We start from the raw sequence: 111,735 nt of genomic DNA on the forward strand, positions 1-111,735 counted from the left end.
CGCCAAGCAGGCCGCCCGCGCACCCCGCGACGAGGACGCCGTCCGCACCGACCTGGCCAAGGCCCGCGCCGCACTCGACCTCACCACCTGCCTCGCCATCTGGGACATCACCCCGCACGACATCCCCCACCAGACCCGCCGGACGGAGGAAGACCAGTGAAACCCCTCGCCGACCACGGCACCACAGCTCGCGCCAAGGGCCGCCCCGCAACCGGGGTCAAGGGATGCCCCTGCGCTCCCTGCCGAACCGCCGAAGCCGTCTACGACAAGAAGCGCCGCGTCTTCAACGCCACCGGCCGCACCCTCATGGTCGACACCGCGCCCGTCGCAGTCCACCTCAAGGAGCTCTTCGACGCCGGGGCCGGCTGGAACCAGATCGCGGCAGCGGCCCAATCCTCCACCGCGACAGTCCACTCCATCCTCACCGGCCGAGTCACACAGTGCCGCCGAGTCACCGCCAGGAAGCTCCTCGCCGTCAAGGCCCAGGACGTCATTCCGGCCAAACGGCCCGTGAACGCCTGCGGCAGCATCCGCCGCATGCACGCGCTCCTCGCCCTGGGGCACACGAACAAGGCCATCACCATCGCCAGTGGCGTCGAACACTCGATGCTCAGCGACCTCATCAACGAACGCCTCGCGATCGTCACCCGGCATGTGGCAGAGCGCATCGACCTCGGCTTCCGCACCCTCGCCGGACGACAGGGCACCTCAGCGCGAAGCATCAACCGGGCTCGCCGCAACAACTGGGCACCCGCAGCAGCCTGGGACGAAGAGAGCATCGACGACCCGGCAGCCCACCCCGAGTGGACGGGTCACTGCGGCACCGACCGCGGCTTCTGGACTCACCGCCTCCAGAAAATCCTGATGTGCCAGCCGTGCGAGCAGGCCCACTCCGACTGGAAGACGGCGCACGCGCACCTCGAGCCCCGAGCTCGGATCGCCGCGGCGCATCGGGCCCGCTGCGCCGCCTCCAACCGCGGCTCCGAGCTCGCCGAAGACGGACGCGAACTCCTCCGCCTCGGCTGCAGCCCCGACCAGGCCGCCGAACGGCTCGGCGTCACCCGTCAGCACCTACAGCAGGAACTCTGCCGCCACCCCGAGACTGCAAAGAAGGCCGCCTGATGTCCACCGGAGCCAACAAGAAGGCCCTCACCGCCACACACCGGCCGGCCACCAGGCGCCGCAACTTCCGCCACGACGACCTCATTGCCGTCGACCTGTTCTCTGGCTTCGGCGGCCTGACTCGTGGCATCGAGATGGCTGGGTTCACCACGATCATGGCCGCGAACCACAACAGCTACAAGGTCGAAGTCCACGAGGCGAACCACCCCGACGCCGAGCACTGGATCGCGGACCTGGTCGACCCTGAGGCGGCGGACTACCACTCCGCCCGCGACCTCCCGCCGGCCGACCTCCTTGTCGCTGGCGTGAGCTGCGTCAACCACTCCCAGGCCAACACCATCAAGGCCTACGAGCAAGGCGCGACGCTGTTCGACTACGACGACCCCGACTACGAAGCACGGGTCACCAAGTCCGAGCGGGACCGGGCCACCGCGAACTGCGTCCTTCACTACGCAGCCCAGCACCACCCGCGGCTGATCCTCGTCGAATGCACCACCGAACTCACCTCGTGGGGACCCGCAGTCCAGGGCCGCGCCAAGGTCGGAGACGGCACCACCTACCGGTGGTGGCTCAAGCAGTTCGACCTCCTCAACTACCGGCACAAGGTCCTGTACCTGAACTCGCAGTTCTTCGGCGTACCGCAGTCCCGCGACCGGCTGTACATCGCGTTCTGGGACAAGGCCCTGCCCGCCCCCGACCTCGAGCACCGGCCAGCCTCGCACTGCCAGCACTGCGACAAGGACGTCGAGGCCGTCTGGACGTGGCGCACCGGGGTCCCCCCGACCGGATCGGTCCGCTACGGCAAGCAGTACGAGTACCGGTGTCCTAGCTGCCGCCGACCCGTCGTCCCGCCCATGACACCCTCGCTGGCGGCCCTGGACCTGACCACCCTCGGCACCCGCATCGGCGACCGGGTGAAGCCCCTGGCACCCGCAACGATGGCCCGCGCAGAGCGCTGCCGTAAGCGGTTCGCCGACTTCCCAGCGGTCCTCATGCCGGCGAAGTCCGTGCACGGCTCGGAGAGGCACCCGTGGCAGCCGATGGCCACGCAGACCAGCCAGCAGGAGACATCGATCCTGTCGACCGGCGCCATCCTCGCCGCCGCGGGCAACACCTTCGAACGACCGGGATCCAACTGCCGCACCCGCGGTCTCGACCAGCCGCTGTGGGCACAGCCCGCCACGAACACCACCGGCCTGATCACACCACCGGTCGCACTCGCCGTGGCCAACTACCAGGGCGGCCCCCGCGGCGCCCACGACCCGCTGCCCACCCAGGTCGGGTCAGAAACCCTCGCAGTGGTGTCGTCCGGGGTGATCCCGTTCAGGAAGAACACCCTGGCCGCGATGCACGGCGAGGCCATGCCCACCGTCACCTCGGACCAGATCCCGGGACTGCTCACGGCCGCCGGAACGATCAGTCACCGTGCAGTCGAGTCGCTGCTGGCCGCAGAGTGGCGAGCCGCACTCTCCGACCTGTCCCTCGAGGACTGCTACTTCCGAATGATGGCCGCGCACGAGGTCGGACGCGGCTGCGGCTTCGACGTCGACTTCGCCGGCTACAGCGGCACCTTCACCGTGTGGGGCTCCGCCCGCAACCAGGTCGACGGGTTCGGCAACGCCGTATCCCCGCAGGTCGGCGAGTGGATCGGCCGTCGGCTCCGGGCCGTCATCCACACCCGCCAGGACAACAGCCCAGAACTCGCCGCCGCCGCGGCCTAGCCGACCACCACCCGCACCAGCCAGAGAGAAGCCTGCCGTGACCTTGGACGCCATGCACTGGGTGTGGAACCACTCCCAGTCGAGGGGCAACGCCCGGCTCGCCCTGCTCTTCGTGGCGGACCAGGTGCGCACCTCAGCTTGCGAAGTACGGCTCAGCTACGCGGACTTCACTGCGGCATTGAACGCTTCCCGCTCGGTGGCAAAGTCCGCCGTGAAGGCAGCTGCCGAGACGGGTGAACTTCAGATCATCGAGCAGGGCAAGGGCACCCGCTCTTCGCTGTACGCCCTGCCGAAGGCCGTCGGATTCGTCCGGCCCTCCCTCGCTAGTGGGCCGGAATCAGGCCCACTAGCGCCCCCCAAGCCGACTCTTAGTGGGCCTGATTCCGGCCCACTAAGCCCAGACCATGATCACGCTAGTGGGCCGGAATCAGGCCCACAGTGGGCCGGAATCAGGCCCTCTAGTGGGCCGGAATCAGGCCCACACTCCCCATTCCCATCACCCAGCAAGCAAGAGGGGGAGCCGGAAGGGTCGGCCGACGACGACTACGGCATTCCGGCAGCAGCACGACCGCTCATGGATCGGATGACCGCCAGCGGCATTCGGGTCCGCTGGCCGTTCAAGGGAAACCAGTGGTTCCCCCTGCTCTCCCTGATCGAGAAGTGCGGCGAGGACGCCCTCGTCGAGTACGCCCGCCGAACCGTCGACCGGACACCCGTCGACTCGGTCAAGTACTTCCTCCGCGGCTGGGCCGAACTCCCGCCCAAGCCGGCGCACGGAACCCCCGTCCACGTACCGCGGCCCCACCTCCGGGCCGTCGGCTCTCCCGAAGACCGAGGCATCTTCTGATGACGACCGACCTCGAACCACCCATGGACCTCGAAAGCCAGTTCTTCGAGCGCACCCCGCCCAACGACGAGGCCGCCGAAATGAGCATCCTCAGCGCCTGCTTCTTCGACCGCGACGTCTGCAAGGCCGTCGTCACCAACCTCGACCCCGCCGACTGCTACAAGCCGGCCCACGAGACCATCCTCGGCGCCATCGGCGAGATGTACGCCCTCGGCCAGAAGGTTGACCCGATCACCCTCGGCAAGTACCTCGGTGAGACCGGCAACCTCCAGCGCGTCGGCGGCAACCCGTACCTGTTCAACATCACCAACAACACGATCCGCATCGCCAGCCCCGACCACGCCCTCGACTACGTCGAGATCGTCCAAGGCCATGCCCGCCGCCGCGAACTCATCAAGCACCACGCCGCGGGCATGCAAGACGCCTACGCCACCCACACCCCGACCGGCGAGCTCATCGAGAAGACCATCGCCGACGCCCGCGACATCCGAGACCGCGGCCAGACCGGCGCCGACCTTCCCACCGAAGACATCCTCGACTTCGTTCAGCACGAGGACGTCTACGACTGGGTCGTCCCCGGACTGCTCGAGCGCTCCGACCGGCTGATCCTCACCGCGTCCGAAGGCGGCGGCAAGTCCACCCTGCTCCGCCAGATGTCCGTCACCCTCGCCGCCGGCATCCACCCGTTCAAGACCTTCGAGATGATCGACCCCGTCCGGGTCCTCACCCTCGACTGCGAGAACTCGGCATCCTCCTCGCGGCGCAAGTTCCGCCCGCTCCTCGAGGCTGCCGCCCACATTGAGCAGCCCATCCGCCGCGGCATGTTCCACATCGAATGCCAGCCCGCCGGCCTCGACCTCACCCGCGCTAAAGACCGGGCCTGGATGATGCGCCGCGTCGAACGCATCAAGCCCGACGTCCTGATCATCGGCCCGATTTACCGCCTCCACGCTGGCGACCCCAACTCGGAGGAGCTCGCCCGCAAGGTGTCCGTTGTCATCGACGACGCCCGCGCCACCGCCGGGTGCGCCGTCCTCATGGAAGCTCACGCCCCCCACGGCAACGGCATGGGACCGCGGTCTCTCCGGCCCCTCGGCTCGTCACTGTGGATGCGGTGGCCCGAGTTCGGCTTCGGTCTGCGCCCCGTCGAGGACGAAAAGTCCGCCATGAACGTCGAGGGGGCCCGCGGCCGGCGCGTCGTCCCCTGGCGCGGGATGCGTGACGAGCGGGACTGGCCCGTCTTCATCCGGCAGGGCGAGAAGTGGCCTTGGCAGTCGTACCGGCCGATCGACGCCGACGAGTTCACCGGCTACTCCCCGACAGGAGCGATCTGGTGACCGACACCTGCCCGAACTGCCTCGAGCGCGGCATAACCCCGATCGCATCCCGCCGCCGCGGCCAGCACCTCGCCCACGGCTACCGCTGCCCCCGCTGCAACCACCAGTGGGCCGTCGGCCGCCTCCCCACCGCCTACCCCACCCACACCGAGACCCGAAAGGCCGCCTGATGGACGTCAATCCGCTACCCCGCCTCGGCTACTGCCCCGCCTGCTCCGATGAGATCCGCGTCCGCGCCGACGGCACCCTGTTCCAGCACTCCAGCCCCGGCTGGCCCCGCTGCCCCGGCAGCCGTCGCCCCGTCGGCCTGCTGGAGCCCACCTTCGTCCGCTGGCTGCACGCCAACGCCGCCCGCAAGGACGCCTACACCAACCGGGTCACCCACCTCGCCCAGCACAAGTTCCGCGGCTGCACCCGCAGCCCCAACCGGACGCCAGCCGACATGACGTGGACGACCGCCGAAGAGCTGCACGACGAGCTTCACCGGCAGCAAGTCCGCCTCACCGGCTCCGAGAACCGGTCCGGGTACGGCGGGACGGAGCGCTGCGACTGGGTGTGCCGCGACGTCGCCACCGCCGGCCGCATCTACGCCGAGCTGGCCGCCTCATGACCGCACCCGGCACCCCCTGCCACGACGACGGCGTCCAGCGACCCGACAGCAGCCCGTCCACGCCGCTCGCTACACCGAAGCCGGAGGAGAAGCAGCATGACCGACACGCCCCCCGCAGTCCTCGAGCTCGAGGCGGACGGCTGCCGTACCTGGCAGCTCACGCCCCGCAACATCAGCCGCGTCGACAACGACATCGACAAGCTCGGCGTCTTCGCCAAGGGCTACTGGGCCGCTGGTGACGACGGCCGTCTCGAATGCGTCGGCCTCCGCATCGGGGAGCGTCCCGGCCACGTGATCGCGTACTACGGCGACTGGATCATCCGGCACCCCGACGGCGGGTTCACCGTCCACCCCGGGCCCGAGGTCGCACAGTGAGCCCGCAGCCGTACTACGCCGACGAGCAGGTCCAGCTGTACCTCGGCGACATGCGGGAGGTGCTGCCCAGCCTTGGGGCCAAGGCGGATTTGATCTTGGCAGATCCACCGTATGGCGAGACCAGCCTTGCCTGGGACCGGTGGCCCGACGGCTGGCCCGCCCTCGCCGCCACGGCCGCCTCGTCGATGTGGTGCTTCGGCAGCATGCGGATGTTTCTTGACCGGCGCGCCGACTTTGACGGCTGGAAGCTCAGCCAGGACGTGGTCTGGGAGAAGCACAACGGCTCCGGTTTTGCAGCGGACCGGTTCAAGCGCGTCCACGAGATCGCCACCCACTGGTACCGAGGCCCCTGGTCGGCCATCACCCACGAGGTGCCGACAGAGAAGTCAGGCCGTCGAGGCGGCGGCGAGGGCGGGATGCGGGCAAGGGCATCGGCCCGCGACCACACCGGCAAGATCGCGGCGAAGACGTGGGACGGCTCGGACGGGTCCCGGCTATTGCGTTCCGTGTTCAAGATCCGGTCCATGCACGGGCGGGCCCTGCACCCCACCGAGAAGCCGATCGGCATCCTCGACCCGCTGATCCGCTACGCCTGCCCGCCCGGTGGCCTTGTCGTCGATCCGTTCGCCGGCTCCGGCAGCACCTTGGACGCCGCCCGCCAGTCCGGCCGTCGGGCGATAGGCATCGAAGCGTCGGAGGCGTACTGCGAGGCCGCGGCCCGCCGACTCTCCAACCTGACGCTCGAGGCGATGTGACCGCCCCCGAGCTCGAGCGGCTCTACGCCGAGGAGTGGCCCACCGGCAGCTTCGGCGGCCCCCGCCCCGCCCCACGACGCCGCCCGCACCCGCCCCGTGCCACGACGAAGCCGCCGCCCAGCATTACGCCGACCTCGCCGCCGCCGTCTACCGCACCCACCGAACCCGAAAGGCCACGCCATGACCGATCAGCCCGCCCTCAACCTCGACGACGTACTCCCCGCCTGGGAAGCCAGCTACGAACCCGGCAACGTCTCCGACTACCTCATCGGCTACACGAACAGCGAAGCCGCCGCGAAGGGGGCAGCAGAGGCCTGGGTGCTGTCCCAGAGCGACAAGGACCCGGCCGCCCTGGAATGGGTGGAGGCTCCCGGCGGTCGCCACTTCGACGAGCAGTACGAGCTGATCCAGATCATCGACGGCACCGTGGTCGGCATCGGCGTCACCGTCCGCCAGCGGCGGGCGCAGGCGGAGCCGCTTCCCGCCCGCCGACAGGTCACCGAGTTGGAGCACGATGCCGCCTGGCACGCCATCGAAGGCGCTGCCGGCGAGGAGGGCGCCGACCCCGACACCGTCTTGAACGCCGTCCTTGCCGCACTCGGCATCGACCCGCCGGAGGTCGACGAGATGGCTGCCAGCCTCCGCCGCGACGGTTTCGGCGCCGAGGAGATCACCGAGATCCTGCGGCACGACGACGCCCTGTGTGGGCACTGCGGCGTCCCCAAGGCCAGCCACCACCACCCGTGGACCAGCACCGCCGACACCATCGCCAGCGCCCCGCAGCACGCCGCAGCCCCCACCCCGTGACACGGAAGGCCAGCCGCGGGCTATGCGGCTGGCCGTCCGATCCCGATCATCTCACCGCACCGAAGGAGAACCCGATGGCCGCCACCGAACTGAACATCTGGTACTGCAAGCTGTGCCGGAAGTCCTGCAAGGTCGTACCCCCAGTCGAGGCGCCAGCCTGTCAGTGCCCAAGCCCGGTATCTGACCTGCACCCCACTCTCGTCACGCCGGTCGTCGGCCCCCCGGTCCGGCCGCTGCAAGCCCTCACCGACGAGGAGGCCCGTCTCCGCAGCCTCGTCCGGAAGAAGCAGCGGGTGCGGATCACCTACGAGGCTGAAGTCGTTGAAGGCTGGACGCGGACGGACACGTCCGGCATCAAGCACGTCCAGTTCATGGTCGCCACGGCGGACGGTGAGCGGCATGTGGTGAATCCGCAGCAGCCCGGCGTTCGGATCGAGGGTCTGCCGCGTGACGAGGCCGCGTCGTGACCGCGCCCGCCCGGCCGGTGCTGACCGAGCGGCAGACCGAGCTCCTCTGCCTGACCGTGCTCGGCCTGACCCTCGAGGAGATCGCCCGCCGTTGGGGTGTCGAGCCGGTCACGGTCCGCGGGTACAGCCATCGCCTGTGCCGCCGGCTGGGCGCCCGGCACTTGGCCCACGCCGTGCACCTGGCCCATCAGGCAGGTCTGCTGCGGCGGGAACGCCATGGCGACCACCCCGGCTACGAGGCGCACTTGAGGCGCCGGGACCGCATCTGCAACCTCTGCCGTGACGGGGAGCGGGCGTACCGCGCGGCGCTGAAGGCCCGCCAGACGCCACAGGAAGCCGCCTAGCGGCCTCGCAGGGCTCCAGCGTCCCTCGCGAGGCTGGAGCCCGCTACAGAGCCCCTGAGGGCCCGTACAGCCGATCCGCACCCAACCCGACAGCCCGGAGGACCAGATGAAGCTCGAGACCGCCGAAGAAGTCCGCAAGTTCCTCGTGCTCTGCCTCAAGACCCGGACCATCACCAAGCTCGCCAAGGTCTTGCCTGGCTGGCTCAGCGACCAGCTTGACCCTCACGCCCCTCACCTGGCCGAACTCAGGGAAACCGCCGCCCGCCTCGACCGTGAAGCAGAGCGGGCTCACCGCGCCTACGCAAAAGCCCTCGGTGTCTGGATCGCTGCCGACGCGGAGCCGCCCCGCCCTGCGGTCAGCTCCTGCATGTGCGGCTACCCGGACGACGAGGGCGCGCACCACCCCACCGACGGCGCGCCCTGCTACATGGCCGAGAGGGCCGGCCAGTGACCGCCCGCCCTCTCGCCGTCGGCGACGTCATCCACGGCTTCGCCTACGGCGCGTTCGGCCGCGACCACTACCACTGCGTCCGCATCGAAGCCGTCGGCCCCGACTGGATCGTCGCCCGCGACCCCGACCGGGACGACGAAGGCTGGCCCAGCTTCACGTCAGGCCGTCGCTCCCTCGAGCTGTGCCAGCAGGCCCGAGATGAGCCCTGCCCCGTCGACAGCCCCTGCCCGCGCGGCGCGCCGGCGCCACCGCTCACCACCTACGGCGTCACGCGATGACCGGCCAGCTGCTGCTGTGGGAGCCGGAGCCCTGCCACCAGGCAGACCCGGCCCCCGCGGCCCAACCCCGAGTCTGGGCGACATGCCCCAGGTGGATCGACCCCGAGTCCGGGCGGGCCAGCGGCGGATGGCGACAGCGAGTCCCCATCGGCGACGACGACCTGCACATCGAAACGATCACACCACCCGGGAGGTACCTGTGAACGCCGACGAGCTCACCCTCCGCGACCGGGCCATCGACGCCGTCGGCCAAGCCCTCAACGACGCCAACTACTGGCTTCCCGTCGAAGGCCGGCCCATCGCAGTCGACGCCGTCCTCGCCCTCGTTAGCCCCAGCACCCACCCCGCCCTCGACCTCATCCGCGCCAGCATCACCGCCCACGAGACGAAAGCCGACGAAGCGCACGACGCCGACCGCCACCGCAGCAGCAACGAACACGCAGCCATCGCCGCCGGACTCCGCATCGCCGAAGCACACATCCTCGCCGCGCTCGAGCCGCCGAAGGAGACCCCCGATGCCTGACCGCATGGACGAACCCGGCATCTGCCCCGACTGCGACGGTCTCGTCGTCACCACCTGGAACGACCTCACGCCCTTCCTCCGGAGCATCAGCTACGACGGCGGACCGGAAGTCCACGCCGAAGTCTGGATCGCCATGGCGCCCGAGCCGTGTGACAAGCCGCAGCCGCCCACCGCCTGACCCGCCCCGCACAAGGAGCTCAGCCGTGAACGCCATCAGCGCCTGCGCCATCTGCCGGAACCCGTCCACCGTCCGCGTCCATCCGGGGTGTGAGGCCCGCCTCGATGAGGGCCTGGCCGCCTTGCCCCGCCTGTACCGCGAGCTCGAGCAGCACCTCGCCCCCGGCCGGCGGGGAGACTCCGGCCGGTCTGGCAGCAGGACCGCGCCCCTGCCGGTCAACGAGAGGGTGCTCGATCTTCGGGCCCGCGGCGGCATCGAGGGAGTTGTCACCACCTGGGAACGGGACGCACGGGAGACCCTCGGCTGGGATCCGGCGCCGTTCCGCGGCGACGTGCAGCAGACCGTCGACGGGGCCGTCGCGTTCCTGCGGGCCCAAGTCCCGTGGTTCTGCGACGCGCACGAGGCCGTCTTCGAACTCGCCCAGGACGTGCGCCGGCTCCGCGCCGAGTGCGAGGCCATCGTCGGAGGCGAGAAGCCACCCCGCCGGATACCCGTCGCCTGCCCCTGCGGCACCGTCCTCAAGGTCACCCTCGACACGCCAGGAGTGCGGTGTCCCGGGTGCGAGCGGCAGTACGGGCATGCCGAGGTGCTGCAGCTGCCCATGGCGGAAAGGTCCGCGGCATGAAGAAGCCCCCACAGCTCAGGCTGTGGGGGCAGTCGCGCGTTTGGGGTCAGGCTGCCTGCGTGCGGCTACTCCACGGAGCGTCGTCGTAGGCGGGGTGATGCCGGCGGTTGTGCAGTGGCAGTTCCGCCCTGATCGAAGACTTCTCGGCGGCCTCGGCCTCAATCCGCGTGTCGAACCACTCGACGGTGTGCGAAGCGATGTCGTGGCGCCAGGGCTTGGGCTTCTCCCAGCGGTGCACCTTGATGCGCTCCTCTGGTTTCGTCGCGATCCCGATGTAGATCAGCACGCCGGAAGCGTCGAAGAGGCGGTAGAGGCCAGTGCGCCCAGGGTCAGGCATCCAGGGCTGATGCGTCACGGCACCAACACCTCTTCCAGGTAGTCCTGCACAGGACCGAACAGCCCCCAAGGCACGTAGGTGGGGATCTCCTCCAGTCGGATCCATGCGACCTCAGCGAGTTCCTCCTCGTCGGCGACCCGGGCCTCCCCACCGACGACCTCGCACGCCACGTAGGACATGTGCCGGCCGGTCTGCGGGTGTACTCGTTCGCCCAGCGGCTTGATCACCTTCACCTCCAGGTCGACCTCCTCGGAGGTCTCCCGCACCGCGGCCTGCTCCGGCGTCTCGCCGTCCTCGATGCCACCCCCCGGGAATGCCCAGAGCAGCTTGCCCTCCCGCTCCCGCCTCCTGATCATCAAGACACGTCCGGCGTCCGTAATGATCGCGGTGGAGATTCCCTGATCAGTCGTCGTCTCGGTCATTCGGATACCCCCAGGGCGTCGAGGACGGGCCGGTAGATCCGGTCCGGCTGGATGAAGCGGGTCAGGCTGGTGATCGGCACGAAGGCGGCCTCCGCGTTCTCGGCGGCGTCCAGGTTGGTGGCCTCGCCCATGAGGTGGTCGCAGAGCAGGTATGACGCGTGGACCCCAGTCTTGGGGTGCACGCGGGAGCCGAGCGGTTCGCGAACTGCGCAGTGAACGCCGGTCTCGGCGCGGGTCTCCGCGACGGCCACAACTGCGGGGTCGGCCCCGGGCTTGACCATGCCGGCGGGGAACTGCCAGTGCAGGTCTCCGCCGTCCCGTCGCTGGACGAGGAGGACTTCGGCGCCACGGAGAACGACGGCGATGGCGATACGTAGAGCCTGGGCCGTGGTGTCGAGGGGTGGCTGGGCTAGGCGGGCAAAGCGTAAGCGCACAGGGGCAGGGGCCTTCTCGAGGAGGGTGTCCAAGGCGGACTGGATCTCATTCACCGGCACCACTTCGGGGTTCGCGTGCCAGCTCGCCACGGTCCGGGGTGCGACACCGAGCCGACGGGCGAACGCCTCACCGCTCATTCGATGTGCGGCCTGGAGTTGGCATGCGGCCCGTCCGGTCCACGTGTCGATGACTTCCACAATGTCGCCCTCGCGGTCTCGTGTCATTCGACCTGCACAATCACTGCATGATCGCCGCAGGCTGGCTGCGGCGGCAGTGCATCGTCAGCCACACCCTGGCCGAGTTGACTCAAGGCATGGAGATCAGAGCCTTATCTAGCGGCGCGGGAGATCTGTTCAGCCCGCGAGCCGGTGACGCCGAGCATCCGGCCGACCGCCGCCCAGGAGCGTCCGTCGTAGAGGGACTTCGCGACCTCGGCCTTCACCTGCTTGACCTCTCGGTCGATCCGAGCCTTCAGCTTCTCGGCAGCCTCGTACCGCTCTACGTCATCACTGATGGCCGTGAGTGCACTGATCAGGGACTTGGTCGCGGTGTCGAGGGCTTCGGTCATGACCCGAGAGTAAGGGCGAATTCCGACCACTTCAAGCAGTTGCTTGACGTGGGTTCGGCGGCGCCCTACTGTCTTACTCAGCGGTTCCAAGCAGCGCTTGGAATTGCCGCTCACTCCTACCGGCCTCGGCCGCGAGCGGCCCGCCCCACAACAAAAAACGGACTGGCCAGTGACTCCTACATCGCCGGCCAGTCCTGCCACCAGGATCTTTGAGAGGACCCCTGATGGATGCCACACAGCTTAGCTCTACCCTGCCTCGCTTCACCCCGGCCCTCCCGGTGACGCCCCTGCGGCTCGTCCCCGGCGACCGCCCCACGCTCGACTTCGTCTTCGACACCCCGCTCGCCGAGCTCACGGCCGAGCTGCATGTCGAGGTCATCACCTCCGAGATCACCGACCCGGACTTCTTCGGCTGCACGGTGGTCCGAGGTTCCCGCATCGTCGTGATGCTGTCGCCGAACCTGGGCGACTTCGAGGTGGACTTCTTCACCCGCTACCTGACGGCTCAGGCGTACCGGCTGGAGATGTCGCCGCTGCCGACGCCGTTCGACGTCGAGGTCAGCCCGATGCTCGAGGGCGTGTCGGCATGAGCGACTACACCCCGCTCCGCGAGCCCGGCGGCGACACCCCGGTCTACTCCGTCGACTTCAGCGTCGAGAGCGCACGGGAGGTGCTGCGCGAGCAGCAGGCCGCGAACATCCACTCGACGTTCGCTGTGCTCCGGGCCGCCACACAGCTCGAGACCGCCCTGCGGCAGCTCCTCGCCAGCCTGGACGCCGATGGGCAAAAGCGGTGAGCGCCTCCGCCCAGTCGGGCCACAGCATCGTCGACCAGCCGGCCACGGCCCAGACCTGCAGCCGCGACTACGAGGCCGCGCAGTCCCAGCGCTCGGACCCGCAGGGTCACCACTACGCGGACGACCGCGGCGCCCTCGGTACCGGCCAGCAGCACACCCACCGGTGACCAGGATTCTCGCCCGCTGGCGGTGCCGTCACTGCGACACCTGGAACGGTGCCCGCGACGTCCGCCGCTGCCACTGCTGCAAGACGCCCCGCTAAACCCCACCCTCCCGGCACGACCAACCGAGGAGCACAGCCATGCCTGAAACCACCTGGCCCGAGGGCGTCATCGCCCGCTACCTGACCGTCACCGAGGCCACCGTCGACCTGACCCACACGCCGCGCTTCTACCACGGAGACGAGGTCGGAGCGACGGTCGCGTCCTGCACCGGCTGCGGCAAGGACACCAAGGCGGACTGGGTCCGCTTGGTCTGGGACTCCACGAAGGGCCGGTACACGGACCGGACCAGCGGCTCCAAGGCCGACACGGAGGCCCGCAAGTGGGCCCAGGACCACGCCGAGACCTGCCGCGCCATGCCCCGCCCCACCGCCTGACCCCACCCCCGCCTGACCACCGAAGGAGCTCAGCCATGTCCAATCCCACCGCTGCCGCGATCGCTGCCGAGGCCGCCCGCCACGCCATCGAGAACCCGAGCCTGCAGAACCTGCAGACCGCCCACGCCATGCTCCAGGGCGCCCAGGCCGAGGGCGCCACGAACGACGAGTTCAAGGCCGCCGCCGACAAGCTCCGCTAACCCCCACCCCGCCTGACCGCCGGAAGGACCACCGCCGTGTCGCACCTGACCCTGATCCAGGCCGAGACCGAGGACGCCTGGTACGAGCACAAGACCCTGCAGCAGCTCAATGCCGAAGCCGTCCAGCTTGTCGCCGTGGTCCAGGTCCACGAGTTCCTGCAGACCTCCGCCGACATCGACCTGCCCTACGCCGCCTGAGGAGTCCGCCATGCGTATGCCCCGCCCGCTCGCCGACGTGATCGCTTTCTGGCGCGACCTTCCCCGCCACCCCCGCGAGGTTCTCCTCGTCCGTGGCCACCACCAGTGGCTCGGCGCCGCCTACATCGCCATCATCCACCTGCCGTGGGTGATCAACGGGACCACGCCGCCGAACTGGATGTGGCCCCTCCTCGTCTTTTTCTACCTGCACTTCGCTCTCGACGTGACCGGCTGGGTCCTCCACGTGAAGTGGGCCTCGGACGAGATCTGGAAGTCGGTCGAGTGCCCGATCTGCGACGCGGACTACGAGGACGAAGACGACGAGCAGGGCACGACGGCCGCCACCGCCGTCCAGTAGGAGGCCAGCCATGCACGCCTACCTGATCACCGCGCAGCCGTCGCGCTGGCGCCGAGCCGGCCGTTGGGTCCGGGTGTGCGTGACCCGCCTCCTCGTCGGCGCCGCTCTCCTCCTGCTGGGGCTGCTGGTCCTTGTGATCCGCAGCCTCCGCCCCATCGTCAACATGCTCGCCACATGGGCAGTCCGTACCGAACTGGAGATCAGCATCCGGACCGGACTGCCCTCCATCGGCGCCAGCCTCGGCGCCCACATCACCGAAGAGTTCGTCCGCGAGTTCCACAAGGGATGGGACCGCACCACCAAGGAAGGACAGCCGTCATGACCGCCTCCCTCGACCACGTCAACGGCCGGCCCGTAGACACGTACACCGAGCCGCGGTTCGACCCTGTCGCCCTCGCCAAGGCCGAAGCGATCCGTACCCAGGCCGAGGCGGACGCCAACGCCGTGCGCATCAAGGCCGAGGGCGAGGCCAAGGCTGCCGAGATCGCGGCGCAGGTCGAGGCCGACAAGCAGCGGATCCTCAACGAGCGGGCCGCACTTCGGGTGGAAGCCGATAAGGCGGTCCACGAGAAGAAGATGGCCGAACTGCTCGCGGCTACGGCGAAGGTCAAGGCCGAGGCTGAAGAGACCGAAGCCGCAGCTGAGCGGAAGGTCCGCGACGAAGACGGGCGGGCCGTAGAAGAGCGCCGCACCGCAGCTGCCTGGAAGTGGTCGGCCCGCGGCATCTACCTCATCAGCCTGATCATCGCCCTGCCGCTCCAGCTCATGGCCTTCTACAGCGACGACAAGCCGTTCATGGTCGCCGCCCCGCTGCTCCTCGAAGGCCTTGCCCTGGTCCTCGCCCTCGGTGGCGCCTGGGCCATTGCCCACCGCCGGGACGTCCGCCCCTACCGCATCGGCATCATGGCCGCCGCCCATATCGCAGCCGCCGTCAACCTGTGGCACGGCAACACCGACCCGACCATCGGAATCGAGGCGGGCATCGTCGGCGCCCTCGCGTCCCTCGGCGGTCCGGTCGTCCTCATGGCCTACGAGCACGGCATCGCGCAGAAGCGTGACGGCATCCCCTCCTGGCGTGAGCGCCGTGATGCAGCGAAGGCCGCCGCGACTGCGGCAAGGGAAGCGGCGAACCGAACCGCCGAGAAGAAGGCCGCCGAAGATCTCCGCGCCCAGGAGAAGCGAGCAGCGGAGCACTCCGCGATGGCCGAGCAGGAACGCAAGGACACCGACCGGCAGAAGGCCCACGCGAAGGTGTGGGACGTGGCTGAGGCCATGCGTTCGGCCCGCGGACTCCAGTTCGTCACCGACCAGATCTGGGGCGAAGCCTGGTACCGCGTCACCGGCTCCAAGGTGGTCGGAATCTGGCCCGAGCTGGAGGCCAGCAGCCGCGAAGCGCAGGCCCGAATGAAGGCCGCCTCAGCGGATGCTCCGCCGCAGGTCGAATCCCAAATGCCCCCGCGCTTCGTGAAGGGCTTCGACGAGCTCGACGGACGTCGCAACAACGGCGGCACACCGCCCCGTCGAGTGCCCAACGACACCCCCCGCTACAGCATCGCCGCACGCGCCGCCGCCTCCCACTCCGCCCTCCAGAACACCGCCGTCGAGGAGCAGTCGTGAGCATCGACACCACCCCCATCGACTGGGACCTGTCGAAGGTCATCCCCGGCCAGCTCGTCACCCCCGAGCCCGCCGACGACGAGGACGACATCGCGCCGGGCGTCCTCGAAGTTCGGCCCTCGCACCCGCTCGTCCTCCGCAAGGCCGGCGGCGCCGCAATGGTCGTCGCGGCGGTCACGGGCAAGGCCATCGGGATCACCGCCCGCGCCACCTTGGTTGGGTCGGTCTGGTTCGGCGCCGGCTTCAAGGCGGGCTGCGTCCTCGGCTGGCGCTACCTCCGCGCACACGATCACCAGGAAGTCCTCGGCGGCATGAAGTCCGGCACCGACTGGAACCGGGTCACGCAGACCCGCAAAGCCCGCTGGCGGTTCCTCGGCTGGGCAACGGTCGTCACGCCGATCGTCGACCTCCTTGGCTGGTGGGCGATCACCGCGTGGGCCGGCATCCCCGCCGACTACTCCTGGCCCATCCTCCCCGGCCTCGAAGTCGCCAGCGCAGTCACCGCCATAACCGCCTACGGGCGGTACCGCCTGCGGGCCCCCGACATCGCCCCCGGCCAGGTCGTCGCCGACATGGACAACCCCGAGTCCGACGAGCCCTACCCCCTCGCCTGGTGCGACTCCCCGGGCCGCGTCGAGGAGTGCGTCTCTCGCGCCCTGTACGCCGAAGGCGTCGACACCCGCAGCGTCCGTTACCTCGGTGCCCACAGGTGGGGTCACGAGGTCGACATCGTTCTCAAGGGCTCCACCGCTGGCAAGGTCTCGGCGGTCGCCGACCAGCTCGACTCGCACTTCAACATCAAGAAGGGCGGGACGCTCATCGACCCCGACCCGAGCGAGTCCGCCCACATCACGCTCCGCCTCGTCACCGGCAACCCGTTCGCCGACATGCCCAAGCCCACCCCGCACCCGCCCAACAGTCTCGACATCTCCCACGTGCAGAACTACGGCCGCTGCATGGACGGCGGCGCTCTCGACCTCGTCCTCGAAGGCGTCCGAACCCTGGTCATCGGCGTGTCCGGCGCAGCCAAAACCACCGGCGTCCTCCGCGACCTCGCCGAAGTCATCACCGCCTGCCACAACGCCATCGCCCTCGACCTCGACCCGGTCAAGGACGGCCTCCGCGAGTTTGAAGGTGTCATGGCCGCCCCGCCCATCCGCGGTACCAAGAACTGCGAGAAGTGGCTCGGCTACCTCGTGAAGATGGCCGAGGCCCGCAACCTGGTCCGTAACCGCCTGAACATGGGCGACACCTGGGTCGCCACGTATGACCATCCCGCGATCTTCCCGATCGTCGACGAGTTCATCTACCTCAGCCAGAAGGGCAAGGAACTCTTCATTCAGCTGCTCCGCCTCGGCAAGCAGTCTGGGATCTACCCGATCGCCGCTGGTCAGGACGCCACCAGTGACGCCCTCGGCGACGCCATCGCCGACTCCTTCACCCTCCGCGTCATGCTCTCCTCCCGCGAGGAGGACATCCGGCTCGTCCTCGGCTCCGGCGCCAAGGCTGCAGGCTTCCGCCCCGACCGGCTCGAGCCCGCCCAGAACAAGGACCTCAAGAACGACGCCGGCCAGTCGTACATCAAGGGCGCAGGGCTGACTCGCCCGCTGCTCTACGGATGGAACGAGCACAGCAACCAGAACATCAAGATGGCCGTCGCCGACCGCAAGGCGGCAGGGCGGCCCTGGTTCGACCGGGACACCCTGGCTGCGGCCGGGCTCCTGAAGCTCGTCCACGGCGGAGCGACGGCGGACGCCAGCGACGCCAATGTGATCGCGGACGCCATCTCGGTCATGGCCGACGCCGACGTCGACAGGATGCGCACCGAGACTCTCGTCGAGGCGCTCGCCGGGTACAGCTCGGACGCGTATGGCGAACTCGACGCCTCAGGGCTGCGGAAGATGCTCCGCGAGGCCGGAGCGGACGCGCCGGTCACCCTCGGGGATCTGGATGGCCTGAAGAACCCGCGCGGCTACAAGGTCGAAACGCTGACCGCTTTGCTCTAGTTCGTCCACTGCTCAAGAGCCGCTCACGGCTGCTCAACCGCAGGTCAGAGCTGCGCAACCCACTGCTCACGCCGCCGCTCACTGGATCGGTGAGCACCTCCTGAGCGGCAGCCTGAGCACCTCTGACCTGCGACGGAGCAGGCTTGAGCGCCTGCTGAGCACCTCGTATACCACCACATAAGCCGCCCGACGAGGGGGAGCGATCATGCCCACCAAGACCACCCCGAAGAAGCCCACCACCCGCAAGCGGACCACCGCCCGACGCAAGAAGCTCGGCGCCCGCAAGCCGATCGCCCGCACCCCCAAGACCGGCAGCCTCGTCGACCGGGCCGGCGTCTGGATGGCCATTCGGCTCGCCACCCACGCCCAGGAGTACATGGCCACCACGGTCTCCCGCAAAGACGCCGCGATCCTCCGCATCACGCACGCGGGCTGTCCCACCTGCCACGGCAACGGACAGATCTTCACCAAGGGGAAAGACGGATCCTTCACTGGCTCCAAGCCCTGCCCGGCCAAGCCCAAGACGCAGAAGGTGTCCCGCTTCAAGGTCGCCATCGCCGCCCGCTTCGGCACCGACCGATCCACCGGCCTCATCGGCTGGACCTGCCCCTGCGGCAGCAAAGAGAAGCCCCGCTACCGCGACGCCAAGGTCGCCACCAAAGCGCTCCGCGCCCACGAGACCAAGAAGCACGGCGGCAAGAGCGTCGGCGGCGCCTGGTACGCCCAAGTCACCGAAGAGGCGGCCCTGCAGCCGTCCGTGCCCCCGCCAGCCACATCCCCGAAAGGAAGCCCCATGAAGAAGCACTCGCTGGACACGTCCGCAGGCAACGATGCCGCCGCTGCCCGAGCCGACCAGTACGCGGAGGAAGCCCGTTCAGCTGGCAACGCCGACGACGTCGAGATGTACGAGGGCTTCGCCCGAGAGGCCCGGCGCGTAGCCAGCAGCCTCGCCGCCAAGGGCGAGTGATGTCGCGGCCCACCGCCGAGCCGCGGACCATCAGCGCGCCGCCGGTGGGCCGCCCCCTCACCTTCGATGAGCGTCTCGCATTGTCTCCGCTGGCCATGGATGTGCGCCTGGACAGCGCCGGCGTCCAGTACGACGTCCGGACCGCGGGCATCGAGATCCCCGAGATCCTTGTCGACCCACTCCCTGCCGCTGCCCCCGCGGCCCGGCCGGGCACCGTCGACGCGGTGTTCGCCGAGGCGGCCCGGCTGATCCGCACCCGCGGCTGGATCCGCGGCTACGTCGGCCATGCTGGCGTCGGATACTGCGTGATCGGCGCCATCCGAGTCGCAGCAGGCGGATCGGGGCGACTTGCAGACGAAGCATGCGACGCGCTCTTCGACCGGATCCGCGCCGAAGCGCCCGACACCCTGTCAGCCGGCGCGTGGAACGACGCCCAGTCCGGGCCGGGGCCTGTGATCCGAATGCTGGGCGCCTGACCCCAAGGAGGCTGCGATGTTCCAAGCAGGCCAGCGAGTGCTGATCGTCAGGTGCGAAGACGACCCGCGCGCTGTAGGTCGGACCGGCCGAATAGTGGACGAGGCCCAGCCCGGACCACTCACCGGGGGACGCTGGACAGTCGACCGGATCGGACTGCTCATCGCGCCGGCCCTCTGTCACAGCCACGAGATACAGCCCACCTGACCTACCGCCCGACCAGGCCCTCGCCACCCGCGGGGGCCTCCGGCGTTGGTACGGCCCGCGCGACCCAGCGGGTACCGCCCACCTGCGCCGGCCGGAGCGTCACCGTCACCTCTACGCCGAACTGCTGGAGCAGGGCGAGCAAGGCCAAGGCCTCCGCGCATTCGTGTGCTGAGTCAGCTGCGATGCCGAAGGAGACGCCCATGGGGGCAGTGTGGCGGAGCTCCGGGTGTGGCGCAGGCCATCCGAACTGTCAGTACCTCAAAGGAGAATTGGCAGATGAGCCAAGGGAAACCGTTCATACCGCAACACGACCGGCGGCTGACCCAGGCCGCCTGGAACAAGTACCTCAAGCACATCCCGCCCGGCGACCCGGCGAAGCTGATGATTCTCGGCATCTTCAGGGAGTACGAACTCGGCGGCATCGAGGTCAACGAAGAGACTGTGGCAATGGCAGTGAAGCTCGGCCGCGTTCGGCATCAACGCAACGTAGAAGAGCGGGCCGAGCGTGCGCGTCGCGAGGCTGAAGGGCGTCGCGTGGTCGAGACGTTCCGGAAGCTGCTCGACGATCACCCCGGCGGAATTGTCTACTACCTTCGCCGCGGCGACCTGCTGAAGATCGGCACGACCACTCGGTATGACGCGCGGATGCGGGCCCTCAGGCCTGACGAAGTACTGGCCGTCGAGCCAGGCAGCTACGCACTGGAACACCAGCGGCATCGCGAGTTCGAGGCCTGCCAGTGGAGCCGCGGCAGCGAGTACTTCCACATGAGCGCCGAACTCAAGGCGCACGTTCTGCAACTACGCTCCCAGCACGGCATTCCCGACCAGAGCGTCGTCACCGTGACGGATGGTCGCCGGGTACTAGATGACCCGAATTAGTTGACCATGGCCGAAAGCGAGCGTAGCGTGTGCTTGCATTGACTTCGATGTCTCCAAGGGCCACCCCGGCGGGTGGCCCTTTGTGTTTCCCGGAGGTGGTCATGGATTCTCAACTCGGCCTCGTCCCCGAGGATCTCGCCGCCTACTACACAGGTCGGCCCGCCTCCACCATTCGACGCTGGGCCGCCGAGGGGCGTATTCAGCGGTACGGCAGCGGACGAGGCAAGGTCCGCTACAGCGTCTTCGAGCTCCCACACAAGACGGTGGACGACTGGACAGGCGAAGTCACCGTCGGCGAGGCGCCTCCACTGCCCGCTGAAGCGCGAGCCGCTTAACCCCCAAGACGGGTACGCCGCCGGCAGCCGATGGCCGTCGGCCGATGCTGGCCAGCACCGGTTCAAATCCGGAACGGCGGCGCTACCTGAACGCCTGATTCGCCTGACGAGGAGGTGCCCCATGGCCTTTCCCGCAGGCACCCCCGTCGTCACGTTCACCGGCACCCTCCCGTCGGCTGTCGCGGGCACCCCGTTCAAAGGCAAGGTCGTCCTCAAGCCCTCGGCGCGGCTCATCGACGCAGGCCGGAACGCCGTCTACACAGGTGGCGGCCCTGTCGTCCTCGATGACGCGGCCCACTTCAGCGTGCAGATCCTGCCGTGCGATGCAGCCGGCATCGAACCCGCCGGCTGGCGTTGGTGGGTAGACGTTCAGCCCACCCGCGGCCAGCGATACGGCTTCTGGGCCAACATCACAGGCACCGGAACAGTGGACCTCGCCGACCTCACGCCCGTCCCGGCACCCGGAGGTGGCTCTGGCAGCGGCGGAGTCGGCCCTGCCGGCCCCACGGGACCTCAGGGTCCTGCTGGCCCGACCGGCGCCACCGGCCCCGCGGGCGCGAAGGGAGACACCGGCGACACCGGACCTGCTGGAGCGGCCGGAGCCACTGGCGCGACCGGACCTGCGGGCGCAGACGGAGCCGACGGCGAGGACGGCGAGCCCGGCCCCCAGGGCGACCCCGGGACTACCGGCGCGACCGGAGCAACAGGCCCGGCAGGGCCCCAGGGCGATCCCGGGCCCGCGGGTGCCACTGGGGCGACTGGAGCCCAGGGCCCGCAGGGCGACGTTGGGGCCGCGGGCGCGGCCGGAGCCGCAGGGGCCGCAGGAGCCGCCGGAGCAACGGGAGCGACAGGCCCGCAGGGTGCGATGGGCGCGTCCGGGACCGTCATTACGGTGACGCAGGCCCGCATCACGGACGGGGCGACCACCGACCTGGCGACCTCATCGCCTTGGATCATCGCCACAAGCTCAGTAGGTACGCCGCTCCAGTGCAGCATCCCAGCGGCGGCCGGCGACCGGATCCGAGTGCACCTGTCGATGATGTACGTCGGCGCACACTTCCTCGACCTCGCCCTCCTGACGAGCGCCGGGGCCATCTCCGAGTACGGGGCATCCGGCACGTCCTCGCCGCTCGCGGAGGGGGCGCCGGAGTTCTACCCGTCGCTGTCGTTCTCGAAGGCCACCAGCGCCGTCATGTTCACCGTGTCGGGCAGCCACATCAACGCCGGGGCCGCGACGATCGCTCTCGTCCACAGCGGCACGAGCTCCGGCAAGGTGTACGCGAACAGCGTCTACCCCTGGCGGATGCTGCTGGAGAACATCGGTCCGGTCGGCGGCGTTGCGGCCAGCACCCGGCCACCGAGCCCGGCGGAGCAGAACCTGCTGGCCTGGACCGGAGACCCGAACGATGCCGGCCACGTCACCGCGCAGTCCGCTGGCGGCGTTGCGGGCCGGATCACCCTGGTACGGATCCCGATCCGGGAACAGATCACCTGGTCGAACGTGTGGATGGGCCTGTCCGGTATCGACGCGGGGGCCAGCCTTGCGAACTGCTTCGTGGGCGTCTACGACTCGGCCGGCACGCTGAAGGCGACGTCTGCGGACATCTCTTCACTGCTGATGGCCAACGCCATCGCGAAGGCATTCCCGTTGGCGAGTCCATTCACGGCGGCGCCGGGCTTCTACTACATCGCGCTACTCCTCAACGGCACGTGGACGACGAACTCCCTGACCCTCAAAGCCACGGGCGCCGGTATCTCCGTCAACGCGGGTCTCGCCGCCGGGGCGCTGCGCTTCTCGAACATGCTCACGTCCCAGACGTCGCTACCGGGCTCGCTCACTCTGTCCTCGCAGACCACCACGATCATCAACACGGGTTGGGCCAGCCAGTGGTACGGCGTCAGCTAAAGGAGCACCATGGACGACCTGCTGATGATCGTGCCCACGCGAGGTCGGCCCGACAGCGTCCCCGCGATCGTCGACTGCTGGCGGCAGACCGGCGCCACCGCCGACCTGCTGTTCGCCGTCGATGACGACGACCCCATGCTGCCCGGCTACCGCGAGCACATGGAGAACCTGAACGACCCGCACATCCGATGGCGCCCCGGCCCTCGCCTTCGGATGTGCGGCACCCTCAACGCCGCCGCCGTTGAAGAGGCCCCCCGCTACCGGTTCCTCGCCTTCATGGGCGACGACCATCGCCCACGGACACCCGGATGGGACGAGCGGTTCCGGATCTGCATGTCCGGCGGCCCTGGCGTCGTCTACGGCAACGACCTGCTTCAGGGCGAGATCATGGCTACTGCGGTAGCGATGACATCCGACATCGTCACCACGCTCGGCTACATGGCGCCGCCCGCCCTCATCCACCTGTGCCTCGACCTCGTGTGGATGGACTGGGGTCGCGGCATGGGCCGCATCACCTATCTCGGCGACGTCATCCTCGAGCACATGCACCCGGCCAACGGTAAAGCCGACATCGACGCCGGCTACATCGAGTGCAACAGCAGCGAGGTATCCACCGCCGACGCCACCACCTACTACGACTACCGCGACAACGGCGGCCTGCAGGCCGACCTGGAGAAGCTGCGGGCGCTGATCGAGGAGACCGCATGACCATCGGCAGCGTCATCGAAGCCTGGAACCAGGCCGACCCCGCGGCGATCCACCCCACCCGCGGGATCAGTGAGGACGCCTACCGGATCTCCGGCGAGAACCAGGCCGCCCTGCTCTCCACAATCCTCCCCGCAGGCTGCAAGGTCGTCGACTTCGGCTGCGGAGACGGTCGCGTCGCCATCCCCCTCGCCGGGCTCGGCTACGAGGTGACCGCAGCTGACGGCTCCCAGGCCATGCTGGACCGGATCACTGAAGCCGCCCCTGAGCTGCCGACTCTCCTCACCGACGGAACTGACCTGGCCGACAAGTTGGGGCGGAAGACCGACGCGGTCGTCTCCCTGGCCGTCCTGATCCACCACAGCTACGAGTCCGGCGCCCAGATCATCGAAGGGCTCCGCGCCGCGGTCCGCGTCAACGGGCTCCTCGTCATCGACTGGCCGGTGTCCGACGAACCGGTCGAGGGCAGCGACTGGATCAGCGTCACGACCTGGAGTCTCGCCCAACAGGACGAGCTGTGCGAGCGGGTCGGCCTCAAGCGCCTGGACTCTTCCGGCTCGCCCTGGCCGATCTTCCGCGCGGTCAAGGCCGCCTGATGGACGTCCTCCTCACAGGCAACAAGGGCTTCGTGGGAAGACACCTCCAAGCCGCAATGGAAGCCCGCGGGTGGGACGTTCACGGGTTCGACCTGGAACCCCGCCACTCCGACGCCCTCGACTTCTTCCGCTACAGCACCGACGTCTACGACCTGGCCATCCACTGCGCTGCGATCGTCGGCGGCCGGGCCAGCATCGACGGCTCGCCGCTCGGCGTCGCCACCAACCTGGCGCTCGACTCCTGGTACATGCGCTGGCTCGCCCGCAGCCACGTCTCCCGCGCGGTCTACTTCAGCTCCTCCGCGGCCTACCCAGTTGCTCTCCAGCAGCCCGGACCGATCCGGCGCCTTGTCGAGACCGACATCAACTACGAGCAGCGCGGCCGGCCCGACGCCACCTACGGTCTGGCCAAGCTCACCGGTGAGCAGCTCTGCAAGTACGCCGAGGCCGCGGGTACGCGCATGACCGTGCTCAGGCCCTTCTCCGGCTACGGCGAAGACCAGGACGAGACCTACCCCTTCCCCGCGTTCATTCGGCGGGCACGCGAGCGTCAGGACCCCTTCGAGATCTGGGGCGACGGCAGTAGCACCCGCGACTGGATCCACATCGACGACCTCGTCGGCGCCACCCTCGCGGCCGTCGAGCAGGACGTTGACGGCCCGGTCAATCTCGGCACTGGCAAGGCGACCTCGTTCGACGAGCTGGCAGGCCTGGTCACCTCGGCGGCCGGCTACCAGCCCGAGCTGAAGCACCTGCCCTCCGCGCCACAAGGCGTCCACCACCGCGTGTGCGACCCCAGCCGGATGCTCGACTTCTACACGCCCAAGGTGACCCTCGAAGAGGGCATACGGCGGGCACTCGCAGAATGAGCGGCGGATGGAAGGGCTCAGATCGAAAGAGCCGGCTTCCCTCTGGCTGGTCAAAGATCCGGGCCCAGATCCTGGTGCGCGATCCGGTCTGCAAGATCTGCAACGTCAGGCCATCCAGGTTCTGCGACCACATCCAGGCCAAGGCAGACGACCACAGCGATGCTGGCCTGCAGGGCGTGTGCGGACCTTGCCACGACCAGAAGAGCAGCAGCGAAGGCAACGCTGCACAGCAAGCCAACCCCAGACCTGGACGGACGCGCCCACCCGAGCAGCATCCAGGGGCGAGGTGAGGCAGTGCCCCGCTACCTGATCACGCACCCCAAAGGAAAGCAGGGCGAGGACATCCTCGTCGAGGATCCAGACCTGACCCTCACCTTCCAGGGTGGGTGGGCTGTGCTGTCTAACCCGCAAGGGCCATGCCTTGCGCTGCCGGCCCACGCAGGCGCGACCATCACGAGGATCGACGAGCCCGAGGGTGAGGGGTGATGGACGTCGCCCAGGTACGGCAGCGCGTCCAGGCCATAGCCGACGCTGCACCCGACTACGAGCACCAGCATGGGCTGGAGGACAGCCTCTACACCGACGTGCTCACTGTGATCCGCGAGCAGTCGACCGACCCTGAGAGCAGGGCCCTGGCCGGCGCCGCGCTCGCCGCGAGGGTGATCAACTTCGAGCGTCACGCAGCATGATCGTTACCCGGGGGTATATCCCCCTGGGTGATCCTTTAGGGATCGGGGCCGTATAGCACCTGACTTTCTGTACGGGTTTTCCTGGCGCCCGCGCGGCGCCGCCAACCGCCCCAGCGCGCCCCGGAGGCGTGCGCCAGACCCTGGAGGTCGCCATGGGCACTCGTGGACCCGTCCCGGAGCGCTCGGAAGCGCGCCGGCGACGCAACAAGACCGACGATGTTGGGCTGGTCAAGGCCCCGTCGACCCCAACTGACCTGCCCGAACTGCCTGAGCCGAATGAGCTCTGGCACCCGATCGCCACCGACTGGTACCTGTCCCTACGCGAGTCGGGCCAGGCCGCCTTCTATCAGCCTTCCGACTGGGCGATGGCCCGGTATGCGGCGGAGCTCATGTCGCGTGGCCTGCTGGAGGACCGCCCTCCCAACGGCCAGTACGTCGCCGCCCTGAACTCCGTGATGTCGAGCCTGCTGACGACGGAGGGCGACCGCCGGCGTGTCCGTATCGAGCTGGAGCGGAAGCCGGCCGTGAAGGCGGTCCCGGCGTCGGTGACGGCCATCGCCGACTACCGCTCTTCGATCGGTGGCTGACGGCGAGGTCCCGGAGGTCGTCACCCCCTTCACCATCGGCCCGACGTGGAAGCGAGGCGAGGACGGCAAGTTCATCCTCCCCGAGTACACGCTGGGTTGGCAGGCTCTGGCCTGGACGGCCACCTACCTTCAGCACTACGCCGGAGCCCCGTGGCGGTACACGGCGGAGCAGGCCCGCCTGACGCTGTGGTGGTACGCCATGGACCCGCTCACGAACCGATTCGTGTGGCGTGACGGCGTGATCCAGCGCCTGAAGGGCTGGGGGAAGGATCCCCTGATCGCGACCTTCTCCGCCTTCGAGTTCGTGGGGCCGTGCCGGTTCGCCGAGGTCGCCGACGAGGGAAACGAGTGGGGCATTCCGCCTGGCCAGCCTCTGGGACGGCAGCATCCAGCGGCGTGGGTCCAGATCGCGGCCGTCAGCCAGGACCAGACCCGGAACACGATGACCCTGTTCCCGTCGATCCTGACGAAGCGGGCGATCGAGGAGTACCGGATCGACCTCGGCAAGGAGATCATCTACGCCGACAAGGGCCGGGCCCGAATGGAGGCCGTGACCAGTTCGCCGCGCGCCCTTGAGGGCGGCCGGCCAACGAACACGAACCTCGGCGAGACCCACCACTGGGTTGAGTCGAACGGCGGGCACGAGATGGCCGCGGTCATCGAGCGCAACGCCACCAAGTCCGCCGACGGCGACTCCAGGACGCTTGCGAACACCAACGCCTACGAGCCGGGTGAGGACTCGGTGGCGGAGCGGACGCGGGAGGCTTTCGAGTCCGCGGAAGCTGGCCGAGCTGCCCAGGTTGGGCTGTTCTACGACAGCCTTGAAGCGCCAGCCGAGGCGAAGCTGTCCGAGGAGTGGATTGAACCCACCCTGCGAGCAGTTCGAGGCGACTCGACGTGGCTGGACATCGAGCGGCTGAAGGCGTCGATCCTGGACGTCCGCAATCCGCCGTCCCGGTCCCGCCGGTTCTGGTTCAACCAGATCACCGCCTCGGAGGACGCCTTCCTGGCGCCCTACGAATGGAACGCCTGCCCCCACGAGGGCATCGAGCTCCAGGCCGGCGACGAGATCGTCATCTTCTTCGACGGATCCAAGTCCGACGATGCGACCGGCCTCGTGGCAAGCCGCCTCTCAGACGGGCATGTACAGACGCTCGGCGTGTGGCAGAAGCCTCCGAACTGGCCTGACGGTGTGCCGTGGCGGGTACCCCGCGAGGAGGTGGACGGCGTCGTGGATCTGACGTTCGCCACGTACAAGCCTCTCGCGTTCTTCGCTGACCCGGGCTCTGGGTTCGACGAGGCGGACGGCGAGCGGTACTGGGACGGCTTCATCGACGCCTGGGCCCAGCGGTACGGCAAGCGGCTGAAGCTCAAGGCGGTGTCCTCCGGCCATGGCCAGCACGCCGTCATGTGGGACATGCGCGACCGGCGACGGCAGCAGACGTTCACTGAAGCCGTGGACCGCTTCTACCGGGACGTCCTGGAGCGCCAGCTGACTCATGACGGCCACAAGGTATTGCGGCAGCACGTCGCTAACGCCCGCCGGCGGACGAACGCCTGGGGCTACACGATCGGCAAGGAGCACCGCGAATCGGCCCGCAAGGTCGACCTTGCGGTGTGTGCGATCGGCGCGCGGATGCTGCGCCGAATGGTCATGAACTCGACGGCCTGGACGAAGCGGTCCACGGCCCGCGGCAAGGGACGGGTGGTGGTGCTGCGGTGACGACTCCCACTCTTCCTCTGCTGTCGCTGTCGGATGACGAGAAGCAAATCCTGACGATGCTGCGGTCAGACCTCCTGAGCGCACGCTTCAAGTTGGAGCTCTTCGACTCCTACTTCAACGGCGATCAGCTGGTGCGTGACCTCGGGATCTCGATTCCGCCGCAGTTGAAAGGCCTGCATACGATCATCGGCTGGCCGCGGATTGGTGTTGAGGCACTTGAACAGCGCCTCGACCTGGAGGCCTTCCGCTGGGCTGACGGATCGGATGCCACTGACCTGACGGAAATCGCCGAGGCAAACGACTGGCTGGATGAGGCGTCCCTGGGGCACCTGGACGCCCTCGTCTACGGTCGGGAGTACATGGCCGTCGGTGCAGGCGAGGGCGACATGCCTCCGCTGGTGACGTTCGAGTCTCCACTGGACATGACCCTGGCTTGGGACGCCCGGCTCCGGCTCGCGACGTCTGCGCTGCGGGAGAGTCAGGGCGACGCGCTGAACATGGGCCTGGCCCCCGAGGACCGGCTGGTCACGCTCTACCTGCCGGATCAGACGGTGTACGCCGTCGAATCCGGTAACGGCTGGGAGGTCATCGAGCGGGACGAGCACCAGCTGGGGATGGTCCCGGTTCTGCGGATGGCGAACCGGCAGCGGACCGCGGATCGTGTCGGCCGTTCGGAGATCACGCCGGAGGTCATGTCCATCACGGATGCTGCTTGCCGGCGCTTGGTGGGTATCGAGGTGCAGGCGGAGTTCTTCGGGGCTCCGGCTCGCTACATCCTCGGCGCATCCGAGTCTGCTTTTCAGGATGCGGAAGGCAATGCCAAGTCGGCCTGGGAGACGTATATCGGCCGCGTTCTGGCTTTGGAGCGGGACGAGGACGGCAACGTGCCCGAGGTCGGCCAGTTCATGGCCCACGATCCGTCCGGGCAGACAAAGATCATCGACCTGTACGCGCGGATCATGGCTACCCAACTCGGCCTGCCTCCGCACATGCTCGGCTACACCAGCGACAATCCCGCCAGCGCAGACGCCATCCGTTCCAGCGAGGGCATGCTGGTCAAGAAGGCCGAGCGTCGGATCCGCCGCTTCAGCGCCACGCATCGTGAGGCCATGCGCCTTGCTCTGTGGATGCGGGACGGTGAACCGCCCGCCAAGGAGCGGCGCATCGAAACGGTGTGGCGCAACCCGGCGACGCCGACGATCGCAGCGCAGACCGACGCTGCGGTGAAGATGGTTGCCGCAGGGATCCTCCCTGCCGACGGCGACGTGGTCCTCGAGATGGCTGGCCTGACCGAAGACCAGCGTCAGCGGGTTGCGGCCGAGCGGCGCCGCGCTCGCGGGGCTGAGCTGGTCCGGCAGCTGGCCGGCCTGACTGCGGCCGACCAGGAGGTCGCGCCGGAGGCCGATGATGGCGCCGACGGGCTCTGACGGCGGTCGCGCGGCCGACGCTCAGCGTCGGGCCCAGCGTGGCCTGACTCGCTTCCTAATGCGTGACATGAGAGGGCTGCGTCGCTTGATCATCCCGTCGCGTCTCGAGGCGTCCGTTCCGGAGTGGATCGAAGCGGTCCGGGCGCTGGTTGAGCAGTACGGGTCCGCATCGGCCAGCCTGGCCGCCGACTACTACGAGGCTGAGCGGGTTGCGGCCCTCGTGACCGGGCGCTTTACGGTGCCTTTGGTTGGGCCGCCGCCTGAGGAGCAGGTCGGGAACAGCCTGCGCTGGGCGACCAAGGACATCTGGGAGCGAGACCCTGATGACCCCGCCACGACTGAGGCGCAGCGGCAGCCGCTTGAGGTCCGATTGGTGCAGGCTGAGAAGAAGTCCGAGGCCGTCGCGCAAAAGCTGGTGACTGACCAGGGCCGCGGCACCGTCCGGGAGGCGGTGCACCAGGACCGCGCAGCGGTGGGCTACGCCCGCGCTGCCGCCCTCGGGGCCTGCGCCTTCTGCAAGCTCATGGCCACCCGGGGCCTGACGTACAAGTCGGCCGGTTCGGCCGGTCGCGACGTCAATAGCAAGTTCACCGGTGACGCCAGTGTCGTGAAGTTCCACGACAACTGTCATTGCCAGATCGTCCCGGTGTTCAAGGGGCAGCGCTTCGAGCTGTCCGATCATGCGCGCGAGTGGGAGCGGCTCTACCGCGACTACGCCGCGCCTTATCCAGGCGATCAGCTGAACCGGTTCCGGCAGGCTCTCGCCGACCACGGGCACATGCCCGTTCTGTAACCCATGGCCGCCCTGGAGGTGGCCTTCTCTCAGCCCCTGGAGGGCCGTTTCACCATGCCCGAAAACGAGGAGACCGAGCAGTCAGTCGAGGACTCGCAGGAGCCTGAGGCCGCCCCGGAGGCGGACGGTTCCCGAGAGGAGCCATTCGACCGAGTGCGGGCCGAAGCGAAGATCCGTAAGGCCAACAGTGAGGCGAAGAGCCTCCGCGAGCGTCTGAAGCTTCTCGAACCCCTCGCCGCTAAGGCGCAGGAGCTCGAGGACGCCCAGAAGACCGAGACGGAGCGACTCAACGACCAGCTCGCCGCACAGCGGGAGCGGGCCGAGAAGGCCATCCGCGCCGCGGTTGCTTCCAAGGTCGAGGCTCTGGCCCGCGACTTCGCTGACCCGGAGGACGCCGTCGGGTCACTGGACCTCACCGCGTTCGTGGACGAGGACGGCGTCATCGACAAGGACGCCATCAGCGCGGCCCTCGCCGACCTCCTTAAGCGCAAGCCCCACTGGGCCCGTCCCGACGAGGGCGGCCCGCGCCGTCCCGCCCCGGACCGTACCCAGGGCTCCTCGGGCAACGGCAACAGAACCCCCTCCGAGCCGGCGCAAATCTTCGCCGGACTCATGGAAAAGGCCCTGAAGGGCCGCTGAGAGAGGTAGCCCTCCATGGTTGCAACGAACCCCATCAAAACGTCGGATCTCTCCTCCATCTTCCTTCCGGAAGAGATCATCGGCCCGATCTTCGAGAAGTCGGTCGAGCAGTCTGCCGTCATGGCACTGTCCCGGCGCGTGCCCCTGTCCATGACCGCGCAGACTGCGGTGCCGGTTCCGCTGGACGTGCCGACCGCTGACTGGGTCGACCAGGCCGGGCGGAAGCCGCTGGGCTCCGGCGGCATGGACGTCAAGACGATGAGCGGCAAGAAGCTCGCGGTCCTCATCCCCGTGTCCATGGAGGTCGCCCGGTCTAACGCGGCCGGCCTGTTCACGCAGCTCCAGAAGGATCTGCCGACGGCGTTCGCTCGGGCCTTCGACCGAGCAGCGATCCACGGCAAGACGATGAAGGGCGCCACTGGCCCCTTCCCTGACTACCTGGCGGAGACCTCTAAGTCAGTGACCATCGGGACGGCCTCGCAGGCGACCGGCGGCATCTACAAGGACATCGTCAATGGCATGAAGGAGACCGTCGACGACGACTGGGACTACACCGGGACCCTGCTGGACCACCGGATGAAGCCCACCCTGCTCGGTGCGACCGACACCACCGGCCGGCCGATCTTCGTCGACACCACGGTCCCCGGCACTGGCGCGGCCCTGGCCGGCACCCTGGTCGGCGAGCCGGTCGCGTACTCCCGGTCGGTGTCCGGCAAGCTCCGCCGCCAGTCCGGCACGATCGACACAGGCCTGCGCGGTATCGGCGGCGACTGGTCCCAGACCGCCTTCGGCGTCGGCATGGACATCACCCTGCGCATCAGCGACCAGGCGACCTACGTCGACGAGGACGGCGGCGTGCACTCCGCCTTCCAGGAGAACCTGGTTCTCCTGCTGGCTGAGGCCTACTACGGCTTCGTCCTGGGTGACGTCGAGGCCTTCGTCAAGTACCTGGCGGCCGGCGGCTCCTCCTGATGCCGGGCGTGGGGGGTGGCCGGGCGCCGATGCGGATCGTCGCCCGGCTGCACGGCTACCCGCCGCGCCACAACGCCGGAGCCGAGTGGATGGTCCATTCCCAGCTCCGCGCGCTCGTCGAGCGGGGTCACGATGTGTCGGTGTGGCTGTCCCGCTACACGGACGACAAGGCCGACTACGACCTCGACGGTGTCCAGGTGGTGCCTCTTCAGTCCCGTCTGGACGCTGCATCCGCCATCCGCAGAGCTGATGTCGTCGTCTCTCACCTGGAGAACGTGCCGTCGGCTGGCGCGCTGGCCCGCGGGTACGGCAAGCCGCTTGCGGTGGTCTGTCACAACACCCACCGCCAGTCCTTCCGGGAAATGGCTGGGGGCTGCGAGCTGGCCGTCTACAACAGCCAGTGGATGAAGCGGGAAGCCGAGCTCTTCTTCGTCGAGTACCCGAAGGGTGTCCGTCCGGGGGGCGACGTCATCGTCCGGCCGCCGGTCTTTGCTGACGAGTACCAGACGAAGCCCGGCACGAAGGTCACCCTGGTCAACCTGAACGAGGAGAAGGGCGGCCGGCTCTTCGAGAAGCTTGCCCGACGTATGCCTGACGTCGAGTTCCTCGCGGTCGTCGGTGCATACGGCGAGCAGATCGTCCCCGACCTGCCTAACGTCGAGGTCATCGACCACATGTGCGGCCACGAGATGCGGGACACCGTCTACGGGCGGACGAAAATCCTGCTCATGCCGTCGTCCTACGAGTCCTGGGGCCGTGCGGGCGTCGAGGCCATGGCCAGCGGCATCCCGGTGATCGCGCACCCGACTCCGGGCCTATGCGAGTCCCTCGGCGAGGCCGGCGTCTTCATCGACCTGCGCGACGCGGACGGCTACGAGATGGCCATCCGTAAGCTCCTGACCAGCAAGACCGAATACGGGCTCGTCTCTAAACGGGCCAAGGCTCGCTCTGCCGAGCTGGACCCGACTCCCGATCTGTCGGCCTGGTGCACTGCCGTGGAGGCCCTGGCCTAGGAGGCTCTGATGACGTTCGTCCCTCCTACCGCCGAGCAGCTGGCCCTGTACCTGGGGTTGGAGGAGATCGCCGGCGACCGGGCCGACCTGCTGATCGAGCAGGCTGTCGCGCTGGCGGAGTCGGTCGTGAAGCCACTGCCGGACCAGGCGACCGCGGTCGTCCTGTCCGTAGCGGCCCGTGCCTACGTCAATCCACAGCAGGTGTCCTACGAGACCATCGGCCCGATGTCGGTACAGCGTCCGACGGGCAGCGGCGGCCTGTACCTCACCAAGGCCGACAAGGCGGCCCTGAAGTCTTTGGCCGGCCGCGGCGGTGCGTTCACGGTCGACCCGACGCCGGTGACCGCCGACCCGTCGCCTACGTGGCCGGTCGACGGAACCTACGGCGCCGGGCTGGAGTACGAGCCCGGCTGGGGGTGGGTGTAGTGCCCGCGCCGTACCCCTATGGCGAGACGGTCGTCCGGCTCCGCCTTGGCACCTCCCCAGGCCGGGACCCGCGCGGGCAGCCGATCCCCGGCACCCTGACCGAGACACCCTTCACGGGCTGCGTCGTCGCGCCTCGCGCCGAGACGCCGCAGGTCGGCGGGGAGCAGCAGCAGGCCAGGGACACCGTCATCGTCGGCTGGACGGTGTACGCGCCGCGCGGCACCGACATCATCACGACCGACAAGGTCCGCATCCGAGGCGAGGTCTGCGAGATCACCGGCCAGCCAGGCGACTGGGGCGTCAACCCCTTCACCGGGCTGTCAGGTGTTCTTCAGTTCGCCGCAGACCGGGTTACCGGCTAGGACGGGCCTGCTCGACGGCGGCCATCAGCTCCTGGGCGGCCTCATTGCTCTTGCGGGGGATCGACAAGCTGTACGGGTCCTCGTAGGGCGGTCGACCGCCAACCAAGGAACCCAGCGGCATCTCCGAACGAGGCCCTCTGTCTGGAAGAACGAACTGGACGTAGCCGTAGAAGAGGCTCCGGCCCAGCTTGTATCGCGTCGCGACTATGTCGGCTGCTCGGATCCTCATCGGCGCCGGCCTCGACCCAAACGGAGTCTTCGTAATGGTGATCCACTCGCCGTCGAAGCTGACGCTGCCCAGCACGCCGTTGACTTCCATGCCACCCCCAAGTTGAGGAGGTGAGGCTATGGCCGCCCGATTCAAGATGTCCACCCGGGGCGTCGGCCAGCTCCTGAACTCGCCAATGATCGCCGCCGAGATGCTTCGCCGTGCGGAGGCCATCAAGGGCGTGGGCGAGTCCATCTCACCCGTAGGTGGGCCTGGCGACCCGCACTCAGGTCAGTACAAGCGTTCCTGGTACGCCAAAGTGGAGCGCAAGGCGGTCGGCCGGTCCCGCAAGAAGCGCCCGGTCGGCGTGGTCGGGAACTCTGCCTACTACGCCCGTTGGGTGGAGTTCGGAACCGAAAAGGTTCACGCCCACCATGTGCTGTTGCGGGCCGCCCAAGTTGGGGGCCGCTGATGGCAGCCGTTGGCTCAGTGGATGTCGAGCTCCTCGTCATCCAGTGGCTTCAAGCGCAGCTCGGCAGCGGCGTTGTCGTCCGTGACGAGCTCGACAACAACCTGCTCGACGAGTTGCCGACGGTCCAGGTCGAGCGGATCGCGGCTGGCGACGACGACGGCTACCGGCTCGATCGGGCCCTTGTCGACGTGGACGTCTATGCCGCCACTCGCGGCGCCGCCGTGACCATGGCCACGCAGATCCGCGGCCTGCTCTTGGGCACCTTGCCCGGCTCCACCGCTGGTGGTGCAGTCGTCGGCCGGGTGAGAACGCTAACCGCCCCGGGCGTCCGCCCCTACGAGAACACCGGGCTCCGCCGCGTCGGGGCCACCTACGAGATCTACAGTCACCCGGTCTCCTGACCGGTCCAGGACCGCGCCGGCCCTGTCCCGACCCCGTCCGTTGGCGGGGTCTTCGCATGTAGGAGACCCACCTCATGGTCAACATCACCCGCGCCGCGGACCTGACTCAGATCGGCGCCAACGGCGGCGGCTGGGTCGCGGACGTCGGCACCGCAGCCCCCGCCACCCCTCTGACCCAGCCGGCTGTAGCGTGGAAGCCCCTCGGCTGCATCTCCGACGACGGTCTCGTTCAGGGCTTCGACGAGGACAGCCAGGAGTTCACCCCCTGGGGCCTGACCTCGCCGATCCGCACCCAGATCACCAAGAGCCTGCGGACGTTCAAGCTGACGGCGTGGGAGACCAGCCGCACCACGGTGCAGTCGCTGCAGTACCGCATCCCCGTCGCGGATCTCGCCCCGGTCGGCAGCCTCACCTCCTTCGCGGAGACTGCGAGCCCTGCCCCGGACCGGCGCGCCTTCTGGTTCGCGATCTTCGATGGGGACACCTCGCGCGGCTTCTACATCCCCGAGGGCGAGGTCAGCGACCGCAGCGACGTCACCCACAAGCAGGACCAGATGGCCGGCTTCGAGTGGACCATCACGGCCTACCCGGACGCCGCCGGCAACACCGTCTACCACGCCGACATGGTCCCGGTCACGCCCGCCTACATCGGGTCCTGACCCCACAGCGGCGGGCAGGCCGATACCTGGCGCGGTCCCGGCCTGCCCGTCTTCACCACCACCGCGACCGCGCCCGCCTGAAAGGACCGCGCCATGACCGAGAGCGACACCACGCCCGCCGAGGCCCAGGAGATCGAAGCCGGCGGCCACTACGTCACCGCCGAACTCTGTGGGAAGACCCTGGAAATCATCCCGTCCGGGGCCTGGCGACAGAGCAGCATGCGCCTCCTCAAGGCCAACGAGATGGACGACTTCTTCGCCGACGTCCTCAGCCCTGAGTCCTACGAGCTGTACCTGGACCTCGACCCCACCAACGACGAACTCGGACAGTTCCTGGACGACTCCGGGTCCGCCTCGGGCGAGCCGGTGGGAAAGTCCAGTGGACCCAATCGGTCGCAGAGGCGCACGCGGAAGCGCTAGAAGCCGACCTCGCGCACTACTACCCGCGCGACGCCGACCAGATCGACGCCTACTACCGCGGCGACATGACCGCCCGCCGACTGCGCGTCCTGATCCAGGGCCTACCGCCGGAATCGGCCACGCTGACGGCCCTACGGAACGCGATGCCGGAGGAGGAACTCGACCAGCAGGCTGAGCAAGGTGAGCCTGAGAAGGGCCGCTGGTCGCAGTCCGAGCTCCTGCTTGCCTCGGCCATCGACGCTCTGCGGCGTGTCGAGTACGTGCTGATCTGCGCAAACAGCGACAGCAAAGCCAAGCGACCGAGCCCGCCCGAGCCCCTGCCGAGACCCGGCGCCAAGCCCCGCAAGGCGAAGACCGAGCTCACTGAGAACAGCGCCAACAGGCTCTTCGAACTGATCAACGGAGGCGCGGCCTAACGCGCGGGAGGAGGCTCCCGTGGCAATCACCGTGGGTTCAGTCGAAGTCGACGTCATCCCCAACACCCAGGGAATCTACAACCGTCTCCGCGCCGGCCTCGTGCCAGCGGCCACCCGGGCCGGAGAAGACGCCGGCAGTGCCGCCGGACGCTCCTTCGGCCCGGCAATGCAGCAGGAGATCGGGGCCGTCGGAGTCTCGATCGGCCAGCAGATCGGCGGCCAGATTGCCGCCCGCATCACCGCGGAGATCCGCGGCTCCCTACGAGATGGCGTAACACAGGGCGGGCGCGAGGCGCGCGCGTCCGCAACCCGGCAGGGCTCGGAGACTGGCGGAGCGTTCTCCCGCAGCCTGCGCGTCCACCTGGAGGCCGCGTTCCGCAGCCTGCCTCAGCTGCAGATCGGCGCGGACACCTCGGAAGCTGACTCCGACCTGCAAGCCCTTCGCGCCCGCATGGAGACGCTCGCCGGTCAGCGAATCGGCATCGACATCGACGCGACCGCCGCCCGCGCGGAAATCCGGCTGATCGAGGCGGAACTCACCCGCCTCGGCGCCCAGCACCCCAACGTGCAGGTCCGCGCGGATACTGCTGCTGCCCGCGCTCAGCTTGCCCTTGTACATGCCGCGATCGAGGCGGTCGATGGCCGGCGTGTACGTATCGACGTGGACACCTCTGGCGCGCTGTCTGCCATCCTCCAGCTGACGGTGGCCATCGGCGGACTGGCTATACTCCCGGCGATCCCGGTCCTGGCGGCTGGCATCGGTGCGGTCGGGTCGGCTGCGGTGGTCGCAAGCGTTGGCGTCGGAGCTCTTGCCGCGGTGGCGGTGCCCGCCTTCATCGGCATCGCCGGCGCCCTGCAGGCACAGAAGGCTGCGCAGGAGGCCTCTACCGCAGCCACAAGCCAGGGAGCTCAGGCCGGCGCTCAGGCTGCATCGCGGGCTCTGCAAATGGCGGGCGCCCAGCAGGCTCTGGCGTCCGCCCAGCGCAACGCGGCAGCCCAGATTGCCTCCGCGCGGGAACAGGTACAGCAGGCTGCCCGAGGAGTCGAGGACGCCGAGAGGCAGCTCGCCGACGCCCAGAAAGCGTCGACCCAGGCACAGCAGGATCTCGTGCAGGCGCGGAAGGACGCCGCTCAGCAGCTCGAGGACTTGTCGAGCCGCTACACGGACGCCCAGTTGTCCGTCCGGGACGCAGAACTCTCCTTGGCCGAGGCCCAGGAGCGCCGCCGCGAGGTCGAGGCGGACCCCAAGGCCACCGTTTTGGAGAAGCAGCGTGCGGCCCTGGCGGTCGAGCAGGCCACTCAGCGCCTGAAGCAGCAGACCGTCGAGACGAAGCGGCTCGCCGAGGAGCAGGCGACCGCCGCCAAGACCGGCGTCGAGGGCACGCAGGTCGTCAAGCAGGCACAAGACCGCCTTGCCAAGTCCCAGGAGACTGTCGCGGACCGCGCACGCGGTGTCGAGGACGCCCAGGCGGGAGTTGCCAAGGCGCAGCAGAACGTCGCCCGAGCGACCGCCCAGGCTGCCGACTCGATAGCGTCTGCCCAGCGTCAGATTGCCTCCGCATCCGCCTCGGCGGCCGGGGGCGTCGATCAGGCTGCCCTGGCGCAGGCCAAATACCAGGCGGCCCTGGACAAGCTGTCCCCCAGCGCACGAGGCACGTTCAACGCTTTCCAGTCCCTCCGGACCGCGTTCAAGGCCTGGTCAGAGTCCCTGCAGCCCGCCGTGATGCCGATCTTCACTCGTGCGCTCGAGGGGCTCAAGAACTCCCTGCCGGGGCTCACGCCGATCGTTCTCGCCGCGGCGAAGGCTGTAACTGGCCTGCAGGACCGCATCGCGACCGGCTTCAAGTCGCCGTGGTGGCAGTCCTTCAAGGAGGACTTCGCTGGGTCGGTCGAGCCTGCCATCGCCGGCCTGGGCATCTCCTTTGGCCGCGTCTTCAAGGGCATGGCCGGTGTGATCCAGGGCTTCCTGCCGCACATGGACTCGATCTCCGAGCGGATGCAGACCATCACTGGCCGCTTCGCCAAGTGGGGCACGCAGCTGAAGGGCTCCCCGACGTTCGAGCGGTTTCTGTCCTACGCGGCCTCCATGGGTCCCACCGTCGCCGAGACGATCGGGAAGATAGCTGGGGGCCTCTTCGACGTCGCCAAGGCACTGGAGCCGATCTCAGGGCCGCTCCTGAAGGTGCTCGGCGCCCTGTTCGAAGGCGTGTCGTGGATTGCCACGAACTTCCCCGTAGCCATCCAGCTGATCTACGCAATCTTCATCGCTACGAGACTTTGGACGGTCGCGCTGCTCCTGTGGCAGGGCGCCATGTGGGTTGCCACGACCGCTACCTGGGCTTTCAATACGGCCTTCTTTGCTGGCCCCTGGGGCTGGGTCGCCCTCGCGATCATCGCCATCGTCGGCCTTGTCGTGCTCCTGTACACCAAGTTCGACTGGTTCCGGAACTTCATCGCCATCGTCTGGAGGACCATCCGGGACGGCGCGGTCTGGCTCTGGGAGAACGGGCTCAAGCCCATCTTCGTCGGCATCTGGGCCGGACTGAAGTACCTCGGCGCAGCCGCGATGTGGCTCTGGGAGAAGGCCGTCAAGCCAGCCTTCGAGGGCATCTGGCTAGCCGCCCGCATTCTCTTCGCCATCATCGTCGTGGCGGTGGTTCTGCCAATCGTGCTCGCCTTCAAGGTGCTCGCCGCAATCGCGATGTGGTTGTGGGAGAGCGCCTTCAAGCCCGCGTTCGAGGGGATCGCAGCCGCCGCGATGTGGCTGTGGGAGCACGCTCTAAGGCCCGTCTTCGGCTGGATTGCCGACGCTGCGGTCTGGCTCTGGCGCGAAAGGATCAGCCCGGCCTGGGAGGCCCTGAAGGTCGGCACTCGGGCCGTGGGAGAACGCTTCCGGGAACTCTGGGAGTCCTACATCAAGCCGATCTTCGGCTGGATCGCTGAGAAGGCCGGCTGGCTGTACGAGAACGGCATCAAGCCGCACTTCGACCGGATCCGGCAGGCGGCTGGCCTGGTCAAGGACGCCTTCGTCTTCGCCAAGGACGGCATCAAGTCGGCCTGGGAGCAGCTGGTCGAGATCACCCGTAAGCCGGTCAAGTTCATCGTCGAGACTGTGTACAACGGCGGCATCGTGCCCGTCTGGAACGCCGTCGCCAAGATCGCGGGACTCGGCCAGCTCGAGAAGGTCAAGTTCGCAACGGGTGGCTCGGTCTACGGAGCCGGAACTGCGACGTCGGACTCCATCCCGGCACTGCTGTCCAACGGAGAGCACGTCTGGACAGCTCGCGAAGTGCAGTCCGCCGGCGGCCACTCGGTGGTCGAATCCCTGCGGCAGCGGGCACTCCAGAACGGATCCACCTTCGCGGCGGGCGGCGCGGTCGGGATTCCGCAGTTCGCTGACGGCGGCATCGTCGACTGGCTGTCCGGCAAGGCACAGAAGATCGGCAGTGCGGTGATGTCTGCCTTCGACTTCGTGTCCAACCCCGGCAAGGCGTGGGACGCCGCTACGAAGGGGCTGCGGGACAAGATCGGTGAGAACCTCACCGGCAATCAGTGGGCGCAGGCCTTGAGCCAGCTGCCGTTGCGCATGCTGAAGGGCCTGAAGGACAAGGCGGTCAGCGGGGTTGAGGGCCTCATCGGAGGTGGGAACGCCTCCGGCTCCGTTGCTGCGGCCATGGGATTCGCCCGGTCCCAGGCTGGCAAGCCCTATCAGTGGGGCGGAGCTGGCGACCCGAGCTGGGACTGCTCGGGCTTCATGTCTGGAATCCAGAAGGTCATCCTCGGCCAGTCCCCGCTCGGGCGGCTGTGGTCGACGTTCTCCTTCCAGGGAGACACGGCTCCGGCCGGCTGGCGCCGCAATCTGCGCTCGCCGTTCATGATCGGCATCACCAACGCGGGCGTCGGTCACACGGCCGGCACCCTGGCCGGCATGAACGTGGAATCCCGCGGCGGCGACGGAGTCACGGTCGGCTCCCGCGCCCGCGGCTACAACGACTCCCTGTTCACCGACCGGTACGGATTCGCTCCGGCTCTCGGGAAGTTCGACTCGGGCGGCTTCCTGCAGCCTGGGATGAACCTGGCCTACAACGGCACAGGTCGCCCCGAGCCCGTCTTCACCACGGCCCAAGCCAACGCCCTAACTCGGGCGGCGGCGCGACCTACCGGCCTGCAATCCGGCGGCCCGGTCACGCTCGTAGTCCAAGACGGCCCCACCCTCCGCGCCTACGTCCAAGGCGAGGCAGGTTCCGTCGTCTCCTCCTACGACCAGTCGATGAGCATGCGGGCCGCAGCGGGAAGGAGGAGCTGACTTGTCGATCATCATCGACCCCGATGACGCTCCACCGGACCCACCCGTTGAGGTCGTCTCGCCGGACGGCATCCTGACCGCCCGGCGAGACGATCCCTGGGCTGGCGTTTTCCTCATCGCCGACTTCTCGGACCTCTCACCCGACCCAGCGCAGGTCCGGTTCACCCGGGTCAGCATGGACGGCGTCGAGGTCCCGGTCCGCAGCGGGGATGTCGCGCCGGCTCCGGGCGGGATCGCGGTCGCCTACGACCATGAGGCGCCGCTCGGACAGTCCTCGGCCTGGTACGCCTACCCGATCGACTCGGACGGCACCATCGGCGATCGATCCGATGGCGCCGCCGTTACCCCGCCCGAGCCCACGCCTGTGCGGGATCTGTGGCTGAAGGCTCTGGGCGACCCTGCCCTGTCGCTGCGGGTGAAGGTCATGTCCTGGCCGGAGTTGCAGTACGGCGAGAGGCAGCAGCGATTCGACGTACTCGGCGCTTCCTCGCCGGTGATGCGAGTCGACGCGTGGTCCCTGGCGACCTCCACCGTGGAGCTCGAGACCGACACCCTGGACGAGCGGATCGCACTGCTGACGCTGCTGACTGCGGGGACGCCATTGCTCGCGCAGACCCGCATGATCAACGGGAGGCCCGACGCCTACTGGGTGCCCGGTCAGATCAGCGAGTCCATGCCGGGCGTCTCGACCGACCCTCACCGCACATGGACCGTGGCCATCACCGCGGTGGACCGGCCCTCGACCGTCGGCGCGCCACTGCGGGTCCCAGGCCGCTCCTACGACGACAGCCGTGCCATGTGGCCGACCTACGCAGACCGCATCGCGACCGGCCAGACCTACGCGGACGTGACGGGCGGGGGGTGATCGCGTGTGGTCCGTTTCTGCCCGCTGGGACCCGGCACTCCGCGGCGCCCTGCGTCCGGCCGCCCGCGCGACGCTGTACCCGCCGCAGGGCGACCCGTTCGTGGCGAGGCTCCTGTCGTGGTCGGTGACCGCGGACCGCACCGCGCAGGTCCGCCGTACCATGCAGGCGGTCCTCGGCCCGGAAACCGTGCGAGGGCTCGCCGGGGTGACGGTGCAGGGCTCCTATCTGCAGCTCGACGTGGGGCTCGATTACCTCGACGGCTCGTCCGAGCTCATCCCGCAGGGCCTGTTCCGGGTCGACGCCGAGGACACACAGCGGCCCGACGGGGGCATTTCGATCACCGCCTACGGGCGGGAGAAGGTCGTCATCGACGACCAGTTCGTCAGCCCCCGTACCATGTCCGGCTCGTCCGCGCTGGACCTGATCGAGGCGTTGCTGCTTGAGAGCGTGCCCACCGCAGTCGTCGTCCGCCGCACCATCCGGGACGCGACGGTAGGCCGCACGACGTGGGAGTCAGGCCGATGGAAAGCGGTCGACGGGGACGACGCCTCCCTGGCCCGTTCCATCGGGGTGGAGGTGTGGTGCGACGGCAGGGGTCGATTCGTCATCTCCGACGTGCCGACCTTGAGCGACCGGCCCGTTTGGCGGGTGGATGCCGGCGCCGGTGGCGTGCTCGTCACCGCGGCTGCTTCCACATCCGTCGAGGGCGTCTACAACTGCGTCGTCGCCACCGGGGACGCTTCGGATGGCAGTGTGCCGGTCGGCCCGGTCATCGCACAGGACACCGTCGCGACCTCCCCGACCCGCGTTGGAGGCCCCTTCGGCCGGCGGGTCCGTCACTACTCCAGCCCCCTTCTGCGCACCTCCGGGCAGGCGTCAGGCGCGGCCCGGTCGCTGCTGGCCAACTCGCTGGGACTTTCGAAGGGGCTGTCGTTCACCGCGGTCCCGAACCCTGCTCTGGAACCGGGCGACGTCGTGCTCGTCGACAACGGCGAGGACGCACCCGAGCACCACATCATCGACAAGATCGGCCTGTCGTCCAGCGGCGCCATGTCCTGCGACACCCGCTCCACCAAAGCCGACGAGGAATCCTGATGAGCCTCATAGACGCAGTCCTCCCGCTCGCCGCCCGCCCAACCCCGGGCTCCGCGGTCGTCGCGGCGGTCAACGTGGACGGCACCGTCGACATCACCGTGAGCGGCGCCTCCCTGACGGCCAGCTGCCTCGAGACCTATACAGACCGCCTGGTCGGCGACGTCGTTTTCGTCGTGCCCGTCCGCGGCGGCTACGTCGTCGTCAGCCGCTTCACCACCAGCTAGGAGGCCTCGTGCCCACCACACCCATCGGCGACGCCCCCTACCCCAGCGGCGCTGACACCGACAATGTGCCCGCTGACATGCAGGCGCTCGCGCTCTGGGCGTCCACCCGCACGACGATGCGCTTCGACGACGCTGCCGCCCGGGACGCAGCGATCGACACACCCGAGGCAGGCATGGTCGCCTGGCTCGACACGCCGGGATCACTTACCGTCCGCACGGCCAGCGCATGGAAAACCATCTACGCACCCCTGTCCTGGTCGGACATCAGCCTGGCCGCTGGCTTCACCAGCTACACCGGAGTACCGCAGGCCTGCATGGACGGCGCCAACTTCGTGGTCTGCCGCGGGTCGATCCAGCGGACCGTCTCGGGCGGCAACATCGCCACCGAGACCATCGTGGGGACCCTCTCGTCCTCCTACGGCAGCTTGGTCGTCGGTGAGTACGCCATCGCCAACCAGTGGACTTTCCACACCTCGGGCCGCATCTACCTCAATAGCTCACGCCAGATCATGTACGTCGGCCCCGACGTCGACTGGCTGTCGCTGCACGGCCTCCGCTTCCCGATCGGCACCTGAGGAGTAGGCGATGCGCTACCTCTACGGCTCCGATGGCGGCGCGGTCGTGGCCGACGCCGACGGCGACATCCAGGCCGGACGCTCCGGCACCGTGTGGACCGCCCGCACCGGCGGCTCACAGCTCACTGACATCCTCACCCTCGCGGGCGCGCCCACGGGCGGCGACGTAGTCACGGACAGCCTCGGCAGATTGGCCTTCCAGGGCCCGAACAACGTGATCACGACGCTCTGGTGGGACTCGGCCGGCGGCACCCGCTGGGCCGTGCTGCCCACCAACACCGACCAGGTCGCCGCCCGCCAGGTCGACCTCCTGGGGGTGTCCGCCGATCTCCTCGGCGCCCCGAACGGGATCGCCACGCTGAACTCCAGCGGCGATGTGCCGACGAGCCAGATACCCAACCTCTCCAGCACCTACCTGGCGCGTCCGAGTACCGGCTCCACCGGAGACTTCCTCCGCCGGACATCCGGTGGCGCCGGCGAGTGGGCCGACCTCACGGAAGAGCCGCTGACCCCACCCCTCGCGGTTGGAACAGAGTTCAGCGTAGACGCGGACGGCGTCGTCATCTGCGGTGGGCTCATCATGCCGGCGGCAGTGACTACGTTCAGCCGCTCCGGGGTCTTCACCCCACCTTCGGCCACGACGGTCGTAGTGTGGCGGGCCCCGAAAGCCTGCACGGTCGTCGCGGTCCGCGGCTACCGGGTCGGCGGCAGCGGCGCCACCATCAACGCCCAGAAGAACAGCAGCGATCTGATGTCGACGGACCTGTCCCTCGTGACTGCGGACAGCTGGCTCAGCGACTCCGGCGTACAGAACGAGGTCTTCAGCGCTGGCGACACCCTCAAGTTGGAGATCGCCAGCGTGGCCGGCAGCCCTACCGCGGTGACTATCCAGGTCGACCTGCAGGAGGCCTGACCGTGGCATTCATGATCGTGGGCGATTCCGAGACGCTCTTCCAGCGAAGCCTGGGCCGCCTCAGCCGGCGCGCGCTCACCGGGCCGACGCGCACGCAGGTACTCGACAGCACCGGCGCCACCCTGGCCATACTCACCGTCGGCTCGAAGACCGTTCAAATGCGCGGCCAGAGCAGGACCTTCACCGAGCAGAAGAAAGTCTTCACTGACGACTTCCAGCGCACGATCAGCCCGGAGTGGGGCCAGTCCCCAGGCGGCGGCACCTGGCGCAGCCTGCTCGGCACCGAAAGCAAGTTCGAGGTCGACGGCAGTAAGGGCGTCATCCTCATGGACGCCGTGAATACCAGCCGCTGGGCCAGCCTGTTCGATGAGGACATTGGTGACGTCAACGCGCATATGGTGCTCAGCGTTGACGAGGTGCCCACCGGAGCGTCCTGCTCTACCAGCCTGAGCATCGGCTACACCGGGACCAGCAACAACTACCGGGCCCGGCTCCTCTTCTCGACCGTGGCCGGCAACGTCCAACTGGCCCTCGACAAGGAGACCGGCGGAGTCATCACCACCCTGGGCGCCCTCACGACGCTGGGTACGGGCTTCGCCGCGCTCGACAAGTGGCACATACGCGCACAAAGGACCGGCACCACAGTCCGCTGCCGGGCATGGAAGGACGGCACCTCCGAGCCCGGAACCTGGACGCACTCAGTGACCGACACCGACCACATGGCCGGTCGTATCGGAGTCCGCAGCATCGCCAGCACGGGCAACACCAACACGCCGTTTCACGTCTACATCTACTCGATCGGCGCCGAATCCTGCGAGTGGACCCACCCACCGACGGTCACTCACGACAAGTGGATCCGGGTCCTCGACGACCCCTACGACGGCGGCTGGACCTCGGACATCGAGGCCCGGATCCGCCACTGGGCACAGGACAACAGCCCAGATGCCCTCGCCTACTCCATGATGTTCGGCGCCCACGCCCCGCCGGTCGTCGATGCCACCCTCGGCTACCAGGTGTACGGACAGGCCGGCTACGGCCCGCTCCAGCCCGACGGCAAGCGGTTCGAGTTCTCCGACTTCAACGACTACTTCGGGATCGACTGGGACTTCCCGTCGGGAGAGCACCGGGACTTCCCGCACTTCGACATCGACGAGACGCTGAACATCGACTGCTCGGGCTTCGTCCGCATGGTCTACGGCTACCGCATGGGTCTGCCCTTGACCTTTGACCTGGACTTCGACGGCCTGAACATCCCCCGCCGCAGCCGCGACATGGGGCCGGACGGGCCCGGCATCATCGTCGCCCAGGCCACCGGAGCGCCGCCCTCACTCAGCAAGATCCAGATCGGGGACGTCGTCTTCTTCGATGCGGACAGCGGCGACGAGGTCTCCGGCCAGATCGACCACGACGGCATCTACATCGGCCAGGACACGCTCGGCGGCTACCGCTTCATCTCCAGCCGCAAGGTGGCCGATGGCCCCACCTTTGGCGATCTCGGCGGCCCGAGCCTGCTCGACGGCGGCGGCTTCTACGCCGACGCCCTCCGCATCATCCGCCGCTTCTAGCCCCTCTCAGCCCCGGGACATGCCCGCGGCAAAGTCATGCCCTGGAGTCTCAATGACGAAATCAAGCTGCTTGCGTGACAGGCGGGGCGGAGGTGAACGCCCGGTTGTCGCGCAGGAGAGCCCACAGGACGCTGGCGCGTCGGCGTGCCAGAGCTATGACGGCCTGGACGTGCTTGCAGCCCTCGCCGCGCTTCTTGAGGTAGAAGTCCCGGTTCGGCCCCTCGCGGATGATGCTGGTCTGTGCGGACATGTAGAAGACCCGGCGCAGGCGGCGGCTGTAGCGCTTGGGTCGGTGCAGGTTGCCGGTCCGGCGTCCGGAGTCGCGTGGGACGGGGACGAGCCCGGCCGCGGAAGCGAGGTGGCCGGCGTCCGCGTAGGCCGTCAGGTCGCCCGCGGCGACGACGAACTCGGCGCCGAGTATGGGGCCCATGCCGGGCATGGACTCGATGATCTCGGCCTGGGGGTGGGCGCGGAAGGTGTCGCGGATCTGTTTGTCGATGCGCTTGAGACGGTCGTTCAGGTCCAGGATCTGTGCGGCCAGGTCGGCTACGATTTGGGCGGCGACGTCCTCCCCGGGCAGCGCGGTCTGCTGGGCCTGGGCGGCTTCCAGGGCGGTGGCCGCTACCGCGTCGGCGCTCCGCACGCTGCGATGGGCGAGCCAGGCCGTCAGCCTCGCGCGGCCACGGCGGCGGATGGCGGCTGGGGTCTGGTAACTGGTCAGCAAAACCAGCGCGCCCTTGTGGGCGGAGTAGTCGAAGGCCCGCTCCAGGGCGGGGAAGACGCCGGTCAGCACGTCGCGGAGTCGGTTGATCATCCGCACGCGGTCGGCGACCAGGTCGCAGCGGTGCGCGGTCAGCAGCGCGAGGTCAGCTGCCAGCTGGGCGGGCACGTCAATCGGCGCGAAGTCCCGGCGCTGCCTGGATGTTTCGGCGATCACGTAGGCGTCGCGGGCGTCGGTCTTGGCCTCGCCCCGGTAGGCCCCGGACATACGGTTGACGGTGCGTCCGGGCACGTAGACGGCCCGCTGGCCGTGAGCCGCGAGCAGCGCCAGCAGCAGCGCGGAAGACGTGCCGGAGATGTCCACCGCCCAGTGGACCTCATCGGCCAGGGCCAGGATCTCGCCGAGCGCGGTCAGGATCGCCGACTCGTCGTTGTCAATCTTCTTCGACCACAGCGTCGCGCCCGTCTCGTCGACCACCGCTGCCCAGTGGTGGCCCTTGCCGGCGTCGATGCCGGCCCAGACCCGGGCCTGTCGCTCGTTCACTTGCCCCTCCTCGTTCGGCACAGCCTGCCGTTGGCCCGAGGAACACCCCGCTGTCATCTCCGTAATCAGCGACCGAAGCGCACATCTCAATCAGCAGTCAGGGCGCCCCGGAGAGCCGGACGGCCACTCCAGGGAAGCCACTGAAGGCAAGGCCCCATCAGCCACATCCGGCCCTCCCGGGCCACCTAACAACTTACGGAGGACCCATGCCCGACCTCTGGATGCCCGGAGCCACCAAGCTCGATGTGGGCGACCACGCGCCCACCGACGGCGGCCCCGCCAAAGCCATCCCGCACGTGACGTGGGACGAGGACACCACGGCCGCGAAGCCGCTGCCCCTGGTCTCCTACGAGCGCCTGGTCAGCTGGTTCGGCCGCAACCCCGACGGGATCCCCTCCGCGCCCCACATCCTCTGGGACCCCTTCACGGGACGCTTCACCCAGTTCCACCCCGCCAACTCGCGGTCGAAGAGCTTGGCTGACCAGCCGGGCGGCACACGCACGAACCGCGCCGGCAGCGTCGTCATCCAGATCGAGGCCCTCTTCTTCCCGTACTGCGTCTGGAACGGCAAGACCTACGCCCGCCTGGTCGACACCCCGTGCAAGGGCTGGGACCAACTCCACGCGTGGATCCGGTCCTGGGGGGTTCCGGACCGCTGGCCGATGGGGCCGCTCACCACGCGAGGCAACCGCAACGAGCAGACCTGGGAGACCCAAGCCGGCTGGTACGGCCACAGCCAGGTCCCCGAGAACGACCACACAGACCCCGGCTCGTGGCCGGCCTTCGACACGTCCCAGGAGGACGACATGGATGCCAACCAGGCAAAGCAGCTCGCCGAGGTCCACGCGGCGACCATCCCGTTCATGGGCTGGCAGTACAAGGGCAAGGACGCGACCGGAGACGCCTACTCCGACCTGCGCACTGCATCCGCACAGGCATCCGCAGCGAACTCCCGGACTGCGCAGATCCTGCAGAAGCTCGGCACGCCGCAGCCCGTGGAGCTCACCCCCGAGCAGGTCGCGGCCATCTCCGCCTCGCTCGCCGCGTCCCCGGCGCTCGCCGAGCAGATCGCCGAGCTCGTCGCCGCCAAGCTCGCCACCCGCCTCCAGTCCTGAAGGGATCACCGTGAAGATCTTCAATCGTGAGCCGGCTCTCTGGCTCGGCCTCGTCGCCATCGGCGTCAAGCTCCTCGCCGCGTTCGGCATGGACGTGACCGCCGACCAGCAGGCCGTCATCAACGCCGTCGCCGCGGCCCTCGTCGGCCTGGTCCTCGCCGTCATGGCGCACGACGCCGTCGGTGCCGCCGTCCTCGGATTCGCCCAGGCCGCCCTCGCGCTCGCCGTCGGCTTCGGCCTCGGCTGGTCGGCGGAGCAGCAGGCTGTCGTTCTCGCCGCCGCGGCTGCCGTAGTGGCCATGTGGGACCGAACGCAGATCACCGCACCCACGCCGGCCGCTGCGGTGGCACGCCCGCTCTCGGGCGTGTAGATGCCGCGCCGTGCGGTCCGGCGGTTCAAGCGCAGGCTGGGCCGCCGCGGCACCATCCTCTCCTGCTACGGCATCGTGTGGCTCCTCGTCGGCTGGGGGCAGATTGTCCAGCCACAACCCGACCAGCGAGGGCTGCAAGTCGCCCTGGCCCTGATGCCACTCACCGCATGGGCATGGTGCTGGATCGTCGCAGGACTGATCGCATTGATAAGCGCATGGGCTCCGCCGGGCCGTGACGCTGCAGGCTTCGTCTCCCTCGTGCTGATCGTGGTGCCGTGGATGACGACCTATCTGGCCTCCTGGCTCCTCGGGGACTACCCGCGCGGCTGGGCGGCGGCAGCGGTTTGGGCGGCAATCACCGTCCCAATCATGGTGGTGCTGGGGTGGGCAGAGCCGCCCCGGCTGAAGCGAGCGGAGCCTCCCTATGAGCTATGAGACCTGGGCGTCGGTGGGCGTTTCGGTGGCGACCGGAGTGTGCGGCGTGTGGGCAGCACGCGCCGCCCGCAGGACGCCCAGGCAAGAAAAGCGGGACGACTTCACGGTGGTCACGGCGGAGATCCGCACCTCCCTCGTCGACGTGAAGAAGGAACTGGCCGAGCAGAAAGCCGAGTCCGCACGGCAGTCTGAGCGCATCGGAGACCAGGCGCTCGCCCTTGAGTGGCTCCAGCGACGCCTGCGCGACATCCTCACTCGCGTCCGGGATGCCGGCCTCGAAGTCCCCCCAGCCGAGCCGATACCCGAGCGGGCCCGCAGGCACATCCACATCGACGTGTGAGAGAACTGGAGTACGGCAGCCGCACCCCCTTCCGCTCCGGCGGGAGGGGGTTTCGTCGTTTCCCGAACTTCCTTGTGACCTGCACTGTAAGCTTTTCCACGGAAAGACTTACGGACCGTGGGAGTTGACCGGTGAAGCTTGTCGCTTATGTCCGCGTGAGTACGGCCGGACAGGTCTCCGACGGCTACGGCCTCGGCGTGCAGGAGCAGGCCGTCAAAGCGTGGGCCAAGGCCAACGGGCACCGCATCCTGACGCTCATTCGAGAAGAGGGAGTGAGCGGCGCCACGGAAGCCGTGGATCGGCCAGGCCTGTCGGAAGCGTTGCTCGCGATTCGGGAACGCGAGGTGGATGGACTCCTCATCCCGCGACTTGACCGGCTCGCTCGAGCACTCACCGTCCAGGAGGCAACCCTTGCGATCGTCTGGCGAGACGGTGGCCGGGTCTTCGCCACGGACACAGGCGAGATCGTCCGAGACGATCCGGACGACCCCATGCGCACGGCAATGCGCCAGGTCGTGGGCGTGTTCGCCGAACTCGACCGCCGCATGGTCGTCAAGCGGCTTCGCGACGGGCGGGCGGCCAAGGGCCTCGCAGGCAAGAAGCATGTCGGTGCATACGCCTACGGCACCCACGGTGTCGGCGAAGGCCGCGAACGCGACGCAGGACTCAATCCAGCCGAGGAAGCGGCCCGCGCTCTGATGCTCGGACTTCGCCGAGCGGGGAACTCGTACCGCCAAATCTGTGAGGCGCTCCACGCCGAAGGGCATCGCCCGCGCCGTGCCGAACAGTGGCACCCCATGGTCGTGCGTGCGGTATGCCAGCGCGCCGGCCTCAACTAGACGCCCAGCCCTGAGGAGTGGCATGAAGTACGACACCTCATCACTGCGGCCTCCCGCCTTGCCAGGCGATGACCTCGGAGTCGCCGAGGACCATGTCGTCGGGGTCGGGCAGGTCGATGCGTCGCAGGAACTCGATTAGGTCCCGGTCGCTGTGGGCGACGCCGAGGACGGTGTCGACGCCCTGGATGCGGATCACGACTCGCCGGCCGCCCGTCGGGGAGATCCGGTGCACGAGGATCGGCGCATGGTCCATCCCTCCAGCGTGCTCTGCGTGGGCCGAACCGGCATCCCGGGGATCGGCCCGTTGTCAGTGGCCCCTGCGAGAATCAGGCCATCACATCGGCTCAAGCATGCGGGGAAGCTGCTGAGCACCGCCCCACCGGAACAGCGCCCGGTGGGGCGGAGTGCTGTTAGGCCTCGACCAGCTCCGGATGGCGGACGGCCCTCTTCAAGGCCTGCTCACTGTCGTAGCTACTTCGGCAGCGAGCCATGAGGGCCGCGCTCTCTCGCCAAGCGATCCATGCCGCCTGCCATGTCGCATGCTGGTCGTCGGTCCAGCCGCCGTCCTGGGTCGGCCTGCCGTACTCCTCTTGGAGTCGGCGTACAGCGGCGTGTGCGTCGTCGGCAGCCTGCTGGTAAGCGATGAGTTCTGGATCAAGTTCAATTTCAGCCACGGCCGGATCTTAGGCGGCAGGTCTGACGTCCCCGCGGATCGCCGCAGCCCACTCCGTCAGCAGCTCCGTGTACCGAGGATCCCCGGCCCGGCCCGCGGCGACGAGCGCCCGGATCTCGCGGTTGATCTCCGCGAGAGGGCGCACAGGGCCACGGCCTGGAGGGGTGGGGGACATGTCGCACAGGATATCGGCCGCAGTCGGCCCGTCGTAAGATCCGCTGCATGATTCGTACAGTCGTGCTCGACGTTGGCGAGACCCTCACTCGAGACGACCGCTACTGGGCGTCCTGGGCGGACTGGCTCGGCGTACCGCGGCACACCCTGTCCGCGCTCGTCGGCGCTGTTGTGGTGGACGGACGGGACAACGCCGACGCCCTTCGCCTGCTGAAGCCGGGCATCGACGTGGGCGCCGAGTACGCCGCGCGCGAGGCTGCCGGCCGCGGCGAACAGCTCGACGAGACGGACCTGTACGACGACGTCCGGCCAGCACTCACCGCCCTGCAGCAGATGGGCGTCCGCGTCGTCATCGCCGGCAACCAGTCCGCCAAGATGGGTGACCTGCTGCGCGCGCTGAACCTGCCCGCGGACCTGGTCGTCGCCTCCGCGGAGTGGGGCGTTGCCAAGCCGTCGCCGGACTTCTTCCACCAGGTCATCGGCGCCGCCGAAGCGCCCGCCAGCCAGACCCTGTACGTGGGCGACCACCCGCAGAACGACATCTTCCCCGCGGCCCAGGCCGGTCTGCTGACCGCGCACCTGCGCCGCGGACCCTGGGGATACTGGTGGGCTGACGACGAGACCGTCCAGCGGGTTGCCGACTACGCCATCGACTCCCTCCTCGACATCCCCGCACTCGTCAACCCGTCTTGGAGAAAGGCAAGTCCGGCCTGATCTGCCCCGGTACGGTGCGCTGACACGCACCTTGAACGGAGCACGATGGCCAGCCACCTTGGGCAGCGCATCGCCACAGCCCGCCGTACCCGCCGCATGAGCCAGGACGCCCTCGCCCGCGCGGCCCACGTCTCCCTCAGCATGCTCCGCAAGGTCGAGCAGGGCGCCCGCATCCCCAGCGATGACACCCTCGAGGCCATCGCCGGCGCGCTCGGCATGGATCCCGGGCGGCTGCTGCCCAGCCACGACCCATCCGGCAGCCGCATGCGGGACTCGCTGCCCGGCATCTCCGCGGCCATCGCTGCCTACGATCTCGACCTCGGCACACCGGCCCCGCCCCTGGCCCGGCTCCGCGTCCAGGTTGAGGAGGCTATGGCGTACAGGTTGGCCTCCCAGTACTCCCGGCTGGCCGCCATAGCTCCCACCCTCCTGACCGACGCCGTCGCCGCCCTACACGCCAGCGCAGGGCCCGACCGGCAGGCTGCGGCACGGCTTCTCACCTCGGCTGCCCGGTCCGCTGATGCCGTCGCCTACAAGGCCGGCGGCCGGGACCTGTCCGCCCGCCTCATCGACCTCATGCGGTGGGCCGCAGTCCAGGCGGAAGACCCCCTCCTCGAGGCGGTGTGTAGCTACGTCCGGGCTGAGACCTTCTTCGCCGCCCGCGCCCACACCGCGGGGCTTCGCGCCCTCGAGACGGCCATCGATGCCGCGCCCACTGGCGGAGCGAAGGAGTCGGCCACCCTCGGCGCCCTCCACATGCGGGCCGCGGTCCTGGCAGCCCGAGACGGCAACGCCGACTCCGCCACCGCGCACATCAGCGAGGCTCGCACCCTCGGCGACGGCGTACCTGAAGGCGTCTACCAGGGCACGGCGTTCGGGCCGGAGTCCGTCCGCATCCACCAGGTGTCGCTCGCCGTCAGCCTCGGCGGCGACCACATCACCAGCGCCCTGTCTCTCGCCCGGGAGTGGAAGCCGAGCGGCAACCTGCCGGCCGAACGCAGGTCGGGCTTCTACATCGAGCTCGCCGTCGGCCAGCTCGCCGCAGGCCGCACCGACGACGCCTTCGAGTCGCTCAAGGTCGCCCGCAGTATTGCCCCGCAGCACACCCGCGAGCATCCCTGGGCCCGGGAGACCGCGGGCACCCTCCGCCGGCTCAAGCGCGCGGACGCCGACAGCCTGACGAGCTACGCGGAGTGGATCGGCGCCGTCTGATAGGTGACACAAGGTGTGTCACTTGCGGCCCTTCCTGCGGTTCATGATCTGTCTGTGCCCACAACACAGCAGATCGGAGGGGCCATGGCAGACCCTGCCCTCGACGCCGTCAGTATCGCCCGCCTCCACGGCGAGGCCTGCTGGGACTGCGGCGCCGTCACCACCACCCTGTACCCGGACGGCACCGTCACGACCGGCGCCGGCAAGGAGTGGGAGATCCGGCGGTGCATCAACCACCGGTCGCTCTCGGAGCAGCAGGAGCGCGGCCGGGCCTGCGTGCACTGCGGGGTGACCCTCGACAACCGGGCCGTGATCGACCTTGGCGCGCGCCTTGTCACTCGCGGCGGCGTGACGGTCAGCTGGTTCCCTCGTGCCTGCCCGCCGCACGGCGCGCTCCCCTAGACCCCCGCCTCTCCGGCCGCGGCGGCAGCGGGAGAGGCGGGTATCCAGCCATTCGCATGCGGGTTCGCTCGCATAAAGATTCGTGCGAACGTTCGATCGATCAGGACTCAACTGATGGTTAGAACCTAACGGTTCGTGACGTGTTCGCAGGTCGGGCCAATGGTGCATGTGCATATATCTGCGAAGCCCATGGCGCTCCGTGCATGGGACAGGCAGACTGGGGCAATCGCGCAGAGTGGCCGAAAGGTCTCTATGTGTTTGGCGGCAGCAAACTCTTCACCGACACGCGGAGGACGCGGGCGATGCGCAACAAGTGGCTGATCTTCGCGTCCGTCGTGCCGCCTTCGAGCCGTTGCACCGTCGACCGGTCAACGCCGGCATGCTCGGCGAGCCGTTCCTGTGTCAGGCCTTCGTGAATCCGGGCGACGCGGATGCGGTCGCCCACGGCTCTTTGGGCTTCGCGGATCCATTGATCTTGTTCTGCTGACACCTGCCCAGGTCAGCTCAGCAAGATCATATTGTCAGCAGCAGAACTGAAGCATCTCGTGATCTTGGTCGATCGGTCGACTGATAGGTCGGTAGCAACTGCCCAGATAGAGGCCAATGGCCCCCTCGACGTACCGGCGCCGGTAGCGGGCGCCCCCCTGGCGGCTGCCGGTACAGCGGACCCCCCGACGCCAGCCGTCGGGGGGTCCGCCGTTTCTGGGGGAGATGGGAGATCTCTGGGAGACGTGGGAGCCCCAGCAACACCGAGAAGCCCCGAACAATCCCGAGCAACGCCGTCAGAAAGTGCCGTAACCGCTGGTCTGGTGACACCTTGGAGCGGCGGGCCTGCGCGTCTCGGGGGCGACAGCGCGATCTACACCATCTTCGAGGGAACGAGCGAGATCCAGCGGCTGGTGATCGCCCGCACCCTCTCGGGCATGCCGATCCGCTAGCGCGGGGATCCGCCCGAACGGGGAAGGCCCCCGGCGCCACGAGGCGCCGGGGGCCTTCCGCTGCCGGTCGCCCGGTCAGCGCAGCGGTGTCAGGCAGTAGAGGACGGTGCCTTCGGGGCTGTAGTCCGGCCGGGCCAGGTAGTCGCCGGGGGCGCAGGTCCCGCCCGGGGCAAGGGAGGGGCGGGTGGCGCGGTACTGGGCCTCCGGCGCGGCGCAGTCCGTGACCAGGAGCTTCTGGTCGCTCCAGTCGCCCTCGTTGCGGACGCACTGCCCCGACACCAGCGGGTGCACGGTGTCGTCCCCGGCCAGCACGCCGATCAGGATCAGGGCGGGGATCGCCAGGAACAGGAAGAGCGCCGGTACGAGGAAGAGCAGTGCGGCCGGCCGGCGGCGCAGCGGCTTGCCCGGGTCCAGCGGGGGCCGGTGGCCGCCCGTCGGGGGAGCGAGCCGGCGGAAGGCCGCGCGCGGGCCGAGGTTCAGCAGCAGGGTGATCGGCGCGACGAACACCGACAGGGGGCCCCACCAGCCCTGCCACAGGGTGTCCGAGGACATGCGGCGGTAGGTGGCGAGCCCGCAGTCCCGGCAGAACGGCCCCCGCAGGCTCAGGAACCGCATCAGCACGATCATCCCCTGATGACCGCGCACGGTGGCCTCGGCGGCCGGACCGGCCCCGCAGAGCCGGCAGCCGTACGAGGGCCGCGGCGCGGACCAGGAGCCGTACGGACCCGGCTGCGGCGGCACGTGCGGCGGCACATGCGGCACGTGCGGCGCCTGGGCCGTCGGCGGCCCGTAGGGGCCCGCGGACCGCGGCGGGGCGTACGGGCCCGCCGGCCCCGGCTGCTGCGGCTGCTGGGCCGCGTACGGCCCGTACGGACCGTACGGGCCTGCCTGCGGAGGTGGCGGGGTGGCCACGGAGATCCCCCTCGGTCGTGCGGTGATCACCGGGTGCGGTGATCAGGGAACCCTAGCCGCGGCCCTCAGGGCCGCAGCAGCCGGTCCAGGGCGCGGGTGAAGAAGAGCCGGGCTGCCGCCGCGACGAGGGGGTCGAACGGGCGGCCCAGGCCGCGCACGCGCAGTTCCTCGCGCCATTCGGCCTCGCTGCCGCCCCGCGGCGAGGGGCGGAGCTCGATCTCCGCCCGGCCGGTCACCACGCGGCCGTGTTTGACGAGCCGGACCAGTCCCGCCGAGCCGTCCAGCGGGGGCTGCCAGAGGGTGACCTCCATGGGGTCGTCGAAGGTGATCCTCCCCACGCCCGTACGCATGGTGAAACGGGTCCCGGTGTGCGTCGGAGGCGGCGTTTCGATGATCGCCCGGGTGAGCGGGACGGCTGCGCCGTGGCGTTCCCAGTCCGTCAGCCTCCTCCACGCCTCCCCGGGCTCGAGAACTGTGTGGCGAATGATCCGGATAGCGGGCATGAGCGCATCGTAAGCGGGCATACACACCCTGAACTGGGCGGCGAATATGGGTTCCGTCCGGGGGTGGCGATCAGCAATACTCACCGCCACCGTGGATCGCGGATTCGACCGGGTGACCACCGGCCCTCCCGCCCCACACTGCGAGGAGGTGCGCCATGTGCTCCCACCAGCCCCCCTGCCCGTCCGCCGACAGCGTCGACCACGACGCCGCACGCACCGTGGCCTTCCACCCCGAACAGGGCTGGAATCTGCTCTGCAACGGCGCCGTGGTGTTCGACGACACAGGTGAACTGCTCCCCGACGGCCGCACGGTGGAACCCCGCCGCCCGGCCCTTGTCTGAGCGAGGAGGCAGCATGCGCCAGCAGCTGATCCGAAAGCCCGTTCCGAAGCCCGCACCCCGAGACCTGGATCTGCGTACCCCGTCGGGCAGACCCCTCCCGTACTGACGGGAGCCCTCGACTTACGCCACGGCGCCACCGGTTGGGCCCGCACGGGCCGGAGTCAGCCGGTGGTCGCCGCCGCGCCGCCCAGGAAGGCGCTCTCGTACGCCTCGTCGCCGATCGCCGCCCGGGCCTTCCGTTCGCCCTGGTCGCGCACGGCCGCGAGCGAGGGGGAGCCCATCTGCGGCCGGCCCACCGTGCGCCACCAGGCGTGCCCCGTGCCCAGCAGCCGGGCCGCCAGCTCGCCGTCGCCCAGCCCCGCCACGGCCGCCGCCAGCAGGTCGAGGCCGAGCGCGATCCCGAAGCGGTCGCCCAGCAGCCGTTTGCCCGACAGCATCGCCCGCGCGTGCCGGGCCGCCTCCCCGTGGTGGCCGAGCCCGAGCGCCGCCATGGCCAGGATGTAGTCCGCGTACGCGCGCAGCCAGCGCTCGCCGAGCTCCGCGCAGGCCTCGCGCAGGCCCTGCGCCTCCCGCTCGGCCTCCTCGAAGCGCCCGAGGTCGCACAGGGCGTAGCCGGTGGCCAGCCGGCACAGCAGCCACCCCACGCCGGCGGTTCTCCCGCCGTGCCCCCCGCGCGCCCGGGGGCCGGCGAGCGCCAGGGCCCGTAGGGGATCACCCGGCATCAGCACCGACACCGCGTGCAGGTACGCGGCGCGCAGCTCCGGCTCGGGGTCGGCCAGCGTGGCCGCGGCGCCGGTGCACACCTTGCCGAGCTCCTCGGCCGTGGACAGGTCGCCCTGGAGCAGGGTGGTGAGGCCCAGGGCCCACAGGGCCTGGACGTAGGCGGCCCCCGAGCGAGGGCCCCTGCTCAGGGCCCGTTCGAGGAAGGACCGGCCCTCGCCGACGTGGCCGCAGGAGAACCAGAAGAACCAGAGCGCGCCGGCCGTCTCCAGGGCCGCCGTCGGATCCGAGCGGAGCAGGTGCTCCAGGGCGGTGCGCAGCTGCGCGTGCTCGGCGGTCATCCTGCGGTACCAGTCCACCTGGCCGGGGCCCATCCAGGCGGGGTCGGCGGCCTTCGAGAGCGCCGCGTACCAGTGGGCGTGCCGGTCGGCGATCACCCGTTCCTCGCCGAGTTCCGCCAGCCAGTCCTGGCCGTACTCGCGGATCGTGTCCAGCAGCCGGTAGCGGGCGCCCGCGCCCCGCTCCCGGCTGCACCGGACCACCGACTTCGCCACCAGCCCCGCCAGCACCCGCTCCACCCGCGCGGCGGGCAGCGGGCCGCCCGAGCACACCGCGCGCGCCGCTGCGACGTCGAAGTCCCCGGTGAACACCGAGAGCCGGGCCCACAGCAGCCGCTCGACCGGCTCGCACAGTTCGTGGCTCCAGCCGATCGCGGTGCGCATCGTCTGGTGCCGGGGGAGGCGGGCGGTGGTGGTGCCGGAGAGCAGGTCGAAGCGGCCTTCGAGGCGCTGGGCCATCTGTTCCAGGGTCCAGAGCCGCATCCGGGCGCCGGCCAGTTCGAGGGCGAGGGGGATCCCGTCCAGGCGGCGGCAGATGTCCGCGGCGAGGGCGGCCCGCTCCGGGTCGGCGAAGGCGGCCGCGGCGTGCGGGGTGGCGGCGAGCGCGCGGGCCCGGAACAGGGCGAGGGCGTCGCTCTCGGGGCCCTCGCTGGGCAGCGGGCTGACCTCGAGGAGATGTTCCCCGGGGCTGCGGAGCGGCTCGCGCGTGGTGATCATCACCGTCAGGCCCGGTGCGGACTGCAGGAGTTCGCCGACCAGGTGGCGGCAGGCGGCCACCAGGTGCTCGCACGTGTCGAGGACGATCAGCAGTTCCTTGTCGGCCATCCACGCGCACAGTTCCTCGTCCAGGGGGCGCGGGGACTGGTGGGCGAGGCCGATGGTGTGCGCGACCGTGGCGGTGAGCAGCTCGGCGTCGCGCAGCGGGGAGAGCTCCACCCACCACACTCCGTCGGGCCTGCGCTGGCGCGGGTCGGCGGCGGCCCGGAGGGCCAGCCTGGACTTCCCGACGCCGCCGACACCCGTGAGCGTCACGAGCCGCCGCTCGCGCAGCAGGTCGGACAGGAGGCCGAGTTCACGCTCGCGGCCCACGAAGCTTGCCGTTTCCGGCGGCAGGTTTCCCGGCACGGCGCCAGAGTCTGGCCCAGGAATGCCGTCCATGGAATCTGCCTGATTGTTGTTGACCGAGTACTCACCGAACACGGGAGTATTCTGCGCGATCTTCTTTCGCGATAGTGCCGTTCGGGCCAGATCGAACGAACAGGTTGTCAGGTTCCGCTCCGAGGCGGGGTAGTTCGAGAGGTCAGGGCGGGGGAGTTCAGGAGGTCAGAACGATCCGCCGCTCGGCGGAGAACACCCCCCAGGTGCCGTCGGGCAGCCGTGCGCGGAGCTTCACGGTCCATACGGTTCCGGGTGGTTCGGCGACCGTCAGGCGGTGCTCCGCCCGGCCGGCCGGGACCGCGCCGGCGCCGAACTGGATGACGGTGGTGGGGCGGCCGTTGACGTAGAGCTCGTACTCGCTGGTCTCCCGGCCGGTCGCCGGAGGGGTCCAGGCGAGGGTGACCGCGCCCGGCGAGGCGGCGGCGGTGAACTCGCCCGGGGCGGTGCCGGTCCGCTGTCCGGGGCCGGGCGGGGTGCTCACGTCGACGGCGGGGCCGTCGGGGGAGGCGTTGTCGGCGCCGTCGCGGGCCCGGACGGTGAAGGTGTACAGGCTGTCGGGCTGGAGGTCCTCCAGGACGGTCGTGGTGACGCCGTGGCCGACCGTGTGGATCCGGGCGTCGCCCTGGTAGACGTCGTAGGCGGTGACGCCCGTGTCGTCGGTGGCCGCGGCCCAGGTCAGCCGGGCGGAAGTGGGCCCGAGCGGTTGGCCGTTCGTACGGGGCGGCGCGCTCGGGGCCACCCGGTCCTCGGTCGTCGCGGCGGGGGTGGTGGCGGAGGCGGCCGGGCCGGCCGGGGAGGTGTTCCCGGCGGCGTCCCGGGCGCGGACGGTGAACGCGTAGGCCGTCCGCGGGGTGAGGCCGGTGATGTCCGTCATCGTCTTGTCGGCGGGCAGTTCGCGGACCAGGCGGTCGGCCTGGTAGACGAGGAAGGACGTCACCCCGTCGGAGGGGGCGGCCGAAAGCCACATGACGTGCACGGTCGTGGCGCTGCCGGCCTGGGCCGTGAGCCCGGCCGGGACCGCCGGGGGCGTGGTGTCGGAGCCGCCGCCGCACGCCGTCAGCGCGGCGGCTGCGAGAACCAGGGCGAGGGCGGGCGCCGCCGCTGCCCGTACCCGTACGGAAGGCCGCCAGGAGCGGCGCGGGGAGTGCGGCGCGGTGCGGGGTGCGGGGTCGTGCACGGCGGGCGCCCTCTTCTTCCGGCTCTTCGGGTCTTCCGGCTCTGGGTCTTCCGGTTCTGGGTCTTCCGGCTCTCGGGGTCTTCCGGTTCTCCTGGGTTCCCCGAAAGGTCTAGACATATATGGCACGCTCCGCGGCGGCCGGGCAAGACCCCTGCGGCTCCCTTCCCGCCGAGGGTGCCCGGTTCGTGTTCTTCCGTTCCCGTCTGGCATTATTGCGAGCCCTTTGCAATAACGGAGGATGTGCATCAGATGAAGGCCCGGACCGTACGGGGAATGGCCGGGGCGACCGCGGCCGCGGTGATCGTCACGGGCGCGGCGGCCTGTTCGAACCCCGGGGGAGGCGCCGCGGCGGGTGCCGGCGCCGCCGACTCCGCGGTCGTCGGCATAGCCACCGAACCGGAGAGCCTCAGCCCGCTGCTGGGCTACGGCAAGGACGGCAACTCCAAGATCTTCGACGGACTGCTCGCGCACGACGCCGGCATGAAGCTGAAGCCCGCGCTGGCCGAGTCCCTCCCGGAGGTCTCCGCGGACGGGCTCACCTACACCTACGCGCTCCGCCGGGGCGTGAAGTTCAGCGACGGACGGCCCTTCGGCGCCAAGGACGTGGTCTTCACCTACCGGACGATCCTCGACGCGAAGACGAACAACGCGTCCAAGTCCGAGCTCGACGCGATCGCGGACGTCACGGCGCGGGGCGACGAGGCCGTCGTCTTCACCCTGAAGTACCCCTACGCCCCCTTCGCCGAGCGGACCGTCCTGCCCATCGCCCCCGAGCACCTCGCGGGCGGACAGGACGTCAACAGCGGCGAGTTCACCACCAAGCCCGTCGGCACCGGACCGTACGTGCTCACCGCCTGGTCCAAGGGCGAGAAGCTGAGCTTCAAGGCCAACCCGACCTACTGGGGCGGCGAGCCCGCGGTGAAGAAGTTCACCATGGCGGTCATCAAGGACGACGACGTGCGCGCCACCCGGCTGCGCTCCGGCGAACTGGACGGGGCCGTCCTGCCGCCGAACCTGGCCAAGGGGTTCAAGGCCGACAAGGCGCGAAAGACCTACGCCGCCAAGAGCTTCGACTACCGCAACGTCACCCTGCCGACCGAACACCCCGTCACCGGTGACACGGCCGTCCGCCGGGCCCTGGACATCGCCGTGGACCGCGCCACCATGGTCGACAAGCTCCTGGAAGGCGCGGGCAAGGCCGCCTACGGCCCCGTCCCGACCGGCAGCCCCTGGTTCGCCGCCGGCACGGAGCGCGCCCACGACCTCGCCGGGGCCGAGAAGATCCTCGACGAGGCCGGCTGGATCCCCGGCGCCGACGGCGTCCGCGCCAAGAACGGGGTCCGGGCCGCCTTCCCGCTCTGGTACACCTCCGGCGACAAGCTCCGCCAGGACCACGCGCTCGCCTTCGCCTCCGACGCCCGGAAGGCCGGCATCCAGGTCACCACCGAGTCCGGCAGCTGGGAGGTCATCGAGCCCCGGATGCGGACCGACGCCGTCCTCGCGGGCGGCGGCTCCCCGGCCGACCCGGACTTCGACCAGTACCTGACGCTGAACTCCGCGCTCGCGGGCGACGGCTTCAACAACATGGCCCGCTACGACAACCCGGCCGTCGACAAGGCGCTGCTCGACGGCCGCCGGAGCGCGGACCCGGCCGTGCGCGAGGCGGCGTACGACACGGTCCAGCGCGAGCTGGTCAAGGACCCGGGCTACGTCTACCTCACCCACATCGACCACCTCTACGTCGTGGCCGACCGGTGGGACGGCCCCTCCACCCAGACCGAGCCGCACGACCACGGCCTGGGAACCGGCCCCTGGTGGAACGTCGAGAGCTGGAAGCCGAAGCGGAAGTGAGCCGTCCCCGCCCGCTCCACCGTCCCCGCCCGCTCCGTCCGCTCCGCCCGCTCCACCGTCTCGACCCGCTCCGCCGGCTTCCGTGGGGGCCGATGGCGCGCATGGCGGGGCGGCGGACGCTGTTCGCCGGTCCGGTGCTGCTCGTCGTCACCTTCGGGGTCTTCGCGGTCGCCGCACTGTCCCCCTTCGACCCCGTCAAGGCCTACGCCGGCACCGCCGGGCTCACCGCCTCGCAGGCCGGACTCGACCAGCTGCGGGCCAACCTCGGCGTGGACCAGCCCCTGCTCGCGCGCTGGTGGGAGTGGCTGACCTCGGCGCTGACCGGCGACCTGGGCACCTCCTCCGTCATGCGCCAGCCCGTCTCCGACGTCATCGCCGAGCGGCTCGGCTGGTCGGCCCTGCTCGCGCTGTGCGCCTTCGCCGTAGCCGTACTGCTCGGCACCGCGCTCGGCGTCCTGGCCGCGCGCCGGCAGGGCGGGCGCCTGGACCGGGCCGTCTCCGGGCTCGCGTACACCCTCGAAGCGGCCCCCGCCTTCTGGCTGGGCCTCCTGGCCGTCTGGTTCTTCTCGGTGCGCCTGGGTGTGCTGCCCTCCGGCGGCCTCACCGACGCGGGCAGCGACGTGGTCACCGCCGGGCAGGTGGCCCGCCACCTGGTGCTGCCGGCGCTCGTGCTCGGCATCTCCCAACTGCCCTGGTTCTTCCTGTACGTGAGGCACGGCGTGGCCGACGCGCTGGAGGAGGATCCCGTACGCGGCGCCCGCGCGCGGGGCCTGGGGGAGCGACGGGTGCTGCTCGGCCACGGGCTGCGCTCCGGCATGCTCCCGATGCTGACCCTGATCGGGTCCCGGGTGCCGGAACTGATCACGGGCGCGCTGCTGGTGGAGACCGTCTTCAGCTGGCCCGGCATCGCCGCGGCCACCGTGCAGGCGGCGACCTCGGTGGACTTCCCGCTCCTGGCCGCGCTGACCGTGCTGGCCACGGCCGCCGTGCTGGCCGGGAACCTGCTGTCCGACCTGCTCTACGGGCTGGCGGACCCGAGGGTGGGCTTCGATGGCTGACACGACCCCGGTGACGCGCGCGACGGGGCCGGTCTGGCGCTCCCACGGCCGCGACCGCGGCTCCACCCGGAACCTGCGGGTGCGGACCTCGGCGGTGATCGTCGTCCTGATCACGCTGGCGGTCCTGCTCGTGCCGCCGCTGGTCCAACTCGACCAGCAGGCGGTCGACTTGTCGGCAAAGCTGATGCCGCCCTCCTGGTCCCATCCCTTCGGCACCGACGACGTGGGCCGCGACCTGCTGCTGCGCTGCGTGTACGGGCTGCGCGTCTCGCTGCTGGTCGGGCTGGTGGCGGCGCTGGTCGCCACCGTCCTCGGCACGGCGGTCGGCGCGCTCGCGGGGGCGCTCGGCGGGTGGCCGGACCGGTGCGTCATGCGGATCGTGGACGCGCTGTCCTCGATCCCGCACCTGCTGCTCGGCATCTTCATCGTGGCGATGTTCCGGCCGGGGGTGTGGCCCGTGGTCGTCTCCGTGGCCCTGACCCACTGGCTGTCCACGGCCCGCATCGTCCGCGCGGAAGTCCTCTCGCTGCGTTCGCGGCCCTATCTGGACGCGGCCGTCTCGGGCGGTGCCTCGCGGTGGCGGGTGACCGTACGCCACCTCGTGCCCGGAGTCATGCCGCAGGCCGGGCTCGCCGCGGTGCTGATGATCCCGCACGCCATGTGGCACGAGTCGGCCCTGTCCTTCCTCGGCCTCGGCCTGCCGGCGCACCAGGCGAGCCTGGGCAACCTCGTCCAGACGGCCCGCGGTTCGCTGCTGGCCGGGGACTGGTGGCCCACGCTCTTCCCCGGGCTCCTCCTGATCGTCCCGACCCTGGCGATCGCGGGCCTGGCGGGCGCCTGGCGCGAGCGCCTCCATCCCCGCCGCCGCTCGGAGCTCAGCCTGTGAAGACCCCCGTCCCACCGGAGCGGGGCGACGCCCGGCCCGTGCTCGAGCTGGACCGGCTCTCCGTACGCTTCCGCATGCGCGGCGGCCGGTACGTCGAGGCCGTCACCGAAGCCACCCTCGACCTGGGCCCCGGCGAATGCCTCGCCCTCGTCGGCGAGAGCGGCTGCGGCAAGTCCGTGCTCGCCTCCGCCCTCCTCGGCCTGCTCCCCGGCAACGCCGAGACCGCCGGCGCCGCCCGGCTCGCCGACGGGACCGACCTGCTCGGCCTCGACGAACGCACCCTCGCCCGGCGCGTCCGGGGCCGCCGCGTCGCACTGGTCCCGCAGAGCCCCGCCGCGCACCTCACCCCGGTCCGCACCATCCGCTCCCACCTGGAGGAGACGGTCCGCGAACTCACCGGGACGGGGCGGGCGGGCCTGCGGGAAGCCGCCGAAGCGGCGGCCGAGCGGGCGGCCTTCCCCGCCACCCACCTCGACCGCCATCCCCACGAGCTCTCCGGCGGGCTCGCCCAGCGGGCCGCCACCGCGCTCGCGCTGATCGGCGACGCGCCCCTGCTGCTCGCCGACGAGCCGACCACCGGCCTCGACCGGGACCTCGTCCACCGCACGGTCGACGAGCTGCGCGCCCACACCCGGGACGCCGGGCGCGCGCTGCTGATGATCACGCACGACCTCGCGGCGGCCCACCGCATCGCCGACACCGTGGCCGTCATGTACGCGGGCCGGATCGTGGAAACCGCCCCCGCCGGAGCCTTCTTCGGCGCTCCGGGCCCCCGCCACCCCTACGCGCGCGGACTGCTCGACGCCCTCCCCGAGCGGGCCTTCGCCCCGGTCCCCGGCGCCCCGCCCGAGCTCGGCGCGCTCCCGGCCGGCTGCGCCTTCGCCGCCCGCTGTCCGCGTGCCGACTCCCGCTGCCGGGCCGAGCGGCCCGCGCTCACCGAAGGGGTGGCCTGCCACCATGCTTGAGCTCACCGGCATCACCGCCGGCTACGACCGCCGGGCCCCCGTCGTCCGCGGCGCCCGCCTGAGCCTCGCCCCCGGGGAATCCCTCGGACTGCTCGGCCCCAGCGGCTGCGGCAAGTCCACCCTCGCCAGGGTCGCCGCACTGCTGCACCGGCCCGACCGGGGGACCGTGGCCTTCGACGGCCGCGCCGTGGCCGGCTTCCGGCACCGGGCGCCGCGGGCCCTGCGGACCTCGGTCGGCATGGTGTTCCAGCAGCCCCGGCTGGCCGCCGACCCCCGGCTCACGCTGCGCGAGCTCGTCGCCGAACCGCTCCGCGCGACCGGTCGGCGCGGCGAAATCGACGCCACCGTGCCCGAGTTGGCGGACCGCGTCGGCCTGGGCGCGGACCTGCTCGGCCGACGGCCCCACGAGGTCAGCGACGGCCAGCTGCAACGCGCCTGTGTGGCACGGGCCTTGGTGCTGCGACCGCGCTGGCTGGTGTGCGACGAGATGACGGCCATGCTCGACGCGTCGACCACGGCCGCGCTGGTCGGCGTAGTGGAGGAGTACCGGGCGGAGTCCGGCGCGGGCCTGCTGGCGGTGGGGCATGATCCCGTCCTGCTCGGACGCTGGTGCGCGAAAACGGCCCACTGGGACGAGATCGTCAAGGACTGAACACCGGTCACGGACCGTCAACACCCGTTTGGCGGACACGAGTTTCGCCCGAAGGGCCCTCCCGCTGCGCCACCATGGCGGCGCGTAAGGAGGTGTTCCGATGGTGATCTCCCTCTCCGTCCTCGTCCTGCTCCTCGTCCTCGCGTGGATCTTCATGCGCGGTGGCGGCCTCAAGTTCTCGCACGCGCTCGTCTGTGTCCTGCTCGGCTTCTATCTCGCGAGCAGCAGCCTCGCGCAGACCATCCACAACGGGGTCTCGGCCACGGCGAACGTGGTCAGCGGCTTCAAGCCCTGACGTCCCGTCAATTGATCAACTGTTGCGCCTTCGTGAATCATCCGGCTCATCCATGGACTCCTCAGTCAGTGCGATCTAGCGTCTGGCCCCGGCGCGATGTCAGACGCAATGTCAATAAAGACCCAGGGCAACCGAGGTCAAGGGAGGAAGTCCGGATGTTCCGAAGAGCGCTGAACTGCGCCGTGGCACCCGCTCTCGCCGCATGTGCGGTGTGGTACGGGGTCTCGCCGGCCGCCGCCGAGGAGATACCCCTGGCACCCGGCCACCGCCTGGTCAGCCACTACCAGGGCGGTCCCGCCACCGCCGCCCCGCTCCCCGGCGAAGCCCCGCCGCAGCACCCCTTCCTCGCGCCCAACGGCCGCAGCGGCATGCACTCCGACGCGGCGGGCAGCGCCACCTCGCCCTGGTCCGGACCGCTCGGCGAGAACCCGAAGGTGACCAGCGAGAAGATCGCCGCCCTCGGCGGCGAATGCGCCACCGCCACCTTCGACTCCGGCGGCCGGCTGGTCACGGTGTGCGGCACCTTCGGCGGCTTCAAGGTCAAGCTGCTGGAGCCCCGTACGCTCGCCACGCTCGCGGAGTACCAGCTCCCGCAGCGTTCCTCGACGGTCCAGGCGATCACCTCGCTCGACTTCTCGAAGATCTTCAAGGACACCTCGGGCGGCGCCTACTTCTACCTGGACAACCAGGACCGGGCGGTGCTGGCCGACTCCCGCCAGCACGTCCTGCGCCTCTCGCACGCCCAGAAGCCGGACGGAAGCTGGCAGTTCACGGTCGACAACGACTGGGACCTCACCGGCCAGGTCCCGCACGACTGCGTCGACTGGACCAACCTGTGGCCCACCGGCACCTGTGACCCGGTCACCTCGGTGATGCCCGACTGGAACGGCCGCATCTGGTGGGTCACCCGCCAGGGCCGCGTCGGCACCGTGGACCCGGCGACCTCGGTGATCCGCTCGGTCCGGCTGGCGGGGGAGGAGATCCAGAACTCCTTCTCGGTCGGCGAGGACGGCGTCTCCATCGTCACCGACCACGCGCTGTACAGCTTCGCCGCCGCCGCCGACGGCACCCCCCTCGTGCAGTGGCGCCAGACCTACGACCGGGGTACGGGCACCAAGCCCGGCTCGGTCAACCAGGGCTCGGGCACCACCCCGGACCTCTTCGGCGACGGCTACGTCGCGATCACCGACAACGCCGACGACCGGATGAACGTCCTGGTCTTCAAGCGGGGCCTGGACGTGCCCGAGGGGCAGCGCCTGGTGTGCAAGGTCCCGGTGTTCCGGTCCGGCGCCTCGACCACCGACAACTCCCTGATCACCTGGGGCAACAGCATCGTCGTCGAGAACAACTACGGCTACGAGAACGTCACCTCGCTGGTCCTCGGCAAGTCGGTCGTCGGCGGCGTCAGCCGCATCGACGTCCGCGCCGACGGCAGCGGCTGCGACACGGTCTGGCAGAGCGCGATCCGCTCGCCCTCCGTGGTCCCGAAGCTCTCCACCGCGAACGGGCTGCTCTACTTCTACGAGAAGGAGCCGAACGTCTGGGGGATCGACGCCTGGTACCTCACGGCCGTCGACTTCCGCACCGGCGAGCGTCGCTGGCGTCAGCTGACCGGCACCGGCCCGCTGTACGACAACAACTGGGCCCCGATCACGCTGGGCCCCGACGGGACGGCCTACGTCGGCGTCTTCAACGGCATCGTCGCGGTCCGCGACGGCGGCTGAACCACCATGCGCTCGACGGCCACCATCGCCGCGTCGTCGCCCAGGAAGCCGTCCGGGGTGTGGGCGAGGAGGTCGGCGCAGAGGTGGCGCAGGAGGGCCTCGGGGCCGTCTCCGGACCAGTCCGAGGCCCGCTCCGGCAGCGGGTAGAAGGCCCCCGACGCGTCGCGGGCCTCGATGACGCCGTCCGTGTACAGCAGGACCACGTCACCGGGCTCGAAGGCGAAGGACTGCGCGGTGAAGCCGGTGTCCACCAATTCGGACAGGCCCAGCGGCGGCGCCGGGTGGTCCACCTGGAGGGGGACGACCCGGCCGCCGCGCAGCAGCAGCGGCGGCGGGTGCCCGCAGCTGACCAGCCGGAGGGTGGGCTCCGCGTCGGGGACGTCGAGCACCGCGGCCGTGGTGAACCCCTCCTCCGGCCGGCCGGGGGCGCCGGCCTGTCCGTCGGCGCCCCGGTCCGGGTCGGCGGCCACGGCGGCCTCCAGGTAGCCCACCAGGCCCGGCAGGTCGGCCTCCAGATGGGCCGCGGCCCGGAAGGCGCCCAGGACCACCGAGGCCTCTCCGACCGCCTCCAGTCCCTTGCCGCGGACGTCGCCGATGAGCAGCCGGGTGCCGTCGGCGGTGCGGGTGGCCGCGTACAGGTCGCCGCCGATCTGCGCCTCGGCCTCGGCCGACAGGTACACCGAGGCGATCCGCAGCGGGCCCATCCGGTCGCGCAGCGGTCGTAGGACCACCTGCTGCGCCGCGACGGCCACGGAGCGCAGCCGGGTGAGCTGGCGCTCGTGGACCTCGCGCAAGTGTGCGAAGAAGGTGACGAAGGCCGAGATCAGGACGAGGGCGATGATCTGGAAGGTGTGGTTGAGGTCCGTCAGGGAGGTGCGCGCGATCGCCACCGACACCTGTGCGAGGACCGCCACGGCGCCGACGAGCCCGGTCGTCCGGGGCCCGGCGAAGGAGGCGGTGAGAGCCGGGGCGGCGACCAGGAAGGGACCCAGGTGGACGTCCGGCGGGGCCAGGACGTCCACCACCGTGACGGCGGCGATCAGCAGGAACGGGACCGCCAGCAGTACCGCGCGCGATTCCCGGAACCGGCTGGTGCGTGGATGCGGCGCTGAGGGGTCCATGCCTCCTGCATACACCGCGCACGGCCGGGCGGCACCCGCTCCGGCCGCGTGGCCGGGGCGGGTGCCGCCCGGGTGGTGCTCAGGTGGTGCTCAGGGTGCCGGTGGGTGTCAGCTCACCTGGAGGGTGACGTCGTCCACGACGAAGGAGGTCTGCAGGGAGGCGTCCTCCACGCCCTGGAACTTCAGCGTGACCGTCTGCCCGGCGAACTGGGAGACGTCGAACGTCTTGAGCTGGTAGCCGGAGGCCGCGTTGACGTTGGACAGGCTCGCCAGCGTCTGGCCGCCCACCGAGACCGTGAAGGTGTCGTAGACCGTGTTCTCGGTCTCGGCGGTGTCGATGTGCAGGTAGAAACCGAGCTGGTACGAGGAGCAGCCGGTCGGGATGGTCACGGACTGGGAGGCACTGTCCGTGTGGGTCGAGCCGTATCCGTTGAGCCAGGCCTTGTAGGTGCCGCCGTGCGGGGTCTGGCCGGCCTGGTTGGTGATGACGTTCGTGGTGGTCGTCCACGGGGTGGTGCCGCTCTCGAACCCGCCGTTGGCGACGAGCTGGCGCGGGGTGCAGGAGGGGCCGGTGCCGGTGACGGTCAGGGTGTAGGTGGTGGTGTGGCTGACCGAGCCCGCACCGGTGACGGTCAGGGTGTAGGTGCCGGGCGCGGTGCTCGCGCCGACCTGGACGGAGAGCGTCGAGGAGCTGCCCGACTGGACCGAGGACGGGCTCAGCGAGGCGGTCGTGCCGGCCGGGGCGCCGGTCACCGACAGGGCCACGGTCTGGGCGGCGCCGCTGGTGGTCGCGGTGCTGATCGTGGAGCTGGTGCTGCCGCCCTGGGCGGCGCTGCCGGTGGCCGGGGAGGCGCTGATCGAGAAGTCCGGGCCGGGGGTGGTGCCGCCGACGGCCTGGTTCCAGACCGTGTAGGCCACGCCGTCGGCGCTGCGGTCCAGGACGGTGGCGTTGATGTTGCTCGTGGTGTCGCAGGAGGCGTGGTAGCAGGAGTCGTACGCCGCGTTCGCGGTGCCGCCCCACTTGGTGGCCTGCGCCGAGGTCTTGCGGGCGCTGGCACCGGCCGCGTAGCCGGAGGTGGCGATGCCGCCCTGCTGGAAGGAGTAGTCGTCACTGCGGCCCTGGCCCTCGGTGTTCTCCTCGGGAGCGAGGTTCAGGGAGGTCCAGTAGGCCTTGAGCGGGGCGGCCGCGGTGGAGTTGACGTTGTTGATGAAGTAGCCGCCGTTGGTCGAGCCGACCATGTCGAAGTTGTAGTAGGCCTTGATGGCGGTCTTCTGGGTGCTGGTGAGCTGGTTGACGTAGAACTTCGAGCCGTTGAGGCCCTGCTCCTCGTCGGTCCACCAGGCGAAGCGGACGTGCTTGGTCATGGTGGGGTTCTTCTGGGCGAGGACGAGCGCGTTCTCCAGCAGGGTCGCGGAGCCCGAGCCGTTGTCGTTGATGCCCGGACCCGCCGAGACGCTGTCGAGGTGCGAGCCGAACATGATCGTCTGGTCGGCCGGGCCACCGGGCCAGTCGGCGATCAGGTTGTTCGACGGGTAGGTGCACGAGGTGCAGTTCTGCTCGGTCACCGTGTAGCCGGCGGCCTGCAGCTTGCCCTTCACGTACGCCACCGACGCCGTGTAACCGGCGCTGCCCGCACGGCGGTTGCCGCCGTTCTGGGAGGCGATGGTGTTGAACTGCGTCAGGTGCGCCTGGACGGCGGCCACGTCGATGTTCGGCGCGCCGGGAGGCGGCGTGGTGCCGCCCACGGTGAGCGCGTAGTCGACGGTGTGCGAGAGGCTGGTGCCCTGGCCCTTGACCACGACGGTCGAGGATCCGGGAGCGGCGCTGGAGGAGGCGGTCAGCGTCAGCGTCGAGGACTGGCCGGACTGCACGGTGGCCGGGCTGAAGGAGGCGGTGACCCCGGCCGGGAGGCCGGACGCGGTGAGGGTCACCTGCTGGGCCGTACCCGTGGAGATCGCGGTGGCGACCGTCGTGGTGGCCGAGGCGCCCTGCTGGACGGTGCCCGAGGACGGGTTCAGGGCCAGCGAGAAGTCGCTGTTCTGGCCGCTCGGGGTACACGTCGTGTCACCGGACTGGGCGGGCACGCTGATGGCGTCCCAGGCGGCCTTGGTCTTGTTGAACAGGTCGCAGGTGGTGTCCAGCGACTTGGCGGAACTCAGCGTCGCCGTCCGGTACTTCTTGTAGGACATGCTGGAGGTCTTCAGCAGCATGCCGCCGTAGAAGATCTTGCCGGCGTTCTGGACGCCCACGCCGGTCAGCGTGGACTGGTTGCAGGTGCTGCTGTTCGGCTTGCCGCCGCCCGGGCTGGTGCCCTCGGCGAGCAGGTAGAACCAGTGGTTCAGCGGGCCGGCGGCCGCGTGCACCTCGGTGTTCGGTATCGAGGAGCTGTAACAGGCCGGGTCGTTGTTGACGGCCGGCGGGTTGTACATGTTGCGGATCGGACCGTTGCCCACGAGGTTGATCATCTCGCCGACGGTGTAGTCCGGGGTGTCGTACGGGGAGGGCTCGTTGATGAACGCCTCGGTCAGCGCGCCGAAGATGTCACCGGTGGCCTCGCCGAGCCCGGACTCCTGGCCGCTGGTGCCGCCCGGGGTGTTGGTGTCGATGGCGTGCCCGTACTCGTGGGCCACCACGTCCACGCCGGCGATCCACTCGTTGGCGTTGTTGTGGCCGATGCTGACCGAGCTGCCGTCCCAGTACGCGTTGACGTCGTTCAGGCCGACCTTCGCCGGGAAGCTGCGGCCGTTGCCGCTGACGCCGTTGCGGCCGAGCCACTGGCTCAGCATGTCCCACTGCTTCTGCGCGGCGAACATGAGGTCCACGCAACCGGTCTCCTTGGAGGTCGGGTTGCCCGTGCCCCAGGAGTCGGAGGACTTCGAGAAGACCGTGCCGCTGCTGTAGTCGGCGCAGCTCAACCCGGTCCGGTTCGGGTCGCGCAGGGAGTACGTGCCACCCGAGGCCGTGGTGTCGATGGTCAGCGGGTTCGGGCCGTTCCACTTGCTGTTGCCGCTGCCCGCGACCACCTCGTCGAAGGTGTCGAGCACCTTGCCGGTGCGGGCGTCCACGAACACGTGGAGCTTGCTGGGGGCCTTGGCGGTCCGCCCGGTCAGGACGGTCTCCCAGGCCAGCACCGCCTTGTCGTCCTTGAGCTTGACGACGAGCCGGCTGCTGTCCACCTTGTAGGTCTTGACCTGACGGCCCCGCGAGACGGCCTCGGCGGCCTTCGCCGAGAACGACGCGGTGGTCGACACGTCGATCACGGTCGCGGAGGCCGACTGGAGGGCGCGTACCCGGCCCTCGCCGTCGGCGAGGACGACCGCGTCGCCGCCGACGACCGGCAGGCCGCGGTAACTGCGCTCGTACGCGACGGAGTACAGGTCCTTCACCCAGGGGGTGACCAGGCGCCGGTCGTACTGCTGCTGCGGGGAGTTGACCAGGCTGTCGAGTCCGCTGCGCACGGCCGCGTCGGCCGCGGCGACCGCCCGTTCGGCGGAGGAGGCCGGGCCGGGAACCGCGTTCTGCGAGGCGGTGGCGGTGGTGGCCAGCGTGCCGGCGAGGCCCGTGGTCAGCACCATGGCCGCGAGGGCGGCCATCCATCTGGTGGGCTGCAAGAGTCCACTCCGATCGTGTGGGGGGATGGGACGGGGATGGGGCGGGGAAGGGCGGGGAAAGGCGGTGGGACGGTCTGGCTGTTCGCGGCCGAGTATGGGCGTGTCCATGACGAGATCGGGACATCCCTGCGGACATAAGACCGGCGTTATGGTGCCGGCGCGTGACGCTGCGTACGCTGCACGGATGCAGCTGGAGTTGAGACATCTGCAAGCCGTCTGCCAGATAGCGGAGACGGGAAGCCTGGGGGGTGCGGCGCGGATACTCGGGGTCTCCCAGCCGGCGCTCTCCGCCCAGCTGCGCCGGATCGAGCGGGTCACCGGCGGTGAACTCTTCGTCCGGGGCCGCCTCGGGGTCGAACCCACCCCGCTCGGCCAGTTCGTCCTGGCCAAGGCGCGCCGGGTGCTCAGCGAGATGGACGCCCTCGGCGCGGAGACCCGGGCCCGGACGGCCGACGCACCGCTGCGCCTGGGCTGCATCCTGCTGGTGCTGATCGACGGGCTGATCGCCCGGCAGGACCTGGTCCTGTCGGGCCGGGAGATCACCGTGGACCTGGAGGACTCGGTGACCGCCCTGGTGCGGATGCTCGGGGCGGGCCGCTACGACGTCATCGTGTACGGAGAGGTGAACGACCACGAGGTGCCGCTGCCCGCGGGGGTGACGGCCCGCACCCTGGTCCCCAAGGAGCCCTTCTGCATCCGGATGTCGGCCCGCCACCCGCTGGCCCGGCTGGAGGCCCTGGATCTCGCGGACCTCGCCGACGAGCAGTGGATGACCCTGGTGGAGGACGACGACGGCGGACCCGAGGCGCTGGTCGAGGCCTGCGCCAAGGCCGGCTTCGTCCCCGCGCTGCGCTACCGGATCACCGACCGCATGATGCAGTACGACCTGATCTCCGCGGGCCGCGCCGTCTCCCTCAGCCAGCCCACCGCGCCCGCCGTGGCCGGCACCGTGATGCGGCCGCTGATCGGGGCGCCGATCACGGGGCGCATCCGGCTCGCCTGGAACCGCTCGGCGGTCTCGGCCCGCCAGGCGGAACTCTTCTACCGTTCCGCCGCCTACGCGTACCTCGCCAATGTGGACAACAACCCCTTCCACCGGGCGTGGTGGGACGAGCATCCGGAAGCCCATCCGGTCCTCGACTGACGCCGTTCACAGAAGCTGACGTCATTTCATACTCCGTACATGGAACGGGTATTGGCATCCCTTTACGCTCTCCGCATGGCAGTGGCGGCCACACCATCTTTTGAAGTTGATGGGGCGCCTTCGGAGAGCGGGAGGAAATACGCATGAGCAAGAGAGTCCGTACGCAGGTCAGCCGGAGAGGCTTCCTCGCCGGCACCGCCGCGGCCGCGGCCGCGGCCACCGTTCCCGCGATCGGCCAGGCCGCCGCGGCCCCCGGGGCAGCGGCCGCGGGCCGGCCGAACATCCTGCTGATCGTCACCGATGACCAGCCCAAACAGACCGACTGGGCCCTCCAGAAGACCATCGGCTGGCTCGCCGGACAGGGCGTGAAGTTCAACCACGGACACGTCACCACCCCCCTGTGCGCACCCTCTCGCTCCTCGGTGTTCTCCGGCCGCTTCGCCCATAACCACGGAGTCCGCAACAACGCCTCCTCGGCGGCCCTGGACCAGAACACCACCGTCCAGCGCTATCTGAAGCAGGCCGGATATCGCACGGGTCTCTTCGGCAAATACCTCAATTCCTGGAACATCGCGGACGCGCCCCCGCATTTCGAGGATTTCGCCCTCCTCCAGCCCTCGTACGTGGACGGCAAGTGGAACGTCAACGGGACGGTCCAGACGATCAACGGCTACACCACGAACGTCATCAAGAACCGGACACTGGGCTTCCTGGACAAGGCGACCACCGACACCCGGCCCTGGTTCGCCTACGTCACCCCGTACGCCTCGCACGGACCCCGTACGCCCGAGGCCAAGTACGCGGGCGTGCCCGTTCCCGAGTGGAACGGACGCCCCTCCGTCACCGAGGCCGACCGCAGCGACAAGCCGCCCTACATCCAGGACGCCACCGGCACCCTGGAGGACGGCAAGCGCGTCCGCGCGGAGCAGCTGCGCGTCCTCCTTTCGGTCGACGACGCCGTCCAGGCCTTCAAGGACAAGCTGGAGGCGATCGGCCAGCTGGACAACACCCTCGTCATCTACATCGGCGACAACGGCTTCGGCTGGGCCGACCACGGCTGGACCGCCAAGTCGGTGCCCTACAGCCCCGCCCACGAGGTGCCGTTCTACCTCTCCTGGCCCGCCGGAGGCCTCGGGGCCGGCACGGTGGACAACCGCATCGTCGCCAACATCGACATTGCGCCCACCATCCTCGACGCCGCGGGGATCACCCCGAACACCCCGCAGGACGGCCGCTCGCTGCTGAGCTCGTACAGCCGCGACCACCTGCTCGTCGAATGGTGGAAGCAGGGCACCGCCCCCGACCACCGCACCTGGTCCTCCTACGTGGCCAAGGACAAGCAGTACGTGGAGTACTACAAGCTGTACACCGACGCCAACGGCACGGTGTCCGGCACCGGAGAGGTCACCTTCCGGGAGTACTACGACCTCGCCGCCGACCCGCACCAGCTGGTCAACAAGCTGTACCAGGCCACCCCGACGCAGGAACGGAACCTGGGCATCCCCGCCCTGGCCGCCCAGCTCGCCGCCGACCGGGTCGGCTAGCCACCAGACCTCCGGCCGGGCGCGCCACTGTGTGCCCGGCCGGACCGCATCCATCCCGCACGTCCACCGGAGCCCTCATGTCCTCCTCCTGCTGCACTCCGGGCCACGACGCCCCGGCCGGCGCCCTGACCCCGCTCGCCGTGCCCGCCGCGCCCGCGCCCCGGCCCGTACGCGGTCTGCTCGACCTGCCCGGGGGCCGGTTCCTCATGGGTACCGAGGACGCGGACGGGTTTCCGGCGGACGGGGAGGGCCCGGTCAGGGAGGTTGCCGTGGATCCCTTCCGGATCGCGCCGACCACGGTGACCAACGCCCAGTACGCCACCTTCGTCAAGGCCACCGGACACGTCACGGAGGCGGAGGAGTTCGGGTTCTCCTTCGTCTTCGCGGGGCTGCTCGTCGGCGAACTCGCCGCCACCGCGCCCGCCGTGGAGGGGGTCCCGTGGTGGCGGGCGGTGTCCGGAGCCGACTGGAAGCATCCCGAAGGGCCCGGGACCTCCATCGCCTCCCGGCAGAACCACCCCGTCGTCCACGTCTCCTGGAACGACGCGAGCGCCTACTGCGCCTGGTCGGGCACCAGGCTGCCCACCGAGGCGGAGTGGGAGTACGCGGCCCGCGGCGGCCTGGAGCGGCGCCGCTACCCCTGGGGGGACGAACTCGCCCCGGGCGGGCGGACGATGCTGAACATCTGGCAGGGCGAGTTCCCCGACGGCCCCACCGGACCGCAGCTGGGCACCGTGCCCGTGAAGTCGTACCGGCCCAACGGTCACGGTCTCTACAACACGGTGGGCAACGTGTGGGAGTGGAGCGCGGACCCCTTCGCCCCGGGGCACCCGTCGCGGGCGATGCGCGGCGGATCCTTCCTCTGCCACGACTCGTACTGCAACCGCTACCGGGTCGCGGCCCGCAGCTCCAACACCCCGGACAGCTCCACCTCCAACATCGGCTTCCGTGTAGCCGCCTGAGTGCTCGTCAGGCGGGAACCACGAGTCCGGCCACGTGGTCGGTGACCATGTCGAGGATCTCGGCAGCGGCCTCGTCGTCGCCGAGGACCAGGAAGCTCAGAGTGACCCCGTCCGTCATGGCCGCCAGATAGCGGGCCAGCACGGACACCGGCACGCTCAGCTCGAACGGGGTGATCCGGCGCAGCTCTTCGAGCAGCTCGGTGTACGTGTCGCAGTAGGACTCGTACTGCTTGCGCGCCAGGTGCCCGAACTCCGGCCGGCGCAGCGCGTACTGGGTGAGCTCGTAGGTGAGCATGTGGGCGCCGGGGCTGGCCGCCACGTGGTCCCAGTAGGCCTGGAAACCGGCCCGGATGGTCTCGCGCAGCGTCGGCCTCGGCACGATCGCGGCCTTCACGAGGGTGACGTAGTGCGCGGTGATGGTCTCGATGACCGACTCCAGCAGTGCCTGCTTGGAGTCGAAGCAGTAGTGGAAGACGCTCAGGGAGACGCCCGCCTCGGCGGCGATGGAGCGGGTCGTGGTCCTGGACACCCCGTCGCGGGTCATCGCGCGGATCGCTGCCTCCGTCAGCTGCGTACGACGGTCGGTCAACGCCATCCGGGCCATGGATCGGGTCCCCCTTCGTTCCGGTGCCGCTCCGAGGGGGTGTCCGGGAGCCGGCCTGCTCCCGGACACCCCCCTCGACGCCGTCAGCTGCTGTATACGCCGACTTCATGCAGGGAGTAACCCCATTGCGTGCCGCGTCCCGCTCCGTGGACGCGTACGTAACGGGCCGGAACTCCGGCGAACCTCGCCGTGTCCACCCCGCCGTCACCCTCGGCCGTGGACCAGGCCGTCTTCCAGTCCGTCCCGTCCGTGGAGACCTCGATGCGGTACGAACGCCCGTACGCGGCCTCCCAGTCCAGGGTGACCCGCCTCACCAGCTCCTGCGAGCCGAGGTCCACCTGCAGCCACTGGTCGTCGTTCCACTCGCTCGCCCAGCGGCTGCCCCGGTTGCCGTCGAAGGCGAGGCCGGGCGCGAAGCTGACGAAGGGGTTCCACCATTCGGACGTGCTGGCGGAGGAGGGCCGGCCCGCGGCGAGGTTCACGCCGGCCTTGTGCTGCTCCGACGCGCCCCAGGTGCGCAGGTAGGACTCGGCGCCCTTGAACAGGTCGTCCACCACGCCCTGTCCGCCGGTGAGCCGGATGTCCTCGATCCAGTCGGGCACCAGGCCGTAGTGCGAGGCGCCGTCGGTGTTGAGGTCCCAAGTGCGCTGGCCGGTGGTCTGCTTGTCGATGACGGACCCGCCGTCGGTGCTGCGGAAGGGGTAGGTGACCGGGTTCGGGGTGTTGGCCCCGCGCGGGCCGGGCCAGCCGCCGACGCCGTTCATGTCGGTGCCGTAGCCGTAGCCGACGTTGTACTTCTCGCGCAGGGCGTCCGTGCGCTTGGCTTCCGCGCTGAAGCCCTCGGAGCCGCCCATGTACGCGGCGGCGAAGCCGCCGAGCTTGTAGAGCCGCTCCATCCAGCCGAGGTCCATCCAGCTGTGCGAGGAGATCACGCCCGGGTAGTTCTCGGTCTCCATGATGTCGAAGGCCTGGCCGGCCGCCTTGACGCTCATGTGGTCGAGCTCGAGCATCATCTTGCGCTTCATCATGCCGCGCACCGCGTAGTCACCGAGGTCGGTGAGGCCGCGGGTGTTGCACTGGGCGCCCGAGGCGTACGAGGGCACGCTCACGCCCGCCGGAAGCTGCTTCTCCGCCGAAGCCGCGGGGGCCAGGCCGATCGGGTTGTCGTGCTGCGGGCCGGTGCACGCTTCCGTCTTCCAGAAGGTGCCGGTCGACAGGAACTGCCCGACGTTGATGGCCGTTCCCAGGGCGCCCTCGTCGAAGCGGACCCCGCACAGGGCGTTGTCGAACTTGTGGCACAGGAACATGCTGCGCACGCCGAGGTTGTACAGCTCGTCGAGGCCGCGGTCGATGTCCGCCTTGCCGCACTGGGCGACGTCCAGGATCTGCTTGCAGCCGAAGGGCTCGGAGGTCTCCACACCGAGGACCACGGCCAGCTTGCCCTGCTTGATCACCTCGCGGGCCTGGGCGGAGTCGGTGACGATGCGGAACCAGCCCTTGCCGGCGCCGCCGTACATCTTGTCGACGAAGGCCTGCATGTCGTAGGTCTTCTTCGCCTCCAGCCGGATGGCGGTCATCTCGTCGCAGCCGCGGTCCTTGAAGAAGTAGACCGAGCAGATCACCCCGTTGGTGACGAGGTCGTTGACCAGGACGCGCTGGCCGCCGCGCCAGGCGCGCTCGATCCAGGCGTAGTAGTTCTGCTGGTGGGTCAGCGAGTCGTGGGCGGGCCAGTCCTTGAAGGTGGGCCAGCCGTCGGGGTCGTGCTTGCCGTCGCCGCCCTTGGTGATGAAGTCGAAGATCGCCAGGCTGCCGTCCGGGTAGTGCTCGGGACAGTCCTTGAGCGCGTCGGCGATCCCGGTGTCGGAGAACGGCTTCCCGCAGATCAGCCGGCCGCCGAAGCCCTCGTTGGACATGATGTGGTCGTGCGCGTCGACGAAGCCCCGGACGTTGCCCTGGGCGTCGGTGCCCTTGAAGGGCTCACCGGTCACGTTGATCTGGGAGTCGGGCGCGGGCCGTGCGGTCGGGTTCCACCAGCCGTTGTCGGCCGCCGCCCCGGGCACCGGGCCCAGCGTGAGGGCGAGCAGGCCGAGGAGCAGGGACAGGACCGCGAACGGCCTGCGCCGCGGGCGGGGGCGCGGTTCCGGTCGTTGCCTTCGTGGTGCTCTGTCTTCTTGGCGTGCTCGGCGTTCTGGGGTCATGGCCACTACTCACGTCCTCGGTCGGCGGAGGGCGCGGTCGAGGACACGGTCCACCGGAGGCGTGGCAGCCCTGGCACCTGTTTGTCATGTCCCGCGCAAGCATTGGGTCGAGAATCGCTACTGCCGGGTACAGAGTCAAGAGTCCGGGTCAGATGACCTGATGGATCGTCACCCTAGTGGCACGGCGGGCCCACGTCAGCGGGATGCGGAGAACCGGCCGTAGCGCCCGGGGGTGGTGCCGACGACGCGCTTGAAGTGCCGGGTGAAGTGCGACTGGTCGTAGAAGCCCGCCGCGACCGCGACCTCGGCGGCCGGGCGGCCGTCCAGGAGCAGCCGGCGGGCCAGGGCGATCCGGCGCGAGACGAGGTACTGGTGCGGGGCGATGCCGAAGGCCCCGCTGAACGCGCGCACCAGATGGGCGGGGTGGGCCCGGAGCAGGCCGGCCGCCTCGTCCAGGGACAGGCCGTCGGGCGCCCGCTCGTCCAGCAGCTCGCGCAGGCTCCGCGCGAGACCGGGGCCGGGGCCGGACCGTGCGGCCGGGGTGCCCGGGAGTTCGAGGCGGGGCCGGAGCAGCGTGCGCAGCCGCTCGCCGATCAGGGCCAGCCGGCTCTCCGCCTCGAACTCGTCACCGGGGGCCGCAAGGACCCGGTGGAGCTGCCCGACGCGGCGGCGCAGTACGGGGTCGGTGAGGTCGGGGCCGTCCACGGCGGCGCCGATGAGGCGCTCGTCCAGCAGGGTCGTGTCGAGGTAGACCACGCGTTTTCGGAACCCGTGCGGGGTCGCGGCCGAGCCGTTGTGCGGAACCTGGGGCGGGAGCAGGCTCACGGTGCCGCCCGGGGCGCCGCGGCGGTGGCGGTCCAGGTCGTAGCGGATGGCGCCGTCGTCGACGATCAGCAGGGTCCACGCGTCGTGGACGTGCATGGGGTAGGCGTGGGCGGTGAAGCGGGCGTGGAACACCTCGACGACCCCCGCGACCCGCGGACGCCAGGCCGAGACCTCCTGCTGGGGCTGCACGCAAAGAACGTACAAGACCGTGCGCGGGGACGCCCGGCAGTCTCAGGGCATGAGCGACGAGAAGAAGATCGAGAAGCAGGACGGACGGGGCGAGCGGCCCGGCGCGGACGGGCCCGTGCGGTTCGACACCAAGATCGCGGTGCTGCTGCGCGAGGACCTGGAGACCTGGCAGCGGCTGAACGTCACCGCGTTCCTCGTCAGCGGGCTCGGTACGGCGCTCCCCGAGGTGGTCGGCGAGCCGTACGAGGACGCCGACGGGACCTCCTACCTGCCGATGTTCCGCCAGCCCGTACTGGTCTTCGAGGGCGGGAAGGAGACGGTGACGGCGGCGCACGCGCGGGCGGTGGGACGCGGCCTGGCGACGGCGGTGTTCACCTCGGACCTGTTCGGCACGGGCCACGACCGGGCCAACCGGGCGGCCGTGGCGGCGGTGGGGAAGGATCACCTGGACTTGGTCGGGATCGCCGTCCACGGGGCGCGCAACGCGGTGGACAAGGTGCTCAAGGGGGCCCGCATGCACCGGTGAGTGACCCGCGAGCCGAACCGGTGGCGGGATGCCGTTTCGGCCACCCGGTGGTCGGGCAAGGTCGCTGCGGCGCGGCCCGCCGGGGGTCCCGGGACCCGGCGCGGGAGCCCCGCCCCGTGCTGTGCGGCGCCCTTCCGTCGCCAGGTCCTGAGCCCCTTCGTGGCGATTCTGTGGAGGTCGCCCGGGGACCGTTCACGGCCCGATCCCCGGCACCGCTGGGGAATCGCGCCATCGGGCGCGAAACACGCCTCCGCCGCCCGTTCACGTGCTCTCCGTTTCTGCTTCACCGATCCGTGTGTCCCAGAGCCCTACGCCCCGTGGATTGTCATGCCCGCGGCCATGGGTGGGTGGCCGTTTTCCGGCCACGCACGGCTTGTGGGGAAGGGGGGCGGTCCGGTGTCTCAGCCACGTTTTCTGTTCGTGTCCTGGGTGGATGTAGAAAGACGTCAGGCGCCTGCGCCAATGGCGGGGGGACCGCACGGGGTGTGCGGGAGCGGCAGCCACGGCGGCCAGGGCTGCAACGGAGGCCAGGGAGGCGGGCCCGACGCCGTCACCTGGCGCCTGGTCGGCTCCAACAATCACGAACTCGGCCGCAGCCCCTCCGTGTTCCGCGCCCTCGGCGCCTGCGGCGCGGCCGTGGAACGGCTCCGGGAGCGGATCGGCGAGGCCGTCCCGATCGTGGCGATGTCCACGGCCACGGCCTCGGCCGCGAGGGCGGGTGCGGGTGCGGGAACGGCCGCGGGTACGGCTACGGGCCCTCGCGGGGTGGGCGGTGCGGTCCAGGGCGGCCCCGGTGCCCTGTCCGGCTCCGGTGTCGGCGCCTGGACCTGGCAGCTCCTCCTCGACGAGCAGTGCGTGGCCGTGGCCGTCCGCACCTTCCGCCGCCAGCGCGAATGCCGGCACAGCCTCCAGCTGTTCCTGTCCGCCGCCGCCGAGGCGCAGGTGGCCTCCGGGGTCACCCACACCCGACGGCTGCGCGGTCTGCGGCTGCCCGGTGCCGGGGACGCCCCGGGGCTGGCCCTGCGCGGGGGAGGCCCGCGATGACCACGACCACGGTGATCCCCCCGGCCGTCCCCGAGGACGAGCGCATCACCCCGCGCGCCCTGTCCGGAAGCGGCGATCCGGCCGACCGGATCTTCCGCGGCTCGGCCCGCACGGCCGGCGCCGCCGTCCTGCTCGTCATGACCCTGGTCGGCGTCTTCCTCGGGGTCCGCGCCGTGAGCGCCCTGGACGACGCCGGCTGGTCCTTCCTCACGACCTCCGCCTGGGAACCCGACTCCCACAACTTCGGTGTGGCGGCGGTGCTGGTCGGCACCCTGCTGATCGGCGGCGTCGCGATCTCCTTCGCGCTGCCGCTGGCGATGGGCACCGCGCTCTACATCACCGAGTACGCGCCGCGCCGCGTCAAGCAGACCCTGATCAGCCTCGTCGACCTGATGGCCGCGGTGCCCAGCGTGGTCTACGGCCTGTGGGGCCTGTTCCTCTTCCAGCCGCACGTGGTCGGGCTGTCCCGCTGGCTGACCACGTACCTGGGCTGGTTCCCGCCCTTCGCGGTCGACGGGGACGACCCGAGCGATCCGCTCAGCCCGAACACCTTCTACACCTCCTCCACCTTCATCGCGGGCATGGTCGTCGCGCTGATGGTGACGCCGATCGCCTGTTCGGTGATGCGCGAGGCCTTCGCCCAGGCGCCGCCCGGCGAGCGCGAGGGCGCCTTCGCGCTCGGCGCCACCCCGTGGGGCGTCATCCGCTCCGTCGTCCTGCCCTTCGGCAGGGGCGGGATCATCGGCGGCACCATGCTCGGGCTCGGCCGGGCACTGGGCGAGACCATCGCCGTCTACCTGATCATCTCCCCGGTCTTCGTGATCCAGCCGCACGTCCTCCAGAACGGCGCCATCTCCGTGTCCGCCCTGATCGCCCTGCGCTACGGCTCGGCCAGCCCCCTCGGGATATCCGCCCTCATGGCGGCCGGCCTCACCCTCTTCCTGATGACCCTGGTGGTCAACTTCATCGCCTCCTCGGTCGTGGCCCGCAGCCGCTCCGGAGCGGGGGCCGACGCATGACCGCCCTCACGCACAAGCCGCACCTCCCGGGCGCCGCCGACGCCGCGGCCGGTCCCGGTGCCGCGAACGGTCCCGGCGCCCCGGACGCCCCCGCCGCCACCGTCCGCCCGCCCGTGGTGCGGGACGGTGCCGGGGTCCCGCCCGAACACCGGCGCAACACCGCGACATTGCACCTGCGCGACGTCCTCGCCATGGCGGGCGCGGCCGCCGCCGCGCTCGCCGTGACCGCCCTGCTGTTCGGCCGGCTCCTGCCCTTCAACGCGCCCCTCGGCTTCGTGGTCGTCCTCTACCTGGCCTTCATGGCCCTCTACGCCGTCCTGGTGTCCCTCGACGAATCCGCCGCCACCGTGCGGGCCCGCCTCGCGCAGGTCCTCGTGCACAGCATCGCGGCCCTGCTGATGACGGCCCTGGTGTTCGTCGTCGGCTACGTGCTGATGCGCGGCTGGTCCGCCCTGGCCCACCTCAACTTCTTCACCGAGGACATGGCCGCCACCGGCCCGCTGGAGCCGCTGACCCAGGGCGGGGCGCTGCACGCGATCGTCGGCACCCTGGAGCAGATCGGCATCGCGCTGGCCGTGTCCGTACCGCTGGGGCTGGCCTGCGCGGTGTTCCTCAACGAAGTGCCGGGCCGCTACGCCCGGTTCGTCCGCACCATCGTCGAAGCGATGACCGCGCTGCCCTCCATCGTGGCCGGCCTGTTCGTCTACGCGACCTGGATCCTGCTGCTCCACTTCGACAAGTCCGGATTCGCCGCCGCCCTCGCGCTGTCCGTGATGATGCTGCCGATCGTCATCAGGGCCTCCGACGTGGTGATCCGGCTCGTGCCGGGCTCGCTGAAGGAGGCCTCCTACGCGCTGGGGGCCGGTCAGTGGCGCACCGTGTGGACGGTGGTCCTGCCCACGTCCCGGTCCGGACTGACCACCGCCGTCATCCTGGGCACCGCCCGTGGCATCGGGGAGACCTCCCCGGTGCTGCTCACCTCGGGCATTGCCAACGGGCTCAACGCCAATCCCTTCGAGGGGCCGCAACTCTCGCTGCCGCTCGCGGTCTTCAGCCTGGTCCAGTCCCCGGAGAAGTCCATGATCGCCCGCGGGTTCGGCTGCGCCGCCCTGCTGATGGGGCTGGTGCTGCTGCTCTTCGTGCTCGCCCGCGTCATCGGCGGCAAGGCCCCGGGGCAGCTCGGCCGCGGGGCCCAGCACCGCCGGGTCCTCGCCTCCGCCCGTGACCTGGAGCGGATGCGGGCCCGGGCCGCCGAGCGGGACCTCGCCCTGGCCGAAGAGGAGGCCGGGGGGCCGGAGCCACAGGGGTGGCCGGCCGTACCTCCGCCCCGGGCGTAGCCGCCCCGCTCCTCGCGGCACCGCGCCGCGTCCATTCGTACGATCTGTGACCGATCAGGAGAGTTACCCATGCCCGGACGACCCCCGGCATACCCCGTGCGTGCGCCTTCGGGCGACCGCGCACCCACCCGGCGCGGAAGCCTCCTCCTCCGCGGACTCGCGCTGCTCCTGGCGGCGCTGGCCGCCGTCCTGCCCGGCGCGGCGCCGGCCGCCGCCGAGAGCTACGTGCCGGTCTCCGGCGCGGGTTCCACCTGGAGCCAGAACGCCCTCGACCAGTGGCGGGCCAACGTCAAGCAGTACGGCATGACGGTCAACTACAGCGGTACGGGATCGTCCGACGGCCGCAACCAGTTCCGCAACGGCACGGTCGACTTCGCGGTCTCCGAGATCCCGTACGGGATCAAGGACTCGGGGGTCGTGGACCCGCCGCCCTCGCGGAAGTTCGCCTACATGCCCATCGTCGCGGGCGGTACGGCCTTCATGTACAACCTCAAGATCGGCAACCGCCGGGTCACCAACCTCCGCCTCTCCGGGGAGAACGTGGCCAAGATCTTCACCGGCGTGATCACCACCTGGAACGACCCGGCGATCAAGGCCGACAACCCGGGCCTCGCCACCGCCCTCCCCGCCCGCAGGATCGTCCCCGTCGTCCGCTCCGACGGCTCGGGCACGACGGCCCAGCTCACCAAGTGGCTGAGCACACAGCACGGCGGGCTGTGGGACGCGTACTGCGGCAAGGCCGGCCGCTCCACGCCCTGCGGGCAGACCTCCAACTACCCCACCATCGCCGGGCGCGGGTTCGTCGGTCAGTCCGGCTCCAACGGCGTCTCCGGCTACGTGGCCCAAGAGGGCAACATCGGCACCATCACGTACGTGGAGTACTCCTACGCGGTCTCCACGACGGGCTTCCCGGTCGTCAAGGTCCTCAACAAGTCGGGCTACTACACCGAACCCACCGCCCAGAACGTCGCCGTGTCGCTCGGCAACGCGCAGATCGACCCCGTCGACCTCACGCAGAAGCTGGAAGGCGTCTACACGGGGGCCGACGAGCGGACCTACCCGCTCTCCAGCTACAGCTACATGATCATCCCGACGGCGCAGGAGTCGAACTTCAACCCGCAGAAGGGCAAGGCGCTCGGCGCCTTCGCCTACTACTTCCTCTGCGAGGGCCAGCGCTCCGTCGACCGGCTCGGCTACTCGCCGCTCCCCATCAACCTCGTCCAGGCGGGTCTGACGCAGGTGCGCCGCATCCCCGGCGTGGTCGTGGCCAACATCGACATCAAGAACTGCCGCAACCCCACCTTCTCGCCCGACGGCAGGAACATCCTGGCCGAGACCGCCCCGAAGCCCGCCGCCTGCGACAAGCAGGGCCCCACCCAGTGCGAGACCGGCACCGGCGGCAACAAGAACCCCACGCAGAACGGCAGTTCCGGTGGCGGCGGCGCGGCGGCCTCCGGCGGGGCCACGGGCGGCGGTGCGGCGGCCTCCGGCGGCGGCACGGGGGGTACGGGCGGCACGGGAGGCGCGGCCTCCGGCGGGGCCACGGGCGGCTCCGCGGGAACGGCCGCGGGCGGCACGGCCGGAGCCACCGGCGGGAGCGGCGCGGCGGCCGCCACCGGCGGTACGGGTGACGGCTCGGCCAGCGGCGGCGCGGACGGCGGGGGCGTGGACCCGGTGACCGGGCAGCCCCTCGCGGCGGGCGCGGCCGACCTGTTCGGCATCCCCGTCACCACCTCGACCGGCATCGGCGGGTCCCTGCAGACCGTCCTGATGGTGCTCGGCGCCCTGATCCTGCTGGCCGTCACGGTCGCCCCTCCGCTGGTCACCCGGCGCCTTTCCCGGCGCGGCCGTACGGGAGGCGGGTCCTGATGCGCGTCCCGCTCCTCCGTACGGTGCACCGCACACCGCCGCGCACGCGCCGGATCCGGCTGCTCTTCGGCTCGCTGTGCCTGGTCCTGCTCCCCGTGGTCGCCACCTCCGGGCCCGCGGGCCTGGGGCCGCAGGCCGCGTACGCCGCCACCGGGGACGCCGCGGGCTCCGAGGTCACCGTGTCCGGGGCCGGCGACTTCGCCGACCTCAAGGTGACCGTCGGCCAGACCCGCAACCTCGTCGGCCAGGTCGTCAAGATCTCCTGGACCGGCGGCAAGCCCACGGTCTCCGACACCGCATACAGCGCCAACTACCTCCAGATCATGCAGTGCTGGGGCGACGCGTCCACCGGCCCCGCCGTCGACCAGTGCCAGTTCGGCGGTTCCTCCGCCCTCGGCGCCGGCGCGGGCAACCAGGCCGGCGCCTACACCAACACCCGCCAGCTCAACTACGGGGACAACCTCCAGGACTCGGAACACGAGCCGCTGCCGCCGCCCACCCCGAGCGGGATCTCCTACGCCCCCTTCCGCACGGTCGGCGGGGACCCGGTCAGCCCGGGCAACTGGAACGAGTTCTACGACGTCAACAGCACCAACGAGGTTCCGTACGCCCGCACCAACGCCCGCGGCTCCGGCGAGGTCTGGTTCGAGACCCAGACCGCCATCGAAGCCCCGGGCCTCGGCTGCGGCACCGCGGTCACCGGTTCCGGCGGCGCCGTCACCGGACGGGGCTGCTGGCTGGTGGTCGTGCCGCGCGGCGAGAAGGAGGTCGACGGCAGCGCGTACACCGCGCAGTCCAGCGGCCAGCTCCAGTCCTCCCCGCTCAGCCCGGCCAACTGGAAGCAGCGCCTCGTCGTCCCGCTCGGCTTCGAACCCCTCGGCAGCTACTGCCCCATCGGCGCCGAGGAACGCGGCACCCTCGGCTCCGAGATGGCCGCCGAGGCCGTCACCCGCTGGCAGCCCGCCCTGTGCCAGACCGGCGGCAAGGCCATCTACGGCTACGCCCAGGTCCCCGACGAGACGGCCCGCGTCAAGCTGCTCTCGGGCACGCCCGGGCTGGTCTTCCTCGGCCGGCCGGCGCCGGCCGACCCCGCCCGCAAACCCGTCTACGCGCCCGTGGCGCTCTCCGGCATCACCATCGGCTTCTTCATCGAGAGCCAGGCCGGATTCCAGGCGCCCGACGAGGTCAGGGCCCGCAACGGCATCCGGCTCGGCAGCCTGCGGCTCACCCCGAGGCTGGTGGCGAAGCTGCTGACCGAGTCCTACCAGGACGGCAACTCGCGCTTCGCCGCGAGCACCGCGAAGAACCCGGTGAACCTGGGCCACGACCCGGAGTTCATGCATCACAACCCCGACTACGCGGGTCTGGACTTCGGCGGCAAGCTCGGTGACGCCCTGGTCCCGCAGCCGCTCGCCGACACCACCCGGCAGCTGTGGGAGTGGGTATCGCGGGACCCGGCCGCCCGGGAGTTCCTCGACGGCACCCCCGACAACACCGGCGCCCACGGGGACGCCTCGTACGCCGGGATGGCGGTGAACCCGAACTACCGGGGGATCTCCCTGCCGGTGGACACCTTCCCCAAGAGCGATCCGTACTGCCAGCCCTTCCCTGAGGAACACCCCGAGTTCCCGCTCTGCATCCAGGACAAGCACCCCTACGCCACCGACATGCACGCCGCCGCGCGCGCCGCGAGCCGGGGGGACACCCTGGCCCGTACCTCCTGGGACGCCACGGCCACCCCGCCCACGTACAAGAAGGACCCGCCGCAGCTCGCCGGTTCGCGCGCCGTGCTCGCCGTCACCGATACCGCGACCGCCGACCGGTACGGCCTGGTGCGCGCCGAACTCCTCAACGCGGGCGGGAAGTTCGTCGCGCCCGAGCCCGCCGCGCTGATCGCCGCCGCGAAGGCCCGCAAGGCCGGGGCCGACGGGGTCAGTTCACCCGACCCGGCGGCCGCGGACCCGGCGGCGTACCCGCTCACCGTCCTCACCTACGCCGCCACCGTGCCCGCCGACCTCACGGAGGCGGAGGGCAGGGACTACGGCGCCATGCTGGCCTACGCGGCCGGCCAGGGGCAGACCCCGGGCGTGGCGGCGGGCAGCCTGCCGCACGGCTACGCCCCGCTGCCGCAGGCCCTGCGCGCCCAGACCCGGGCGGCGGCGCAGCGGGTGAGCACCGAGGCGGGCAAGAAGCCGACGCCGTCGCCGGAGCCTTCGGCGCCGAGCAGCCCGCCCCCGGGCGGCGCGGGCGGTACCCCGTCCGGTACGGGCGGCTCGGCGGCCACCGGCGGCTCCGGCTCCGGCTCCGCGGGTACAGGGACCTCCGGCTCCGCATCCTCGGCGGCGGGCACCGGCTCCGCGGCGGGCGGCGCGGCGGGGCCCGGCCCCGCCCCGGCCTCGCCCAGCGCCGCCGCGGCGGTCACGGGCGGCGCGGGCGCCACCGGCACCTCGGGCGCCCCGGCCGCGCAGGCGACGGGGGCCACACCGGCCTGGGCCGTCGGAGCCATCCGCAACGTCCTGCTGGTCTGCCTCGTCGTGGGGGCGCTCGCCGCCTTCGCGGGGCCGCTGCTCCCGCGCTTCCTGCCCGGGGCCCTGTCCTGGCTGCGGTCGCTGCGCGGCGCGGCGGGCGGGGCGGCCGTGGGTCTGCCGGCGGACTGGGCGACCCACAAGAAACCCGGCCCGAGGGACTGGAGCCCGCCGGACAAGGACTGAAGTCCGCCGGACCAGCACTGAAGTCCGCGCCGCGGCTCCGCACGACGAAGGGCCGCGGCTCCCACGACGAGAGGAGGTGATGCCCGGCGACGACCGTCTGACCAATCCGCGCCAACGGAACTTCATCCCACGCGCGCCGGGCACCACCCCGGGCGCAGCCTAGCTGAGGGGTCATCCCAAGTGAACAAGAAGAAAATCGCCTTCGGCGTCTCGGCCTTCGCTCTCGCGGCGACCGTCGCCGGAGCCGGCCTCGCCGCCGCCGACCCGTCGGGCGCGCCGACGTACCGACAGCTCTCCGGCGTCGGCTCCGACACGACCCAGGACGTCATGAACGGCATGGCCCAGGCCATCACCGTCAACGGCCAGAAGGTCATCGGCTCCTACGACTCCACCGGCTCCGCGAACATCACCACCAAGGACCCGGCCAACGGGAACTGCACCATCGCCCGCCCGAACGGCTCGGGCGCCGGCCGCTCCGCGCTGCTCACCTCCCTCCAGGCCGGCAACGGCTGTCTGGACTTCGCCCGTTCCTCCTCGCTGAACCTGGCGGCGGCGGCTCCGGGCCTGACCTACGTGCCCTTCGCGGTCGACGGCGTCAGCTACGCCATCACCCCCAGCTCGGCGATCCCGCGCAAGCTTCTCCTGACCGACCTGAAGGCGATCTACCACTGCGACCCGAACTACGTGGGTTCGGGCCCCAACTACGCCATGACGGTCTACCTGCCGCAGGCCGGCTCGGGCACCCGCAGCTTCTGGGAGTCCCAGATGGGGATCACGGACGCCGACGTCGTCGCCGGCGTCTACCCCTGCATCAAGGACAAGAAGGGCACCACCCCGGTGCAGGAGCACGACGGCCGCCTCCTCGACGACAAGTCGATCGTGCCGTTCTCCATCGCCCAGTACCAGTCGCAGTCCTCGCAGACCATCGCGGACCTGCGCGGCCGCGCCATCCTCGGCACGGTCGACGGCACGGCGCCCACCGTCCTCAACAGCGGGTTCGGCGTGAAGCGCGACGTCTACAACGTGATCCCGACCAGCAAGGTCGCCACCGCGCCGTGGAGCACCGTCTTCGTCGGCGCCAACTCCGAGGTCTGCAAGCAGACCTCGGTGATCAACACGTACGGCTTCGCCGCCAGCCCGAACTGCGGCGACACCACCAAGCAGACCCCCTGACCCTGATCGCCGCCCGAGCTTCACATTCTGGAGACGTTGTGCTGAAGAACAGAGTTTTGCGGACCATGGCCCTGGGGGTCGCCGCCGTGACCACCGCCTTCGCGGCGGGTCTGGCCGGGGCGAGCGCCGCGTACGCCGCCCCGATCGGCACCATCGAGATCAACCCGGCGACCGGTGCGGACACGTCCGGCATCGCGTTCACCACCTCGGACGCCTGCCCGGCCAACGCCACCAACGTGCTGGTCACGGTGGCGGGTTCCGGCTTCCCGGCCGAGGGCCTGAACGTGGTCGGCAACTCGCCCATCGCGACCTACCCGACCGCCGCCAACGGCGGCATGGTCATCCCGCTCACCTCCACCATGCGGGACTACGCCAGCCAGGCGGGCTTCACCACCCTGCAGGGCAAGTACGACTTCACCGTGATCTGCCGGACGGCCTTCAACGGCACCAGCCTCGGTGACTACACCGGCGCGATCTGGTTCACCTCCAACACCACCTACCAGAACACCGACCCGGCGGTGAAGACCGACACCGTCACCTCCCTCGCGGTCGCCCCGGCCGGCCCCTCGCAGGCGGGCACCCCGGTCACCCTCACCGCAGGCGTCACCCCGGCCGGCGCCGGCGGCACCGTCCAGTTCAAGGACGGCGCGGCCGACCTGGGCACCCCGGTCACCGTGAACAACGGCACCGCGGCGCTGACCACGTCCAACCTGACCGCCGGTACGCACGGCCTGACGGCCGTCTTCACACCGGCGAGCGCCTCGTACAACGGCTCGGCCTCCTCGGCCGTCTCCTACGTGGTCACGGCCGCCGCGGCCACGGCCACCACCACCGCCCTGGCCGTCTCCCCGGCCGGCACCGCGCCGCAGTACAGCCCGGTGACCCTGACCGGTACGGTCACCCCCGCGGGCGCGGCGGGCTCGGTGAAGTTCACCGACGCCGTCGGCGGCGCCACCACCACCCTGGGCACCGTCCCGGTGGCGAACGGCACCGCGGTGCTGAACACCAGCAGCCTCCCGGTGGGCAACCACTCCTTCACCGCCGTCTTCGTCCCGGCCAACGCGGGCGCGTTCCTGGGCTCCGACTCGGGCGCGATCCCGTACGTGGTGGGCGCCTTCGCGGGTGTCTCCGCCTCCGAGACGATCACGACCACCGTCAACTCGGGCGCGCTGGCCATCAGCGTCGCCAACCCGCAGGTCACCCTGCCCTCGCCGGTGCTGGGCGCCGACGGGGACCTGCTGACCACGGCCGGCTCCATCAACCCGGTCACCCTCACCGACACCCGCGCCGGCAACCCCGGCTGGACCGTCAGCGGCCAGGTCACCGACTTCTCCGACGGTGCCACCCACGCCATCAACGGCCAGAACCTGGGCTGGACCCCGAAGCTCGTCGACAAGGCGCCCGCGCAGACGGTGACGGCCGGTTCCGTCGTCCCCGCCGCGCACGGAGCGGCCGCCACCGACCCGGGCACCGCGGGCCTCAAGTCCGCCCGGACCCTCGCCAACGGCACCGGTCTCGGTACCGCGCACGTCACCGCCGACCTGGCGCTGAACGTCCCGACCTCCACGGTGGCCGGCACCTACTCCGCCACCCTCACGCTCACCGCCATCTGATCCAGGCGTGAGCTCCGGGTCGGAGCGGCCGCGCTTCCCCGCGGCCGCTCCGGCCCGCCCCTGACGCCTGGACCCACCGCACCCCTTCTCCGGATCGGACGCCCGAGCCATGAACCCCACCGCCCCCGCCGCCCGGCGCGGCCGCCGCCCCGGCATGTCGGCCGCGGCCGCCCCGCTCCCCAACCCGCTGCTCCTGCTGCTCGCGCTGGCCGGGCTGCTCGTGCTCGTGGCCGTAGCACCCGCGCGGGCCGCGGCCTCGTCGCCGGCCGCTCCCGGGGAGGACCGCAAGTCCACCTTCGGCGTGCAGCCCGCCGGACCGAAGGGGCCCGACGCCCGGCCCCACTTCTCCTACGGGGTCACCGGCGGAGCCACGACCCGCGACCAGATCGCCATCTGGAACTACGGCGAGGCACCCCTCACCCTCGCCGTCTACGCGAGCGACGCGGTCAACACCCTCGACGGGGGCTTCGACCTGCTTCCGGCCGGCCGGGCCCCGAAGGACGCGGGCAGCTGGATCAAGCTGGAGAAGGACAAGGTGACCGTCCCGCCCAAGGGCAACGTCATCGTCCCCTTCACCGTCACCGTCCCCCGCGACGTGACCCCCGGGGACCACACCGGCGGCATCGTCGCCTCGCTCGCCGCCGGAGCCCAGGACGGCCGGGGCAACAAGGTGAAGCTCGACCAGCGCGTCGGCTCCCGCGTCTACGTACGCGCCGCGGGGACCCTCACCCCGCGCCTGGAGGTCGATCAGGTCGCCGCCTCGTACCAGGGATCCGCGAACCCCTTCGCCGAAGGCTCGGCGACCGTCACGTACACCCTGCGCAACACGGGCAACGTGCGGCTCGGCGCCCGGCAGGCCGTACGCGTCAACGGCCTGTTCGGCACCTCCGTCACCGCGTCCGGCGTGAAGGACCTCGGCGACCTGCTGCCCGGCACCTCGCTGACGATCACCGCGAAGGCCGACGGGGTGGCCCAGGTGCTGCGATCCTCCGCCGTGGTCTCCGTCCAGCCGGTCGCCGCCCGCGACGGAGTGGACCCCAAACTTCCGTCCCTGACCCGGTCGGTGTCGCTGTGGACGGTCCCGTGGGCGCTGCTCGCGATGGTCCTCGTGATCACCGGGGGCGGGCTGTGGGTGTGGCGCCGCAGGCGCCTGGCCCGGGCGGCGGCCGCGGCCGCCGCGTCGGCCCGCCGGCGCGCCACCTCCGACACCGACGAACGCCAGAACGCCAAGAAGGAGCCCATCGTGCAGTTCACCCGCCTCAGCCGGCGATCCGCGGCAGGCGCCGCCACCGCGGCCGCCGCCGCCCTCGTGGGCCTGGCCCTGACCGTCCCGACGGCGGCCCACGCCGCCCCGGCGGGCTCGGCGAAGATCAACCCCGCCACCGGCAAGGACGACAGCAGCGTCGACGTGAGCACCTCGGCCGCCTGTCCGGAGGCCGCCACGAACATCCTGGTCACGGTGGCCGGCAAGGGCTTCCCGGCCGAGGGCCTCAACGTGGTCGGCAACTCGCCCATCACCACGTACCCGCCGGCGGAGTCGGGCGGCATCACCATCCCGCTGACGATGACCATGCGGGACTACGCGAGCCAGGCCGGCTTCACCACCCTCGACGGCCGCTACGACCTGACGGTCGTGTGCCGCAAGGCCTTCGGCACGGAGACCTACGGGACCTTCGCGGCCTCCATGTGGTTCACCTCCGGCACCGACTACCAGACGACCGACCCGGGCACGGGGAACCCGACGCCCACCCCCACGCCGACGCCCAGCCCGACCGCGTCGCCCACGCCGACCCCCACCCCGACCGCGTCGCCGACCCCGACCGACAGCCCGACGCCGACCCCCTCGGACTCGGCGTCCCCCACGCCGACCCCGAGCGACACCGCCTCCCCGTCCGCGTCGGCCTCCACGGGGACCACCACGAACGGCGGCAGCGTGGGCGTCTCGACCAACGTCACGGGCGGCTCCACGGGCGGCTCCGGCGGCCCCGGCGGCGGCCTGGCCAACACCGGCGCCGACGCCACCACGATCGGCCTGCTCTCCGGGACCCTCGTCCTCACCGGCGGCGGACTCGTCTGGTGGGCCCGCCGCCGCGGCCTGCTGACCTTCGCGGGCAACTGACCGCACCGGCCGCGGCACCGGCCGCCGCACCCGCGTCCCCGCAGCACCCGCGTCCCGCAGCACCCGCGTCCCGCAGCACCCGCGTCCCGCAGCACCCGCGTCCCCGCAGCACCCGCATCCTCAGCCGCGTTCGGAGAAGACACGATGACAGCCACCTCCACCCCGCCGGTGGACGTGCGCCCCGACCCCGCCGGAGCCCCCCAGGCCCCGGCGGGGCGTACGGGCCCACCCGGCCTGTGGGCCACCGGCGCGGCCCTGGCCATCCTGGGCGCCCTGCTCCTCGGCTTCGTCGCGGAAGTGGGCCCGCTCGGACACCTGCGCCACGAGCGGGACCGCCGGGTGGGGTACGCGCAGCTGCGGGAAGGGCTCGCCAACGCCACCGCGCCGCTGGGGCCGACCGAGCCCGGCACCCCCGTCGCCCTGCTGGAGATCCCGCAGATCGGGCTGCGCGAGGTGGTCCGCGAGGCGACCACCTCCGGGGTGCTGGCCTCGGGTCCCGGCCACCGGCGCGACACGGTCCTGCCCGGACAGCCCGGCACGAGCATCCTGATGGGCCGGCAGGCGGGCTACGGCGGCCCCTTCGCCCACATCGCGGACCTGGCGCGCGGGGAGACCTTCCGGGTCGTCACCGGCCAGGGCGAGCACACGTACAAGGTGCTGGGCGTCCGGCGCGCCGGCGACCCGCGACCGGCCCGGCCGACCGGTGACGCGGCCCTGCTCACCCTGATGACCGCGGACGGTACCCCGTACATGCCGGACGGCGTGGTGCACGTCGACGCCGAACTGACCTCGCCCGTGCAGCAGTCCGGCGGCCGCACCCCGGGGCGGCTGGCCGCGGACGAGGCCCCCCTCGGGAGCCAGACCTCGGCCTGGTTCGCGCTGGTCCTGTGGGCCCAGGCGCTGCTGCTCGCCGCGGCGGCCCTGGCCTGGGCGCGGATCCGCTGGGGCCGCGCGCACACCTGGCTCGTCGGCTTCCCCGTACTGGCCGCCCTCGGCCTGGCGGTCGCCGACCAGGCCGCCCTCCTCCTGCCCAACCTCCTGTGAACGAGGCCGTGATGACCACTCAGACGCTTCCGCTCCCCACCGTCCCCGCAACGGGCGCGTCCACCCTCGACGCCCGGGACATCTCGGCGTGGTTCGGCGGCCGCAAGGTCCTGAACCGGGTCTCCCTGACGATGCCCGGCGGGCAGGTCACGGCCCTGATCGGCCCCTCGGGCTGCGGCAAGTCCACCTTCCTGCGGATCCTGAACCGGATGCACGAGCTGATCCCGGGCGCCGAACTGGCCGGTGAGGTCCTGCTCGACGGCGAGGACGTCTACGCCCGCGGCCGCCGGCTCACCGACGCCCGCCGCCGGATCGGCATGGTCTTCCAGAAGCCGAACCCCTTCCCGGCGATGTCGGTCTACGACAACGTCACGGCGGGACTCAAGCTGACGGGCACCCGCGCCTCGGCGGCCGACAAGGACGCGCTCGTTGAGGAATGCCTGACCAAGGCCGGACTGTGGAAGGAGGTCCAGGACCGGCTCCGCCAGCCGGGCGGCGCGCTCTCCGGCGGCCAGCAGCAGCGCCTGTGCATCGCCCGCTCCCTCGCGGTCCGGCCGCGGATCCTGCTGATGGACGAACCTTGCTCGGCCCTGGACCCCACCTCCACGCGCCGCATCGAGGAGACCGTGCGCGAGCTGGCCGACGAGGTCACCATCGTGATCGTGACGCACAACATGCAGCAGGCGGCCCGGGTTTCCGACCAGTGCGCCTTCTTCCTCGCGGAACAGGGCACGCCCGGCCGGATCGTGGAACACGGCCCCACGGCGGCCATGTTCTCCACCCCCGCCGACCCGCGCACCTCGGACTACGTCCAGGGCCGCTTCGGCTGACCCCAGGGGCTCCGCCGGGCGACGGATGACGTCAGCGGGGCGACGGATCACTACATTGGGGCGCATGCCTACCCCGTCCACGCCGCCCGTGATCCTTCTGCTGTCGGGGAGCCTGCGGGCCGGCTCCTCCAACGAGACCCTCCTGCGCACCGCGCACGCCGCGGCCCCCTCGGGGGTGCGGACGGTCCTCTACGAGGGGCTGGCGGACCTTCCGCATTTCAACCCCGACGACGACGCCGATCCGCTGCCCGCTCCCGTGGCCCGGCTGCGCGCCGCGATCGCGGAGGCGGCCGGCATCCTGATCTGCGCCCCGGAGTACGCCGGCACCCTGCCGGGTTCCTTCAAGAACCTGCTCGACTGGACGGTCGGCGGCACCGAGATCTGCGACAAGCCCGCCGCCTGGGTGAACGCGGCGGCCCCGGGGCGCGGCCGGGGCGCGGAGGACACCCTGCGGACCGTCCTCGGCTACACCGGCGCCGACATCAGGGACGCGGCGTGCGTACGGATCCCCGTGGACCGCGGGACGGTCGGCGCGGACGGCACGATCGCCGACGAGGCCGTACGCGCCCAACTCGCCGGGGCCATCGCCCTGCTGGCAGGGGAGGGTTAGGCCGTCTCTTTCGGATCTTGTCGGCCGAGCCCGCGGTGCCAGGCGTCGCGGGCCCGGCAAGATCCGAAAGAGACGGCCTAGCCCCGGGGCGTGGCCCGCGGATCGGGTTTGAGACGGCGCAGGGTGTAGCCCTCGTGGGCCGGGTCCAGGGGTTTGGTGGCCTCCTTGAAGAGGTACTCGGCCCGTTCGTAGGACAGGCGGCGCCGGCCCGTGTCCGGGCAGAGGTCGGCCGGGGCGGGGGTGCGGGCCGGGCCGGGGCGGCGGTCGGAGAGGAACACCGGGCCCCGGGTGCGGCCGGCCAGCAGCAGGGGCAGGAGCCGGGCCGTCCCTGAGCGCCAGCTCACCCACGTGCGGCCCGCGCGGGCCCTGCGGTCCTCCAGGTCCAGGTCCTCCACGTTCAGGGACAGCACGGTCGTGACCCCCGCGGCCGATTCGTGCAGGAGCCGCCACAACGTCCTTTCGCGCAGTGGCAGTTCAGGGTCGCTCCACAGGGCGTCGAGCCGCGCGGGGTCCACGGCGGATGCCCGGAGCCGTGTCTCGGGGCGCCGCTCCAGCCCGGCCGCGAGTTCCTCCAGGCCGGCCCAGGCGCCGAAGGAGCGTACGGCCGAGCGGTGCCGGTTCCAGGTCCTGGCCGCCGCGGAGCCCCAGGCGGCCGTGCACACCCGGGCCACCTCCTCGGCCGTCAGCCCGGACAGCGGCGCCGCGTCGCCGAGGTCCAGGCGCAGGCGCCGCAGGGTCTGGCCGTACGAGCGGACCGTCGCCGCGTCCAGCTCCGCCCGGCCGAGGAAGCCCTCCGCGGCCCGGCCGAGGGCCGGCCCCGGCGCCGGACCGGCCGGGCCGCCGCCGGCGGGTACCGATTCCGCGCGTCGGCGCAGGAAGGCGCGCTCGGCGGCGTTCTTGGCGAGGGCCGCCGCCCGGAGGAACTCCAGCCGCGCCTCCGGGCCGCGGTCCAGGCGCAGCAGCAGGTCTCCGCGGACGCTGGGCAGGAGGTGGTAGTCGCGGAGCACGGGATCGGCGACCAGGGAGTCGACCAGGTCGAGGCCGGCCTGCGGCCCGTGCGCCATTCCCAGCGCCACCGCCCGGTTGAGCTGGACCACGGCCGTCGGCAGGAGCCGGGCCAGCGCCCCGTACAGGGTCGCGATCTGCGCCCAGTCGGTCTCCCCGGCCGTGCGTGCCTGCGCGTGGCACACGGCGATCGCCGCTTGCAGCATGTACGGGCCCGGGGCCCCGCCGGCCTCCCGCGCGCGCAGCATCGCGGTGAACCCGCGGCGGACGAGCAACTGGTCCCAGCGCCCGCGGTTCTGCTCGTGGAGCTGGACGGGCTCGCCCGAGGGCCCGGTGCGCGCCGCCGAACGGGAGGCCTGGATCTCCATCAGCGCGACCAGGGCGTGCACCTCGGACTCCCGGGGGGCCAGTTCGGCCAGCAGCCGGCCCAGCCGGAGCGCTTCGAGGCAGAGCCCCGGGCGCATCAGGTCGTCGCCCGAGGTGGCCGAGTAACCCTCGTTGAAGATCAGGTAGATGACCTCCAGCACCGAGGACAGCCGCTCGGGCAGCTCCGACTCCCCGGGGAGGTCGAAGGGCACGCGGCGCTCGGCCAGCGTCTGCTTGGCCGCGGCGATGCGCCGGGTGACGACGGCCGCCGTGACGAGGAAGGCCCGGGCGATCTCCTCGGCCGTCAGCCCGCCCAGCAGCCGGAGCGTGAGCGCCGCACGGGCCTCGGTCGGCAGCACGGGGTGGCAGGAGAGGAACATCAGCCGCAGGACGTCGTCCTGTTCGGGCTCCTGCCGCTCCTGCTGTTCCTCCCGCTCTTCCAGCTCGTGGGCGAGCTGTGCCCGCTTGCCGGCGAGCATCCGGGAGCGCCGGATGTGGTCGACCGCCCGCCGTTTGGCCGTGGTCGTCAGCCAGGCGCCGGGGTTGTCGGGGACCCCGGCGCCCGGCCACTGCTCGAGCGCGGCGACGAGCGCGTCCTGGGCGAGTTCTTCGGCCAGGTCGACGTCGTGCACCATGCGCGTGAGCGTGGCGATGATCTTGGCCGATTCGAGCTTCCAGACCGCGTCGATCGTCCGCGAGGTGTCCGGCACGGATCAGGGGCCGAAGACCTGCTGGACCACGCTCTCGCCGTCACCGACGATCCGGCGGAAGCGGCGGGCCAGCTCGATCGCCTCTTCCCTGGACCGGACCTCGATCAGCGCGAAACCGGCCACGGCCTCCTTGGCCTCGGCGAACGGCCCGTCCGTCACGGTGATCTCCTCGCCGGCGGAGGCCACCAGGATGCCGCCCGGTTCCAGGCCGCCCGTGGCCAGCAGGACGCCGGCCGCGGTCAGCTCCTCGATGAACTTGCCCATCTCGGCGTACAGGCGCTCGTCGGGGGCGGTGTCGGAAGGCTTCGTCGTCATCAGGTAGCGCATGGGGACTCCTCGTCTCGTGGTGCCGAGCTGCTGCCCGCACCTTGCCTACACGTCGAACCGGCGATGTGACAGGGAACGCGCGCATTCCCTGTCGCTTTTCTGGTTCGACGTATCAGCGAGAACCGAACGAGAGCCGCGTACGACGAACCCGAGAGGCACCCGCCATGAGCACCCAGGCCCCCACCGCCACCGCCACCCGCTCCTCCTCCGCTTCCTCTTCCTCCTCCGCCGCCACCACCCGCGCCCTGCTCACCTGCGCCGTCGTGGCCTCACCGCTGTGGGCGGCCGTCTCCCTGACCCAGGCCGCGACCCGGCAGGGCTTCGACATCACCCGCCACCCGCTGAGCGCGCTGAGCAACGGAAGCCTCGGCTGGCTCCAGATCACCAACTTCCTGCTCGCCGGAGCCCTCCTCGCCCTCGGGGCGACCGGCCTGCGCCGGGTCCTCGGCGGTACCCCGGGAGGCACCTGGGCGCCACGGCTGGTCCGGATCGCCGGCATCGGCATGATCGCCGCCGGAGCCTTCGTGATGGACCCGATCGACGGCTTCCCCGCGGGAGCCCCCTCCGCGCAGACCGCCACGCTCACCTGGCACAGCTACGCCCACTTCGCCGCGGGGTCGGTCACCTTCACCTCGCTGATCGCCGCCTGCTACGTCCTTGTCCGGCACTTCGGCCGGGCCGGGAACCGCCGCTACGCGATCGCCTCCCGGGTGGCCGGTACCGCCCTGCTGATCGGCAACGGCTGGGCGATGGCCGGCGGCCGGGCCGGCACCCTGACCCTGGCCGTCGGAGCCGTCACGGCGCTGCTCTGGATCTCCGTGGTGGCCCTGCGCGGCCGCCGCGGCGTCTGAACGGACGGGGCACCCGGCCGTGGGGCGAGCGCCGCTCGCCCCACGGGCGTGCGTGTGGATCACTCGATAGACTTGCGGCGGGAGGCGCCTGATGGGCACGGCAGCGAACCGGGGCCTTTACACGGGACGGGCCTCCGGTCTGATCGGACAGCAGATCGCCGGCTACCGGATCGAGCGCATCATCGGCCGGGGCGGCATGGCCGTCGTCTATCAGGCGAAGGACCTGCGCCTGGACCGTACGGTCGCGCTCAAGCTGATCGCCCCGGAGCGCGTCCGGGACGAGGTCTTCCGGCGCCGCTTCGCCCACGAATCCCGGGTCGCCGCGAGGATCGAGCACCCGCACATCGTGCCCGTCTTCGAAGCGGGGGAGACCGACGGGGTCCTGTACATCGCCATGCGGTACGTGATCGGACCGGACCTGAGGACCCTGCTGGACCGGGAGGGCCCGCTGCCCGTCCCGACCGCGCTGCGCATCGCCGCCCAGGTGGCCTCCGCGCTCGACGCCGCCCACGAGCACGAGCTGGTGCACCGGGACGTCAAACCCGCCAACATCCTGGTCGCCGAGGGCACCGACAGCGACCACCCGGAGCACGTCTACCTCACGGACTTCGGACTGACGAAGAAATCGCTGGCCCTCACCGGGTTCACCACGGCCGGCGAGTTCGTCGGCACGATCGACTACGTGGCGCCGGAACAGATCTCGGGGCGCCCGGTCGACGGCAGGTGCGACGTCTACAGCCTGGGCTGTGTCGTCTACGAGTCCCTCGCCGGCGGGCCGCCCTTCGTCCGGGACGACGCCCCCGCGCTGCTGTGGGCGCACCAGTACGAGAAGCCGCCTCCCCTGACGGAGAAGCGGCCCGATATCGCGTCGGCTGCCGACGAGGTGCTGGCGAAGGCCCTGGCGAAGGCCCCGGAGGACCGTTACGACTCCTGTCTGGAATTCGTGGCGGCGCTGCGTGCGGCCACCGCCACTGCTGCTGCCGCACCGGCCCGGCGGGCCGCTCCAGGGCCCGCGGAAGCGGGGAGCCAGGCGCCGCCCAGGGAGCCCCCGGACTGGGCCAGGCCGGTGTTCACAGACCCATAGAGATGGCCAGGCGGGTCATCTCCGCCGTGGTGTTGATGTTCAGCTTGGCCCGGATGCGGCGCAGGTAGGCGTCGACCGTGTGCTTGGAGAGTCCCATCGAGCGGGCCGTCTGCACGTAGGTGCGGCCGGCGGCGATGTGGCGCAGGGCCTCCTGCTCGCGCGGGGCGAGAACGGCGGCGGGGGCTTCGGCTTCGGTGTGCGGTGCGACCAGGGTGAGGCTCATGGGACTTCCTCCGGCATCGGGCTCGGTCATCACGGCTGCTCGCACCTTTGAAAGCAGAAGACATATCCACGAATGTGGGTGTATGTCCGTGTTAAAGAGCATGTCGGGGGTAGTTCATCGGTCTGTCCGTCATCCGTCACGGGCGCGTAACAGGGCAGGGGAGAAGGTCCTCAGAAGTCGACGAGGGACTGCTCGGCCCAGATGGTCTTGCCGACGAGGGTGTGCCGGGTGCCCCAGCGCTGGGTGAGCTGCGCGACCAGCAGCAGCCCGCGCCCTCCCTCGTCGAAGATCCGGGCACGCCGCATGTGCGGGGCGGTCCCGCTCGCGTCCGAAACCTCGCTGATCAGCGTGGTGCCCTCGTGGATCAGCCGCAGCTGCACGGGCGGCGAGCCGTAGCGGATGGCGTTGGTGACCAGTTCGCTGACCACGAGCTCGGTGACGAAGGCGGCCTCCTCCAGCCCCCAGGCGGCCAGCTGGTCGGTGGCGTTGCGGCGGGCCTGCGCGACGAAGGAGGGATCGGAGGGCAGGTCCCAGACGGCCACCTTGTCCGTGTGCAGCGCCCGGGTCCGGGCGACGAGCAGGGCCACGTCGTCATCGGGGCGGTGGGTCAGCATCGTCGTCAGTATCCGGTCGCAGACGGTGTCCAGGCTGGAGGCGGGCCGGATCAGCGCCGCCAGCATGCCGTCCAGGGCCTCGTCGATGTCGTGCTCGCGGGCCTGGAGGAGCCCGTCGGTGTACAGCGCGAGGAGGCTGCCCTCGGGAAGGTCTACCTCGACGGTCTCGAAGGGCAGGCCCCCCAGGCCCAGCGGGGGTCCCGCCGGGACGTCGAGGAGGTACGCGGAGCCCTCGGGGGAGACCACGGCGGGCGGGGGGTGACCGGCCCGGGCGGCGGTGCACCGGCGGGTCACCGGGTCGTAGACCACGTACAGGCAGGTGGTGCCGATGCCCCCGGCCGTCTCCCCGCCCGTCTCGTCCGACGCCAGGTGGATGATCAGGTCGTCGAGGTGGGTGAGCAGCTCGTCGGGCGGCAGGTCCACGTCCGCCAGCGTGCGCACCGCGGTGCGCAGCCGGCCCATGGTGGCGGAGGCGCGCATGCCGTGGCCGACGACATCGCCCACGACCAGGGCCACCCGGGCCCCGGACAGCGGGATCACGTCGAACCAGTCGCCGCCCACACCGGCCTCGCCGACGCTGGGCAGGTAGCGGGAGGCGATCTCCAGCGCCGACTGCACGGGCAGCGTGTGCGGGAGCAGGCTGCGCTGCAGCGTCATCGTGGTGGTGTGCTCCCGGACGGTCCTGCGCGCCCGGTGGATGCCGGTGGCGGCCCGGGCCGTGAGCTCCTCGGCCAGCCGCAGGTCCTCCAGGTCGAAGGGCTCCCGGCCCTGCTGACGGCTGAAGAGGGCCAGCCCGACGGTGACCCGGCCGTCGCGCAGCGGCACCAGCATCATCGAATGGGTCCCGTGCTCACCGATCCAGCCCGCCCCGGGATCCTGCGCGACCCACCGGGCGACGGCCGGGTCGGCGGTCCCGTACACCGCGCCCCGCCCCGCGGCCAGGCACTCCGCGGGGGGCGACAGCGCCGGGTAGACGGCACTGTCCCCGACAGCGAACCGGGCCTCCTGGCTCCCGCCGAGGACCGACCGCACGGCGCTGCGGGACACCGTGAGCGGCCCCGCCCCGGGCACCGGGGTCTCGCCGCGCGCGGAGGGTTCCAGCAGGTCGACGACGGCGAAGTCGGCGAGCCGGGGGACGGCCGCGTCGGCCAGTTCCTGCGCGGTACGGGCACTGTCCGGCGGGGTGTCGACGCGCGCACCGGCCAGGGTCGGCGGGAGCGGCTGCCGCGGGGCGGGGTCACCGGCCGGCCTGTCCTGCGCGCTCAGGTAAACCGCCCGTACCCGGCCGTCCGGACCCGGTACGGGGGCCAGCGAGGTCGCCCAGCCGTGCGCGGCGCCCGCGCCGGGCGGCCGGACGAAGCCGTCCACGGCCTGCGGCTCGCCCGTCTCCAGCACCCGGCGCATCCCCCGCTCGGTCTCCTCGCTCACCGGGTCGGGGGCGATCTCCGACAGGCGCAGCCCGCGCATCTCGGCCTCCGTGAGGGAGAGCGCGCCGTGCATGCCCGCGTTCGCCCGGACCAGCCGCAGGTCCTCGTCGAAGACCGCCATGGCGCAAGGGGACCGGTCGAAGGCCCATTCACCCAGCGGCCCCTCCCAGGAGGCGTCGGGCGCCCCCGCCACGGCGGACACCACGAACCACTCGGCCGCCCCGCCGAGTGTCGCCCTGCGGTGCGCGAGCAGCGCCGCGTCCAGTCGGCGGCCGTCCCGGTGGCGCAGCGGGACGGTGCCGCTCCACCGCTCCTGCCCGGGCGCGACCGGCCGCGCCGCAGGACCCGTACCGCCGGATCCGGCGGGCCCGCCGGATCGGTCGGACCGGTCCGCGAGCAGGTCCGCGGCGGGCCGCCCCACGACCTCCGAGGACGCGTAGCCGAGCAGCCGGCGGGCCTCCTCGCTCCACCCGGTCACGACGCCCTGGTCGCTGACGGTGGCCGTGGCCGTGTACGAGGCCCCGGGGGAGGCGTGCACCGGGGCCTCCGGGGAGGCGTGCGTCGTCCGGGCCGCCCGCTCACCGGGAGGGGTGGGAAGTTGCTCCATCGCCGCTCATCTCGCCTTCGCTGGCCAGGGGCTCCACTGACAAGCATCATCCGGAGCGGCAAGGAGCACCAACGCAGTGCGGTCACCTGCCCGGGTGCCGCCCTTCGGGCGACGACGGGAGTTCGACGACAGGCCCTAGACCGGCCGGTCCGGGAGCCCGCGCTCCCGCGCGGGGACCACCGCGCGCGGATCGACCGGGGCGCCCAGGACCGCGAGCCGGGCGAGCGCCAGGACGAAGCTGCGTCCGTCGTCCGGCACCTCCCCGGTGACGGGGACGAGGTGGACGTCGCCGTGGCCGGGCAGGATCCGGCGGACCGCGGCCAGCAGCGAGTCCCCGCCGGCGACCTGGAGGAAGACGCGGGCCCCCTGGCCGTAGGCGGTGCGGACGGCATCGTCGAAGCGGACCGGCGCCGAGGCCTGCCGGATCCACAGGGCGCGCAGCCGCTCGGGGTCGGTGCAGACCTCCGCGTTCACGGACGACACGAAGGGCACGGCGGGGACGGCGATGCGGCGGGTGGCGAGGCCCGGGCGCAGGGCCTCCTCCGCGCGGAGCCCGGTCGCGGCCCGCCGCAGGGCCGCGCCCCGGTGCACCAGCAGCCGGACGGCGTCCACGTGGGTCAGCGCCCCGGCCGCGGCGGCGGCCGCGAACTCGCCCGAGTCGTGGCCCAGGACGAGGTCGGGGCTGATCCCGCAGTCGGCGAGGACGCGGGTGGCGGCGATCTGGACGGTGCCGAGCAGCGGCAGGCACACCTCGCTGGCGGCGAGCCTGCGCCCGAGCTCCCCGTTGTCCACGGGGAACACGTGGGAGACCCCGGACGTCTGCGACGTCCGGTACGCGGAGGCCTCGCCGTACAGCAGGTCGGCCAGGTCGAAGCCGAGGTCGGCCCGGGCCACGGCGCTCAGGACGCAGACGGCCGACCGGTAGGCGGGGAACCTCGCGTAGAGGTCCCGCATCATGTCCGGACGCTGACTGCCCCGGCCCGGAAAGAGGAAGGCGGTACGCCGCTGCGCGGCCGGCAGCGGGGCATCGGCGGCGAAGGCGCCGTCGCCGAGGTCGCCCCGGGCTCCGGCGAGGAGCTGCGCGCGGGCGTGGCGCAGCCGCAGGAGGAGTCCGGCCGTGTCGGTGGCCACGATCGCGAGCCGGGCCACCCGGGGCGCCCGCGCGCCTAGGGCGTGGGCCAGGGCCGCCAGCGGCGTACGGTCCGCCGCGTCGAGTACGTCGAGTAGCTCGCCGATGTACTGGTCCAGGAGCTCCGGGTTTCCGGCCGAGAGGAAGACGAGCTGGGGCCGGCCGGTGCCGGGGACGCCTTCGGTGCCGTGGGCGCCTCCGGTGCTCCCTGTGTCGGTGGCGCGGTCGCCGGTGCTCCCGGTGTCCGTGGCGCGGTCCGGAAACCGGGCGGGGCCGGCCGCGGGCTCCGGAAACCGGGCGCTCTCCGGGAAGCGGGCGGGGTGGGGGGTCGTGGCCGGCCCCAGGACCACCGCGCGGCGGGGGAGCACCGGAGCCGACGTGAGCAGCCCCGCGACGGCCGCCGCGGACAGGGGGTGCCCGATCGGGGCCGTGCCCGAGGCGAGGTGGCACAGGGCCAGGTCGTCGTCGGCCGGGCCGGCGCCCGGGAGCACCGCGTAGACGCGGTGTCCGGCGGCGAGGGCCTCGGCGAGGGGCCGCAGGACGAGGACACCGGCGCCCTCGCCGAGGACGAATCCGCGGGCCTCCGCGTCGAACGGGTGGCGCACCCCGGTTCCGGAGGGGGCCAGGAGCCCGGAGGAGCCGAGCGGGCTGCCGGGGGCGAGGCCGAGGTGCACACCGCCGACCACGTGGTGCGGGGCGTCGGGGCGGTCCACGGAGGCCCGGTGGCCGGGGATGCAGGGGACGCCGGGGACGCCGGGGGAGCCGGGGACGCCGGGGACGCCGGGAAAGCGGCGGCCGAGTCCGATGATGGCGATGTCGGTCATGGTGGTCTGCCTCCGGTCCGGACGGCGTCGTTCCTGCGGTGCGCAGGACGGTCGCTCTCCACCGTGCCCGGAGGCGGCGCGGGGGCGTAGACCCGGCTATTCGTTACTTGACAGGCGCCGGGTTCAGGTGCCCGGTTCAGGTCCCGGGAGCAGCCGCCGCGGTCGCCTCCTGGAGGTACGCGGCGATCATGGCGAGGTCGTCGGCGATGTCGAGGATGCCGCTCGGATCGGTCGTCGGGGTCGAGGCGCCGGTGACGCCCGCGTAGAACACGTCGAAGCGGCCGTCGCCCTTGTCGAGGTAGCCGGCGATGGTGATGGCGCCGACGCCCAGGCGGTCGTTGAGGGCGTCCAGCCCCACCGCGGCGCCGGTTTTGGCGAACACCTTGCCGCGCGCCGGGCAGTCCCGGCAGTTCTCGGCCAGCAGGCCGTCCACCCCGAGGACCGGGAGGGCCTCGCGGAAGAGGCGCGCCTCGGGCGAGCGCTGCCAGTACGTCAGCATCTGGATCTCCGCCCGCGGCGTGGACCGGTCGACGGGGTTGCCGCCCCGCCCGTCCAGGAGCTGCACCTGCGCCCGGTCGACCCCGGCCCCGTCCAGGAAGGAGGCCAGGACGGGGAATCCGTCCATGCACGCCTTGCTGCCGGTGGTGACCGCCATCAGGCACATGCCGCCGAGATTGGCGCCCAGGTTGTGGCTGACCTTGAGGATGAGTTCGGCGTACTCCGCGAAGGGCGGGGAGGTGTACGCGGCCACCCGCGCCCGGCCCTCGTACCCGGCGGGCAGCCGGTCCACCGGGTTCCCGCCCGCCGGATCCGCGGTCACGTCCACCCCGGCCCGCTCGAGGGCCTCGATCAGCGCGCTCCGGCCGAAGGACGACGGGTCGGTGATGGGGGAGACCTTCAGCACCGGCGCGGCCCCCGCCGCGATCGTGCCGGACAGCCGGATCCGGGTGCCGTTCTCCGAGGTCGTCACCGTGACGGCCGTGGGCTTGCCCGCCGCCACGGTCTTCACCGTCGAACTGACCCGGTACGGGGCGACCTTGGGCCGCCAGTCCAGCCGGGCGGGCGCGTCGGCGCGGTCCCCGGGGGTGGTCGTCAGGTCGATGAGGTTGTCGTTGAGGATCAGCGGGGTCGGGGTGGGGACGAGGACCGGTTCGGGCCGGAAGAGCCGGTCGTCGACGATCACGTTCCCCTCGACGCGGGTGATGCCGGAGTCGCGGACCTGACGGGCGAGGAGGTCGATGCCGGCGAGCGGGTTCTGCGGGGTCAGCGTGGCGCCGGGGACGTCGTCGGCGTAGGTGTGGTCGAGGTCGGTGAAGGCGACCGTACCGTCGGGGCGGGTCCTGCCGCCCATGGTCAGATCGCCCTGGGCGACCAGGGCGAGATCGCCGGTCAGGGTCGCGCCGCGCCGCTCGCCGACCGCGTAGAGCGGGGTCACGAAGCGGTGGTCGGCGCCGAGGGCGTGCCAGGCGCCGGAGACGCTGAACAGCTTGGCCGTGGATCCGGGGATGAAGAGCTGGTCGGGGAACCGGCTGTGGACGGTCCGCCCGGTCTCCGGGTCGACCTGGAGCAGCCCCCACTGCGCGTGGGGGTACGCCGGCTTCCGCATGATCTCCGTGATCCGGGGGTCGAGCGGGTCGGAGCCGTCGTTGTCGGAGCCGTCGTGGTCGGAGCCACCGCTGTCGGAGGGCGAAGGCGTGGGCAGGGGCGTGGGTGCCGGGGCCGTGGCTCCGGCGGCCGCGCCGACGGGCAGGGCCATGAGCAGGAGAGCGGCGCATCCGGCGGCCACGCGCCGCCGCAGGGGCCGGTGGGGGTGCGTTCCTCGTGGCACGGCGAGCCCCGTTCCTCAAGGCGGCGGGCTCCGGAGGCGTCACCCGGTCGCGTGTACCCGGTACCCGTAGGCCGGGTTCAGCCAGCGTGGCACGGCCCCATCCGGCACGCACCTCGCCCGGATCCGGCCACGGCAGGTGCGGTCCGGGGGTGTCGGCGTACGTTGGGAAGGAAGGGGGGCGCGGCCGCGGCAGGAAGGGCTGACCCATGGCGCACACGGCTGGTGCCCACGGCACGAACAAGGTGGCGCGGTTCCTGGAGAGCCCCTTCGTGGGGCTGTCCCCCTGGATCGTCTTCGCCTTCGTGGTGGGGCCGGGACGATTCGAATGGGCGGTGGGGCTGGCCCTGGCCATCTCCGTCTGCCTGGTCGTCGGCAGTCGGATGCTCCATCCCGGGTCCTCCCTGAAGATCCTGGAACTCGCCGACGTGGTGTTCTTCGCGGTCCTGACGGTGGTCGGGGCCTTCGCCAGTGACGGCACGCGACGCTGGCTGGAGACGTACGCGGGCGAGATCGCGAACGTCGCCCTCTTTCTCATCGCCCTCGGCTCGATCCTGGCAAGGGTGCCGTTCACCCTCCAGTACGCCCGGGAGCAGGTGGACCGGAAGTTCTGGGACTCGCCCGTCTTCAAGCGGACGAACTACCTGATCACCGGGGTCTGGGGGCTGGCCTTCCTGGTCAACGCGCTCGTGGGGGCGTACGGCGACCTCGTGCTCCGCGACCCGGACGACATGTGGACCAGCTGGATCATCCCGGTCCTCAGCATCGTCGGAGCCCTGCGCTTCACCGAGAAGTATCCGGAGGCCGTACGGGCCCGGGTCCGGGCCGGCGCCGAAGGGCAGGCCCCGACCGGTTCCTGACCCCGTACGGGCAGTGGGGGCCGCCGCGGATCACCGCGACGGCCCCCACCGGTGCGAGGCGGTGGATCAGCCGGTGAAGCCGGCCGTGATGGAGGTGAACTGCCAGTCGCTCTGGGCGATTCCCGAGCAGGTCTCCTGCAGGCCGCCGCCGGGGCAGCCGCGGTCGCGGTTCACCGACCAGAAGGCGAGGCGCGCGATGTGGTGGGAGTTGGCCCAGTTGCGGATGTCGGTCCAGTTCTGGACGGTGGTGGTCTCCTGGGTGTCGCTGAGGCCGTTCATCCCCGAGATGCCGATGTGGGAGTACGCGGTCGCGTCGTCCCAGCCGTAGACGGACTTCAGCTTGGCCTTGAGGCCCTCGGTGGCGCTGACGGTGCTGGCGTACATGTCCGTCGAGGCGTTGCCGAAGTCGAACGGCATGATCGTGAAGACGTCGATGCCGGCGTTCAGCGCCTTGGACTGCTCGATCAGCCGGTTGCCCCAGCTGGTCGGGCCGGTGGTGGAGGTGCCGAAGGTCAGGATGGTCTTCAGACCGGGGTTGTTCTGCTTGACGATCTTGAGGGCGCCGAGGATGCGGTCCTGGACCACGGCGTTCTCGAACTCGTCGGTGTTCTCTATGTCCACGTCGATGGCCTTGAGGCCGTACGCGCTGATGACCTGCTGGTACGCACCGGCCAGGGCCTCGGCGCTGGAGCAGTTGGGGCCGAGCTTATTGCCCTGCCAGCCGCCGATGGAGGGGACGATGTCGCCGCCGGCCGCGCGGATCGAGGCGATGGTGCTCTGGTCCACGCCGCCGGTCAGCGGGCGCTGCCCGTCCCAGGAGGCGTTGCAGCCGCCGGAGGAGAGGATGAAGGCCATGGTGAACCACTTGGTGCCGGTCGCGTTCATCACGGTGGTCGGGCTCGGCGGGTTGCCCCAGCCCAGGTAGAGGTACGGCGCGGCCTGCTTGAAACCGGTCGGCGGCGTGGTCCCGGTGTCGGTGGTGACGTTGACGGTGTTCGAGGCGGCCGAGGTGTTCCCGGCGGCGTCACGGGCGCGCACGGTGAACGCGTAGGCGGTGCTGGGGGTCAGGCCGCTGACGGTCGCGCTGGTGGTGCCCGACGTGGCGACCTTGGTACCGCCCTGGTAGACGTCGTAGCCGCTCACGCCGACGTTGTCGGTGGACGCGGACCAGCTCAGGGACGCCGTGGAGGAGGTCTTGCCGGTGGAGGTGAGGCTGCCGGGCACGGTGGGGGCCTGGGTGTCGACGGTGCCGCCCGGGCCGTCCAGGGTGATGTCGTCGGCGTAGTAAGTGCCCTGCCCGTACCAGCCGTTGAGGTAGACCTCGGCGCTGGTCTGGGAGGCGCCGGTGGTGAAGGACACGGTCAGCTTGGTGTAGGCGGCCGCCGAGGGGGTCCAGGTGGAGGCGCCGCCGGTGACGCCGAGGTAGACGTAGCTGCCCTTGACCCAGGCCGAGAGCGTGTAGGTGGTGTTCGGCTGCACGGCGACGGTCTGGACGCACTTGGCGTTGTCGCTCGCACTGGCCGCGCCGGCCAGCGCCTTGCTCCCGCCGTGCACGGGTGAGCCGACCACGGAGCCCAGCCCGCCGGAACAGGACCAGCCGGCCGTGCTGCCGGACTCGAAGTCGCCGTTGGAGAGGACGTTGGCGCCGAAGGCCGCCCCGGGGGAGGTCAGCACCGCGGCCGCGCCGAGCAGGGTGGCGCCGAGGGCGCAGGCCAGCCGGGTACGGGTTCGGGATGGGGTACGCAAGGAAGTGCCTCCAGTGGAATGGGGGGACGGCGGGGAGCGCAGACGCGAAAGCGTGGGCGTCGTGCGGCCCGCCGGGGACGCGTGGGGACGGGGCGGCGGGCCCGTGGGTGGGGGGCCTGCGGCCGGGCGGGCGTGGGCAGTTGACGTCGTATCCGCTTCGTGTGTGCTCCGTGGCCGGGAACCTAATCCTCCGGAAGGACCGCCGTCAACAGGTCTGGACCAACTGATAGGTGGTTATCTCAATCGGAAGGTTTACTAACCGTGATGCTTGACAAGCCTCCCGCCCCTTCGGAAGCATGTCGCGGTGCCAGCCTCCCGCCCCCACCACGTCGCCGTGCTCGTCCTCGAAGGGGCGAAGCCCCTCGACGTCGGCATCCCCGCGCAGGTGTTCACGACCCGCGCGAGCATGCCCTACGAGGTCCGCGTGTGCGGCGCCGCCCCGGGGCTCGTGACCGGAGGTGACGGCCTGTCGTACTCCGTCGCCCACGGCCTCGAAGCCCTCGCCTGGGCCGACACCGTCTTCGTCCCCGGCTACCGGTTCCCCGACCGCGAGGACCCGCCGCGGGCCGTCGTCGAGGCGCTGATCGCCGCCCACGACCGGGGCGCGCGGCTCGCCGCCATCTCCACGGGAGCCTTCGCGCTCGCCGCCACGGGCCTGCTCGACGGCAAGCGCGCCACCACGCACTGGCACTACACCCGGGCGCTCGCGGCGAAGTGGCCGCTGGTCCGGGTCGACGAGAACGTCCTGTTCGTCGACGAGGGCTCCGTGCTGACCTCGGCCGGAGCCGCCTCGGGCATCGACCTCTGCCTGCATGTCCTGCGCGGCGATCTCGGGGTCGCCGCGTCGAACCACACGGCCCGCCGGCTCGTCGCGGCTCCTTACCGCAGTGGCGGGCAGGCGCAGTACGTGCAGCGCAGCGTGCCCGAGCCGCTCGGCCCGCGGTTCGCCGCCACCCGCGAGTGGGCGCTGCACCGGCTCGGCGAACCCCTCACCCTGGAGACGCTCGCCCGGCACGCGGCGGTGTCCCCGCGCACCTTCTCGCGGCGGTTCGCCGAGGACACCGGTTACACGCCGATGCAGTGGGTGATGCGCGCCCGCATCGACGTGGCCCGGGAACTGCTGGAGCGCTCGGAGCGCAGCGTGGAGCAGATCGCCGCGGACGTGGGCCTCGGCACCGGGGCGAACCTGCGACTGCACTTCCAGCACATCCTGCGGACCACGCCGAGCGAGTACCGGCGCACGTTCGCCCGGGGCGAGTGAGTCCGCGGCCGCCCGCGAGTGGCGCGATCCTTGCGGACCGTGGCGATCGCGCCGCTGTCGCGGACGCCCACGACCCGCGAACCTGGTGACGTACCCAAGGGACTGGGAACGCGGAACAGGGAAACAGGGGAGCCACCATGACTCGCATCGCCATCAACGGATTCGGCCGCATCGGACGCAACGTGCTCCGCGCGCTGCTCGAACGCGACAGCAAGCTCGAGGTCGTCGCCGTCAACGACCTCACCGAACCCGCCACCCTCGCGCGGCTGCTCGCCTACGACACCACCTCCGGCCGGCTCGGCCGCCCGGTGACCGTCGAAGGGGACGTCCTCGTCGTCGATGGCCGCCGCATCAAGGTGCTCGCCGAGCGCGAGCCGTCCCAGCTGCCCTGGGCCGAGCTCGGCGTGGACATCGTGCTGGAGGCCACCGGCCGGTTCGCCACCGCCAAGGCCGCGAGCGCCCACATCGACGCCGGCGCCAAGAAGGTGCTCGTCAGCGCACCGGCGGACGGGGCCGACATCACGCTCGCGTTCGGCGTCAACAGCGACTCCTACGACCCGGCGCTGCACACGATCGTCTCCAACGCCTCCTGCACGACCAACGCGCTCGCCCCGCTGGCCGCCGTACTGGACGAACTCGCGGGCATCGAGCACGGGTTCATGACCACGGTGCACGCCTACACGCAGGAGCAGAACCTCCAGGACGGTCCGCACCGCGACCCCCGGCGCGCCCGCGCCGCCGCCGTGAACATCGTGCCGACCACGACGGGCGCCGCCAAGGCCATCGGCCTGGTCCTGCCGAACCTGGACGGCAAGCTCTCCGGCGACTCCATCCGCGTCCCCGTTCCGGTGGGCTCCATCGTCGAGCTGAACACCACCGTCGCCCGCGACGTGACCCGTGAGGACGTCCTGGCCGCCTACCGCGCCGCCGCCGAGGGCCCGCTCGCCGGCGTCCTGGAGTACTCGGACGACCCGCTGGTGTCCTCCGACATCACGGGCAACCCCGCCTCCTCCATCTTCGACTCGCAGCTCACCCGTGTCGAAGGCCGCCACATCAAGGTGGTCGCCTGGTACGACAACGAGTGGGGCTTCTCGAACCGGGTCATCGACACGCTCGAACTCCTCGCGAGCCGCTGAGGCCGGGCCGCCGCTCACCAGGCGCGCCGCGGACCGGGTTTCCGGTCCGCGGCGCGCCTGCTTGTACCGTCCCTTCCCGGCCACGCGCAAGCCTTGAGACAGAAAATCCTCGATGTCGCACTAGACTGGCGGGTTGTTTGGCGCTGGACCGGAACAACCTGGGCAGACCCGGGCTCCGCCCGGCGACCCGGAGGCTTCCGGGAACACGACGCGAGGGCCGATGGCAGCCACACCAGAGCACGGTGAAGTCACTCTGCTCGACGACGGAACCGGGCTCGACGGGCTCGACGAAGGGGCCGCGCCCGACGCCGGGGACCGGGCCGCCGAGTCCGGCAAGCAGGCCCTGTTCACGGCCGGCCCCGCCGCCCCGACCCGTACCCTCGTCGACGTCTTCGAGGCCTCCGTACGGGACCACCCCGACGAGCTCGCCCTGGACGACGGAGCCACCCGGCTGACCTACCGGGCGCTCGCCGTCGAGGTGGAGCGGCGCCGGCGCGCCCTCGCGGCGGCCGGAGTGGGGCTGGGAGACCGGGTCGGGGTCCGGGTGCCGTCCGGCACCAACGAGCTGTACGCGGGCATCCTGGCCGTCCTCGCGGCGGGCGCCGCCTACGTGCCCGTGGACGCCGAGGACCCGGACGAGCGGGCCGACCTGGTCTTCGGCGAGGCCGGAGTACGGGCCGTGCTGGGCGCCGACCAGCGCATCGAGGTCGCCGCGCCGGGCAAGGGCCCCGCCCCCGCGAGCGCCCCCGCCGCCCGCCCCGGCCCCGAACACGACGCGTGGATCATCTTCACCTCCGGCTCCACCGGCAAGCCCAAGGGCGTCGCCGTCAGCCACCGCAGCGCCGCCGCCTTCGTGGACGCCGAGGCCGCGCTGTTCCTCACCGAGGAGCCCATCGGCCCCGGCGACCGGGTCATGGCCGGACTGT

122 protein-coding genes and 1 pseudogene (2 of these 123 cut by a window edge) are annotated in these 111,735 nt (G+C 70.9%); 96 read left to right on the forward strand and 27 right to left on the reverse strand.

The window, feature by feature from the left end:
- The 17 genes from OG730_RS34790 to OG730_RS34870 all read left to right on the forward strand — a co-directional run.
- A protein-coding gene (locus OG730_RS34790) for a hypothetical protein (RefSeq protein WP_327307948.1) crosses the window boundary here: on the forward strand, positions 1 to 160 show its 3' portion. 119 nt of this gene lie to the left of the window's left edge; only the last 160 of its 279 coding nucleotides appear in the window; the start codon falls outside the window, past its left edge; it ends in the stop codon at positions 158 to 160.
- A complete protein-coding gene (locus OG730_RS34795) occupies positions 157 to 1,122 on the forward strand; it encodes a hypothetical protein (RefSeq protein WP_327307949.1) in 966 nt (321 codons plus the stop codon). The genes OG730_RS34790 and OG730_RS34795 overlap by 4 nt, the downstream gene beginning before the upstream one ends.
- On the forward strand, positions 1,122 to 2,843 hold the full coding sequence (locus OG730_RS34800) for a DNA cytosine methyltransferase (RefSeq protein ID WP_327307950.1): 1,722 nt from the start codon (positions 1,122 to 1,124) through the stop codon (positions 2,841 to 2,843). The genes OG730_RS34795 and OG730_RS34800 overlap by 1 nt, the downstream gene beginning before the upstream one ends.
- A gap of 583 nt (positions 2,844 to 3,426) precedes the next feature.
- Positions 3,427 to 3,690, forward strand: coding sequence for a hypothetical protein (locus OG730_RS34805; RefSeq protein WP_327307951.1), 264 nt, complete (start codon positions 3,427 to 3,429; stop codon positions 3,688 to 3,690).
- Complete coding sequence (locus OG730_RS34810) at positions 3,690 to 5,027, forward strand: AAA family ATPase (protein ID WP_327307952.1); 1,338 nt, start codon at positions 3,690 to 3,692, stop codon at positions 5,025 to 5,027. The genes OG730_RS34805 and OG730_RS34810 overlap by 1 nt, the downstream gene beginning before the upstream one ends.
- Positions 5,024 to 5,197 carry a hypothetical protein gene (locus OG730_RS34815; protein WP_327307953.1) on the forward strand — a complete coding sequence of 58 codons (174 nt, stop codon included), beginning with the start codon at positions 5,024 to 5,026 and terminating at the stop codon, positions 5,195 to 5,197. Before OG730_RS34810 ends, OG730_RS34815 begins: the two co-directional genes overlap by 4 nt.
- A complete protein-coding gene (locus tag OG730_RS34820; protein ID WP_327307954.1) occupies positions 5,197 to 5,637 on the forward strand; it encodes a hypothetical protein in 441 nt (146 codons plus the stop codon). The genes OG730_RS34815 and OG730_RS34820 overlap by 1 nt, the downstream gene beginning before the upstream one ends.
- A 96-nt stretch (positions 5,638 to 5,733) precedes the next feature.
- The gene (locus tag OG730_RS34825; protein ID WP_327307955.1) at positions 5,734 to 6,012 is read left to right on the forward strand and encodes a hypothetical protein; all 279 of its coding nucleotides are present in this window, start codon (positions 5,734 to 5,736) and stop codon (positions 6,010 to 6,012) included.
- Complete coding sequence (locus OG730_RS34830) at positions 6,009 to 6,767, forward strand: DNA-methyltransferase (RefSeq protein WP_327307956.1); 759 nt, start codon at positions 6,009 to 6,011, stop codon at positions 6,765 to 6,767. The genes OG730_RS34825 and OG730_RS34830 overlap by 4 nt, the downstream gene beginning before the upstream one ends.
- 180 nt (positions 6,768 to 6,947) lie before the next feature.
- A complete protein-coding gene (locus OG730_RS34835; protein ID WP_327307957.1) occupies positions 6,948 to 7,574 on the forward strand; it encodes a hypothetical protein in 627 nt (208 codons plus the stop codon).
- A gap of 74 nt (positions 7,575 to 7,648) precedes the next feature.
- The gene (locus OG730_RS34840) at positions 7,649 to 8,041 is read left to right on the forward strand and encodes a hypothetical protein (protein ID WP_327307958.1); all 393 of its coding nucleotides are present in this window, start codon (positions 7,649 to 7,651) and stop codon (positions 8,039 to 8,041) included.
- A complete protein-coding gene (locus tag OG730_RS34845) occupies positions 8,038 to 8,385 on the forward strand; it encodes a response regulator transcription factor (protein ID WP_327307959.1) in 348 nt (115 codons plus the stop codon). The genes OG730_RS34840 and OG730_RS34845 overlap by 4 nt, the downstream gene beginning before the upstream one ends.
- A gap of 106 nt (positions 8,386 to 8,491) precedes the next feature.
- On the forward strand, positions 8,492 to 8,836 hold the full coding sequence (locus OG730_RS34850) for a hypothetical protein (RefSeq protein ID WP_327307960.1): 345 nt from the start codon (positions 8,492 to 8,494) through the stop codon (positions 8,834 to 8,836).
- Complete coding sequence (locus OG730_RS34855; RefSeq protein ID WP_327307961.1) at positions 8,833 to 9,114, forward strand: hypothetical protein; 282 nt, start codon at positions 8,833 to 8,835, stop codon at positions 9,112 to 9,114. Before OG730_RS34850 ends, OG730_RS34855 begins: the two co-directional genes overlap by 4 nt.
- Before the next feature lie 199 nt (positions 9,115 to 9,313).
- The gene (locus OG730_RS34860) at positions 9,314 to 9,637 is read left to right on the forward strand and encodes a hypothetical protein (RefSeq protein WP_327307962.1); all 324 of its coding nucleotides are present in this window, start codon (positions 9,314 to 9,316) and stop codon (positions 9,635 to 9,637) included.
- A complete protein-coding gene (locus tag OG730_RS34865) occupies positions 9,630 to 9,815 on the forward strand; it encodes a hypothetical protein (RefSeq protein WP_327307963.1) in 186 nt (61 codons plus the stop codon). The genes OG730_RS34860 and OG730_RS34865 overlap by 8 nt, the downstream gene beginning before the upstream one ends.
- A gap of 25 nt (positions 9,816 to 9,840) precedes the next feature.
- Entirely contained in the window at positions 9,841 to 10,440 is a 600-nt protein-coding gene (locus OG730_RS34870) for a hypothetical protein (protein ID WP_327307964.1), read from the forward strand.
- Positions 10,441 to 10,486: 46 nt separating this feature from the next.
- Here OG730_RS34870 and OG730_RS34875 read toward each other — a convergent pair whose 3' ends face one another.
- The 4 genes from OG730_RS34875 to OG730_RS34890 form a co-directional block, all read right to left on the reverse strand.
- On the reverse strand, positions 10,487 to 10,882 hold the full coding sequence (locus tag OG730_RS34875; protein ID WP_327307965.1) for a GIY-YIG nuclease family protein: 396 nt from the start codon (positions 10,880 to 10,882) through the stop codon (positions 10,487 to 10,489).
- Positions 10,792 to 11,199 carry an NUDIX hydrolase gene (locus OG730_RS34880; RefSeq protein ID WP_327307966.1) on the reverse strand — a complete coding sequence of 136 codons (408 nt, stop codon included), beginning with the start codon at positions 11,197 to 11,199 and terminating at the stop codon, positions 10,792 to 10,794. Before OG730_RS34880 ends, OG730_RS34875 begins: the two co-directional genes overlap by 91 nt.
- Positions 11,196 to 11,633, reverse strand: coding sequence for an NUDIX hydrolase (locus tag OG730_RS34885; RefSeq protein ID WP_327307967.1), 438 nt, complete (start codon positions 11,631 to 11,633; stop codon positions 11,196 to 11,198). Before OG730_RS34885 ends, OG730_RS34880 begins: the two co-directional genes overlap by 4 nt.
- Before the next feature lie 329 nt (positions 11,634 to 11,962).
- Positions 11,963 to 12,202: a hypothetical protein gene (locus tag OG730_RS34890; protein ID WP_327307968.1), complete on the reverse strand. Its 240-nt coding sequence runs from the start codon at positions 12,200 to 12,202 to the stop codon at positions 11,963 to 11,965.
- Between the two features lie 224 nt (positions 12,203 to 12,426).
- Between OG730_RS34890 and OG730_RS34895 the strand changes: the two genes are divergently transcribed.
- The 12 genes from OG730_RS34895 to OG730_RS34950 all read left to right on the forward strand — a co-directional run bounded on the left by OG730_RS34895 (position 12,427) and on the right by OG730_RS34950 (position 19,418).
- A complete protein-coding gene (locus tag OG730_RS34895; RefSeq protein ID WP_327307969.1) occupies positions 12,427 to 12,792 on the forward strand; it encodes a hypothetical protein in 366 nt (121 codons plus the stop codon).
- On the forward strand, positions 12,789 to 12,998 hold the full coding sequence (locus OG730_RS34900; protein WP_327307970.1) for a hypothetical protein: 210 nt from the start codon (positions 12,789 to 12,791) through the stop codon (positions 12,996 to 12,998). Before OG730_RS34895 ends, OG730_RS34900 begins: the two co-directional genes overlap by 4 nt.
- Positions 12,995 to 13,165 carry a hypothetical protein gene (locus OG730_RS34905; RefSeq protein ID WP_327307971.1) on the forward strand — a complete coding sequence of 57 codons (171 nt, stop codon included), beginning with the start codon at positions 12,995 to 12,997 and terminating at the stop codon, positions 13,163 to 13,165. Before OG730_RS34900 ends, OG730_RS34905 begins: the two co-directional genes overlap by 4 nt.
- Positions 13,166 to 13,299: 134 nt before the next feature.
- A complete protein-coding gene (locus tag OG730_RS34910; RefSeq protein WP_327307972.1) occupies positions 13,300 to 13,596 on the forward strand; it encodes a hypothetical protein in 297 nt (98 codons plus the stop codon).
- Between the two features lie 35 nt (positions 13,597 to 13,631).
- A complete protein-coding gene (locus OG730_RS34915; protein WP_327307973.1) occupies positions 13,632 to 13,796 on the forward strand; it encodes a hypothetical protein in 165 nt (54 codons plus the stop codon).
- Positions 13,797 to 13,832: 36 nt separating this feature from the next.
- Entirely contained in the window at positions 13,833 to 13,994 is a 162-nt protein-coding gene (locus OG730_RS34920) for a hypothetical protein (protein WP_327307974.1), read from the forward strand.
- 10 nt (positions 13,995 to 14,004) lie between these two features.
- Positions 14,005 to 14,352, forward strand: coding sequence for a hypothetical protein (locus OG730_RS34925; protein ID WP_327307975.1), 348 nt, complete (start codon positions 14,005 to 14,007; stop codon positions 14,350 to 14,352).
- A 10-nt stretch (positions 14,353 to 14,362) separates the two neighbouring features.
- Positions 14,363 to 14,674 carry a hypothetical protein gene (locus OG730_RS34930; RefSeq protein ID WP_327307976.1) on the forward strand — a complete coding sequence of 104 codons (312 nt, stop codon included), beginning with the start codon at positions 14,363 to 14,365 and terminating at the stop codon, positions 14,672 to 14,674.
- Positions 14,671 to 15,969, forward strand: a complete 1,299-nt coding sequence (locus OG730_RS34935) for an SPFH domain-containing protein (RefSeq protein WP_327307977.1) — start codon at positions 14,671 to 14,673, stop codon at positions 15,967 to 15,969. Before OG730_RS34930 ends, OG730_RS34935 begins: the two co-directional genes overlap by 4 nt.
- A complete protein-coding gene (locus OG730_RS34940; protein ID WP_327307978.1) occupies positions 15,966 to 17,975 on the forward strand; it encodes a hypothetical protein in 2,010 nt (669 codons plus the stop codon). Before OG730_RS34935 ends, OG730_RS34940 begins: the two co-directional genes overlap by 4 nt.
- Before the next feature lie 205 nt (positions 17,976 to 18,180).
- On the forward strand, positions 18,181 to 18,942 hold the full coding sequence (locus OG730_RS34945) for a hypothetical protein (protein WP_327307979.1): 762 nt from the start codon (positions 18,181 to 18,183) through the stop codon (positions 18,940 to 18,942).
- Positions 18,942 to 19,418 (forward strand): DUF6197 family protein, encoded by a 477-nt coding sequence (locus OG730_RS34950; RefSeq protein WP_327307980.1) that lies wholly within the window; start codon positions 18,942 to 18,944, stop codon positions 19,416 to 19,418. The genes OG730_RS34945 and OG730_RS34950 overlap by 1 nt, the downstream gene beginning before the upstream one ends.
- Before the next feature lie 206 nt (positions 19,419 to 19,624).
- On the opposite strand, the gene OG730_RS34955 is transcribed toward OG730_RS34950, so the two are convergent.
- Positions 19,625 to 19,825, reverse strand: coding sequence for a hypothetical protein (locus tag OG730_RS34955; protein WP_327307981.1), 201 nt, complete (start codon positions 19,823 to 19,825; stop codon positions 19,625 to 19,627).
- Positions 19,826 to 19,851: 26 nt separating this feature from the next.
- Here OG730_RS34955 and OG730_RS34960 point away from each other — a divergent pair, with 26 nt between their 5' ends.
- From OG730_RS34960 to OG730_RS35040, 17 genes are all read left to right on the forward strand, one after another.
- On the forward strand, positions 19,852 to 20,502 hold the full coding sequence (locus OG730_RS34960) for a GIY-YIG nuclease family protein (protein WP_327307982.1): 651 nt from the start codon (positions 19,852 to 19,854) through the stop codon (positions 20,500 to 20,502).
- A gap of 101 nt (positions 20,503 to 20,603) precedes the next feature.
- Complete coding sequence (locus OG730_RS34965) at positions 20,604 to 20,837, forward strand: DNA-binding protein (protein ID WP_327307983.1); 234 nt, start codon at positions 20,604 to 20,606, stop codon at positions 20,835 to 20,837.
- Positions 20,838 to 21,729: 892 nt separating this feature from the next.
- Positions 21,730 to 22,743, forward strand: coding sequence for a hypothetical protein (locus OG730_RS34970; RefSeq protein ID WP_327307984.1), 1,014 nt, complete (start codon positions 21,730 to 21,732; stop codon positions 22,741 to 22,743).
- 9 nt (positions 22,744 to 22,752) lie between these two features.
- A complete protein-coding gene (locus OG730_RS34975; RefSeq protein WP_327307985.1) occupies positions 22,753 to 23,451 on the forward strand; it encodes a glycosyltransferase family 2 protein in 699 nt (232 codons plus the stop codon).
- A complete protein-coding gene (locus OG730_RS34980) occupies positions 23,448 to 24,044 on the forward strand; it encodes a class I SAM-dependent methyltransferase (RefSeq protein ID WP_327307986.1) in 597 nt (198 codons plus the stop codon). The genes OG730_RS34975 and OG730_RS34980 overlap by 4 nt, the downstream gene beginning before the upstream one ends.
- Complete coding sequence (locus OG730_RS34985) at positions 24,044 to 24,913, forward strand: NAD-dependent epimerase/dehydratase family protein (protein ID WP_327307987.1); 870 nt, start codon at positions 24,044 to 24,046, stop codon at positions 24,911 to 24,913. The genes OG730_RS34980 and OG730_RS34985 overlap by 1 nt, the downstream gene beginning before the upstream one ends.
- Positions 24,914 to 25,207: 294 nt before the next feature.
- Positions 25,208 to 25,399, forward strand: a complete 192-nt coding sequence (locus tag OG730_RS34990) for a hypothetical protein (RefSeq protein WP_327307988.1) — start codon at positions 25,208 to 25,210, stop codon at positions 25,397 to 25,399.
- Positions 25,399 to 25,602, forward strand: a complete 204-nt coding sequence (locus tag OG730_RS34995; protein ID WP_327307989.1) for a hypothetical protein — start codon at positions 25,399 to 25,401, stop codon at positions 25,600 to 25,602. The genes OG730_RS34990 and OG730_RS34995 overlap by 1 nt, the downstream gene beginning before the upstream one ends.
- Positions 25,603 to 25,730: 128 nt before the next feature.
- On the forward strand, positions 25,731 to 26,189 hold the full coding sequence (locus OG730_RS35000) for a phage terminase small subunit (protein WP_327307990.1): 459 nt from the start codon (positions 25,731 to 25,733) through the stop codon (positions 26,187 to 26,189).
- Entirely contained in the window at positions 26,182 to 27,912 is a 1,731-nt protein-coding gene (locus OG730_RS35005) for a terminase large subunit domain-containing protein (RefSeq protein ID WP_327307991.1), read from the forward strand. The genes OG730_RS35000 and OG730_RS35005 overlap by 8 nt, the downstream gene beginning before the upstream one ends.
- Entirely contained in the window at positions 27,909 to 29,339 is a 1,431-nt protein-coding gene (locus OG730_RS35010; RefSeq protein WP_327307992.1) for a phage portal protein, read from the forward strand. Before OG730_RS35005 ends, OG730_RS35010 begins: the two co-directional genes overlap by 4 nt.
- Positions 29,320 to 30,132 carry a VG15 protein gene (locus OG730_RS35015; protein ID WP_442815231.1) on the forward strand — a complete coding sequence of 271 codons (813 nt, stop codon included), beginning with the start codon at positions 29,320 to 29,322 and terminating at the stop codon, positions 30,130 to 30,132. Before OG730_RS35010 ends, OG730_RS35015 begins: the two co-directional genes overlap by 20 nt.
- A 54-nt stretch (positions 30,133 to 30,186) precedes the next feature.
- Entirely contained in the window at positions 30,187 to 30,771 is a 585-nt protein-coding gene (locus OG730_RS35020) for a hypothetical protein (protein WP_327307994.1), read from the forward strand.
- Positions 30,772 to 30,786: 15 nt separating this feature from the next.
- Positions 30,787 to 31,743: a phage major capsid protein gene (locus tag OG730_RS35025; protein WP_327307995.1), complete on the forward strand. Its 957-nt coding sequence runs from the start codon at positions 30,787 to 30,789 to the stop codon at positions 31,741 to 31,743.
- Positions 31,744 to 31,772: 29 nt separating this feature from the next.
- Positions 31,773 to 32,756, forward strand: a complete 984-nt coding sequence (locus OG730_RS35030) for a glycosyltransferase family 4 protein (protein WP_327307996.1) — start codon at positions 31,773 to 31,775, stop codon at positions 32,754 to 32,756.
- A 9-nt stretch (positions 32,757 to 32,765) separates the two neighbouring features.
- A complete protein-coding gene (locus OG730_RS35035; protein ID WP_327307997.1) occupies positions 32,766 to 33,182 on the forward strand; it encodes a hypothetical protein in 417 nt (138 codons plus the stop codon).
- Positions 33,182 to 33,544 carry a hypothetical protein gene (locus OG730_RS35040; RefSeq protein ID WP_327307998.1) on the forward strand — a complete coding sequence of 121 codons (363 nt, stop codon included), beginning with the start codon at positions 33,182 to 33,184 and terminating at the stop codon, positions 33,542 to 33,544. The genes OG730_RS35035 and OG730_RS35040 overlap by 1 nt, the downstream gene beginning before the upstream one ends.
- Here the strand turns inward: OG730_RS35040 and OG730_RS35045 are convergent.
- On the reverse strand, positions 33,534 to 33,863 hold the full coding sequence (locus OG730_RS35045) for a DUF4429 domain-containing protein (RefSeq protein ID WP_327307999.1): 330 nt from the start codon (positions 33,861 to 33,863) through the stop codon (positions 33,534 to 33,536). The genes OG730_RS35040 and OG730_RS35045 overlap by 11 nt on opposite strands.
- A 28-nt stretch (positions 33,864 to 33,891) precedes the next feature.
- Here OG730_RS35045 and OG730_RS35050 point away from each other — a divergent pair, with 28 nt between their 5' ends.
- The 12 genes from OG730_RS35050 (at position 33,892) to OG730_RS35105 (ending at position 45,664) form a co-directional block, all read left to right on the forward strand.
- Positions 33,892 to 34,224 carry an HK97 gp10 family phage protein gene (locus OG730_RS35050; RefSeq protein WP_327308000.1) on the forward strand — a complete coding sequence of 111 codons (333 nt, stop codon included), beginning with the start codon at positions 33,892 to 33,894 and terminating at the stop codon, positions 34,222 to 34,224.
- Positions 34,224 to 34,625, forward strand: coding sequence for a phage tail termination protein (locus OG730_RS35055; protein ID WP_442815130.1), 402 nt, complete (start codon positions 34,224 to 34,226; stop codon positions 34,623 to 34,625). Before OG730_RS35050 ends, OG730_RS35055 begins: the two co-directional genes overlap by 1 nt.
- A 74-nt stretch (positions 34,626 to 34,699) precedes the next feature.
- A complete protein-coding gene (locus OG730_RS35060) occupies positions 34,700 to 35,284 on the forward strand; it encodes a phage tail tube protein (RefSeq protein ID WP_327308002.1) in 585 nt (194 codons plus the stop codon).
- 93 nt (positions 35,285 to 35,377) lie between these two features.
- Positions 35,378 to 35,704 (forward strand): hypothetical protein, encoded by a 327-nt coding sequence (locus tag OG730_RS35065; protein ID WP_327308003.1) that lies wholly within the window; start codon positions 35,378 to 35,380, stop codon positions 35,702 to 35,704.
- A gap of 65 nt (positions 35,705 to 35,769) precedes the next feature.
- Complete coding sequence (locus OG730_RS35070; RefSeq protein ID WP_327308004.1) at positions 35,770 to 36,120, forward strand: hypothetical protein; 351 nt, start codon at positions 35,770 to 35,772, stop codon at positions 36,118 to 36,120.
- 19 nt (positions 36,121 to 36,139) lie between these two features.
- Positions 36,140 to 40,426: a hypothetical protein gene (locus OG730_RS35075; RefSeq protein ID WP_327308005.1), complete on the forward strand. Its 4,287-nt coding sequence runs from the start codon at positions 36,140 to 36,142 to the stop codon at positions 40,424 to 40,426.
- Position 40,427: 1 nt separating this feature from the next.
- Positions 40,428 to 41,291, forward strand: coding sequence for a hypothetical protein (locus OG730_RS35080; RefSeq protein WP_327308006.1), 864 nt, complete (start codon positions 40,428 to 40,430; stop codon positions 41,289 to 41,291).
- Between the two features lie 4 nt (positions 41,292 to 41,295).
- Positions 41,296 to 42,387, forward strand: a complete 1,092-nt coding sequence (locus tag OG730_RS35085; protein WP_327308007.1) for a DUF5047 domain-containing protein — start codon at positions 41,296 to 41,298, stop codon at positions 42,385 to 42,387.
- Positions 42,387 to 42,611: a hypothetical protein gene (locus tag OG730_RS35090; RefSeq protein ID WP_327308008.1), complete on the forward strand. Its 225-nt coding sequence runs from the start codon at positions 42,387 to 42,389 to the stop codon at positions 42,609 to 42,611. Before OG730_RS35085 ends, OG730_RS35090 begins: the two co-directional genes overlap by 1 nt.
- Before the next feature lie 8 nt (positions 42,612 to 42,619).
- Positions 42,620 to 43,186: a hypothetical protein gene (locus OG730_RS35095; protein ID WP_327308009.1), complete on the forward strand. Its 567-nt coding sequence runs from the start codon at positions 42,620 to 42,622 to the stop codon at positions 43,184 to 43,186.
- 10 nt (positions 43,187 to 43,196) lie between these two features.
- A complete protein-coding gene (locus OG730_RS35100; protein ID WP_327308010.1) occupies positions 43,197 to 44,099 on the forward strand; it encodes a hypothetical protein in 903 nt (300 codons plus the stop codon).
- An 11-nt stretch (positions 44,100 to 44,110) separates the two neighbouring features.
- Entirely contained in the window at positions 44,111 to 45,664 is a 1,554-nt protein-coding gene (locus OG730_RS35105) for an NlpC/P60 family protein (RefSeq protein ID WP_327309548.1), read from the forward strand.
- Between the two features lie 61 nt (positions 45,665 to 45,725).
- Here OG730_RS35105 and OG730_RS35110 read toward each other — a convergent pair whose 3' ends face one another.
- A complete protein-coding gene (locus tag OG730_RS35110; RefSeq protein WP_327308011.1) occupies positions 45,726 to 46,928 on the reverse strand; it encodes an IS110 family RNA-guided transposase in 1,203 nt (400 codons plus the stop codon).
- Between the two features lie 206 nt (positions 46,929 to 47,134).
- Here OG730_RS35110 and OG730_RS35115 point away from each other — a divergent pair, with 206 nt between their 5' ends.
- The 5 genes from OG730_RS35115 (at position 47,135) to OG730_RS35135 (ending at position 50,027) form a co-directional block, all read left to right on the forward strand.
- Positions 47,135 to 48,043 (forward strand): hypothetical protein, encoded by a 909-nt coding sequence (locus OG730_RS35115; protein WP_327308012.1) that lies wholly within the window; start codon positions 47,135 to 47,137, stop codon positions 48,041 to 48,043.
- A gap of 10 nt (positions 48,044 to 48,053) precedes the next feature.
- Positions 48,054 to 48,413: a hypothetical protein gene (locus tag OG730_RS35120; protein ID WP_327308013.1), complete on the forward strand. Its 360-nt coding sequence runs from the start codon at positions 48,054 to 48,056 to the stop codon at positions 48,411 to 48,413.
- On the forward strand, positions 48,414 to 48,848 hold the full coding sequence (locus tag OG730_RS35125; RefSeq protein ID WP_327308014.1) for a hypothetical protein: 435 nt from the start codon (positions 48,414 to 48,416) through the stop codon (positions 48,846 to 48,848).
- Entirely contained in the window at positions 48,838 to 49,188 is a 351-nt protein-coding gene (locus tag OG730_RS35130) for a hypothetical protein (protein WP_327308015.1), read from the forward strand. Before OG730_RS35125 ends, OG730_RS35130 begins: the two co-directional genes overlap by 11 nt.
- Positions 49,189 to 49,319: 131 nt before the next feature.
- Positions 49,320 to 50,027, forward strand: a complete 708-nt coding sequence (locus tag OG730_RS35135) for a recombinase family protein (RefSeq protein WP_327308016.1) — start codon at positions 49,320 to 49,322, stop codon at positions 50,025 to 50,027.
- A 40-nt stretch (positions 50,028 to 50,067) separates the two neighbouring features.
- Here the strand turns inward: OG730_RS35135 and OG730_RS35140 are convergent, their stop codons facing one another.
- From OG730_RS35140 to OG730_RS35150, 3 genes are all read right to left on the reverse strand, one after another.
- Positions 50,068 to 50,280, reverse strand: a complete 213-nt coding sequence (locus OG730_RS35140) for a hypothetical protein (protein WP_327308017.1) — start codon at positions 50,278 to 50,280, stop codon at positions 50,068 to 50,070.
- A gap of 157 nt (positions 50,281 to 50,437) precedes the next feature.
- Positions 50,438 to 50,701: a hypothetical protein gene (locus OG730_RS35145; RefSeq protein WP_327308018.1), complete on the reverse strand. Its 264-nt coding sequence runs from the start codon at positions 50,699 to 50,701 to the stop codon at positions 50,438 to 50,440.
- A gap of 9 nt (positions 50,702 to 50,710) precedes the next feature.
- A complete protein-coding gene (locus tag OG730_RS35150) occupies positions 50,711 to 50,875 on the reverse strand; it encodes a hypothetical protein (protein ID WP_327308019.1) in 165 nt (54 codons plus the stop codon).
- A 47-nt stretch (positions 50,876 to 50,922) separates the two neighbouring features.
- On the opposite strand from OG730_RS35150, the gene OG730_RS35155 reads away from it, so the two are divergent.
- The 3 genes from OG730_RS35155 (at position 50,923) to OG730_RS35165 (ending at position 53,202) form a co-directional block, all read left to right on the forward strand.
- Positions 50,923 to 51,588 (forward strand): HAD family hydrolase, encoded by a 666-nt coding sequence (locus OG730_RS35155; RefSeq protein WP_327308020.1) that lies wholly within the window; start codon positions 50,923 to 50,925, stop codon positions 51,586 to 51,588.
- A 45-nt stretch (positions 51,589 to 51,633) separates the two neighbouring features.
- Positions 51,634 to 52,800 carry a helix-turn-helix domain-containing protein gene (locus tag OG730_RS35160; protein WP_327308021.1) on the forward strand — a complete coding sequence of 389 codons (1,167 nt, stop codon included), beginning with the start codon at positions 51,634 to 51,636 and terminating at the stop codon, positions 52,798 to 52,800.
- 84 nt (positions 52,801 to 52,884) lie between these two features.
- The gene (locus tag OG730_RS35165) at positions 52,885 to 53,202 is read left to right on the forward strand and encodes a hypothetical protein (protein ID WP_327308022.1); all 318 of its coding nucleotides are present in this window, start codon (positions 52,885 to 52,887) and stop codon (positions 53,200 to 53,202) included.
- A gap of 250 nt (positions 53,203 to 53,452) precedes the next feature.
- Here OG730_RS35165 and OG730_RS35170 read toward each other — a convergent pair whose 3' ends face one another.
- The gene (locus OG730_RS35170) at positions 53,453 to 53,647 is read right to left on the reverse strand and encodes a helix-turn-helix transcriptional regulator (protein WP_327308023.1); all 195 of its coding nucleotides are present in this window, start codon (positions 53,645 to 53,647) and stop codon (positions 53,453 to 53,455) included.
- Between the two features lie 391 nt (positions 53,648 to 54,038).
- Here OG730_RS35170 and OG730_RS35175 point away from each other — a divergent pair.
- Positions 54,039 to 54,140 (forward strand): annotated as a pseudogene (locus OG730_RS35175) (acyl-CoA dehydrogenase family protein); the annotation flags it as partial.
- Positions 54,141 to 54,215: 75 nt separating this feature from the next.
- On the opposite strand, the gene OG730_RS35180 reads toward OG730_RS35175, so the two are convergent.
- Both OG730_RS35180 and OG730_RS35185 read right to left on the reverse strand, forming a co-directional pair.
- Entirely contained in the window at positions 54,216 to 55,052 is an 837-nt protein-coding gene (locus OG730_RS35180; RefSeq protein ID WP_327308024.1) for an LppU/SCO3897 family protein, read from the reverse strand.
- A 65-nt stretch (positions 55,053 to 55,117) separates the two neighbouring features.
- Complete coding sequence (locus OG730_RS35185) at positions 55,118 to 55,555, reverse strand: SRPBCC family protein (protein ID WP_327308025.1); 438 nt, start codon at positions 55,553 to 55,555, stop codon at positions 55,118 to 55,120.
- 155 nt (positions 55,556 to 55,710) lie between these two features.
- On the opposite strand from OG730_RS35185, the gene OG730_RS35190 reads away from it, so the two are divergent.
- Positions 55,711 to 55,896, forward strand: a complete 186-nt coding sequence (locus OG730_RS35190) for a DUF5999 family protein (protein ID WP_250740159.1) — start codon at positions 55,711 to 55,713, stop codon at positions 55,894 to 55,896.
- 161 nt (positions 55,897 to 56,057) lie between these two features.
- Here the strand turns inward: OG730_RS35190 and OG730_RS35195 are convergent, their stop codons facing one another.
- Positions 56,058 to 58,079 carry an ATP-binding protein gene (locus tag OG730_RS35195; RefSeq protein WP_327308026.1) on the reverse strand — a complete coding sequence of 674 codons (2,022 nt, stop codon included), beginning with the start codon at positions 58,077 to 58,079 and terminating at the stop codon, positions 56,058 to 56,060.
- A 190-nt stretch (positions 58,080 to 58,269) separates the two neighbouring features.
- Complete coding sequence (locus tag OG730_RS35200) at positions 58,270 to 59,289, reverse strand: fibronectin type III domain-containing protein (protein WP_327308027.1); 1,020 nt, start codon at positions 59,287 to 59,289, stop codon at positions 58,270 to 58,272.
- A gap of 249 nt (positions 59,290 to 59,538) precedes the next feature.
- Between OG730_RS35200 and OG730_RS35205 the strand changes: the two genes are divergently transcribed.
- From OG730_RS35205 to OG730_RS35235, 7 genes are all read left to right on the forward strand, one after another.
- Entirely contained in the window at positions 59,539 to 61,140 is a 1,602-nt protein-coding gene (locus tag OG730_RS35205; protein WP_327308028.1) for an ABC transporter substrate-binding protein, read from the forward strand.
- Positions 61,141 to 61,232: 92 nt separating this feature from the next.
- Positions 61,233 to 62,198, forward strand: coding sequence for an ABC transporter permease (locus OG730_RS35210; protein WP_327308029.1), 966 nt, complete (start codon positions 61,233 to 61,235; stop codon positions 62,196 to 62,198).
- Complete coding sequence (locus OG730_RS35215) at positions 62,191 to 63,084, forward strand: ABC transporter permease (protein ID WP_327308030.1); 894 nt, start codon at positions 62,191 to 62,193, stop codon at positions 63,082 to 63,084. Before OG730_RS35210 ends, OG730_RS35215 begins: the two co-directional genes overlap by 8 nt.
- 74 nt (positions 63,085 to 63,158) lie before the next feature.
- The gene (locus OG730_RS35220; RefSeq protein ID WP_327309549.1) at positions 63,159 to 64,049 is read left to right on the forward strand and encodes an ABC transporter ATP-binding protein; all 891 of its coding nucleotides are present in this window, start codon (positions 63,159 to 63,161) and stop codon (positions 64,047 to 64,049) included.
- Entirely contained in the window at positions 64,042 to 64,701 is a 660-nt protein-coding gene (locus OG730_RS35225; RefSeq protein WP_327308031.1) for an ABC transporter ATP-binding protein, read from the forward strand. The genes OG730_RS35220 and OG730_RS35225 overlap by 8 nt, the downstream gene beginning before the upstream one ends.
- Before the next feature lie 100 nt (positions 64,702 to 64,801).
- On the forward strand, positions 64,802 to 64,996 hold the full coding sequence (locus OG730_RS35230; protein WP_327308032.1) for a hypothetical protein: 195 nt from the start codon (positions 64,802 to 64,804) through the stop codon (positions 64,994 to 64,996).
- 155 nt (positions 64,997 to 65,151) lie between these two features.
- Complete coding sequence (locus tag OG730_RS35235) at positions 65,152 to 66,720, forward strand: hypothetical protein (RefSeq protein WP_327308033.1); 1,569 nt, start codon at positions 65,152 to 65,154, stop codon at positions 66,718 to 66,720.
- Here OG730_RS35235 and OG730_RS35240 read toward each other — a convergent pair.
- Positions 66,672 to 67,841, reverse strand: coding sequence for a PP2C family protein-serine/threonine phosphatase (locus OG730_RS35240; protein WP_327308035.1), 1,170 nt, complete (start codon positions 67,839 to 67,841; stop codon positions 66,672 to 66,674). The two genes, OG730_RS35235 and OG730_RS35240, sit on opposite strands and share 49 nt — an antisense overlap.
- A gap of 108 nt (positions 67,842 to 67,949) precedes the next feature.
- Positions 67,950 to 71,435: a M28 family peptidase gene (locus OG730_RS35245; protein ID WP_327309550.1), complete on the reverse strand. Its 3,486-nt coding sequence runs from the start codon at positions 71,433 to 71,435 to the stop codon at positions 67,950 to 67,952.
- Positions 71,436 to 71,637: 202 nt separating this feature from the next.
- On the opposite strand from OG730_RS35245, the gene OG730_RS35250 reads away from it, so the two are divergent.
- From OG730_RS35250 to OG730_RS35260, 3 genes are all read left to right on the forward strand, one after another.
- Entirely contained in the window at positions 71,638 to 72,597 is a 960-nt protein-coding gene (locus tag OG730_RS35250) for a LysR family transcriptional regulator (protein ID WP_327308036.1), read from the forward strand.
- A 143-nt stretch (positions 72,598 to 72,740) separates the two neighbouring features.
- A complete protein-coding gene (locus OG730_RS35255; protein ID WP_327308037.1) occupies positions 72,741 to 74,141 on the forward strand; it encodes a sulfatase family protein in 1,401 nt (466 codons plus the stop codon).
- Positions 74,142 to 74,218: 77 nt separating this feature from the next.
- Positions 74,219 to 75,103 carry a formylglycine-generating enzyme family protein gene (locus OG730_RS35260; protein WP_327308038.1) on the forward strand — a complete coding sequence of 295 codons (885 nt, stop codon included), beginning with the start codon at positions 74,219 to 74,221 and terminating at the stop codon, positions 75,101 to 75,103.
- Between the two features lie 7 nt (positions 75,104 to 75,110).
- On the opposite strand, the gene OG730_RS35265 is transcribed toward OG730_RS35260, so the two are convergent.
- The 3 genes from OG730_RS35265 to OG730_RS35275 form a co-directional block, all read right to left on the reverse strand.
- Positions 75,111 to 75,707: a TetR/AcrR family transcriptional regulator gene (locus OG730_RS35265; protein WP_327308039.1), complete on the reverse strand. Its 597-nt coding sequence runs from the start codon at positions 75,705 to 75,707 to the stop codon at positions 75,111 to 75,113.
- Between the two features lie 83 nt (positions 75,708 to 75,790).
- The gene (locus OG730_RS35270) at positions 75,791 to 77,905 is read right to left on the reverse strand and encodes a galactose-binding domain-containing protein (protein WP_327308040.1); all 2,115 of its coding nucleotides are present in this window, start codon (positions 77,903 to 77,905) and stop codon (positions 75,791 to 75,793) included.
- A gap of 195 nt (positions 77,906 to 78,100) precedes the next feature.
- Positions 78,101 to 78,919 (reverse strand): helix-turn-helix transcriptional regulator, encoded by an 819-nt coding sequence (locus OG730_RS35275; protein WP_327308041.1) that lies wholly within the window; start codon positions 78,917 to 78,919, stop codon positions 78,101 to 78,103.
- Between the two features lie 49 nt (positions 78,920 to 78,968).
- Here OG730_RS35275 and OG730_RS35280 point away from each other — a divergent pair, with 49 nt between their 5' ends.
- From OG730_RS35280 to OG730_RS35335, 12 genes are all read left to right on the forward strand, one after another.
- Positions 78,969 to 79,445 carry a DUF2000 family protein gene (locus OG730_RS35280; protein ID WP_327308042.1) on the forward strand — a complete coding sequence of 159 codons (477 nt, stop codon included), beginning with the start codon at positions 78,969 to 78,971 and terminating at the stop codon, positions 79,443 to 79,445.
- 462 nt (positions 79,446 to 79,907) lie between these two features.
- The gene (locus OG730_RS35285; RefSeq protein ID WP_327308043.1) at positions 79,908 to 80,489 is read left to right on the forward strand and encodes a hypothetical protein; all 582 of its coding nucleotides are present in this window, start codon (positions 79,908 to 79,910) and stop codon (positions 80,487 to 80,489) included.
- Positions 80,486 to 81,508, forward strand: coding sequence for a phosphate ABC transporter permease subunit PstC (gene pstC / locus OG730_RS35290; RefSeq protein WP_327308044.1), 1,023 nt, complete (start codon positions 80,486 to 80,488; stop codon positions 81,506 to 81,508). The genes OG730_RS35285 and pstC overlap by 4 nt, the downstream gene beginning before the upstream one ends.
- A complete protein-coding gene (gene pstA / locus OG730_RS35295; RefSeq protein ID WP_327308045.1) occupies positions 81,505 to 82,845 on the forward strand; it encodes a phosphate ABC transporter permease PstA in 1,341 nt (446 codons plus the stop codon). Before pstC ends, pstA begins: the two co-directional genes overlap by 4 nt.
- A 69-nt stretch (positions 82,846 to 82,914) precedes the next feature.
- Entirely contained in the window at positions 82,915 to 84,714 is a 1,800-nt protein-coding gene (gene pstS / locus OG730_RS35300) for a phosphate ABC transporter substrate-binding protein PstS (RefSeq protein WP_327308046.1), read from the forward strand.
- A complete protein-coding gene (locus tag OG730_RS35305; RefSeq protein WP_327308047.1) occupies positions 84,714 to 87,425 on the forward strand; it encodes a hypothetical protein in 2,712 nt (903 codons plus the stop codon). Before pstS ends, OG730_RS35305 begins: the two co-directional genes overlap by 1 nt.
- 180 nt (positions 87,426 to 87,605) lie before the next feature.
- Positions 87,606 to 88,598 (forward strand): substrate-binding domain-containing protein, encoded by a 993-nt coding sequence (locus OG730_RS35310; RefSeq protein ID WP_327308048.1) that lies wholly within the window; start codon positions 87,606 to 87,608, stop codon positions 88,596 to 88,598.
- Between the two features lie 65 nt (positions 88,599 to 88,663).
- Positions 88,664 to 90,211 carry an Ig-like domain repeat protein gene (locus tag OG730_RS35315; RefSeq protein ID WP_327308049.1) on the forward strand — a complete coding sequence of 516 codons (1,548 nt, stop codon included), beginning with the start codon at positions 88,664 to 88,666 and terminating at the stop codon, positions 90,209 to 90,211.
- 109 nt (positions 90,212 to 90,320) lie between these two features.
- On the forward strand, positions 90,321 to 92,330 hold the full coding sequence (locus tag OG730_RS35320; RefSeq protein WP_327308050.1) for a WxL protein peptidoglycan domain-containing protein: 2,010 nt from the start codon (positions 90,321 to 90,323) through the stop codon (positions 92,328 to 92,330).
- A gap of 144 nt (positions 92,331 to 92,474) precedes the next feature.
- Complete coding sequence (locus tag OG730_RS35325; protein WP_327308051.1) at positions 92,475 to 93,374, forward strand: sortase; 900 nt, start codon at positions 92,475 to 92,477, stop codon at positions 93,372 to 93,374.
- Between the two features lie 11 nt (positions 93,375 to 93,385).
- A complete protein-coding gene (locus OG730_RS35330; RefSeq protein WP_327308052.1) occupies positions 93,386 to 94,204 on the forward strand; it encodes a phosphate ABC transporter ATP-binding protein in 819 nt (272 codons plus the stop codon).
- A gap of 64 nt (positions 94,205 to 94,268) precedes the next feature.
- A complete protein-coding gene (locus tag OG730_RS35335; protein WP_327308053.1) occupies positions 94,269 to 94,814 on the forward strand; it encodes an NADPH-dependent FMN reductase in 546 nt (181 codons plus the stop codon).
- Between the two features lie 77 nt (positions 94,815 to 94,891).
- Here OG730_RS35335 and OG730_RS35340 read toward each other — a convergent pair whose 3' ends face one another.
- Positions 94,892 to 96,895 carry a sigma-70 family RNA polymerase sigma factor gene (locus OG730_RS35340; protein ID WP_327308054.1) on the reverse strand — a complete coding sequence of 668 codons (2,004 nt, stop codon included), beginning with the start codon at positions 96,893 to 96,895 and terminating at the stop codon, positions 94,892 to 94,894.
- A gap of 3 nt (positions 96,896 to 96,898) precedes the next feature.
- The gene (locus OG730_RS35345) at positions 96,899 to 97,222 is read right to left on the reverse strand and encodes a YciI family protein (RefSeq protein ID WP_327308055.1); all 324 of its coding nucleotides are present in this window, start codon (positions 97,220 to 97,222) and stop codon (positions 96,899 to 96,901) included.
- Positions 97,223 to 97,386: 164 nt separating this feature from the next.
- Between OG730_RS35345 and OG730_RS35350 the strand changes: the two genes are divergently transcribed.
- On the forward strand, positions 97,387 to 98,073 hold the full coding sequence (locus tag OG730_RS35350; RefSeq protein WP_327308056.1) for a DUF998 domain-containing protein: 687 nt from the start codon (positions 97,387 to 97,389) through the stop codon (positions 98,071 to 98,073).
- Positions 98,074 to 98,164: 91 nt separating this feature from the next.
- On the forward strand, positions 98,165 to 99,157 hold the full coding sequence (locus tag OG730_RS35355) for a serine/threonine-protein kinase (protein ID WP_327308057.1): 993 nt from the start codon (positions 98,165 to 98,167) through the stop codon (positions 99,155 to 99,157).
- Here the strand turns inward: OG730_RS35355 and OG730_RS35360 are convergent.
- The 4 genes from OG730_RS35360 to dacB form a co-directional block, all read right to left on the reverse strand.
- On the reverse strand, positions 99,144 to 99,380 hold the full coding sequence (locus OG730_RS35360; RefSeq protein WP_327308058.1) for a response regulator transcription factor: 237 nt from the start codon (positions 99,378 to 99,380) through the stop codon (positions 99,144 to 99,146). The genes OG730_RS35355 and OG730_RS35360 overlap by 14 nt on opposite strands.
- 170 nt (positions 99,381 to 99,550) lie before the next feature.
- Positions 99,551 to 102,028, reverse strand: a complete 2,478-nt coding sequence (locus OG730_RS35365) for a SpoIIE family protein phosphatase (protein WP_327308059.1) — start codon at positions 102,026 to 102,028, stop codon at positions 99,551 to 99,553.
- Positions 102,029 to 102,163: 135 nt separating this feature from the next.
- Positions 102,164 to 103,981 (reverse strand): acyltransferase domain-containing protein, encoded by a 1,818-nt coding sequence (locus OG730_RS35370; RefSeq protein ID WP_327308060.1) that lies wholly within the window; start codon positions 103,979 to 103,981, stop codon positions 102,164 to 102,166.
- A gap of 136 nt (positions 103,982 to 104,117) precedes the next feature.
- Entirely contained in the window at positions 104,118 to 105,809 is a 1,692-nt protein-coding gene (dacB, locus tag OG730_RS35375) for a D-alanyl-D-alanine carboxypeptidase/D-alanyl-D-alanine endopeptidase (RefSeq protein ID WP_327308061.1), read from the reverse strand.
- Positions 105,810 to 106,015: 206 nt separating this feature from the next.
- Here dacB and OG730_RS35380 point away from each other — a divergent pair, with 206 nt between their 5' ends.
- Positions 106,016 to 106,666 (forward strand): hypothetical protein, encoded by a 651-nt coding sequence (locus OG730_RS35380; RefSeq protein WP_327308062.1) that lies wholly within the window; start codon positions 106,016 to 106,018, stop codon positions 106,664 to 106,666.
- A gap of 66 nt (positions 106,667 to 106,732) precedes the next feature.
- Here the strand turns inward: OG730_RS35380 and OG730_RS35385 are convergent, their stop codons facing one another.
- Positions 106,733 to 108,412 carry a carbohydrate binding domain-containing protein gene (locus OG730_RS35385; RefSeq protein ID WP_442815132.1) on the reverse strand — a complete coding sequence of 560 codons (1,680 nt, stop codon included), beginning with the start codon at positions 108,410 to 108,412 and terminating at the stop codon, positions 106,733 to 106,735.
- Positions 108,413 to 108,716: 304 nt separating this feature from the next.
- On the opposite strand from OG730_RS35385, the gene OG730_RS35390 reads away from it, so the two are divergent.
- The 3 genes from OG730_RS35390 to OG730_RS35400 form a co-directional block, all read left to right on the forward strand.
- Complete coding sequence (locus OG730_RS35390) at positions 108,717 to 109,673, forward strand: GlxA family transcriptional regulator (protein ID WP_327308063.1); 957 nt, start codon at positions 108,717 to 108,719, stop codon at positions 109,671 to 109,673.
- Positions 109,674 to 109,810: 137 nt separating this feature from the next.
- Positions 109,811 to 110,809, forward strand: a complete 999-nt coding sequence (gap, locus tag OG730_RS35395; RefSeq protein WP_327308064.1) for a type I glyceraldehyde-3-phosphate dehydrogenase — start codon at positions 109,811 to 109,813, stop codon at positions 110,807 to 110,809.
- A gap of 220 nt (positions 110,810 to 111,029) precedes the next feature.
- Positions 111,030 to 111,735: the start of a Pls/PosA family non-ribosomal peptide synthetase gene (locus OG730_RS35400; protein ID WP_327308065.1), read on the forward strand. 3,257 nt of this gene lie beyond the right edge of the window; only the first 706 of its 3,963 coding nucleotides appear in the window; its start codon is at positions 111,030 to 111,032; the stop codon falls past the right edge of the window.

Origin of the sequence: Streptomyces sp. NBC_01298, assembly GCF_035978755.1 — a bacterium.
In the GTDB taxonomy this organism is placed as follows: domain Bacteria; phylum Actinomycetota; class Actinomycetes; order Streptomycetales; family Streptomycetaceae; genus Streptomyces.

Coding starts and splice junctions, on each gene's coding strand:
- OG730_RS35150 (WP_327308019.1), bottom strand. CDS start 50,875: ATGTCCCCCACCCCTCCAGGCCGTGGCCCTGTGCGCCCTCTCGCGGAG.
- OG730_RS35035 (WP_327307997.1), top strand. CDS start 32,766: ATGACGTTCGTCCCTCCTACCGCCGAGCAGCTGGCCCTGTACCTGGGG.
- OG730_RS34930 (WP_327307976.1), top strand. CDS start 14,363: ATGCACGCCTACCTGATCACCGCGCAGCCGTCGCGCTGGCGCCGAGCC.
- OG730_RS34950 (WP_327307980.1), top strand. CDS start 18,942: ATGTCGCGGCCCACCGCCGAGCCGCGGACCATCAGCGCGCCGCCGGTG.
- OG730_RS35220 (WP_327309549.1), top strand. CDS start 63,159: ATGCGCGGCGGCCGGTACGTCGAGGCCGTCACCGAAGCCACCCTCGAC.
- OG730_RS35030 (WP_327307996.1), top strand. CDS start 31,773: ATGCGGATCGTCGCCCGGCTGCACGGCTACCCGCCGCGCCACAACGCC.
- OG730_RS34985 (WP_327307987.1), top strand. CDS start 24,044: ATGGACGTCCTCCTCACAGGCAACAAGGGCTTCGTGGGAAGACACCTC.
- OG730_RS34975 (WP_327307985.1), top strand. CDS start 22,753: ATGGACGACCTGCTGATGATCGTGCCCACGCGAGGTCGGCCCGACAGC.
- pstA (WP_327308045.1), top strand. CDS start 81,505: ATGACCGCCCTCACGCACAAGCCGCACCTCCCGGGCGCCGCCGACGCC.
- OG730_RS35050 (WP_327308000.1), top strand. CDS start 33,892: ATGGCCGCCCGATTCAAGATGTCCACCCGGGGCGTCGGCCAGCTCCTG.
- OG730_RS35305 (WP_327308047.1), top strand. CDS start 84,714: ATGCGCGTCCCGCTCCTCCGTACGGTGCACCGCACACCGCCGCGCACG.
- OG730_RS35125 (WP_327308014.1), top strand. CDS start 48,414: ATGCCGCGCCGTGCGGTCCGGCGGTTCAAGCGCAGGCTGGGCCGCCGC.
- OG730_RS34935 (WP_327307977.1), top strand. CDS start 14,671: ATGACCGCCTCCCTCGACCACGTCAACGGCCGGCCCGTAGACACGTAC.
- OG730_RS35270 (WP_327308040.1), bottom strand. CDS start 77,905: ATGACCCCAGAACGCCGAGCACGCCAAGAAGACAGAGCACCACGAAGG.
- OG730_RS34800 (WP_327307950.1), top strand. CDS start 1,122: ATGTCCACCGGAGCCAACAAGAAGGCCCTCACCGCCACACACCGGCCG.
- OG730_RS35345 (WP_327308055.1), bottom strand. CDS start 97,222: ATGCGCTACCTGATGACGACGAAGCCTTCCGACACCGCCCCCGACGAG.
- OG730_RS35230 (WP_327308032.1), top strand. CDS start 64,802: ATGGTGATCTCCCTCTCCGTCCTCGTCCTGCTCCTCGTCCTCGCGTGG.
- OG730_RS35015 (WP_442815231.1), top strand. CDS start 29,320: ATGGCGCCGACGGGCTCTGACGGCGGTCGCGCGGCCGACGCTCAGCGT.
- OG730_RS35115 (WP_327308012.1), top strand. CDS start 47,135: ATGCCCGACCTCTGGATGCCCGGAGCCACCAAGCTCGATGTGGGCGAC.
- OG730_RS34875 (WP_327307965.1), bottom strand. CDS start 10,882: ATGGATCCGACTGGAGGAGATCCCCACCTACGTGCCTTGGGGGCTGTT.
- OG730_RS35100 (WP_327308010.1), top strand. CDS start 43,197: ATGCGCTACCTCTACGGCTCCGATGGCGGCGCGGTCGTGGCCGACGCC.
- pstS (WP_327308046.1), top strand. CDS start 82,915: ATGCCCGGACGACCCCCGGCATACCCCGTGCGTGCGCCTTCGGGCGAC.
- OG730_RS34965 (WP_327307983.1), top strand. CDS start 20,604: ATGGATTCTCAACTCGGCCTCGTCCCCGAGGATCTCGCCGCCTACTAC.
- OG730_RS34900 (WP_327307970.1), top strand. CDS start 12,789: ATGAGCGACTACACCCCGCTCCGCGAGCCCGGCGGCGACACCCCGGTC.
- OG730_RS35315 (WP_327308049.1), top strand. CDS start 88,664: ATGGCCCTGGGGGTCGCCGCCGTGACCACCGCCTTCGCGGCGGGTCTG.
- OG730_RS35090 (WP_327308008.1), top strand. CDS start 42,387: ATGAGCCTCATAGACGCAGTCCTCCCGCTCGCCGCCCGCCCAACCCCG.
- OG730_RS35235 (WP_327308033.1), top strand. CDS start 65,152: ATGTTCCGAAGAGCGCTGAACTGCGCCGTGGCACCCGCTCTCGCCGCA.
- OG730_RS34825 (WP_327307955.1), top strand. CDS start 5,734: ATGACCGACACGCCCCCCGCAGTCCTCGAGCTCGAGGCGGACGGCTGC.
- OG730_RS34945 (WP_327307979.1), top strand. CDS start 18,181: ATGCCCACCAAGACCACCCCGAAGAAGCCCACCACCCGCAAGCGGACC.
- OG730_RS35070 (WP_327308004.1), top strand. CDS start 35,770: ATGACCGCCCGCCGACTGCGCGTCCTGATCCAGGGCCTACCGCCGGAA.
- OG730_RS35065 (WP_327308003.1), top strand. CDS start 35,378: ATGACCGAGAGCGACACCACGCCCGCCGAGGCCCAGGAGATCGAAGCC.
- OG730_RS35370 (WP_327308060.1), bottom strand. CDS start 103,981: ATGACCGACATCGCCATCATCGGACTCGGCCGCCGCTTTCCCGGCGTC.
- OG730_RS35190 (WP_250740159.1), top strand. CDS start 55,711: ATGTGCTCCCACCAGCCCCCCTGCCCGTCCGCCGACAGCGTCGACCAC.
- OG730_RS34910 (WP_327307972.1), top strand. CDS start 13,300: ATGCCTGAAACCACCTGGCCCGAGGGCGTCATCGCCCGCTACCTGACC.
- OG730_RS35045 (WP_327307999.1), bottom strand. CDS start 33,863: ATGGAAGTCAACGGCGTGCTGGGCAGCGTCAGCTTCGACGGCGAGTGG.
- OG730_RS34810 (WP_327307952.1), top strand. CDS start 3,690: ATGACGACCGACCTCGAACCACCCATGGACCTCGAAAGCCAGTTCTTC.
- OG730_RS35165 (WP_327308022.1), top strand. CDS start 52,885: ATGGCAGACCCTGCCCTCGACGCCGTCAGTATCGCCCGCCTCCACGGC.
- OG730_RS34980 (WP_327307986.1), top strand. CDS start 23,448: ATGACCATCGGCAGCGTCATCGAAGCCTGGAACCAGGCCGACCCCGCG.
- OG730_RS34915 (WP_327307973.1), top strand. CDS start 13,632: ATGTCCAATCCCACCGCTGCCGCGATCGCTGCCGAGGCCGCCCGCCAC.
- OG730_RS34955 (WP_327307981.1), bottom strand. CDS start 19,825: ATGGGCGTCTCCTTCGGCATCGCAGCTGACTCAGCACACGAATGCGCG.
- OG730_RS35350 (WP_327308056.1), top strand. CDS start 97,387: ATGAGCACCCAGGCCCCCACCGCCACCGCCACCCGCTCCTCCTCCGCT.
- gap (WP_327308064.1), top strand. CDS start 109,811: ATGACTCGCATCGCCATCAACGGATTCGGCCGCATCGGACGCAACGTG.
- OG730_RS34890 (WP_327307968.1), bottom strand. CDS start 12,202: ATGACCGAAGCCCTCGACACCGCGACCAAGTCCCTGATCAGTGCACTC.
- OG730_RS35280 (WP_327308042.1), top strand. CDS start 78,969: ATGAGCGACGAGAAGAAGATCGAGAAGCAGGACGGACGGGGCGAGCGG.
- OG730_RS35250 (WP_327308036.1), top strand. CDS start 71,638: ATGCAGCTGGAGTTGAGACATCTGCAAGCCGTCTGCCAGATAGCGGAG.
- OG730_RS35185 (WP_327308025.1), bottom strand. CDS start 55,555: ATGCCCGCTATCCGGATCATTCGCCACACAGTTCTCGAGCCCGGGGAG.
- OG730_RS35130 (WP_327308015.1), top strand. CDS start 48,838: ATGAGCTATGAGACCTGGGCGTCGGTGGGCGTTTCGGTGGCGACCGGA.
- OG730_RS34895 (WP_327307969.1), top strand. CDS start 12,427: ATGGATGCCACACAGCTTAGCTCTACCCTGCCTCGCTTCACCCCGGCC.
- OG730_RS35355 (WP_327308057.1), top strand. CDS start 98,165: ATGGGCACGGCAGCGAACCGGGGCCTTTACACGGGACGGGCCTCCGGT.
- OG730_RS35365 (WP_327308059.1), bottom strand. CDS start 102,028: ATGGAGCAACTTCCCACCCCTCCCGGTGAGCGGGCGGCCCGGACGACG.
- OG730_RS34925 (WP_327307975.1), top strand. CDS start 14,005: ATGCGTATGCCCCGCCCGCTCGCCGACGTGATCGCTTTCTGGCGCGAC.
- OG730_RS35240 (WP_327308035.1), bottom strand. CDS start 67,841: ATGGACCCCTCAGCGCCGCATCCACGCACCAGCCGGTTCCGGGAATCG.
- OG730_RS34995 (WP_327307989.1), top strand. CDS start 25,399: ATGGACGTCGCCCAGGTACGGCAGCGCGTCCAGGCCATAGCCGACGCT.
- OG730_RS35320 (WP_327308050.1), top strand. CDS start 90,321: ATGAACCCCACCGCCCCCGCCGCCCGGCGCGGCCGCCGCCCCGGCATG.
- OG730_RS35060 (WP_327308002.1), top strand. CDS start 34,700: ATGGTCAACATCACCCGCGCCGCGGACCTGACTCAGATCGGCGCCAAC.
- OG730_RS35255 (WP_327308037.1), top strand. CDS start 72,741: ATGAGCAAGAGAGTCCGTACGCAGGTCAGCCGGAGAGGCTTCCTCGCC.
- OG730_RS35335 (WP_327308053.1), top strand. CDS start 94,269: ATGCCTACCCCGTCCACGCCGCCCGTGATCCTTCTGCTGTCGGGGAGC.
- OG730_RS35055 (WP_442815130.1), top strand. CDS start 34,224: ATGGCAGCCGTTGGCTCAGTGGATGTCGAGCTCCTCGTCATCCAGTGG.
- OG730_RS35025 (WP_327307995.1), top strand. CDS start 30,787: ATGGTTGCAACGAACCCCATCAAAACGTCGGATCTCTCCTCCATCTTC.
- OG730_RS34880 (WP_327307966.1), bottom strand. CDS start 11,199: ATGACCGAGACGACGACTGATCAGGGAATCTCCACCGCGATCATTACG.
- OG730_RS35330 (WP_327308052.1), top strand. CDS start 93,386: ATGACCACTCAGACGCTTCCGCTCCCCACCGTCCCCGCAACGGGCGCG.
- OG730_RS34840 (WP_327307958.1), top strand. CDS start 7,649: ATGGCCGCCACCGAACTGAACATCTGGTACTGCAAGCTGTGCCGGAAG.
- OG730_RS34835 (WP_327307957.1), top strand. CDS start 6,948: ATGACCGATCAGCCCGCCCTCAACCTCGACGACGTACTCCCCGCCTGG.
- OG730_RS35020 (WP_327307994.1), top strand. CDS start 30,187: ATGCCCGAAAACGAGGAGACCGAGCAGTCAGTCGAGGACTCGCAGGAG.
- OG730_RS34865 (WP_327307963.1), top strand. CDS start 9,630: ATGCCTGACCGCATGGACGAACCCGGCATCTGCCCCGACTGCGACGGT.
- OG730_RS34820 (WP_327307954.1), top strand. CDS start 5,197: ATGGACGTCAATCCGCTACCCCGCCTCGGCTACTGCCCCGCCTGCTCC.
- OG730_RS35105 (WP_327309548.1), top strand. CDS start 44,111: ATGATCGTGGGCGATTCCGAGACGCTCTTCCAGCGAAGCCTGGGCCGC.
- OG730_RS35325 (WP_327308051.1), top strand. CDS start 92,475: ATGACAGCCACCTCCACCCCGCCGGTGGACGTGCGCCCCGACCCCGCC.
- OG730_RS35380 (WP_327308062.1), top strand. CDS start 106,016: ATGGCGCACACGGCTGGTGCCCACGGCACGAACAAGGTGGCGCGGTTC.
- OG730_RS35205 (WP_327308028.1), top strand. CDS start 59,539: ATGAAGGCCCGGACCGTACGGGGAATGGCCGGGGCGACCGCGGCCGCG.
- OG730_RS35360 (WP_327308058.1), bottom strand. CDS start 99,380: ATGAGCCTCACCCTGGTCGCACCGCACACCGAAGCCGAAGCCCCCGCC.
- OG730_RS35215 (WP_327308030.1), top strand. CDS start 62,191: ATGGCTGACACGACCCCGGTGACGCGCGCGACGGGGCCGGTCTGGCGC.
- OG730_RS34850 (WP_327307960.1), top strand. CDS start 8,492: ATGAAGCTCGAGACCGCCGAAGAAGTCCGCAAGTTCCTCGTGCTCTGC.
- pstC (WP_327308044.1), top strand. CDS start 80,486: ATGACCACGACCACGGTGATCCCCCCGGCCGTCCCCGAGGACGAGCGC.
- OG730_RS35155 (WP_327308020.1), top strand. CDS start 50,923: ATGATTCGTACAGTCGTGCTCGACGTTGGCGAGACCCTCACTCGAGAC.
- OG730_RS35260 (WP_327308038.1), top strand. CDS start 74,219: ATGTCCTCCTCCTGCTGCACTCCGGGCCACGACGCCCCGGCCGGCGCC.
- OG730_RS35210 (WP_327308029.1), top strand. CDS start 61,233: ATGGCGCGCATGGCGGGGCGGCGGACGCTGTTCGCCGGTCCGGTGCTG.
- OG730_RS34805 (WP_327307951.1), top strand. CDS start 3,427: ATGACCGCCAGCGGCATTCGGGTCCGCTGGCCGTTCAAGGGAAACCAG.
- OG730_RS35160 (WP_327308021.1), top strand. CDS start 51,634: ATGGCCAGCCACCTTGGGCAGCGCATCGCCACAGCCCGCCGTACCCGC.
- OG730_RS35285 (WP_327308043.1), top strand. CDS start 79,908: ATGGCGGGGGGACCGCACGGGGTGTGCGGGAGCGGCAGCCACGGCGGC.
- OG730_RS35225 (WP_327308031.1), top strand. CDS start 64,042: ATGCTTGAGCTCACCGGCATCACCGCCGGCTACGACCGCCGGGCCCCC.
- OG730_RS35140 (WP_327308017.1), bottom strand. CDS start 50,280: ATGGACCATGCGCCGATCCTCGTGCACCGGATCTCCCCGACGGGCGGC.
- OG730_RS35265 (WP_327308039.1), bottom strand. CDS start 75,707: ATGGCCCGGATGGCGTTGACCGACCGTCGTACGCAGCTGACGGAGGCA.
- OG730_RS35245 (WP_327309550.1), bottom strand. CDS start 71,435: ATGGCCGCCCTCGCGGCCATGGTGCTGACCACGGGCCTCGCCGGCACG.